General features: G+C 69.9%; 110 protein-coding genes (1 of these 110 cut by a window edge). 53 read left to right on the top strand and 57 right to left on the bottom strand.

Going from position 1 to position 110,431, the window contains the following annotated elements; all coding sequences use genetic code 11:
* Positions 1-476, bottom strand: the 5' portion of a protein-coding gene (locus ACWFRJ_RS38870; protein ID WP_453542384.1) for an aminoglycoside phosphotransferase family protein. It extends 427 nt beyond the left edge of the window; 476 of the gene's 903 nt are visible here — the first part of the coding sequence; it begins with the start codon at positions 474-476; its stop codon lies off the left edge, out of view.
* A 43-nt stretch (positions 477-519) separates the two neighbouring features.
* Here ACWFRJ_RS38870 and ACWFRJ_RS38865 point away from each other — a divergent pair, with 43 nt between their 5' ends.
* Positions 520-1,323 (top strand): alpha/beta fold hydrolase, encoded by an 804-nt coding sequence (locus ACWFRJ_RS38865; protein WP_453542381.1) that lies wholly within the window; start codon positions 520-522, stop codon positions 1,321-1,323.
* On the opposite strand, the gene ACWFRJ_RS38860 is transcribed toward ACWFRJ_RS38865, so the two are convergent.
* Together ACWFRJ_RS38860 and ACWFRJ_RS38855 are read right to left on the bottom strand one after the other, a co-directional pair.
* The gene (locus ACWFRJ_RS38860; protein WP_453542378.1) at positions 1,320-1,706 is read right to left on the bottom strand and encodes a VOC family protein; all 387 of its coding nucleotides are present in this window, start codon (positions 1,704-1,706) and stop codon (positions 1,320-1,322) included. The genes ACWFRJ_RS38865 and ACWFRJ_RS38860 overlap by 4 nt on opposite strands.
* 217 nt (positions 1,707-1,923) lie before the next feature.
* Positions 1,924-2,982 (bottom strand): NAD(P)-dependent alcohol dehydrogenase, encoded by a 1,059-nt coding sequence (locus ACWFRJ_RS38855; protein WP_453542375.1) that lies wholly within the window; start codon positions 2,980-2,982, stop codon positions 1,924-1,926.
* A 118-nt stretch (positions 2,983-3,100) separates the two neighbouring features.
* Between ACWFRJ_RS38855 and ACWFRJ_RS38850 the strand changes: the two genes are divergently transcribed.
* Positions 3,101-4,021 carry a helix-turn-helix domain-containing protein gene (locus ACWFRJ_RS38850; protein ID WP_453542373.1) on the top strand — a complete coding sequence of 307 codons (921 nt, stop codon included), beginning with the start codon at positions 3,101-3,103 and terminating at the stop codon, positions 4,019-4,021.
* Between the two features lies 1 nt (position 4,022).
* Here the strand turns inward: ACWFRJ_RS38850 and ACWFRJ_RS38845 are convergent, their stop codons facing one another.
* Both ACWFRJ_RS38845 and ACWFRJ_RS38840 read right to left on the bottom strand, forming a co-directional pair.
* Positions 4,023-4,793, bottom strand: a complete 771-nt coding sequence (locus ACWFRJ_RS38845) for a globin domain-containing protein (RefSeq protein ID WP_453542370.1) — start codon at positions 4,791-4,793, stop codon at positions 4,023-4,025.
* On the bottom strand, positions 4,790-5,107 hold the full coding sequence (locus ACWFRJ_RS38840) for a winged helix-turn-helix transcriptional regulator (protein ID WP_453542367.1): 318 nt from the start codon (positions 5,105-5,107) through the stop codon (positions 4,790-4,792). The genes ACWFRJ_RS38845 and ACWFRJ_RS38840 overlap by 4 nt, the downstream gene beginning before the upstream one ends.
* Before the next feature lie 170 nt (positions 5,108-5,277).
* On the opposite strand from ACWFRJ_RS38840, the gene ACWFRJ_RS38835 reads away from it, so the two are divergent.
* Positions 5,278-5,655, top strand: a complete 378-nt coding sequence (locus tag ACWFRJ_RS38835) for a YybH family protein (protein ID WP_453542364.1) — start codon at positions 5,278-5,280, stop codon at positions 5,653-5,655.
* Positions 5,656-5,673: 18 nt separating this feature from the next.
* Here ACWFRJ_RS38835 and ACWFRJ_RS38830 read toward each other — a convergent pair whose 3' ends face one another.
* From ACWFRJ_RS38830 to ACWFRJ_RS38810, 5 genes are all read right to left on the bottom strand, one after another.
* A complete protein-coding gene (locus ACWFRJ_RS38830; RefSeq protein ID WP_453542361.1) occupies positions 5,674-9,030 on the bottom strand; it encodes a S8 family peptidase in 3,357 nt (1,118 codons plus the stop codon).
* Between the two features lie 120 nt (positions 9,031-9,150).
* Entirely contained in the window at positions 9,151-9,837 is a 687-nt protein-coding gene (locus tag ACWFRJ_RS38825) for an ABC transporter ATP-binding protein (RefSeq protein WP_453542358.1), read from the bottom strand.
* Between the two features lie 68 nt (positions 9,838-9,905).
* Positions 9,906-11,408, bottom strand: coding sequence for an ABC transporter permease (locus ACWFRJ_RS38820; protein ID WP_453542355.1), 1,503 nt, complete (start codon positions 11,406-11,408; stop codon positions 9,906-9,908).
* Between the two features lie 165 nt (positions 11,409-11,573).
* On the bottom strand, positions 11,574-12,848 hold the full coding sequence (locus ACWFRJ_RS38815) for a L,D-transpeptidase (RefSeq protein WP_453542352.1): 1,275 nt from the start codon (positions 12,846-12,848) through the stop codon (positions 11,574-11,576).
* Positions 12,849-13,095: 247 nt separating this feature from the next.
* Positions 13,096-13,470 (bottom strand): hypothetical protein, encoded by a 375-nt coding sequence (locus ACWFRJ_RS38810; RefSeq protein ID WP_453542349.1) that lies wholly within the window; start codon positions 13,468-13,470, stop codon positions 13,096-13,098.
* Positions 13,471-13,580: 110 nt separating this feature from the next.
* Between ACWFRJ_RS38810 and ACWFRJ_RS38805 the strand changes: the two genes are divergently transcribed.
* Entirely contained in the window at positions 13,581-13,919 is a 339-nt protein-coding gene (locus tag ACWFRJ_RS38805; RefSeq protein ID WP_453542346.1) for a hypothetical protein, read from the top strand.
* A gap of 35 nt (positions 13,920-13,954) precedes the next feature.
* On the opposite strand, the gene ACWFRJ_RS38800 is transcribed toward ACWFRJ_RS38805, so the two are convergent.
* Positions 13,955-15,232 carry an MFS transporter gene (locus tag ACWFRJ_RS38800; RefSeq protein ID WP_453542343.1) on the bottom strand — a complete coding sequence of 426 codons (1,278 nt, stop codon included), beginning with the start codon at positions 15,230-15,232 and terminating at the stop codon, positions 13,955-13,957.
* 162 nt (positions 15,233-15,394) lie between these two features.
* Between ACWFRJ_RS38800 and ACWFRJ_RS38795 the strand changes: the two genes are divergently transcribed.
* The gene (locus tag ACWFRJ_RS38795) at positions 15,395-16,141 is read left to right on the top strand and encodes a TetR/AcrR family transcriptional regulator (protein WP_453542340.1); all 747 of its coding nucleotides are present in this window, start codon (positions 15,395-15,397) and stop codon (positions 16,139-16,141) included.
* Positions 16,142-16,191: 50 nt separating this feature from the next.
* Here the strand turns inward: ACWFRJ_RS38795 and ACWFRJ_RS38790 are convergent, their stop codons facing one another.
* Both ACWFRJ_RS38790 and ACWFRJ_RS38785 read right to left on the bottom strand, forming a co-directional pair.
* Complete coding sequence (locus tag ACWFRJ_RS38790) at positions 16,192-16,788, bottom strand: Uma2 family endonuclease (RefSeq protein ID WP_453542591.1); 597 nt, start codon at positions 16,786-16,788, stop codon at positions 16,192-16,194.
* Positions 16,789-16,871: 83 nt separating this feature from the next.
* Positions 16,872-17,375 carry an ATP-binding protein gene (locus ACWFRJ_RS38785; protein ID WP_453542337.1) on the bottom strand — a complete coding sequence of 168 codons (504 nt, stop codon included), beginning with the start codon at positions 17,373-17,375 and terminating at the stop codon, positions 16,872-16,874.
* A 213-nt stretch (positions 17,376-17,588) separates the two neighbouring features.
* Between ACWFRJ_RS38785 and ACWFRJ_RS38780 the strand changes: the two genes are divergently transcribed.
* The 3 genes from ACWFRJ_RS38780 to ACWFRJ_RS38770 all read left to right on the top strand — a co-directional run bounded on the left by ACWFRJ_RS38780 (position 17,589) and on the right by ACWFRJ_RS38770 (position 19,384).
* Positions 17,589-18,440: a helix-turn-helix domain-containing protein gene (locus ACWFRJ_RS38780; RefSeq protein ID WP_453542334.1), complete on the top strand. Its 852-nt coding sequence runs from the start codon at positions 17,589-17,591 to the stop codon at positions 18,438-18,440.
* A 14-nt stretch (positions 18,441-18,454) separates the two neighbouring features.
* Positions 18,455-18,643: a DUF397 domain-containing protein gene (locus ACWFRJ_RS38775; RefSeq protein ID WP_453542331.1), complete on the top strand. Its 189-nt coding sequence runs from the start codon at positions 18,455-18,457 to the stop codon at positions 18,641-18,643.
* 114 nt (positions 18,644-18,757) lie between these two features.
* On the top strand, positions 18,758-19,384 hold the full coding sequence (locus ACWFRJ_RS38770) for a PepSY domain-containing protein (RefSeq protein WP_453542328.1): 627 nt from the start codon (positions 18,758-18,760) through the stop codon (positions 19,382-19,384).
* 72 nt (positions 19,385-19,456) lie between these two features.
* On the opposite strand, the gene hutH is transcribed toward ACWFRJ_RS38770, so the two are convergent.
* The 5 genes from hutH to ACWFRJ_RS38745 form a co-directional block, all read right to left on the bottom strand.
* Positions 19,457-20,995, bottom strand: coding sequence for a histidine ammonia-lyase (gene hutH, locus ACWFRJ_RS38765; RefSeq protein ID WP_453542588.1), 1,539 nt, complete (start codon positions 20,993-20,995; stop codon positions 19,457-19,459).
* An 86-nt stretch (positions 20,996-21,081) separates the two neighbouring features.
* Positions 21,082-22,242 (bottom strand): diguanylate cyclase domain-containing protein, encoded by a 1,161-nt coding sequence (locus ACWFRJ_RS38760; RefSeq protein ID WP_453542325.1) that lies wholly within the window; start codon positions 22,240-22,242, stop codon positions 21,082-21,084.
* A 73-nt stretch (positions 22,243-22,315) separates the two neighbouring features.
* The gene (locus ACWFRJ_RS38755) at positions 22,316-23,113 is read right to left on the bottom strand and encodes an enoyl-CoA hydratase/isomerase family protein (protein ID WP_453542323.1); all 798 of its coding nucleotides are present in this window, start codon (positions 23,111-23,113) and stop codon (positions 22,316-22,318) included.
* A 103-nt stretch (positions 23,114-23,216) separates the two neighbouring features.
* Entirely contained in the window at positions 23,217-24,401 is a 1,185-nt protein-coding gene (locus tag ACWFRJ_RS38750) for an adenylate/guanylate cyclase domain-containing protein (protein WP_453542320.1), read from the bottom strand.
* Positions 24,402-24,617: 216 nt separating this feature from the next.
* Complete coding sequence (locus tag ACWFRJ_RS38745; RefSeq protein ID WP_453542317.1) at positions 24,618-25,535, bottom strand: biotin--[acetyl-CoA-carboxylase] ligase; 918 nt, start codon at positions 25,533-25,535, stop codon at positions 24,618-24,620.
* A gap of 150 nt (positions 25,536-25,685) precedes the next feature.
* On the opposite strand from ACWFRJ_RS38745, the gene ACWFRJ_RS38740 reads away from it, so the two are divergent.
* From ACWFRJ_RS38740 to ACWFRJ_RS38725, 4 genes are all read left to right on the top strand, one after another.
* Complete coding sequence (locus tag ACWFRJ_RS38740; RefSeq protein ID WP_453542314.1) at positions 25,686-27,353, top strand: acyl-CoA carboxylase subunit beta; 1,668 nt, start codon at positions 25,686-25,688, stop codon at positions 27,351-27,353.
* 42 nt (positions 27,354-27,395) lie between these two features.
* Positions 27,396-27,602 carry an acyl-CoA carboxylase subunit epsilon gene (locus ACWFRJ_RS38735; RefSeq protein ID WP_383283186.1) on the top strand — a complete coding sequence of 69 codons (207 nt, stop codon included), beginning with the start codon at positions 27,396-27,398 and terminating at the stop codon, positions 27,600-27,602.
* A gap of 88 nt (positions 27,603-27,690) precedes the next feature.
* Positions 27,691-27,819: a morphogenic membrane protein MmpB gene (gene mmpB / locus ACWFRJ_RS38730; protein WP_453542310.1), complete on the top strand. Its 129-nt coding sequence runs from the start codon at positions 27,691-27,693 to the stop codon at positions 27,817-27,819.
* Between the two features lie 61 nt (positions 27,820-27,880).
* Positions 27,881-28,489 carry a nucleoside triphosphate pyrophosphatase gene (locus ACWFRJ_RS38725; protein WP_453542307.1) on the top strand — a complete coding sequence of 203 codons (609 nt, stop codon included), beginning with the start codon at positions 27,881-27,883 and terminating at the stop codon, positions 28,487-28,489.
* A gap of 22 nt (positions 28,490-28,511) precedes the next feature.
* Here ACWFRJ_RS38725 and ACWFRJ_RS38720 read toward each other — a convergent pair whose 3' ends face one another.
* Positions 28,512-28,988: a hypothetical protein gene (locus tag ACWFRJ_RS38720; RefSeq protein ID WP_453542304.1), complete on the bottom strand. Its 477-nt coding sequence runs from the start codon at positions 28,986-28,988 to the stop codon at positions 28,512-28,514.
* Positions 28,989-29,337: 349 nt separating this feature from the next.
* On the opposite strand from ACWFRJ_RS38720, the gene ACWFRJ_RS38715 reads away from it, so the two are divergent.
* Together ACWFRJ_RS38715 and ACWFRJ_RS38710 are read left to right on the top strand one after the other, a co-directional pair.
* Positions 29,338-31,110 carry an acetyl/propionyl/methylcrotonyl-CoA carboxylase subunit alpha gene (locus ACWFRJ_RS38715; RefSeq protein WP_453542301.1) on the top strand — a complete coding sequence of 591 codons (1,773 nt, stop codon included), beginning with the start codon at positions 29,338-29,340 and terminating at the stop codon, positions 31,108-31,110.
* A 141-nt stretch (positions 31,111-31,251) separates the two neighbouring features.
* Positions 31,252-31,917 (top strand): TetR/AcrR family transcriptional regulator, encoded by a 666-nt coding sequence (locus ACWFRJ_RS38710; RefSeq protein WP_453542298.1) that lies wholly within the window; start codon positions 31,252-31,254, stop codon positions 31,915-31,917.
* Here the strand turns inward: ACWFRJ_RS38710 and ACWFRJ_RS38705 are convergent.
* Both ACWFRJ_RS38705 and ACWFRJ_RS38700 read right to left on the bottom strand, forming a co-directional pair.
* Positions 31,903-32,880, bottom strand: a complete 978-nt coding sequence (locus tag ACWFRJ_RS38705; protein ID WP_453542295.1) for a DeoR/GlpR family DNA-binding transcription regulator — start codon at positions 32,878-32,880, stop codon at positions 31,903-31,905. The genes ACWFRJ_RS38710 and ACWFRJ_RS38705 overlap by 15 nt on opposite strands.
* 208 nt (positions 32,881-33,088) lie before the next feature.
* The gene (locus ACWFRJ_RS38700) at positions 33,089-34,537 is read right to left on the bottom strand and encodes an NAD(P)H-quinone dehydrogenase (protein ID WP_453542292.1); all 1,449 of its coding nucleotides are present in this window, start codon (positions 34,535-34,537) and stop codon (positions 33,089-33,091) included.
* 152 nt (positions 34,538-34,689) lie between these two features.
* Here ACWFRJ_RS38700 and ACWFRJ_RS38695 point away from each other — a divergent pair, with 152 nt between their 5' ends.
* The 4 genes from ACWFRJ_RS38695 (at position 34,690) to ACWFRJ_RS38680 (ending at position 39,542) form a co-directional block, all read left to right on the top strand.
* Entirely contained in the window at positions 34,690-35,127 is a 438-nt protein-coding gene (locus ACWFRJ_RS38695; protein WP_249588135.1) for a gamma-glutamylcyclotransferase, read from the top strand.
* A 132-nt stretch (positions 35,128-35,259) separates the two neighbouring features.
* A complete protein-coding gene (locus ACWFRJ_RS38690) occupies positions 35,260-36,084 on the top strand; it encodes a purine-nucleoside phosphorylase (RefSeq protein WP_453542289.1) in 825 nt (274 codons plus the stop codon).
* A gap of 442 nt (positions 36,085-36,526) precedes the next feature.
* The gene (locus ACWFRJ_RS38685) at positions 36,527-38,179 is read left to right on the top strand and encodes a phospho-sugar mutase (protein ID WP_453542585.1); all 1,653 of its coding nucleotides are present in this window, start codon (positions 36,527-36,529) and stop codon (positions 38,177-38,179) included.
* Between the two features lie 121 nt (positions 38,180-38,300).
* The gene (locus ACWFRJ_RS38680) at positions 38,301-39,542 is read left to right on the top strand and encodes a glycosyltransferase family 39 protein (RefSeq protein ID WP_453542286.1); all 1,242 of its coding nucleotides are present in this window, start codon (positions 38,301-38,303) and stop codon (positions 39,540-39,542) included.
* Between the two features lie 14 nt (positions 39,543-39,556).
* On the opposite strand, the gene ACWFRJ_RS38675 is transcribed toward ACWFRJ_RS38680, so the two are convergent.
* Complete coding sequence (locus tag ACWFRJ_RS38675) at positions 39,557-40,192, bottom strand: PH domain-containing protein (RefSeq protein ID WP_453542283.1); 636 nt, start codon at positions 40,190-40,192, stop codon at positions 39,557-39,559.
* 148 nt (positions 40,193-40,340) lie between these two features.
* Here ACWFRJ_RS38675 and deoC point away from each other — a divergent pair, with 148 nt between their 5' ends.
* The 3 genes from deoC to ACWFRJ_RS38660 are packed head-to-tail and all read left to right on the top strand — an operon-like array spanning position 40,341 to position 43,650.
* On the top strand, positions 40,341-41,297 hold the full coding sequence (gene deoC, locus ACWFRJ_RS38670) for a deoxyribose-phosphate aldolase (RefSeq protein WP_453542582.1): 957 nt from the start codon (positions 40,341-40,343) through the stop codon (positions 41,295-41,297).
* A 3-nt stretch (positions 41,298-41,300) separates the two neighbouring features.
* A complete protein-coding gene (locus ACWFRJ_RS38665) occupies positions 41,301-42,770 on the top strand; it encodes an aldehyde dehydrogenase family protein (protein ID WP_453542280.1) in 1,470 nt (489 codons plus the stop codon).
* Complete coding sequence (locus ACWFRJ_RS38660; RefSeq protein WP_453542277.1) at positions 42,763-43,650, top strand: aldehyde dehydrogenase family protein; 888 nt, start codon at positions 42,763-42,765, stop codon at positions 43,648-43,650. Before ACWFRJ_RS38665 ends, ACWFRJ_RS38660 begins: the two co-directional genes overlap by 8 nt.
* 92 nt (positions 43,651-43,742) lie before the next feature.
* On the opposite strand, the gene ACWFRJ_RS38655 is transcribed toward ACWFRJ_RS38660, so the two are convergent.
* Positions 43,743-44,480 (bottom strand): TetR/AcrR family transcriptional regulator, encoded by a 738-nt coding sequence (locus ACWFRJ_RS38655; protein ID WP_453542274.1) that lies wholly within the window; start codon positions 44,478-44,480, stop codon positions 43,743-43,745.
* A gap of 157 nt (positions 44,481-44,637) precedes the next feature.
* On the opposite strand from ACWFRJ_RS38655, the gene ACWFRJ_RS38650 reads away from it, so the two are divergent.
* A complete protein-coding gene (locus ACWFRJ_RS38650) occupies positions 44,638-45,243 on the top strand; it encodes an NADPH-dependent FMN reductase (RefSeq protein WP_453542272.1) in 606 nt (201 codons plus the stop codon).
* A gap of 35 nt (positions 45,244-45,278) precedes the next feature.
* A complete protein-coding gene (locus ACWFRJ_RS38645) occupies positions 45,279-46,790 on the top strand; it encodes an MDR family MFS transporter (RefSeq protein ID WP_453542270.1) in 1,512 nt (503 codons plus the stop codon).
* A gap of 45 nt (positions 46,791-46,835) precedes the next feature.
* On the opposite strand, the gene ACWFRJ_RS38640 is transcribed toward ACWFRJ_RS38645, so the two are convergent.
* Complete coding sequence (locus ACWFRJ_RS38640; protein ID WP_453542267.1) at positions 46,836-47,243, bottom strand: hypothetical protein; 408 nt, start codon at positions 47,241-47,243, stop codon at positions 46,836-46,838.
* Between the two features lie 123 nt (positions 47,244-47,366).
* On the opposite strand from ACWFRJ_RS38640, the gene ACWFRJ_RS38635 reads away from it, so the two are divergent.
* A complete protein-coding gene (locus ACWFRJ_RS38635; protein ID WP_453542265.1) occupies positions 47,367-48,005 on the top strand; it encodes a uridine kinase family protein in 639 nt (212 codons plus the stop codon).
* Positions 48,006-48,148: 143 nt separating this feature from the next.
* On the opposite strand, the gene ACWFRJ_RS38630 is transcribed toward ACWFRJ_RS38635, so the two are convergent.
* Entirely contained in the window at positions 48,149-48,907 is a 759-nt protein-coding gene (locus ACWFRJ_RS38630) for a SigE family RNA polymerase sigma factor (RefSeq protein WP_453542262.1), read from the bottom strand.
* Between the two features lie 214 nt (positions 48,908-49,121).
* Between ACWFRJ_RS38630 and afsQ1 the strand changes: the two genes are divergently transcribed.
* The 5 genes from afsQ1 (at position 49,122) to ACWFRJ_RS38605 (ending at position 52,911) form a co-directional block, all read left to right on the top strand.
* Positions 49,122-49,799 (top strand): two-component system response regulator AfsQ1, encoded by a 678-nt coding sequence (gene afsQ1 / locus ACWFRJ_RS38625; RefSeq protein WP_266873095.1) that lies wholly within the window; start codon positions 49,122-49,124, stop codon positions 49,797-49,799.
* Positions 49,796-51,370, top strand: coding sequence for an ATP-binding protein (locus tag ACWFRJ_RS38620; RefSeq protein WP_453542258.1), 1,575 nt, complete (start codon positions 49,796-49,798; stop codon positions 51,368-51,370). The genes afsQ1 and ACWFRJ_RS38620 overlap by 4 nt, the downstream gene beginning before the upstream one ends.
* Positions 51,367-51,969, top strand: a complete 603-nt coding sequence (locus ACWFRJ_RS38615) for a hypothetical protein (RefSeq protein ID WP_453542255.1) — start codon at positions 51,367-51,369, stop codon at positions 51,967-51,969. Before ACWFRJ_RS38620 ends, ACWFRJ_RS38615 begins: the two co-directional genes overlap by 4 nt.
* Positions 51,970-52,065: 96 nt before the next feature.
* Positions 52,066-52,614 (top strand): VanZ family protein, encoded by a 549-nt coding sequence (locus tag ACWFRJ_RS38610; RefSeq protein ID WP_453542252.1) that lies wholly within the window; start codon positions 52,066-52,068, stop codon positions 52,612-52,614.
* A gap of 93 nt (positions 52,615-52,707) precedes the next feature.
* Positions 52,708-52,911, top strand: coding sequence for a PspC domain-containing protein (locus ACWFRJ_RS38605; protein ID WP_453542249.1), 204 nt, complete (start codon positions 52,708-52,710; stop codon positions 52,909-52,911).
* Between the two features lie 93 nt (positions 52,912-53,004).
* On the opposite strand, the gene ACWFRJ_RS38600 is transcribed toward ACWFRJ_RS38605, so the two are convergent.
* Both ACWFRJ_RS38600 and ACWFRJ_RS38595 read right to left on the bottom strand, forming a co-directional pair.
* Positions 53,005-53,406, bottom strand: coding sequence for an ATP-binding protein (locus tag ACWFRJ_RS38600; RefSeq protein WP_453542246.1), 402 nt, complete (start codon positions 53,404-53,406; stop codon positions 53,005-53,007).
* Positions 53,407-53,548: 142 nt separating this feature from the next.
* Positions 53,549-54,718: an adenosine deaminase gene (locus ACWFRJ_RS38595; RefSeq protein WP_453542243.1), complete on the bottom strand. Its 1,170-nt coding sequence runs from the start codon at positions 54,716-54,718 to the stop codon at positions 53,549-53,551.
* A 114-nt stretch (positions 54,719-54,832) separates the two neighbouring features.
* On the opposite strand from ACWFRJ_RS38595, the gene ACWFRJ_RS38590 reads away from it, so the two are divergent.
* Positions 54,833-55,597 carry an alpha/beta hydrolase gene (locus tag ACWFRJ_RS38590; protein WP_453542240.1) on the top strand — a complete coding sequence of 255 codons (765 nt, stop codon included), beginning with the start codon at positions 54,833-54,835 and terminating at the stop codon, positions 55,595-55,597.
* A 25-nt stretch (positions 55,598-55,622) separates the two neighbouring features.
* Here the strand turns inward: ACWFRJ_RS38590 and ACWFRJ_RS38585 are convergent, their stop codons facing one another.
* Together ACWFRJ_RS38585 and ACWFRJ_RS38580 are read right to left on the bottom strand one after the other, a co-directional pair.
* Complete coding sequence (locus tag ACWFRJ_RS38585; RefSeq protein ID WP_453542237.1) at positions 55,623-56,252, bottom strand: NADPH-dependent F420 reductase; 630 nt, start codon at positions 56,250-56,252, stop codon at positions 55,623-55,625.
* 55 nt (positions 56,253-56,307) lie between these two features.
* Positions 56,308-57,105: an inositol monophosphatase family protein gene (locus ACWFRJ_RS38580; RefSeq protein ID WP_453542234.1), complete on the bottom strand. Its 798-nt coding sequence runs from the start codon at positions 57,103-57,105 to the stop codon at positions 56,308-56,310.
* A gap of 137 nt (positions 57,106-57,242) precedes the next feature.
* Here ACWFRJ_RS38580 and ACWFRJ_RS38575 point away from each other — a divergent pair, with 137 nt between their 5' ends.
* On the top strand, positions 57,243-58,181 hold the full coding sequence (locus ACWFRJ_RS38575) for a LysR family transcriptional regulator (protein WP_453542231.1): 939 nt from the start codon (positions 57,243-57,245) through the stop codon (positions 58,179-58,181).
* Here ACWFRJ_RS38575 and ACWFRJ_RS38570 read toward each other — a convergent pair.
* Positions 58,135-59,145, bottom strand: a complete 1,011-nt coding sequence (locus ACWFRJ_RS38570) for a LysR family transcriptional regulator (protein ID WP_453542228.1) — start codon at positions 59,143-59,145, stop codon at positions 58,135-58,137. The genes ACWFRJ_RS38575 and ACWFRJ_RS38570 overlap by 47 nt on opposite strands.
* 62 nt (positions 59,146-59,207) lie before the next feature.
* Here ACWFRJ_RS38570 and ACWFRJ_RS38565 point away from each other — a divergent pair, with 62 nt between their 5' ends.
* Both ACWFRJ_RS38565 and ACWFRJ_RS38560 read left to right on the top strand, forming a co-directional pair.
* The gene (locus tag ACWFRJ_RS38565) at positions 59,208-60,527 is read left to right on the top strand and encodes an MFS transporter (RefSeq protein WP_453542225.1); all 1,320 of its coding nucleotides are present in this window, start codon (positions 59,208-59,210) and stop codon (positions 60,525-60,527) included.
* Between the two features lie 120 nt (positions 60,528-60,647).
* A complete protein-coding gene (locus ACWFRJ_RS38560; protein WP_453542222.1) occupies positions 60,648-61,640 on the top strand; it encodes a sigma-70 family RNA polymerase sigma factor in 993 nt (330 codons plus the stop codon).
* Here ACWFRJ_RS38560 and ACWFRJ_RS38555 read toward each other — a convergent pair.
* The 10 genes from ACWFRJ_RS38555 to ACWFRJ_RS38510 all read right to left on the bottom strand — a co-directional run bounded on the left by ACWFRJ_RS38555 (position 61,542) and on the right by ACWFRJ_RS38510 (position 73,552).
* Positions 61,542-61,931 carry an STAS domain-containing protein gene (locus ACWFRJ_RS38555; RefSeq protein ID WP_453542219.1) on the bottom strand — a complete coding sequence of 130 codons (390 nt, stop codon included), beginning with the start codon at positions 61,929-61,931 and terminating at the stop codon, positions 61,542-61,544. The two genes, ACWFRJ_RS38560 and ACWFRJ_RS38555, sit on opposite strands and share 99 nt — an antisense overlap.
* Before the next feature lie 55 nt (positions 61,932-61,986).
* Positions 61,987-63,441: a hypothetical protein gene (locus ACWFRJ_RS38550; protein WP_453542216.1), complete on the bottom strand. Its 1,455-nt coding sequence runs from the start codon at positions 63,439-63,441 to the stop codon at positions 61,987-61,989.
* Positions 63,442-63,563: 122 nt separating this feature from the next.
* Positions 63,564-64,841 carry a thymidine phosphorylase gene (locus tag ACWFRJ_RS38545; protein ID WP_453542213.1) on the bottom strand — a complete coding sequence of 426 codons (1,278 nt, stop codon included), beginning with the start codon at positions 64,839-64,841 and terminating at the stop codon, positions 63,564-63,566.
* A gap of 109 nt (positions 64,842-64,950) precedes the next feature.
* Positions 64,951-65,388 (bottom strand): cytidine deaminase, encoded by a 438-nt coding sequence (locus ACWFRJ_RS38540; protein ID WP_453542211.1) that lies wholly within the window; start codon positions 65,386-65,388, stop codon positions 64,951-64,953.
* Positions 65,385-66,647: an ABC transporter permease gene (locus ACWFRJ_RS38535; RefSeq protein WP_453542208.1), complete on the bottom strand. Its 1,263-nt coding sequence runs from the start codon at positions 66,645-66,647 to the stop codon at positions 65,385-65,387. Before ACWFRJ_RS38535 ends, ACWFRJ_RS38540 begins: the two co-directional genes overlap by 4 nt.
* Positions 66,644-67,780, bottom strand: a complete 1,137-nt coding sequence (locus ACWFRJ_RS38530) for an ABC transporter permease (protein ID WP_453542205.1) — start codon at positions 67,778-67,780, stop codon at positions 66,644-66,646. Before ACWFRJ_RS38530 ends, ACWFRJ_RS38535 begins: the two co-directional genes overlap by 4 nt.
* On the bottom strand, positions 67,777-69,438 hold the full coding sequence (locus ACWFRJ_RS38525) for an ABC transporter ATP-binding protein (protein WP_453542202.1): 1,662 nt from the start codon (positions 69,436-69,438) through the stop codon (positions 67,777-67,779). The genes ACWFRJ_RS38530 and ACWFRJ_RS38525 overlap by 4 nt, the downstream gene beginning before the upstream one ends.
* Before the next feature lie 243 nt (positions 69,439-69,681).
* The gene (locus ACWFRJ_RS38520; protein WP_453542199.1) at positions 69,682-70,737 is read right to left on the bottom strand and encodes a BMP family lipoprotein; all 1,056 of its coding nucleotides are present in this window, start codon (positions 70,735-70,737) and stop codon (positions 69,682-69,684) included.
* A gap of 220 nt (positions 70,738-70,957) precedes the next feature.
* On the bottom strand, positions 70,958-72,010 hold the full coding sequence (locus ACWFRJ_RS38515) for a BMP family lipoprotein (protein ID WP_453542579.1): 1,053 nt from the start codon (positions 72,008-72,010) through the stop codon (positions 70,958-70,960).
* A gap of 264 nt (positions 72,011-72,274) precedes the next feature.
* On the bottom strand, positions 72,275-73,552 hold the full coding sequence (locus ACWFRJ_RS38510) for an amidohydrolase (protein WP_453542196.1): 1,278 nt from the start codon (positions 73,550-73,552) through the stop codon (positions 72,275-72,277).
* A gap of 306 nt (positions 73,553-73,858) precedes the next feature.
* On the opposite strand from ACWFRJ_RS38510, the gene ACWFRJ_RS38505 reads away from it, so the two are divergent.
* Positions 73,859-74,872, top strand: a complete 1,014-nt coding sequence (locus tag ACWFRJ_RS38505; protein WP_453542193.1) for an NADPH:quinone reductase — start codon at positions 73,859-73,861, stop codon at positions 74,870-74,872.
* Between the two features lie 564 nt (positions 74,873-75,436).
* On the opposite strand, the gene ACWFRJ_RS38500 is transcribed toward ACWFRJ_RS38505, so the two are convergent.
* The gene (locus tag ACWFRJ_RS38500) at positions 75,437-75,865 is read right to left on the bottom strand and encodes an ATP-binding protein (RefSeq protein ID WP_453542190.1); all 429 of its coding nucleotides are present in this window, start codon (positions 75,863-75,865) and stop codon (positions 75,437-75,439) included.
* A 309-nt stretch (positions 75,866-76,174) separates the two neighbouring features.
* On the opposite strand from ACWFRJ_RS38500, the gene ACWFRJ_RS38495 reads away from it, so the two are divergent.
* Positions 76,175-77,026 (top strand): helix-turn-helix domain-containing protein, encoded by an 852-nt coding sequence (locus tag ACWFRJ_RS38495; RefSeq protein WP_453542187.1) that lies wholly within the window; start codon positions 76,175-76,177, stop codon positions 77,024-77,026.
* Positions 77,027-77,037: 11 nt separating this feature from the next.
* Positions 77,038-77,253: a DUF397 domain-containing protein gene (locus ACWFRJ_RS38490; RefSeq protein ID WP_453542184.1), complete on the top strand. Its 216-nt coding sequence runs from the start codon at positions 77,038-77,040 to the stop codon at positions 77,251-77,253.
* Here ACWFRJ_RS38490 and ACWFRJ_RS38485 read toward each other — a convergent pair.
* The 4 genes from ACWFRJ_RS38485 to ACWFRJ_RS38470 all read right to left on the bottom strand — a co-directional run bounded on the left by ACWFRJ_RS38485 (position 77,243) and on the right by ACWFRJ_RS38470 (position 82,046).
* Entirely contained in the window at positions 77,243-78,364 is a 1,122-nt protein-coding gene (locus ACWFRJ_RS38485) for a hypothetical protein (protein WP_453542181.1), read from the bottom strand. The genes ACWFRJ_RS38490 and ACWFRJ_RS38485 overlap by 11 nt on opposite strands.
* Before the next feature lie 84 nt (positions 78,365-78,448).
* Complete coding sequence (locus tag ACWFRJ_RS38480) at positions 78,449-79,378, bottom strand: N-acetylneuraminate synthase family protein (RefSeq protein ID WP_383268821.1); 930 nt, start codon at positions 79,376-79,378, stop codon at positions 78,449-78,451.
* Between the two features lie 26 nt (positions 79,379-79,404).
* Entirely contained in the window at positions 79,405-80,691 is a 1,287-nt protein-coding gene (locus ACWFRJ_RS38475; RefSeq protein WP_453542178.1) for a cytidylyltransferase domain-containing protein, read from the bottom strand.
* A 26-nt stretch (positions 80,692-80,717) separates the two neighbouring features.
* Complete coding sequence (locus tag ACWFRJ_RS38470) at positions 80,718-82,046, bottom strand: DUF6716 putative glycosyltransferase (RefSeq protein ID WP_453542175.1); 1,329 nt, start codon at positions 82,044-82,046, stop codon at positions 80,718-80,720.
* Between the two features lie 198 nt (positions 82,047-82,244).
* On the opposite strand from ACWFRJ_RS38470, the gene ACWFRJ_RS38465 reads away from it, so the two are divergent.
* The 3 genes from ACWFRJ_RS38465 to ACWFRJ_RS38455 are packed head-to-tail and all read left to right on the top strand — an operon-like array spanning position 82,245 to position 85,722.
* A complete protein-coding gene (locus ACWFRJ_RS38465; RefSeq protein ID WP_389904049.1) occupies positions 82,245-83,222 on the top strand; it encodes a glycosyltransferase family 2 protein in 978 nt (325 codons plus the stop codon).
* Positions 83,222-84,571 (top strand): alpha-2,8-polysialyltransferase family protein, encoded by a 1,350-nt coding sequence (locus tag ACWFRJ_RS38460; protein WP_453542172.1) that lies wholly within the window; start codon positions 83,222-83,224, stop codon positions 84,569-84,571. Before ACWFRJ_RS38465 ends, ACWFRJ_RS38460 begins: the two co-directional genes overlap by 1 nt.
* On the top strand, positions 84,568-85,722 hold the full coding sequence (locus tag ACWFRJ_RS38455; RefSeq protein ID WP_453542169.1) for an acyltransferase family protein: 1,155 nt from the start codon (positions 84,568-84,570) through the stop codon (positions 85,720-85,722). Before ACWFRJ_RS38460 ends, ACWFRJ_RS38455 begins: the two co-directional genes overlap by 4 nt.
* A gap of 1 nt (position 85,723) precedes the next feature.
* Here the strand turns inward: ACWFRJ_RS38455 and ACWFRJ_RS38450 are convergent, their stop codons facing one another.
* On the bottom strand, positions 85,724-86,374 hold the full coding sequence (locus ACWFRJ_RS38450; RefSeq protein WP_453542166.1) for a TetR/AcrR family transcriptional regulator C-terminal domain-containing protein: 651 nt from the start codon (positions 86,372-86,374) through the stop codon (positions 85,724-85,726).
* Positions 86,375-86,412: 38 nt separating this feature from the next.
* Between ACWFRJ_RS38450 and ACWFRJ_RS38445 the strand changes: the two genes are divergently transcribed.
* Together ACWFRJ_RS38445 and ACWFRJ_RS38440 are read left to right on the top strand one after the other, a co-directional pair.
* The gene (locus ACWFRJ_RS38445; RefSeq protein WP_453542163.1) at positions 86,413-87,906 is read left to right on the top strand and encodes an FAD-dependent oxidoreductase; all 1,494 of its coding nucleotides are present in this window, start codon (positions 86,413-86,415) and stop codon (positions 87,904-87,906) included.
* A gap of 33 nt (positions 87,907-87,939) precedes the next feature.
* On the top strand, positions 87,940-88,404 hold the full coding sequence (locus ACWFRJ_RS38440; protein WP_453542160.1) for a MarR family winged helix-turn-helix transcriptional regulator: 465 nt from the start codon (positions 87,940-87,942) through the stop codon (positions 88,402-88,404).
* 30 nt (positions 88,405-88,434) lie between these two features.
* Here the strand turns inward: ACWFRJ_RS38440 and leuE are convergent, their stop codons facing one another.
* Positions 88,435-89,088 (bottom strand): leucine efflux protein LeuE, encoded by a 654-nt coding sequence (gene leuE / locus ACWFRJ_RS38435; protein WP_453542157.1) that lies wholly within the window; start codon positions 89,086-89,088, stop codon positions 88,435-88,437.
* An 88-nt stretch (positions 89,089-89,176) separates the two neighbouring features.
* Positions 89,177-90,808 carry an acyl-CoA mutase large subunit family protein gene (locus ACWFRJ_RS38430; RefSeq protein WP_453542154.1) on the bottom strand — a complete coding sequence of 544 codons (1,632 nt, stop codon included), beginning with the start codon at positions 90,806-90,808 and terminating at the stop codon, positions 89,177-89,179.
* A gap of 155 nt (positions 90,809-90,963) precedes the next feature.
* On the opposite strand from ACWFRJ_RS38430, the gene ACWFRJ_RS38425 reads away from it, so the two are divergent.
* Positions 90,964-91,863, top strand: coding sequence for a L,D-transpeptidase family protein (locus ACWFRJ_RS38425; protein ID WP_453542151.1), 900 nt, complete (start codon positions 90,964-90,966; stop codon positions 91,861-91,863).
* Between the two features lie 207 nt (positions 91,864-92,070).
* On the opposite strand, the gene ACWFRJ_RS38420 is transcribed toward ACWFRJ_RS38425, so the two are convergent.
* The 4 genes from ACWFRJ_RS38420 to ACWFRJ_RS38405 form a co-directional block, all read right to left on the bottom strand.
* Positions 92,071-93,183, bottom strand: coding sequence for a hypothetical protein (locus tag ACWFRJ_RS38420; protein WP_453542148.1), 1,113 nt, complete (start codon positions 93,181-93,183; stop codon positions 92,071-92,073).
* On the bottom strand, positions 93,183-93,848 hold the full coding sequence (locus ACWFRJ_RS38415; protein ID WP_389904070.1) for an RNA polymerase sigma factor: 666 nt from the start codon (positions 93,846-93,848) through the stop codon (positions 93,183-93,185). Before ACWFRJ_RS38415 ends, ACWFRJ_RS38420 begins: the two co-directional genes overlap by 1 nt.
* Positions 93,849-94,232: 384 nt before the next feature.
* Complete coding sequence (locus ACWFRJ_RS38410; protein WP_453542145.1) at positions 94,233-94,499, bottom strand: hypothetical protein; 267 nt, start codon at positions 94,497-94,499, stop codon at positions 94,233-94,235.
* A 13-nt stretch (positions 94,500-94,512) separates the two neighbouring features.
* A complete protein-coding gene (locus ACWFRJ_RS38405) occupies positions 94,513-95,142 on the bottom strand; it encodes an RNA polymerase sigma factor (RefSeq protein ID WP_453542142.1) in 630 nt (209 codons plus the stop codon).
* A gap of 331 nt (positions 95,143-95,473) precedes the next feature.
* Here ACWFRJ_RS38405 and ACWFRJ_RS38400 point away from each other — a divergent pair, with 331 nt between their 5' ends.
* Entirely contained in the window at positions 95,474-98,008 is a 2,535-nt protein-coding gene (locus ACWFRJ_RS38400) for an FG-GAP-like repeat-containing protein (RefSeq protein ID WP_453542574.1), read from the top strand.
* 81 nt (positions 98,009-98,089) lie between these two features.
* Here the strand turns inward: ACWFRJ_RS38400 and ACWFRJ_RS38395 are convergent, their stop codons facing one another.
* From ACWFRJ_RS38395 to ACWFRJ_RS38380, 4 genes are all read right to left on the bottom strand, one after another.
* Positions 98,090-98,677, bottom strand: a complete 588-nt coding sequence (locus ACWFRJ_RS38395; protein ID WP_453542139.1) for a hypothetical protein — start codon at positions 98,675-98,677, stop codon at positions 98,090-98,092.
* Positions 98,678-98,757: 80 nt separating this feature from the next.
* The gene (locus ACWFRJ_RS38390) at positions 98,758-99,264 is read right to left on the bottom strand and encodes a hypothetical protein (RefSeq protein WP_453542136.1); all 507 of its coding nucleotides are present in this window, start codon (positions 99,262-99,264) and stop codon (positions 98,758-98,760) included.
* Between the two features lie 131 nt (positions 99,265-99,395).
* Positions 99,396-100,250, bottom strand: coding sequence for a DUF4328 domain-containing protein (locus ACWFRJ_RS38385; RefSeq protein ID WP_453542133.1), 855 nt, complete (start codon positions 100,248-100,250; stop codon positions 99,396-99,398).
* Between the two features lie 105 nt (positions 100,251-100,355).
* A complete protein-coding gene (locus ACWFRJ_RS38380; protein ID WP_453542130.1) occupies positions 100,356-101,966 on the bottom strand; it encodes a beta-N-acetylhexosaminidase in 1,611 nt (536 codons plus the stop codon).
* Positions 101,967-102,228: 262 nt separating this feature from the next.
* Between ACWFRJ_RS38380 and ACWFRJ_RS38375 the strand changes: the two genes are divergently transcribed.
* The 8 genes from ACWFRJ_RS38375 to ACWFRJ_RS38340 all read left to right on the top strand — a co-directional run bounded on the left by ACWFRJ_RS38375 (position 102,229) and on the right by ACWFRJ_RS38340 (position 108,520).
* Positions 102,229-102,759, top strand: a complete 531-nt coding sequence (locus ACWFRJ_RS38375) for a 2-oxo-4-hydroxy-4-carboxy-5-ureidoimidazoline decarboxylase (protein ID WP_453542127.1) — start codon at positions 102,229-102,231, stop codon at positions 102,757-102,759.
* A gap of 149 nt (positions 102,760-102,908) precedes the next feature.
* The gene (gene sdhC / locus ACWFRJ_RS38370; protein ID WP_283779093.1) at positions 102,909-103,289 is read left to right on the top strand and encodes a succinate dehydrogenase, cytochrome b556 subunit; all 381 of its coding nucleotides are present in this window, start codon (positions 102,909-102,911) and stop codon (positions 103,287-103,289) included.
* 8 nt (positions 103,290-103,297) lie between these two features.
* Positions 103,298-103,795 (top strand): succinate dehydrogenase hydrophobic membrane anchor subunit, encoded by a 498-nt coding sequence (locus ACWFRJ_RS38365; protein WP_453542124.1) that lies wholly within the window; start codon positions 103,298-103,300, stop codon positions 103,793-103,795.
* Between the two features lie 16 nt (positions 103,796-103,811).
* A complete protein-coding gene (gene sdhA, locus ACWFRJ_RS38360) occupies positions 103,812-105,566 on the top strand; it encodes a succinate dehydrogenase flavoprotein subunit (RefSeq protein WP_453542121.1) in 1,755 nt (584 codons plus the stop codon).
* On the top strand, positions 105,566-106,336 hold the full coding sequence (locus ACWFRJ_RS38355; RefSeq protein WP_453542119.1) for a succinate dehydrogenase iron-sulfur subunit: 771 nt from the start codon (positions 105,566-105,568) through the stop codon (positions 106,334-106,336). The genes sdhA and ACWFRJ_RS38355 overlap by 1 nt, the downstream gene beginning before the upstream one ends.
* A gap of 205 nt (positions 106,337-106,541) precedes the next feature.
* Entirely contained in the window at positions 106,542-107,174 is a 633-nt protein-coding gene (locus ACWFRJ_RS38350; RefSeq protein WP_453542116.1) for a Uma2 family endonuclease, read from the top strand.
* 307 nt (positions 107,175-107,481) lie between these two features.
* The gene (locus tag ACWFRJ_RS38345) at positions 107,482-108,126 is read left to right on the top strand and encodes a hypothetical protein (protein WP_453542113.1); all 645 of its coding nucleotides are present in this window, start codon (positions 107,482-107,484) and stop codon (positions 108,124-108,126) included.
* Positions 108,127-108,205: 79 nt separating this feature from the next.
* Positions 108,206-108,520: a hypothetical protein gene (locus ACWFRJ_RS38340; protein ID WP_453542110.1), complete on the top strand. Its 315-nt coding sequence runs from the start codon at positions 108,206-108,208 to the stop codon at positions 108,518-108,520.
* Between the two features lie 92 nt (positions 108,521-108,612).
* On the opposite strand, the gene ACWFRJ_RS38335 is transcribed toward ACWFRJ_RS38340, so the two are convergent.
* A complete protein-coding gene (locus ACWFRJ_RS38335) occupies positions 108,613-109,068 on the bottom strand; it encodes an ATP-binding protein (RefSeq protein ID WP_453542107.1) in 456 nt (151 codons plus the stop codon).
* Between the two features lie 214 nt (positions 109,069-109,282).
* On the opposite strand from ACWFRJ_RS38335, the gene ACWFRJ_RS38330 reads away from it, so the two are divergent.
* Complete coding sequence (locus ACWFRJ_RS38330; protein WP_453542104.1) at positions 109,283-110,134, top strand: helix-turn-helix domain-containing protein; 852 nt, start codon at positions 109,283-109,285, stop codon at positions 110,132-110,134.
* 11 nt (positions 110,135-110,145) lie between these two features.
* On the top strand, positions 110,146-110,340 hold the full coding sequence (locus ACWFRJ_RS38325; RefSeq protein WP_453542101.1) for a DUF397 domain-containing protein: 195 nt from the start codon (positions 110,146-110,148) through the stop codon (positions 110,338-110,340).
* Positions 110,341-110,431 lie beyond the last annotated feature (91 nt).

Genomic DNA, 110,431 nt, shown 5'->3' with positions numbered 1-110,431 from the left:
TCGCGCAGTTCACGTTCCCACTCGCCGCACAGCGCGCTCACCCTGGGCAGTTCGGCGGGTGCGGGTACGGCAAGGCGTCTGGCGAGCCGGCCCGCGGCCGTCAGCGCCGTCTCGGCGTCCGGCTCGTCGGCGAGCGAGCCAGGACCCGCCTGTTCGAGGAGCATCGCGAACCGTGGGTCGTCCCGCTCGTGCAGGCGGACCGCGCCCCGCCCCTCCCACACGGTGAAGGCGTCCGGCTCGTGGACGTTGCCGGGGTGCGGGAAGGAGATCTTCAGGACGGCGGGCAGACCGTCGTGCCGACGCAGGACCGGAATGATGACGCCGACCTGCCCGTGCGTGACCGGCGCCGACGGCACGCAGCCCCAGCGGTCGAGCAGTTCGTCGGCCAGCTCCGGCAGGGACGCCAGCCATGAGCGGCCGCGCTCCCCCTCCCGCTGGACGGTGCTCGCGGCGAAGTCCTCGGGTGGATCGATCATCCCGGCACCCTAACGAAAACAGCAGGTGGCTACCGTTCACCTCATGCCTCTCGCTGAAGCCGCCGACGGCACCGCCCTGCACTACGAAGTCCACGGCTCCGGCCGCCCCCTCGTCCTGCTCAGCGGGCAGTCCAACAGCCGCCGCTGGTGGGACCCGGTGCGGGACGACTTCGCCGCCGCGTACCTGACCGTCGTACTCGACTGGCGCGGTACCGGCGAGAGCGGGCGCCCCGACACCGACAGCTACAGCACGCCCGGCTTCGCCCGCGACGTCGTCGCCGTCCTCGACCACGCGGGGATCGACCGCGCCCATGTGTACGGCACGTCGATGGGCGGCCGTGTCGCCCAGTGGGTCGCCGCCGACCATCCGGAGCGGGTCGACCGGCTGGTACTCGGTTGTACGTCTCCGGGGGCGCCGCACGGCATCGAGCGCGGGCCCGAGGTGCGCGCCGCCCTCGGTCAGCCCGACGCGGCGGCAGCGCGCCGCGCCCTGCTGGAGTTGATGTACACCCCGGACTGGATCGCCGAGCGGGAGCACGAATCCGAGAAGCCCGTGTTCCATACCCTCGGCGATCCGTCCATGCCCCCGCGCGCACGCCGGCGCCATCTGCGCGCAAGCGCCCGGCACGACTCCTGGGACGCGCTGCCGCGGATCACGGCGCCGACGCTCGTCGTGCACGGCACCGACGACGCGTTCAACCCGACCGCCAACGCGCCCCTGCTCACGGAACGCATCCCCGGGGCACGGATGCGGCTCGTCCCCGGTGCGCGGCATGCGTACTTCGAGGAGTTCGCGGAGGTCGCGACGCCGCTCGTGCTCGACTTCCTGAAGGGAACAGAAGGCTAGCTTCCGCTGCCGTACGGCTTGGTGAAGATCTCCAGGTTGTGGCCGTTCGGGTCCTCGAAGTACGCGCCCCGGCCGCCGTCGTTGGTGTTGATCTCGTTGACGGTCTTGTGGTGCGGGTCGGCCCAGTGGGTGAGGCCCGCGTCCTTGATGCGGCCGAAGATGCCGTCGAACTCGTCCTCGGAGACCAGGAAGGCGTAGTGCTGAGGGGTGATCGCCCCGCCGTCGCTGTCGGCGTAGTCCAGCGTGACGCCGTTGGGGATCTCGACGGGGATGAACGGGCCGTACTGGGGGCTCACTTCGAGGCCGAGGAGGTCGGCGAGGAACTGGGCCGACGCCTTCTTGTCCTTGGCGGTGACGATGGTGTGGTTGAGCGCGATGGACATCGTGCGACCTCTTCCTGCGTCGATTCCTGCGTCTGAAGTGCCCCCGTGCTGACGTCCACCACACTAGGCAGGCACCACGCGTCCGGCATCGGTCACACGGCCCCCCACCTGGTGCGCAATGCGGACTAGGACCGCGGGCCGAGTCGAGTTCCGGCCATACGACATCGCCCTGCTGTCCCTTTCGGGGCAGCAGGGCGACGGCAGCGGAAGTGGCAGATCAGATCGTGGCCGTGTCGATCACGAAGCGGTAGCGCACGTCACTGGCGAGGACGCGCTCGTACGCCTCGTTGATCTGGTCGGCGTCGATCAGCTCGATCTCCGAGCCCAGGCCGTGCTCGGCGCAGAAGTCCAGCATCTCCTGGGTCTCCTTGATGCCGCCGATCATGGAGCCCGCGAGGGTCTTGCCGCCGCCGATCACGGAGAAGAGGTTGAGGGAGACGGGCTCCTCGGGGGCGCCGACGTTCACGAAGGCGCCTTCCGGGCGCAGCAGGCCCAGGTACTTGTCCAGGGGCAGCGGCGCGGAGACCGTCGAGAGGATCAGGTCGAAGGAGCCCGCGAGCTCCTCGAAGGTGGCCTCGTCGCTGGTCGCGTAGTAGTGGTCGGCGCCGAGGCGCAGACCGTCGTCCTTCTTGCGCAGGGACTGCGAGAGCACGGTGACCTCGGCGCCCATGGCGTGCGCGATCTTGACGCCCATGTGGCCGAGCCCGCCGAGGCCGACGACGGCGACCTTCTTGCCGGGGCCCGCCTGCCAGCGGTGGAGCGGGGAGTACGTGGTGATGCCCGCGCACAGGAGCGGCGCGGCGACGTCCAGGGAGAGGCCGTCGGGGATGCGGACGGTGAACGCCTCGTCCACGACGACGTGCGTGGAGTAGCCGCCGTAGGTGGGCTCGCCGCTCTTGTCGAGGGCGTTGTACGTCTGGATGTTGCCCTTGTCGCAGTACTGCTCGAGGCCCGCCTTGCAGTTGTCGCACTCGCGGCAGGAGTCGACCATGCAGCCGACGCCGACGCGGTCGCCGACGGAGAACTTGGTGACGGCGGAGCCGACCTCGGTGACGACACCGGCGATCTCGTGGCCCGGAACCATCGGGAAAATACCCTCACCCCAGCCGTCGCGGGCCTGGTGGATGTCCGAGTGACAGATACCGGCGTACTTGATGTCGATCAGTACGTCGGACTCGCCCACCGGGCGGCGCGGGATGGTGGTCCGCTCCAGGGGGGCCTTGGCGGACGGTACGGCGAAAGCGGTGACGGTGGTGGTGCTGGTCTGTGCGGTCATGTCCTCCACCGTGCCAGGCTCGCGGACATCTACCCAGGTCACAGCTCTGCCTACGTCCATCGGTCCTACTACTGACGGGGACAGGCTCGTATGCGTACGACCCCTGATACTGGAATGTATGGACGCCGACGCCGACCAGCTCCCGCACTCCCCCGCCTCCGAGCCCTCCCTCGACGGCCGCGCCGAGCTCAGCGAGTTCCTGCGCACTCGCAGGGCCCGGCTGCAGCCGGAGGACGTCGGGCTGCCGAACTTCGGGCGCCATCGGCGGGTACCGGGGCTGCGCCGCGAGGAGCTCGCACAGCTCGCCGGGGTGTCCGTCGCGTACTACACCCGTCTTGAGCAGGGCAACGGCCGCAACGTATCGGGCGAGGTCCTGGACGCGATCGCCCGCGCCCTGCGTCTGACGGACGCCGAGCACTCGCATCTGACGCACCTGGCCAAGCCGAAGCAGCACAAGAAGAAGCGCGCCGCCCGCCCGCAGCACGTACGCCCCGCACTGCTCCAGCTCATGGACACGATGGACGGCGTCCCCGCCTACGTGGTCGGCCGCCGCACGGACATCCTCGGCTGGAACCGCATGGCCGCCGCGCTCTTCGGCGACTGGGGCGCGCTGCCGCCCGAGGAGCGGAACTGGGCGCGGATCTGTTTCCTGCACCCCCAGTCACGCGTCCTGTTCCGGGACTGGGAGCAGAAGGCGTCGGACATCGTGAGCTTCCTGCGCATGGACGCGGGCTGCTTTCCGAACGATCCGCTGCTCTCCGCGCTCGTCGGCGAGCTCTCCGTGAAGAGCGAGGAGTTCCGGAATCTGTGGGCCACGCATGACGTGCGTGAGAAGGGCCACGGCGTCAAGCGTTTCCACCACTCCTTGGTGGGCGATCTGACGCTGTCGTTCGAGACACTGAGCCTGCCCGACGATCACGATCAGTCACTGATGATGTACCACGCTGAGCCGGATTCGGCGTCGGCCGACGGGCTGCGGCTGCTCGCAAGCTGGGGAGCGGACGCGACGCGCACCGGGGCGGCGGGCACGAGCAAGTAGCTCACGGCTGGTACGGAGGCGCCGCGCCCCAGTTCCACAGCGGCACCGGCTGCTCTGCGGGGCGGCTCGCCTCCGGGCCCGAGAAGTGGACCGCGAGCCGGGTGCCCCACTCGACGTAGGCGAGGAAGGCGGACCGGAACTCGGCGTCCGTCGGAAGACCCGCGTCGTCCGCCGCGTCCTGCATCAGGTTGACCCAGCGGCGGCGCTGCGGCTCGGTGATGCCCTTGCCGAGGTGCTTGCCGACCATGTGGGTGTGGCCGCCGTGCGCCTGCGAGTAGGTGGCCGGTCCGCCGAAGACCTCACCGAGCCACTGGGCGACGTGCAGGGCGTGCTCGGCGGGCAGGTCCGCGAAGAGCGGGGCGAGGAGATCGTCCTTGAGGACCTTCTCGTAGAAGCTCTCCGTCAGGCGCTCGAACTTCTCCTCGCCGCCCGCCCATGAGTAGAGGGTCGGGGTCGACGCGCCCGTGCCGCGCACCGTGGTGGGCGTGTAGTGGCGCATCTCCTCGATGTTCTCGACGTACGGGCGGATCTCCGCGAAGAACTCACGGAAGAGCTCCGAGCTCCTGAAGCCCTCCAGGTGGTCGGTGGTCGACGTCCAGGTGACGCGGAGGACGAAGTGCTCGAAGTCCTCCTCGCAGCGGGAGAGTTCGTAGTCGACGCACTGCGGTGCCGCGGACAGGGGGACGGCGGCGCGGGTGTACGCGGAGAGGAACTCCGCGGAGCGCTCGGACGGGATGCGGTAGCGGATGTACTCGACGGTGTGGGCGGTCATGTGTCGTCGGCTTCCTCTGCGGTGGGTGGTGCCGGCACGTGCGCTCCCCAGTCCCACAACGCCTGAAGGACCGGGCCGAGTTCTCTTCCGTGCGGGGTGAGGCCGTAGCTGACGGTGGGCGGCCAGCCGGGTGTCCTGGTGCGCAGGACGACGCCCGCGCCGACCATCTTGGCCAGCCGCTCCGTGAGCACCTTGTCCGACAACTCCGGGAGCAGGGAAGCCAGTTCGCTGTACGCGCAGGAGTCGGCCCGCAGCAGTTCGCGGACGATGAGGGTGGTCCAGCGGCCGCGCAGGGCGGCGAGTGCGATCTCCACGGGGCAGGCGGGGGTGGGTGCGCTGACACGCGCCCGGGGATCGTCCGGAAGCCCCTGCCCCTGACCCGGCCTCGGCCCCGGCCCCTGCCCCACCCCCTGGCTTACCGTTCGGTGAGTCACGAGAGCCCCTCCTACTGTGGCCCGCAACCGAGCCTCACCAGGAGGGTTACATGCTTCACCCACCCCTGCCCACCCGCGCCGAAGATGTTCCCGCGGCCTTCGCCGAGCGGTTCAACAGCGGCGATCCGGGGGCGGTGCACGAGCTGTACGAGGCGGGCGCCGCCTTCGTGCCGGAGTCGGGGACACCGGTCCACGGGATCGCGGAGATCACCGAGGCGAACCGGCCGTTCCTCGCGATCGGGCTCCCCCTCTCCGTACGCCCCCGCCACGTGCACGTCTCCGGCGACATAGCGCTGCTGGTGGTCGACTGGGAGATCGAGGGCGTCGTGAAGTCCACCGCCACGGACGTGGCGAGGCGCGGCGCCGACGGACACTGGCGATACGTGATCGACAGCCCTTTCGGCGCCGCGCCCCGCGACAACGGCTAACTCACCTGCCGTAGCGTTCTACTTGCCGTAGTACGCGTTGTAGATCGACAGCGTCGACTTGTTCCCCTTCTTGTCCGTGATCTTGGCGTGGAAGGAGATCGCCTTGCCCGCGGCCGGGTTCTTGACCTTGATCTTGCCGCCGCTGACGGTGACCTTCTTCCAGGTCTGGCCGTAGTCGTACGACACGTACGTGGCGAGGGACTTGAGGTTCGCGCCCGCAGCCGCGCCCTGCACGGTCACCGGCACGGACTGGGTCGCACCGGCCTTGGCCTTGCTGCCCAGGTCGACCGCCGCGGCGAACCGCGCCGTGGAGACCGGCAGCTTCGCGTTGTCGGCCTTCTTGGAGCGGAACGTCCAGCTCGCGTCGATACGGGTGGAGGCAGCCGCCACCTTGACGCTGCGCTTCACGGACGTCGACAGCTTGTACTCGGCGTCGGCCGCCGGGACCTTGAACGTGGCGCCGCCGAGCAGCGGGTCGTCGTTCTCGCCGATCTTGGTGGCGCCCTTGTAGAGGGTCGTCTTCACCGACGAGAAGAGCGAGGAGCCCGCGTGCGTCTTGCCGTCGGCGAACAGCGGCAGATAGCCGCCGATCTCGTTGCCGTCACGGGACACGCCGTACTCGCCGCCGATACGGGGGCCGAAGACACCGGTGTTGAACGTCTTCTCGTAGCTCTTGCCGCCCGTGAACTTCTGCGCGGCGCCCAGCGTGTAGGCCGCGTCGACGATCGGCCAGCCGTCCGGGTCGACCCCGGTCCGCTGCTCGAAGTTCAGGCCCCACTTCACGCTGTCGGCCGTGGACAGGTACATCGTCCGGGTGCCGGGCAGTGCCTGGGGGATGTTGATCGAGGAGCCGCCCGAGCTGCCGGGGAGGTAGCCCAGGGCGCTGATCGTGCCCTTCTTGTCCTTGGCCGCCGCGCCCAGGTTCGCCTTCACCGTAGCGAGGTCGGATGCCTTGTAGTGCTTGGTGTAGCCGGTCGCGACCTGCTTGACCTTGCCTCCGGCCACGGTGTTGTACTCGGCGTCGTCACCCTTGACCCAGTGACCGTCCCACTGCTGGTGCAGCGAGCCGTCGGTGACCTGCGGGCCCAGGTGCGCGGTCCGGAAGTCGGTGTACGCGTCGAGCCACCAGCCGAAGGAGTAGCTGCCGTACGCCACGTCGAGTGTGTAGTCGGGCGAGGCGAAGAACGGCTTGGCGCCCGCCGACGGGACCGTGATGTCGACCGGCTTCGTCTTACGGGCGTCCAGCGTCACCGTCGTGTCCTTGGTGATGCTCAGCTTCGGCTGGGCGAGCCAGTCGGCGCCCTTGGTGAAGTCCCTCGGGTCCTTGTACATGCTGGTGTTGAGCACGTAACCGCCCTTGGGGACACGGATCTTGACCGTGCCCGAGGCGTCGTAGGGGTTGAAGGACTTCTGGGCGGCGAGTCCGGAGAGACCCTCCAGGTCGCTGTCGTAGTACTGCGGGGCCTGTCCGTCGCGCCCGATGTGCTTCAGCGTCAGCTGGTACGACTCGACCTCGCGCTCGACCACGGCCGCCGTGCGCACGGACTGCCCGCCGCCGGTCGCCACGACGTACGCGGAGTACGCGCCGTCGACCGTTCCGCCGAGCTTGGTGTCGGTGGTCAGGTCGACCGATGCGGTGCCGCCCGCGGGGACCTTCACCGTCTTGGCGCCGAGCTTGAAGAAGCCCGTGGGAGCCGCGGCGCCCTTGGGGTTGGTGCCCGTCACCGACAGGTCGAGGGTGACGTCATCCTTGCCGAGGTTCTTGTACGTCACCTTCTTGGTGACCGGCTTGTCGTCGGTGTGCGGCCACTGCTGCTTCTCGAAGCCGACGGACACCGGCTCAGCGACGACCGACTGCTTGATGGCCTTGTCGACGGCGATACGGCCCGAACCCTGCTCGAACGGCGTGTACTTGCCGCCCTTGGTGGACGCGGTAAGGGCGCCCTTGAGCTCGGCGTACTTCCAGTCCGGGTGCTGCTGCTTGAGCAGCGCGGCGGCGCCCGCCACGTGCGGGGTCGCCATCGACGTACCGGAGATCGTCAGATAGCCCTCGGGGTTCTGGCCGACCTCCTGGTCGATGACGCTGCCGGGGGCCGCGGCGGCGGTGATGTCCACGCCGGGCGCGGTGACGTCGGGCTTGATGGCGCCGTCACCGACGCGCGGGCCCTGGCTGGAGAAGTCGGCGAGCTTGTCGTTGTCGTCGACGGCGCCGACGGTCAGGGCCGCGTCCGCGCTGCCCGGGGAGCCGACGGAACCGGGCTCCCCGTCATTGCCCGCCGCGATCGCGAAGAGGACGCCCTTGTCCGCGGAGAGCTTGTTGACCTCGGCTTCGAGCGGGTCGACACCGGGGGTGTCGCCGCCGCCGAGGCTCAGGTTCACGATGTCGGCGCCCTGGTCGGCCGCCCACTCCATGCCCGCGATGATCCCGGAGTCCTCGCCGTAGCCGGTGTCGTCGAGGACCTTGCCGTTCAGGAGCTTGGCGCCGGGCGCCACGCCCTTGAACTTGCCGCCCGACTTCGCGCCGGTGCCGGCCGTGATGGAGGCGACGTGCGTGCCGTGACCGTAGTGGTCCGTGGCGTCCGCCGCCGTCGTGAAGTTCTTCGCGCCGACGACCTGGTCCTTCAGGTCGGCGTGCGTGGCGTCGACGCCGGTGTCCAGGACGGCTACCTTGACGCCCTTGCCGTCGAACCCGGCAGCCCACGCCTTGTCGGCGCCGATCTGCCGCACGCTCTTGTCGAGGCTGGCCTTGCGGACGCCGTCGAGCCAGACGCGGCTGACGCCGGACGCGGTGGCGCCGCCCTTGTCGGCGACGAGCGCGGACCACAGGTCGGCGGCGTCCTGCTTCGGGGTGGTGATGGCGTCGGCGTTCAGGGACTTCAGGGTCCTGCGGACCTCGGTGTCACCCGCGGCGCGCACATCGGACCTGGCCCCGGCGGCCGCTCCCTTGTAGCCGACGATGAGCTTGAGGCCCTTCTTCTGGGCCCTGCGGTTGTCCTTCTTGCTCAACTCGGTGATGTCGAAAAGGCGCTGATCGAGCTTGCCGGTGGCTATCAGGCGCTGCGCGTCGGCCGGTATCACGAGCGTGTGACCGCCGACGCGCTTCGTCAGTACGGGTATCCGCTCCCGCCCCTTGGCCCGCTCGAAGGCGATGACGCGCCCCTTGGAGTCTGCGGTGACACGGTCGCCGGTGATGAGGGTGACGCGGTGCGTGCCCTGTTCGGCGCTCTTGAGGCCCGCCGCCTGTACGGCAGCCGCCTGTGCGGCTGCCGCGGTGGCGTCCGGCGACTGCTTCGCCGCCGACGCCGGGCTGGTCATGCCCGCGGCGAGGGCCACGGCCGCCGCTGCGGCGATCGTGGCCCCGTAGGCTCTCTTCACTTTTCTGCGCAAGTCTCCCCCTGGAGCTCAAAGGGGCTCCCGCCCCCTGGACGAGGAAGTATTACTCAGAGTCGAACATCTGCTCAATAGTGCGTCAGAAGTGACGAGTTGGTTGTTTGGTCACTGTGTGGCGGCCTGCTCCGTGACCTTGATCTGCCCGCGCTTGATCGTCGCGAGGCGCGGGGCCTTCCTGGCGATCGCGCTGTCGTGCGTGACCATCACGAACGTGAGGCCGTGCTCCTTCCAGAGACCTTCGAGCAGCTCCATGATCTCGTCGCGCATCGACTCGTCGAGGTTGCCGGTCGGCTCGTCGGCGAGCAGTACCTTCGGCCGCTTGACCAGGGCGCGGGCGATGGCGACGCGCTGCTGCTGGCCGCCGGAGAGTTCGGCGGGCAGGTGGCTGAGGCGTTCGCCGAGGCCCACGGAGGCGAGGGCGTCGGCGGCGCGTTCGCGGCGGTCGGCCGCGCGCAGGCCAAGGGGGACGAGCGCCGTCTCGACGTTCTCCTGGGCGCTGAGCGTGGGGATGAGGTTGAAGGACTGGAAGACGAAGCCGATCGACTCGGCGCGGACCTTGGTGAGCCGTGCCTCGGGCAGCGCGGCCAGGTCGACGCCGTCGAGTTCGACGCTGCCGGACGTCGGCCTGTCGAGCCCGCCGAGCATCTGGAGGAGCGTGGACTTGCCGCCGCCGGTCGGACCCTGGATGACGAGCCGGTCGCCGTCACCGATGGCCAGATCGACTCCGGCGAGCGCGTCGACGGTCTCCTTGCCCCTGCGGTACTGCTTCGTGACGCCTTTGAGCTGATACATGGTGTGACTCCTGCGATACGTAAGGGGGTTGGCCGCGTGCTCGATGCGCGACGGTCGCTGAAGGCCGCCTACTCGACGCGGCGCAGGGCGTCCGCGGGGCGCAGTCGCGAGGCACGCCAGCCGCCGAAGGCGCCCGCGATGAGGCCACCGGCCACGGCGAGGCCGACGGCGAGCACGATGGTGGTGGCGCTGACCGGCGCGGTCAGCGAGATGTCGAGGGCCTTCGACGCGGACTCGCGCAGGGCGCCGCCGGGGCCGCCACCGCCGGGTCCGCCGCCCATGCCGCCGCCCGACTGCCCGCCGGCCGAGCCGAGTTCCGCCGTCAGGGTGGGGCTGATCGCCGTCACCACATACGCGCCGCCGAGGCCGACGGCGATGCCGAGCACTCCGCCCACCAGGCCGTTGACGACCGCCTCGCCGATGACCTGCCGGGTCACACGGCCGCTCTTCCAGCCGAGCGCCTTCAACGTGCCGAACTCCCGTACGCGACGGCTGACCGCCGACGACGTAAGCAGGCCCGCGACCAGGAAGGCCGCGACGAGCACGGCGATGGAGAGCCACTTGCCGACGCTGGAGGCGAGGTCGGACGCCGTGGAGAGCGAGCCGGAGACGGTGTCGGCGAGGTCGGCCGACGTGGTCACGGTCGTACCGGAGACGTTCTTCTGGATGGCGCTCTTGACCGCGTCGATCTGCTGCGAGTCCGCGGCCTTGACGTACACCGTCGTGATCTTGTTCTTCGAGTCGGCGAGGGTCTGCGCCCGCTTGAGCGGCAGATAGAGATTGGCCGCCGCGTCACCGCTGTCGGGCGTCGCGACACCGACGACCTTGATCTTGGTGCCGGAGATCGTGACGGTGTCACCCACGGAGAGCTTCTTCTCCTTGGCGTACGAGGCGTCGGCGACGGCCACCTTGGCGTCGGACTCCGTCCCCGTGAACGTACGCCCCTTGCTGATCCGGGATGAGGTCAGCGGACCCAGGTCGAGCTTGCTGACGTCGGTTCCGTAGACGCTGTAGGAGTCGACGTCGAAGTCGGCGCCTCCGCCGCGCACCTGCCCTTCCTGCTGATCGCTGCCGCCGCCACTACCGCCACCGCCGGGCCGCTCGCCCTTGCCGGTGGAGCCCGGAGCCTGCTCGAACTGCCCGCGCTCGAACTGCCCGTTCACCTTCATGACCTGAAGGCTCAGCCCGCCGACGGCGTCGGCGACACCGTCCTGGCCGTCCACCTTCGCGACGGTGGTCGAGGACAGCGTCTGGAAGCCCTGCACCATGACGCGGTCGCTGCTCTGCTCCTTGCCGTCCTCGTCGTCGGCATCCTTGGCGTCGAACTTGAAGCGCGGACGCCCCTCGGTCTGACCGCTGCCCTCCTTGGCCGGAGTGGCCGCCTTGGTGACGGTCATGTCCGTGCCGAGCCCGTAGAGCGACTGGAGGACCTTGCCCTGGGCCTGCTCCATGCCGGACGACACGGAGTTGACGACGATGACGAGCGCGATACCGAGCGCGAGCCCGGAGGCCACGACGAGGGCCGCTTTTCTGCGGCGGCGCAGCTCGCGCCTCAGGTAGGTGAAGAACATGTGCGTGAAGCTAAGTACGCACCGTGATGAACGGATAAGGGCGGCATAAGAGAAGGATGAGAAGCGACGAGAGGCGATGAGAAGCCCGAACGGCAGCGGCCCGCATCCCTGTTCAGGGATGCGGGCCGCTGCCGCGCATAGGCGCGAAGGTCTGTCCAGGTCGGCTCAGACGGCCGAACCGGCCTTCCACTGTGCCCAGTCCATGACCCAGCCGTTGAAGCCGTTGTCGGGCTGGACCGTCTTGTCGCCGGTGTTCCGGACGTCCACGACGTCACCGACCATCGAGTTGTCGTAGAACCAGGCGCCCGGGGTGCTCTTGTCGCCCGCGCCCTTGGCATCCTGGAGGCCGACACAGCCGTGGCTGGTGTTGGCGCCGCCGAAGATGGACTTGGCGCCCCAGTAGTTGCCGTGGATGAACGTGCCCGACTGGGACAGGCGCATGGCGTGCGGCACGTCCTTGATGTCGTACTCGCCCTTGCCGTCGCCGTCCGTGAAGCCGACGGTCGCGCCGTCCATGCGGGTCTCCTTGAACTTCTCGGAGATCACCATCTTGCCTTCGTACGTCTTGTTCTCCGGGGAGCCCGCGGAGATCGGGATGGTCTTGATGACCTTGTCGTCCCGCATGATCTTCATCTGCTTCGTCTTGGCGTCGACGACGGAGACCTGGTTGCGGCCGATCTTGAACTGGACCGTCTTCTGCTGGACGCCGGTGACGCCGTCCGCGCCCTCGACGCCGTCGAGGGCCAGCTTCAGAGTGACCGTGGAGTTGCCCTTCCAGTAGTCCTCGGGGCGGAAGTCGATGCGGTTGTTGCCGAACCAGTGGCCGACGACTTCCTGGCCGCTGCTCGACGACACCGTGATGTGGGACTGCACGTCCTTCTTGTTCGTGATCGCCTTGTCGAAGTTGATCGACACCGGCATGCCCACGCCGACCGTGGATCCGTCCTCGGGCGTGAAGTTCCCGATGAAGCTGTTCTTCGGCGAGACCGTCGTGAACTTGGAGTTCTCGTGGGCCTTGCGGCCGTCGGAGTCCTTCGCGGTGGCGCTGATCTTGTACGTCGTGGCGCGCTCGAGCTGGCCGCCGGGCTTCCAGCTCTTCTTGTCGGCAGCTATCTGCCCCTCGACCGCGGTGCCCTTGTCGGTCGTCATGGTGACGTCCGTCAGGGAACCCTTGCTCACCTTGACCACGGCGGCGTTGTTGATGCCCGCGTTGTCGGAACCGTCCTTGGGCGCGATCTTGATGTCGGCCTCGGACGTCTTCTTGGCAGCTGCTTCGTCGACCTGGTTCTGCGATTCCTTGCCGCCGGCACTGTTCTTGTCGCCGTCGTCGCTGCTGCAGGCCGAGAGCACCAGGACGCCGCCGACCAGAGCGGACACGGCCGCGAGACCCTTGCGCCGCCCGCGCTGCCGCCTACTGTCCGTCATCACACGCTTCTCCATCGTTGCTGAATTCACCAACACGCCAAGAACGCCGAGAGTCCCCGCAGTCCCGCATAACGTCCTGCCCGGTTCGTCCCGTTCCACTTCCGCCGAAGATGTGGGGAAGACCACGTCAAGCGATGCGCCGGTGACAGCCGTGCACCTCTGAGACGACGGAACCCCGGGCGGCGGTTGCCGTCCGGGGCTACGGGTTCCGTTTTTTTCGTCCGGTATTCATCCGCCGGACGAACTGCTTTCCGTCTATGCCCTACAGCCCCCGGCCACCGGCACCGTCCGTGCCCGCGTCCGTGTCGTCATCGTCCCCACTGTCATCATCATCCTCGTCACCCTCCCAGTCAGGCGAATCGGGGTCGTAGTCGATCTGCTCGCTGCTCCAGGAAGCCTGCGAGAGCTCGACACCGGGCAGCTGGCTGACCAGGTCGAACGGATCAACCAGATAGGCGAGGGCCTCGGCGTCGTCCTCCTTGACGGCCGTCTCGGCATGCAGACGCTCCTCGGCGGGCATGTGCTCGTCATCCGCGATGCGGCGAAGGGCGGATGCGGCGAGGTCGCCGGAGTCGTCGACCTCGACCACCAATTCGACGCGGAGCCGTACAAAACGTGATGTCTCAGGTGTGCTCATGGGTCGGAGCGTACGACCCGGGGCCCCCGCGACTTTCCCACGACCCGCGCCTTTCATTACCATCGCCCCACACGGCCAATTCGCCAGCGCCACAAGGGGGATCCGATTCCGTGTCCGCACGTCGATCGTTGCTGACCGCCACCGCCGCGGGGGCCCTGCTCGGAGCCCTCTGGTTCGTTCCCTCCGCGAACGCGACGGCAACGTTCAGATCCCCGACGGCCCCTGATTCCCAGCAGGTCGTCCACACCGAACAGCGCCGAGCGACTCCGTCATCGGACACCACCACCACCGCCACGACCGCCGCCGCCCCCGCGAAGGCCCATCTCGCGGACACGGGAGCGGGCGTCGATACGACGCCGTACCTGATCGGCGGGACCGCGTTCCTGGGCCTCGGGGCGGGGTTCGTGGCGTATTCCGTACGACGGGAGCGGCAGGGGCCTGCTTACTGAGGGGTGGGCGCGGCTCACTGAGGAGTGGGCGCGGCTCACTGACGGACGGGGTCCGGCTCGCCGATCGGCGGGCCGAGCCTCGCCGCCCGCAGTGCGGGGAACGCCGCGGCGACGAGCAGCGTCGCCGTCACGCACACGAGTCCGCCCGCCATCACGGCCGCCCGCGCGCTGGTCAGCTCCGCCAGGAAGCCGACCGCCGCGTTGCCCAGGGCCGGGGAGACCGTCGCCTGGACCATCCAGAGGCTGCTGACCCTGCCGCGCAGTTCGTCGGGTGTGCCGTGCTGGAGCAGGGCCGAGCGGAGCGTCTCGGATATCAGGTCGCCGAGCCCGGCCAGGGCCAGGAGGGTCAGGGCCAGGGGCAGCCAGGACGTCATGCCGAAGCCCGTCAGTGAGAGGCCCCACACGAGCACCGCCCCGATCAGCGCGTGCCCGCCCGCGCGCGCCGTCCAGCCACTGGTGGCCGCGCCGACGAGCGCGCCGAGCGCCGGGGCGGCGTAGAGCAGGCCCACCACTCCTGGACCGCCGCCGAACTGCTCGTCCGCGAGGACCGGGTACAGCGCCTGCGGCATCGTGAAGACCATCGCGGCGGCGTCGATGAGAAGCAGGCCGACGATGAGCCGGTGCCCCCGGACGAACCGGACCCCGTCCGCCACGGCCGCGAAGGCCTGCCGGACCCCCTTGCCCGTGGCGGCCTTCGCCGGGGGCAGCGGACGTACGAAGAGCAGCGCGACGGAGAAGACCAGGAACCCGGCCGCGTCCACCGCGAAACAGGCGGCGAGGCCAGGTCCCGCGATGAGTACGCCACCGACGGCGGGGCCGACGAGGGCCGCAAGCTGGGTCGACGCGGCCGTCAACGCGCCCGCCGCCGCCAGGCGTTCGGTGCCCACGAGGGCAGGGATCGCCGCCATCATCGCCGGTCCGCCGAGGCCCGCGAGGAGGCCGGTGAGTCCGGTCGCCGTGTAGATCACCCATAGCTGGGGGTGCGGCACGAGGGCGTTGACCATGAGGGCCGCCGCCACGAGCGTCAGGGGGAGGCGGGTCACGAGCATGAGCGTCCTGCGGTCGCGGCGGTCGGCCAGTACACCGCCTATGAGTACGCCGACGACGAGCGGGAGGGCGCGGGCGAGGCTGACGAGGCCGATCTGGAGGGGCGAGCCGGTGAGGTCGTAGATCTGGACGGCCACCGCGACGCTGGTCATCAGAGTGCCGACGAGGGCGCCGAGGAAGCCCACGTAGAGGAGGCGGAAGTCGCGGTTGTCGCGGAGGGGGGTGACGTCCATGGCTAGGCCGGACAGGCCGGACAGGCGGGGCACGAGCGGCTCCAGGGAGGGGCGGTCGGAGGGCGGAGGCCAGGTGAGGGCAGCCTTACTTGGATCACTCTGACGGGACGCCCGCTTAAAGTCAACGTGTGTGAAGTTCAAGGGAGCGACCGTCACCGCCCGCGCCGTCGCAGGTGCCCGGTACCGTCAGTGGCGATGCACAGCGAGACTCCGGACACCGACCCCGCGCCCACGCCCGACCCCACCGCCGCCCCCCGGACCAGGCAGCGCCCCACCCACCGCAAGGGCCGCGCCACCCTCACCCGCGACGGCGTGGGCCAGGCGGCGCTGGAGTTCCTCGGCGACCACCAGGCCGCCGAACTGACCATGCGCTCCCTCGCGAACGAGCTTGGCGTCTCGCCCCGGGCCCTCTACAACTACGTGGCGGACCGGCGGGATCTGATCACCGTGGCCGCCGAAGTCTTCGAGGCCCGCTGGCAGCCGCCGGCGCTCGACGCGCACGAGTGGCGGAACTCCCTCCGGCGATACCTCCGGGATCTGCGCGCCCACTACCGGCGCCACCCGGGCATGACCACCCTCGCCCTGAGCGAGAACATCACCATGGCCCGCGACCCGGCCATGCTGCGGAACGTCGACGGGCTCATCGGCTTCTTCACCGAGGTCGGCCTGCCCCCGCGCGACGCCTATCTGGCGTGCATGGAGGCCATCCGGCTCGTCGTCGGCTTCGTGGAACTGCAGGACCGCGCGTACGACCGCCCGCCCCCGGACCTCGACCCCGCCGACCTGGAGCAGGTCCCGCCCCCATGGCTGCGGTCCGACTCCGGGGACGAGCTGCCCCATCTGCGCCGGGCGAGCCAGGAGCTGGCCGCCGAATCACCGGACGCCCTGTTCGAGTTCGCGATGGACGTCCTGACGGAAGGCCTCGCCGGCCGGGCACGGTGAGGACGGCGTCGGCACTACGCCGTACCTGATCGGCGGGCCGGCTTACTGATCTACTGAGGGGCCTGCTGAGCGACGAAGTCCGAGGTGTCCAGCTCGAAGGCAAAGGGCTCGGGCACGTGCAGCTGCTCGCCGAAGGGGACCGTGGTGCGGGACCGATAGCCCTTCGGTGAGGGGTCCCAAAAGGCGGTGATTTCTTCCGCCTGCATGTCGAGCACCAGGTACACGGGCACCACGCGGCCGTACGTGTCGAGCTTGTCCAGCCAGTCCACGTCCTTGGTGGAGACGGACGTCAGCTCGGCTACGAGCGAGAGGGCGGCACCGTCGGCGTGACGGCCGTCGGCTTCGAAGGCCGTCTCGTCGGCGACAAACAAGTCCGGACCGAAGCCGCGCCCGGAGGAAGGAAACGTAAAGAGGAAGGGCGACGTCTCCGCGACGTGCCCTTCCGGCACGTGATCCTCCACCTGCTTGCGCAGCCGTCGCATCGGACGGAGGTAGCGCAACTTCGACCACGGCGACACGACGATCTTCCCCCGGATGAGCTCGGCCTTGTAGCCGTCAGGCGTGTCCAGCTTCTCGACGATCCGGAGCATGTCCGCGAAGGACCCGTCCGAAGGGGCGTCTATAGCTTCTGCCGGCCGCTCGATCATGGTGGTCACCGCGGTCCTCCACTGACTACAGGGCGTATCGCTGCCTCCACGGTAGCGCCGGAGGAAGGCCGGGGCCTGTCCCGTCACCCCACGACCGCCAGTACGGGCCGCTGCCCCAGCTCGAACCAGAGCAGCTTTCCGCCCCGCCCGAAGAGGTCGTCGCCGAGGGGGTGGCCACCCCACGCGTCCGCGTAGTGGCATACGAGGAAGAGCCCGCGCCCGCACTCCCGGTCGACCGGGGCGACGCGAGATGACTCCGCCCCCGTCCCCACGCCTGCCCCTCTCCCCCGGTCGAAGGGAGGCGGAATATGCGGATCGGTGTCCCACACGGTGACGCGCAGCCCGCGCCCACGATCCAGCTGCCGCAGCCGCAGGGCTGCGGGGCCGGCACTGTGGCTGTACGCATTGGTCACCAGCTCGGAGGTCAGCAACTCGGCCGTGTCGGCCAGTTCACCCAGGCCATGCGTGACAAGAACGCTGCGCAGCGTGGTGCGGGCGATGCGCGGGGCGCGGGGGTCACGGGGCAGATGGAGGGCGTACGTCCACGGGGCGGGCGCCGGGGGCTGGGGCGGGGATACGGTGACCATGAACGCCTCCTGCGGTGAAGGGACTTGGTTCGCTCTTCACGCGACGCCCTGCGGTGGCCTGCCGCGGCTTTGCGGTGCGCTTCCGGGGGCGAGCGGTTCAGCAGCTCGGTTCTCACCGTAGCGGCGGCCGTAGAATGGTTTCTACGAAATCCACGTATGCATCCTACGTTCCATCCGTGTGGGTGACAGGGCACGGCAAGGGAGTGCAAGAGAATGCCGCCACGGCAAACGCCCACAGCACGCCAGCTCCGCCTGGGCGTCGAGCTGCGTAAACTCCGCGAGCGCGCCGGCCTGACCGCTCGCGCCGCAGGCGAGCTGATCGGCGCAAACCAGGCCCGGATCAGCAATATCGAAACCGGCCGCTTCGGCCTCAGCGAGCAGCGCATCCGCACCCTCGCCCAGCACTACGACTGCGCCGACGAGCCACTCGTCGACGCGCTCGTCGCCATGGCAGCGCACCGCAAGCGCGGCTGGTGGGAGGAGTACCGCGAAACCCTCTCCGCCTCGCAGCTCGACCTCGTCGAGTCCGAGCACCACGCGACCGCACTGCGCATCTCCAACGCCCTGCACATCCCCGGTCTGTTGCAGACCCCCGGCTACATCAGGGCACTGTTCGACGGCTCCGTGCCACGCCTGTCGCCACCCGATGTGGAACACCGGATCTCGTTCCGCATCAAACGCCAGGAGGTGCTCTACCGAGAGCACCCCACCCCGTACAGCGCCGTCATCCACGAGGCAGCCCTACGGATGCAGTTCGGCGGTACCACGACCACACGCGAGCAGCTCAAGCACCTCACGGAGATGAGCGAACGCAAGGAGGTCACCCTGCGGGTGATCCCCTTCACCCACGGTGTTTTTCCCGGCTCCGGCCAGTCCATCGGCTATTACTCGGGGCCAGTGCCCCAACTCGACACCGTGCAACTGGACCAGTCCCATGGGGCTCTGCTCCTGGACGCCGAAGCCCAGGTTCACAAGTACGCGCTGCTTCTGGACCGCATGGAGGACACAGCGCTCGACTCCACAGCATCACGCGATTTCATCCAGCGCATCGCGAACGAACTCTGACCCGGGGAGCAACCATGACCAACCTGAACTGGCAGAAGTCCTCGTACTGCCAAGAGGCAAGCGCCTGCGTCCACGTCGCCACGACCCCCGACGGAACGGTCCACCTCCGCGAGAGCGACACCCCCGAGACGATCCTCACCACGGACCCCCGCCAGCTCCGAGCCCTGATATCCCACATACGCACCCCCGGAACCCACCCCTGACACATTCCTGCAATCCCCGGTGACCGGGCATCGGACCCGGTGCCGTGTCGTCGATCGGGTGAGCCTGGGTGTCGGACCACATGGGTGGGCGGGCGGGCGGCTAGGCATGCCGGTATGAGAATCGATGCCCCGCGCAGGAACAGCGGCGCCCCGCGTGCCCGTCAGCTTCGTCTCGTCGGTGCCGTGTGCGCCCTCGTGGCCTCAGCGGCACTGGTGACGGGCTGCGGGGAGGACAGCGGCGACAAGGCTGCCGCCACCGCGGTGGACGAGGTCAAGGGCAGCAAGCTGACCGACCTCGAGCTGAAGAGCGCGGACGACGTCAAGGACGATGACGGCGACGATGACGCCGCGAGCGCGAGCCCCAGTCCCAGCGCGAGCGCCGGCGCCGCAGGGCCGCAGTGGGTCGCGGAGGTGGCCGAGAAGGACGGGACCTCGCACACCGTCCGCATCGACGCCGTCTCGGGCAAGGTGCTCAAGTCCGAGCCCGAGCGCGACCGGGACGCCGACGACAAGAAGGAGACGGCCGACTGGCTCTCCCGCGTCAAGCAGTCGCCGGAGCAGGCGGCCGAGACCGCCGTGGACAAGACGAAGGGCACGGTCACCTCCGTCGGTCTCGACGACAAGGACGACGGCTCTCTCGTCTGGTCCGTCGATGTCGTCACGAAGGACTGGAACAAGACCGACTTCGAGATCGACGCCGTCAAGGGCGACATCACCCACGAGCACGTCGACCGCGACTGACGCACCGTCACCATGCGCTGGGGGCGCCGTCAGTAACTCACGACGCCCCCGGCAACGTACGAAATGCCGCCGCTAGGCCAGCGGGCCCGTCACCGGCTCGACCGCGTCGAGCAGCGCGCCGGAACGTACGAACTCGTCCGCCGCGGCCAGATCCGGGGCGAGGAAGCGGTCCGGGCCCGGGCCCTCGACGCCCGCCTTGCGGATCGCCTCGATGACCGCCCGGGTCGCGGGGGCGGGCGTGAGGCCCTCGCGGAGTTCGACCGCGCGCGTGGCCGCGTACAGCTCGATCGCGACGATGCGGGTCAGGTTGTCGACCGCCGTACGGAGCTTGCGGGCCGCCGACCAGCCCATCGACACGTGGTCCTCCTGCATCGCGGAGGACGGGATCGAGTCCGCCGACGCCGGGACCGCGAGGCGCTTCATCTCGCTGACCAGGGCCGCCTGCGTGTACTGGGCGATCATCAGGCCCGAGTCCACGCCCGCGTCGTCCGCGAGGAACGGGGGGAGCCCGTGCGAGCGGTTCTTGTCCAGCAACCTGTCCGTGCGGCGCTCCGTGATCGAGCCGAGGTCCGCGGCGGCGATCGCGAGGAAGTCCAGGACGTACGCCACCGGCGCCCCGTGGAAGTTGCCGTTCGACTCGACGCGGCCGTCGGGCAGGACCACCGGGTTGTCGACGGCGGCGGCGAGCTCGCGCTCGGCGACCGTGCGGGCGTGGGCGAGGGTGTCGCGTCCGGCGCCCGCGACCTGCGGCGCGCACCGCACCGAGTACGCGTCCTGCACGCGCGGCGCGTCGTCCTGGTGGTGGCCGGTGAGCTCTGAACCGGCCAGGACCGCGGCCATGTTGGCGGCGGACGCGCCCTGACCCGGGTGCGGGCGGATGGCGTGCAGCTCGGGGGCGAGGACCTTGGCGGTGCCGAGGAGCGCCTCAAGGGTGAGGGCCGCGGTGATGTCGGCGGACTTGTAGAGGGCGTCGAGGTCGGCGAGGGCCATGACCAGCATGCCGAGCATGCCGTCGGTGCCGTTCAGGAGAGCGAGGCCCTCCTTCTCGCGCAGCTCGACCGGCGTGATGCCGTGCGCGGCGAGCAGCTCGCCCGCGGGCTTCAGCTCACCGTCGGGGCCCTCGGCGTCGCCCTCGCCCATGAGCGTCAGGGCGCAGTGGCTGAGCGGCGCGAGGTCGCCGGAGCAGCCGAGCGAGCCGTACTCGTGCACGACGGGCGTGATCCCCGCGTTGAGGACGTCGGCCATGGTCTGCGCGACCTCGGGGCGTACGCCGGTACGGCCGGAGCAGACCGTCTTCAGACGCAGGAACATCAGCGCGCGGACCACCTCGCGCTCCACGTGCGGGCCCATTCCCGCCGCGTGCGAGCGGACGATGTTGCGCTGCAGCTGGGCGCGGAGGTCCGGGCCGATGTGCCGGGTGGCGAGGGCGCCGAAGCCGGTCGATACGCCGTAGACGGGCTCGGGCTTGGCCGCGAGGGCGTCGACGATCTCGCGCGAGGCGGCGAGGGCGGTCACGGCTTCGGCCGAAAGCTCGATCCGGGCGTTGCCGCGCGCGACGGCGATGACGTCCGCTGCGGTCGTCCCGGACGTCCCCAGGACCACGGTATGCATATCCATATTCAGCAGAGTACGGACTGAATCGCCAGGTGTCACGGGCGGATACGGCCTGAGCCTCTTACCGCTCGCCACCCCGCGACTCAGGACCGTGACTCAGGACCGCGGCCCCGGAAGCGGCGCCTCTCGCCCGCCGGGCGCGAACCCTCCGAGTTCGCGAGCCGTACCACCGGGTCGTCCGCGCCCTCGCGCCCCGCGACCACCGGCTTCAGCGCGCGCGCCGCCTTCGCGCGGTACTGGGCCGCGTCCGCGAGCCGGAACAGACGGCGGGCGGAGCGGACCTCGCCGATCGGGTCCTCCGTGGAGGCGACCCCGCACGCGACACCGTCCCCCAGCTCCAACTCGGCCGCCCGGACGCACAGTTCGTCCGCGACCCGCACCACCTCGTCGGCCGAAGGCCCCACCGAGAGCAGGCAGAACTCGTCCCCGCCGAGCCGCGCGGACAGGGTCCCCGGCAGCATCGCCCCGCACAGGGAGAGCACCGAGCCGAAGCGTTCGAGGAGCCGGTCGCCGACCGCGTGGCCCTGGGTGTCGTTGACCCGCTTGAGGCCGTTCACGTCGCACACGACCAGGCTCACCACCGCCCCGTCCTTACGGTGGCGCTCCACCGCCTCCTCCAGGCGCAGATCGACCGCACGCCGGTTGGCCAGGCCCGTCAGGGCGTCGGTGAAGGCGAGGCGGCGGGCCTCCTCCAGGCGTTCGGTCTGCGCGATGCCCGCCGCGACCACCGAGGCGAGCACCGTCGCGAAGTCCGCGTCCGCACGGTCGAAGACCGGCGCACCCACCGGGCGCGCCACATAGAGCTCGCCCCACGCCCGCCCGTGCAGCACGATCGGCGCGACCACGCAGCAGCCGCGGCCCCGTCTGCGCAGGGCGGCGACGCGCTGGTGGCAGTAGCCCGGAGCCGTGATGTCCGCGGGACCGCCCGCCGTCTCGACCCAGGCGTGCGGCTCGCCGCCGCCCGCCCAGCGTTCGTGCAGGAACTCGGTGATCTCCGGGAACTGGTTCACCGGATACGCCTCACGCTCCGGGAACTCTTCCTCTCCCTCGGCGCGTTCGCCCACGTTCACGAGCACCCGCAGCCGCCCGAGGTCGCGCTCCCAGACGGACAGGGCCGCGAAACTCCCCGAAAGGGCACGGCACGCGCCGCGCGCAGCCGCCCGCCAGGACTCACGCGGAGTGTGCGCGGCGGCCATCCCCTGCGCCAGCACGACTACGGCCCGCAGCCGAACGTCCTCTCCCATCTCCCCAGGCTAGGAGATTTACGACATTTTGGGCGATCGGAACATTACGGAGAGTGCGGAAGGGGTGTCTCCGTCACTCTCCCGGCCAGTTCGGCTTCCGCTTCTCGTTGAACGCGGCCACGCCCTCCGCCCGGTCACCGGAGAAGGCCACCGAGCGCCAGGCGGCGTCCTCGACCTCCAGACCGGCGCGCAGGTCGAGCCCGTGACCGAGCCGCAGGGCACGCTTGGCGGCGCGCAGTCCGACGGGCGAGTTGCCCGCGATCCGCGCGGCGAGCGCGAGCGCTTCCGTACGGTCCTCACCCTCACCCACCAGCTGGTCGACGAGCCCCAACTCCCGCGCCTCGGTCGCCTCCACCCGCCGCGCGGTGAAGATCAGCTCGGCGGCGCGGGCCGCGCCCACCCGGCGCGGAAGCAGCTGCGTACCGCCGCCGCCCGGGATGACGCCGACCGACACCTCGGGGAGTCCGACCACGGCGGTCGGGTCGGCGACGATGAGATCGCAGGCGAGCGCGAGCTCGAACCCGCCGCCGAGCGCGAAGCCGTGCAGGGCCGCGACTGTCGGCACGGGCAGTTCGAGTACGCCGGTGTAGGCGGCCCGCGCCGTGGGCCGCTGGCGCACCAACTCGGCGTCGGAGAAGGAATTGCGCTCCTTCAGGTCGGCGCCGACACAGAACGCCCGCTCATGGGTGGACGTGACGACCACGACGCGGGCGTCACCGTCCTGCGCGAGGGCGTCGCAGGCGGCGCCGATGGAGCGGGCCATGTCCGTGGACACGGCGTTCATGGCCTTGGGCCGGTCAAGGACGAGCTCGGCGACGTAGGCGTGCCGCCTGACGCTGACGAATTCCCCGAACCGCTGCTCGGCACCCATTGCTTTCCTCCACGTCCGGTTAACGACCGTTATCGCGTTGCACGAGGATCATGTCACCGGTGCGGGGCGACGGGAAGGGTGGTTCAGGTTCGGGGAGGCGGGCTCAGCTCCGCCGGGCAAGCAGCCACGGCTCGACGACGCCGAGACCACGCACGGGCCGCTGCCACATGGGCTGCAGCGCGAAGCGGTAAGAGGGCGACTCCAAGCCCTCCTTCTCCGCCAGCTCGGCCGCCTCCGCAGCCTCGGTCTCAGAGGCCGGCGCCTGCCCCGTCCGCGTCAGCTCCTCCGCGAGCGCCCCGTCCACGAGGACCGCGTCCCGGGGCGCTATCGACGTGAGGCGGCTCGCGAGGTTCACCGTCGTACCGAACACGTCGCCCATGCGCGTGGTGACCGTGCCGAAGGCGATGCCGACGCGCAGCTCGGGCATCGTCTCGTCGTTGGCCATGGTCTCGATGAGCCGCAGCGCGATCTCCGCGGCCACGCCCGCGTCATCGGCGGCGTACAGGACTTCGTCGCCGAGGGTCTTGATGAGCCGCCCGCCGTTCGCGGCGACCAGGTCGGCGGCCGTGGTCTCGAAGGCCTCGACGAGTTCGCCGAGTTCTTCCTCCTCCATGCGCCGCGTGAGCCGCGTGAAGCCGACGAGGTCGGCGAAACCGACCGCGAGCCGCCGGTCGACCATCTCCTCGTCGTCCGCGGCCTGTACGACCCTGCCGGTCGCGGCGGCCAGCTGCCGCCGCCAGACATAGACGAGGAACTCCTCCAGCTCGGGCAGGAGCAGCTCCATCAGGGGGTACGTCACTTCGGTCCGGGTCATGCCCGGCTCGGGCGGCTCCGTCAGACCTTCCAGGAAGGAGTCGATCTGCCATTCGGCCAGGCGGGCGGTGGTCTGCCCGGTCGACCGGGCCACCTGCACCGCCATCGCCTCACTGAGCAGCCCCGCCTCCACGAGACCGGCGAGGCGGCGCAGCGCGAGCACGTCCGCCTCGGTCAGGGCCTTGGCCTGGCCGATGTCGGGAAAGCCCATGGCCCGCCAGAAGCGCGATGCGAGCTCCATGGAGACACCCGCGCTGCGGGCCGCCTGGAACGGGGTGTAGCGGCGGTCCGCGCCGAGGATCAGCCCTTCGAGGCGCAGGGCGAGGGGGTCCTTCTCCTGGTCCCCGGGCTTCTCGTCCCCGGAGTCCATCGAGTCGAACGCATGGGTGGCGGACCCGGCGGACCCAGCGGTACGTCCGGACTCGCCGTCGGGAGCGGAATCGCCCGCCCCGGAGCCCGTGTCGTCGACGGTCACGCCTGCTGCCCTTCCGATCTGCCGCGGTCAGGTATCGACCGGCGCCAACTTTACGGCAGGTGTGCCGCAGCTCACGCCTTTCCTGGCGGGGCGCCTTGAACTGTGGGTCCCCCGTGGGTGCGCTGACGAACACACCTTTCGCGCCCACCCGCCCGTTTGCCCCGCATCCTCACCTGAACGAACAAGCTTTCCCACCCACCCGATTACCCCGGGCTCCTACACCCCCCTCAGATGCACCACGTCCCCCGCCCCCACCGGCTCCTGCACCCCGTCCCCCGTGGCAAGCACCAAGCGGCCGTCGCCGTCCACCGCCACCGCCTCGCCCATGATCGAGCGGTCGCCCGGCAGCTCCGCGCGGACCTTGCGGCCGAGGGTCGCGCAGCCCGCCGCGTACGTCTCCTGGAGGCGGGATGCCGCCGGGTCGCCCTCCACCGCGCGCCAGTCCCCGTACCACTGCTCCAGCGAACGCAGCACCGCACGCAGCACCGTGTCCCGGTCCGTCGTGGTCGCCCCGGCCAGCGCCAGGGAGCCCGCCGTGGGCACCGGGAGCTCGTCCGCGCGCAGGGTCACGTTGATGCCGATGCCGACCACCACGCCCCCGCCGCCTCCCTTCGCCGAACCGGCCCGCTCCGCGAGGATCCCGCCCGCCTTGCGCTCTTCCCCGCCGACCGTCACGAGGAGGTCGTTCGGCCACTTGAGGGCCGTGTCCACCCCGGCCGCCCGCGAGAGACCGGTGGCGGCGGCGACCCCGGTGAGCAGCGGCAGCCACCCCCACCGCTCGACCGGCACCGCGGGCCCCGGCTTGAGGAGTACGGAGAAGAAGAGACCGGAGCGCGCGGGCGCCGACCAGCGGCGGTCGAGCCTGCCGCGCCCCGAGCTCTGCTCCTCGGCGACGAGGACCGCGCCCTCGGGGAGCTCGTCGGCTCGTGCGGCCAGATCCGTGTTGGTCGACCCTGTCGCGGGCACCACGTCCAGGGAGGTCCACAGGCTCCCGTCCCGCACCAGCGCGCGCCGCAGCGACGCGGCGTTCAGGGGCGGCCTTTCGAGGTCGGACCAGCGGCTGTCGTCAGGGACGCCCGACGGCGTACCGGAAGGAGTGTCCGAAGGATCGTCTGAAGCATCTCGCGGCGTCATGCAAGCCACCTTAGGTGTGGTAAACGCCGCACTGCCGAACCGTATACACGCAGCTACCCTACGAGTCAGTAGCAAGCGAGTCACAGCAGCCTCAAGCCACCGTCGCAAGCCGCCAGTCGCCCCTTTGAGCAGGCAGGGAGCCGCATCCCTATGTCCGAGCCGGAAGAGCCCAACGTGCCCGTGCCAAGCGCCGCAAGCGAAACCCCCGCCACCCCCGCGAGCTCCGACGCAGGTGACCCGGGTATCGACATCCATACGACTGCGGGAAAACTCGCTGATCTGCAGCGCCGCATCGAGGAGGCCAAGCACGCCGGTTCGGCTCGCGCGGTCGAGAAGCAGCACGCCAAGGGCAAGTTGACGGCGCGCGAACGCATCGATCTGCTCCTGGACGAGAACTCCTTCGTCGAGTTCGACGAGTTCGCCCAGCACCGCTCGACCGACTTCGGCCTGGAGGCCAACCGCCCTTACGGCGACGGGGTCGTGACCGGTTACGGCACCGTCGACGGCCGCCCCGTGGCCGTCTTCTCCCAGGACTTCACGGTCTTCGGCGGCGCCCTCGGCGAGGTCTACGGCCAGAAGATCGTCAAGGTCATGGACTTCGCCCTGAAGACCGGCTGTCCGGTCATCGGCATCAACGACTCCGGCGGCGCCCGCATCCAGGAGGGCGTCATGGCCCTGGGGATGTACGGGGAGATCTTCCGCAGGAACACGCACGCGTCCGGTGTCATTCCGCAGATCAGCCTGGTCGTCGGGCCGTGCGCGGGCGGGGCGGTCTACTCCCCCGCCATCACCGACTTCACCGTCATGGTCGACCAGACCTCGCACATGTTCATCACCGGGCCCGACGTCATCAAGACGGTCACCGGTGAGGACGTCGGCTTCGAGGAGCTGGGAGGTGCCCGCACCCACAACAGCACCTCCGGTGTCGCCCATCACATGGCGGGCGACGAGAAGGACGCGATCGAGTACGTCAAGTCCCTCCTCTCCTACCTGCCTTCGAACAACCTCAGCGAGCCGCCCGCCTTCCCCGAGGACGCGGACCTGGCGCTGACGGACGAGGACCGCGAGCTCGACACGCTGATCCCGGACAGCGCCAACCAGCCGTACGACATGCACAGCGTGCTCGAACACGTTCTGGACGACGCCGAGTTCTTCGAGACGCAGCCGCTGTTCGCGCCGAACATCCTCACCGGCTTCGGCCGGGTCGAGGGCCGCCCGGTGGGCATCGTCGCCAACCAGCCGACGCAGTTCGCCGGTTGCCTGAACATCGACGCGTCCGAGAAGGGCGCCCGCTTCGTCCGCACCTGCGACGCGTTCAACGTCCCTGTCATCACCTTCGTCGACGTGCCGGGCTTCCTGCCGGGCGTCGAGCAGGAGCACACGGGCATCATCCGCCGCGGCGCGAAGCTGATCTACGCCTACGCCGAGGCGACGGTCCCGCTGATCACCGTCATCACGCGCAAGGCGTTCGGCGGCGCGTACGACGTCATGGGCTCCAAGCACCTGGGCGCCGACCTCAACCTGGCCTGGCCGACCGCGCAGATCGCGGTGATGGGCGCGCAGGGCGCGGTGAACATCCTGCATCGCAAGACGATCGCGGCGGCGGAGGCCACCGGCGACGTCGAGGCGACCCGGGCCCGGCTCATCCAGGAGTACGAGGACCGGCTCCTCAACCCGTACACGGCCGCCGAGCGCGGTTACATCGACGCCGTGGTCATGCCGTCGGAGACCCGCGCCCATCTTGTCCGGGGCCTGCGTCAGCTGCGTACGAAGCGGGAATCCCTTCCCCCGAAGAAGCACGGCAACATCCCCCTCTAGGCCGTGCCTCAGCCAGACCGTGCTTCAGCGAGGAGTCCGTTCATGATCAAGGTCGTACGGGGCAACCCCACCCCGGAGGAGCTGGCCGCCGCACTGGCGGTGGTCCAGGCGCGCGCCGCGGCGGTCGCGAACCAGCCGTCCGGCGCGCCCGCGGTGCTCGACGCCTGGGCCGACCCGGCGCGGGTGGCCCGCCACCGCCTTCCCGCACCTGGACCGACGACGTGGGGCCGCACGTACTGGCCCGTGTAGGCCCCGGCTGAAGATGAGTGGGACATGCAGGGCGCCTGAGTACGCGTACTCAGGCGCCCTGCACCTCTCCGCGCGCAGTATCGGAGTCATGCTGTGGTCGGACCCCGAGAACAACCCGCCCAAGGACATGCGGGACATGCAGGCGAAGATGCGCCGTGCGGGAGTCGTCCTCGCCCTGGCGATGGTCGTGGCGATGTTCGTCCTCGGCCTGCGCTGAAGCTCACCGGCTGAGACTCACCGGCGCAGGCTCACCGGCTGATGCTCGCTACGCTGGCCGCATGAGTGATCAGCCCCGCCGTCTCGTTCTCGCCTCCAAGTCCCCCGCCCGGCTCGGCCTCCTGCGCCAGGCCGGTCTCGCCCCCGAGGTGATCGTCAGCGGGGTCGACGAGGACGCGATCTCCGCACCGACCCCCGCCGAGCTCGCCGTCGCCCTGGCCGAGGCCAAGGCGTCGGTCGTCTCCGCGCGCCCGGACGCGAAGGGCGCCCTGGTCGTCGGCTGCGACTCGGTCCTCGAACTGGACGGAGAAGCGCTGGGCAAGCCCGCCGACGCCGAGGAGGCCACCGCCCGCTGGAAGTCCATGCGCGGCCGCGCGGGCATCCTGCAGACCGGCCACTGTGTGTACGACACCGCGGCAGGACGGCACGTGTCGGCGCTCGCATCGACCGTCGTCCGCTTCGGTGAGCCCTCGGACGAGGAGGTCGCCGCGTACGTGGCGAGCGGTGAACCGCTGCACGTGGCGGGCGCGTTCACGCTCGACGGCCTCTCGGCCCCCTTCATCGACTCGATCGAGGGCGACCACGGCAACGTCATCGGCCTCTCGCTGCCGCTGCTCCGCCGCCTCCTGGGCGAACTTGGCGTCGGCATCACGGAGTTGTGGGCGAAGTAGCCCCAGGGGGCCTCGCAAGGGCTCAGGCGGGCTGTGGGGCGCCGTTCTCCGGGGCGCCGCCGCCCGCTTCCCCCTTGCCGACGCGCGGCTCGTCAGAGACCGCGTCGGGCTTCTTGTCGTACGCCACGAGGGTCAGGACGATCAGGCCGAGCACGACCATCATGAAGACGAAGGCCGCCCAGCCCACCAGGCCGATCGAGAACGCACCGAGCAGGCCGTGCACCACGGCGGCGCTGATCAGGAGCAGCCGTCCGAAGCGGCCCGGCGCGCGGTCGCGTATCGCCGAGCGCAGCATGATGACGCCGCACAGCGCGAGGTAGAGGCCGAAGAAGCCGCCCGCGATCCACGTCGACACGGACATCGCGTGCGGGTCGAGCCCGGCGAGCGACATGTCCTGCTTGTCCACGACGAGCCCCAGGAACCAGTTGAGCAACGCGATGCCCACCGCCTCCACCAAGAGCACGATCGCGCCCACCCAGGCCACCGGTCTACGCGCCACGGCGCCCACCCTCTTCCACTGTTACCGCTAGTACGTCCCAGACATCGCGAACGCTACTAACGGGTAAACCAGGGGACAAGGGCTCTGCCGAAGGCAAAGAATCATTGGGCCATTCGTAGGGACTCCACAAAGAATGGCCCCCTGCCGCAGCACGCCCTCACAGAGACCTTGGCCACACCGGCGCGCTAGTCTCCCTCGAAGGGACCCTGCGTACCGTGGTGCGACAAGGGATTTCACGGACGGGCAGGCCCCGGATCACGCTCCGTGTGGGCAAGCTCACCACTGGGGACGGGTCGAAAGGTCGTGTCGGCAGTCCCTAAACTCGGCTTGTTTCAAGGAGGGAGCCATCGTGCGCAAGGTGCTCATCGCCAACCGTGGCGAAATCGCTGTCCGCGTTGCTCGGGCATGCCGGGATGCAGGGATCGCGAGCGTAGCCGTCTACGCAGATCCTGACCGGGATGCTCTGCATGTACGCGCGGCAGATGAGGCGTTCGCCCTGGGCGGTGACACTCCGGCCACCAGCTACCTGGATATTTCCAAGGTGCTGGCCGCGGCCAAGGATGCGGGGGCGGATGCGATCCACCCCGGTTACGGCTTCCTTTCGGAGAACGCCGAATTCGCCCAGGCCGTGCTGGACGCGGATCTGATCTGGATCGGCCCGCCGCCGCAGGCCATTCGTGACCTGGGGGACAAGGTCGCAGCCCGGCACATCGCGCAGCGCGCGGGTGCCCCGCTGGTGGCCGGTACGCCGGATCCCGTCAGCGGATCCGACGAGGTCGTGGCCTTCGCGAAGGAACACGGCCTGCCGATCGCGATCAAGGCCGCCTTCGGTGGCGGCGGACGCGGTCTGAAGGTGGCCCGGAACCTCGAAGAGGTGCCCGAGCTGTACGACTCCGCGGTGCGCGAGGCCGTCGCGGCCTTCGGCCGCGGCGAGTGCTTCGTCGAGCGCTACCTCGACAAGCCGCGGCACGTGGAGACCCAGTGCCTGGCCGACCAGCACGGCAACGTGGTCGTCGTCTCCACCCGTGACTGCTCGCTGCAGCGCCGCCACCAGAAGCTGGTGGAGGAGGCGCCCGCGCCGTTCCTGAGCGAGGCCCAGACCGCCGAGCTGTACGCGGCGTCCAAGGCGATCCTCAAGGAAGCCGGCTATGTGGGCGCCGGCACCGTGGAGTTCCTGGTCGGCACCGACGGCACGATCTCCTTCCTGGAGGTCAACACCCGTCTGCAGGTGGAGCACCCGGTCACCGAAGAGGTCGCGGGCATCGACCTGGTCCGTGAGATGTTCCGTGTCGCCGACGGCGAGGAACTGGGCTACGGCGACCCCGAACTGCGCGGCCACTCCTTCGAGTTCCGCATCAACGGCGAGGACCCGGGCCGCGGCTTCCTGCCCGCGCCGGGCACCGTGACCCTCTTCGACCCGCCGTCGGGTCCCGGCGTGCGCCTGGACGCGGGCGTCGAGTCCGGCTCGGTGATCGGCCCGGCCTGGGACTCGCTCCTGGCCAAGCTGATCGTGACCGGCGCGACGCGCGAGCAGGCCCTGCAGCGGGCCGCGCGCGCGCTGGACGAGTTCACCGTGGAGGGCATGGCCACCGCCATCCCCTTCCACCGTGCGGTCGTCAAGGACCCGGCCTTCGCCCCGGAACTGACCGGCTCCGCCGACCCGTTCACGATCCACACCCGCTGGATCGAGACCGAGTTCGTCAACGAGATCCCCGCGTTCGCCGCGGCGGTCGACACCGAGGCGGACGAGGAGCCGGGCCGCGAGACGGTGGTCGTCGAGGTGGGCGGCAAGCGCCTCGAGGTCTCGCTGCCCTCCTCGCTCGGCATGACCATCGCCCGCACCGCCGCAGCGGGCGGCGCCCGCCCCAAGCGGCGCGCGGCGAAGAAGTCGGGCCCCGCGGCCTCCGGTGACACCCTCGCGTCGCCCATGCAGGGCACGATCGTCAAGATCGCGGTCGAGGAGGGCCAGGAGGTCCAGGAAGGCGATCTGGTCGTCGTCCTTGAGGCCATGAAGATGGAACAGCCTCTGAACGCGCACCGCTCGGGCACGATCAAGGGCCTCACGGCGGAGGTGGGCGCGAGCCTGACCTCCGGCGCGGTCATCTGCGAGATCAAGGACTGACGCGCTTCTCGAAAACGCCGGGCGGGCTGGGAAGGTTCCAGCCCGTCCGGCGTTTGAGGACGAACTCGGCGGAGCCGGTGGCCGACGGTACGCAAGCTTCGGGCAGACTATGGGCACGCGTACAGGTCAGGGAGGCACGCCATGGCAGTGAGCCCGCAAGAGCGCCCCCGCTTGAAAAGAGCTGACGCGCGCCGCAATTACGACCGGCTCCTCGCACAGGCGCGCACCGCCTTCGCCCAGCACGGCACGGACGCCTCGCTCGAGGACATCGCCCGCCACGCGAACGTGGGCATCGGCACCCTCTACCGCCACTTCCCCAACCGGCACGCTCTGATGAGCGCCGTCTTCGAAGAGGCGGTGAGCGATCTCCTCGACCACTCCCACGCGCTGCTCAAGGATCCGCACCCCTGCTCGGCCCTGGTGACCTGGCTCCGCGCCATCATCACTCATGCGGGTGAGTACCGCGGGCTCTCCCGCGCCCTCATGTCGGCGTCGCACGACGACAGTTCGGCACTCTCCCGGTGCAGCAGGCCGATGCGCGAGGCGGGCACGGCCCTGCTCGTGCGGGCACAACAAGCCGGCGCCGTACGCCACGGCGTCTCGATCGGCGATCTGATGCAGCTGACCAACGCGATCGCGCTGGCCGCCGAAGAGACCCCCGACGAGCCGGAGCTGGCCGACCGCCTCCTGATGCTGACCCTGCGCGGCCTGAAGCCAGAAGGCTCCGCGCCCGAAGGCTCGGCGCCCGAAGGGCCGGCACCCGAAGAGTCCGTTCAGGACCCGGCGGCCGGTTCAACGGCGGCGTAGATCCGCCACTCGCGCGGAACGCTCCCCGGGCTGCTGCTCCCCGAGCACCGCACTGCGCAACTGCGCCCCAGGACCTGCCCCGTGACCACCGTGGTTACGACGCTGGCCCGGCAGGGGCACGTCCCGGCGCGGCTGTCGCGCCGGGACGGAATCCACCCCTGATCCGGAGTTGGAGTTCGCGTTCCCGCCCGCGACCGCGATCTGTACGCCCTGGTCAGCCAGGGCCTGCAGTTCGGTGGCCGCACGGTCGTCGTGCGCGGGTGGTTCGTCCGTGACCAGGCGGGTGATGACGTCCGTCGGCACCGTCTGGAACATCGTGTCGGTGCCGAGCTTGGTGTGGTCGGCGAGGACCACGACCTCGGCCGCCGCCTGGACGAGCGCACGGTCCACGCTCGCGGAGAGCATGTTGGACGTGGAGAGGCCGCGCTCGGCGGTCAGACCACTGCCCGACAGGAAGGCGCGCGAGACCCGCAGACCTTGCAGGGACTGTTCGGCCCCGCTGCCCACGAGCGCGTAGTTGGACCCGCGCAGAGTGCCGCCGGTCATGACGACCTCGACGCGGTTGGCATGGGCCAGGGCCTGTGCCACCAGAAGGGAGTTGGTGACGACGGTCAGACCGGGTACCCGCGCGAGCCGTCGGGCCAGCTCTTGCGTGGTCGTACCCGCCCCGACGACGATGGCTTCGCCTTCTTCGACGAGTCCCGCCGCGAGATCGGCGATAGCCGTCTTCTCGGCGGTCGCGAGATGTGATTTCTGCGGAAAGCCGGACTCCCGCGTGAATCCGCCCGGCAATACCGCACCGCCATGTCTGCGGTCGAGGAGTCCTTCTGCCTCCAGCGCGCGCACGTCCCGCCGTACGGTCACTTCGGAGGTCTGGACGACGCGGGCGAGCTCCCGGAGCGATACCGCTCCGTTGGCCCGCACCATTTCGAGGATCAATTGGCGACGTTCTGCAGCGAACACGAAACTGACAGTAACCCCAACGACCGTCTGCTTTCAGCACTTTGCGCCGAATTACAGAAGTTGTTCGCACGGCTGAGCAGGAAGTGGTATAGGACCTATCCGCCCCGCCTATGCCGGGCGAATGGGACGCAACAGCCCGTGACCTGCGCAGAGTTAATACCCGCTCGAAACCCGATCAGTCGCCGTTCAACCGACGATCAGCCCGCGATCAGCCTTCGCCCGCCGACTTCCGCGTGTGGAGTTGACGCGCGACCTCCGCGATCGACCCCGAAAGGGATGGATACACGGTGAAAGCGTTCGCGATCTGCTCGACCGTCAGATTGTTGTCGACCGCGAGCGCGATGGGGTGGATCAGCTCCGAAGCGCGCGGCGCGACGACCACACCGCCCACCACGATGCCCGTACCGGGGCGACAGAAGATCTTGACGAAGCCGTCGCGGATGCCCTGCATCTTCGCGCGCGGGTTGCGCAGGAGCGGCAGCTTCACGACACGGGCGTCGATCTTGCCGCCGTCGACGTCTGACTGGCTGTAGCCGACGGTCGCGATCTCGGGGTCGGTGAAGACGTTCGACGACACGGTCTTCAGGTTCAGCGGCTGCACCGCGTCGCCCAGGAAGTGGTACATCGCGATGCGCCCCTGCATGGCGGCGACGGAGGCGAGCGCGAAGATCCCGGTCACGTCACCGGCGGCGTACACACCGGGCGCCGACGTCCGCGAGACCTTGTCGGTCCAGATGTGACCGGAGTCCTTGAGCTTGACCCCGGCCTCCTCCAGATCCATGCCACTGCTGTTCGGGATGGCGCCCACGGCCATCAGGCAGTGCGTCCCGGTGATGACACGGCCGTCGTCGAGCGTCACCTCCACGCGGTCGCCCACACGCTTGGCGGAGGCGGCGCGCGAGCGCGACATGACGTTCATGCCGCGACGCCTGAAGACGTCCTCGAGGACGGCGGCGGCGTCGGGGTCCTCGCCGGGCAGCACGCGGTCACGACTGGATACGAGCGTGACGTTGGACCCGAGCGCCTGATAGGCACCGGCGAATTCGGCACCGGTGACACCGGAGCCGACCACGATGAGCTCTTCGGGGAGCTCGTCGAGGTCGTACACCTGGGTCCAGTTCAGGATCCGCTCGCCGTCGGGCAGCGCGTCGGGGACCTCGCGCGGGTGCCCGCCGGTGGCGATGAGCACGGCGTCGGCGACGAGGGTCTCCTCGGTCCCGTCGGCCGCGCGCACGACGACCTTGCGCGAACCGTCGGTGTCCTGCTGGCCCTCCAGACGGCCACGGCCGCGCAGCACGCGCGCACCCGCGCGGGTGACGGAGGCGGTGATGTCGTGGGACTGCGCGAGCGCGAGGCGCTTCACACGCCGGTTGACCTTGCCCAGGTCGACGCCGACGACGCGCGCGGGAGTGTCGATGTGCGGAGTGTCGTCCGCGACGATGATGCCGAGCTCCTCGTACGAGGAGTCGAAGCTTGTCATCACCTCGGCCGTGGCGATCAGAGTCTTGGACGGGACGCAGTCGGTGAGCACCGATGCCCCGCCCAGACCGTCGCAGTCGACGACGGTCACCTCCGCGCCGAGCTGGGCGGCAACGAGTGCCGCCTCGTATCCGCCGGGTCCGCCGCCAATGATCACGATCCGAGTCACGTACTCCATTGTCCCGCACGCTTCAAGGTGCTTCGCCCCGGGGGCTCCATCCGGGCCGTTCTTCCTACATGTCCGGCTACACGTCCGGGCCGTTCTTCCTACGAGAAGGGCACTTCCGCCATCGGAGGGACGCACGCTTCACCTGCCGTACCCTCGACCACATGTCGCTCTACGCCGCGTACGCCGGCAATCTGGATCCGCGGCTCATGTCACGCCGCGCCCCGCACTCGCCGCTGCGCCAGACCGGCTGGCTGAACGGCTGGCGGCTGACGTTCGGCGGGGAGCACATGGGGTGGGAGGGCGCGCTGGCGACCATCGTCGAGGCGCCGCGCTCACAGGTCTTCGTGACCCTCTACGACGTCGCCCCCATGGACGAGGACTCCATGGACCGGTGGGAGGGCGTGGGCCTCGACATCTACCGCCGGATGCGCGTACGCGTGCACACGCTCGACGGCGAGGAACCGGCCTGGGTGTACGTCCTCAACGGATACGAGGGCGGGCTGCCGTCGGCGCGCTATCTGGGAGAGCTGGCGGACGCGGCGGAGACGGCGGGAGCGCCCCACGACTACGTGATGGAACTCCGCAAGCGCCCCTGCTAGCCCTGCCGGGCGCCCTCCTTCACTCTCTTTCGCCGGCTCCGGGGCTCTCGTCGGAAACGACAAGACAACGATCCGAATCCCGTGAGCATCGTCATCTACGCGCGTAGGGCGTGAGCGGCTACTCTCATCCGCGTGAACGCTTCAGTTATTCCGGACGACATCCAGGGCGACCCCTACGCCGCCGCCGACACCGCCGCCGCGCGCCTGCGTGAGCTGACGGGCGCCGAGACCCACGACGTAGCCCTTGTGATGGGCTCCGGCTGGGCTCCGGCGGTGGACGCGCTCGGCGTGCCCGACGCCGAGTTCCCCGTCACCGAGCTGCCCGGCTTCCCGCCGCCGGCGGTGGAGGGCCACGGCGGCCGCATCCGCTCCTTCAAGGTCGGTGACAAGCGCGCGCTCGTCTTCCTGGGCCGCACCCACTACTACGAGGGCCGTGGCGTCGCCGCCGTGGCGCACGGCGTGCGCACCGCGGTGGCCGCGGGCTGCAAGACGATCGTGCTGACGAACGGCTGCGGCGGCCTGCGCGAGGGCATGCGCCCCGGGCAGCCGGTCCTGATCAGCGATCACCTCAACCTGACGGCCACGTCGCCGATCGTCGGCGCGAACTTCGTGGACCTCACGGACCTGTACTCCCCGCGCCTGCGCGCCCTCTGCAAGGAGGTCGACCCCTCCCTCGAAGAGGGCGTCTACGCGCAGTTCCCCGGCCCGCACTACGAGACCCCGGCCGAGGTCCGCATGGCCCGCACGATCGGTGCGGACCTGGTGGGCATGTCGACGGTCCTCGAGGCGATCGCCGCGCGCGAGGCGGGCGCGGAGGTACTCGGCATCTCCCTGGTCACGAACCTCGCCGCGGGCATGACGGGCGAGCCCCTGAACCACGAGGAGGTACTCCAGGCGGGCCGCGACAGTGCTACCCGCATGGGGGAGCTGCTGGGCCAGGTGCTGGGCCGCATCTAGCTCTGGCGGCGGGAGCGCTTCTGCCGGGGCTGCCTTGCCTGGCGGGGCGCCGCGCGCTTTGCCTTGGCACCCCGGGTGCCCGTCGCCGTAGGGGCTTTCCCGCCCACCCGCCCGATTGCCCCGCATCATCGCGCCGAGCGCAGGAACAACCCTTCCCGATGCGGGGTAATCGGGTGGGTGGGTGGGGAACATCCGCCGCGCAGCGGCGGTACAGGAGAACCCCACCCGGGGCAATCGGGTGGGTGGGCGGGAGACATCCGTCGCGCAGCGGCGGTACAGGCGAACCCCACCCGGGGTAATCGGGTGGGTGGGTGGGAGATATCCGCCGCGCAGCGGTGGGACAGGGGAGACCCCCGACCGCGCCGGGCAGTCGCACCCCGCGCAGGGGCAGGCACCCGGGCCCAGCAATAGAACTCCGCATACGAGAGGCTGAAGAACCGTGCTGGACGACTCTGAACTCATCGCCCGCGCCCAGACCTGGCTGGCCGAGGACCCGGACCCCGAGACCCGCGAGGAACTCGCCAAGCTGATCGACACCGCGGACACCGAAGAGCTGGCCGCCCGTTTCAGCGGCACCCTCCAGTTCGGCACCGCAGGCCTCCGCGGCGAGCTCGGCGCGGGCCCCATGCGCATGAACCGCTCCGTGGTCATCCGCGCGGCGGCAGGCCTCGCCGCGTACCTCAAGTCCAAGAACCAGACCGACGGTCTCGTGGTGATCGGCTACGACGCCCGCCACAAGTCCACGGACTTCGCCCGCGACACCGCGGCCGTCATGACCGGCGCGGGCCTCAGGGCTGCGGTGCTCCCCCGCCCCCTCCCCACCCCCGTACTCGCCTTCGCCATAAGGCACCTCGGCGCGGTCGCGGGCGTAGAGGTCACGGCGAGCCACAACCCCCCGCGCGACAACGGCTACAAGGTCTACCTGGGCGACGGCTCCCAGATCGTCCCGCCCGCGGACGCGGAGATCGCCGCGCAGATCGACGCGATCGCCTCGCTCCACGACGTACCCCGCCCCGAGTCCGGCTGGGAAACCCTCACGGACGACGTCCTGGACGCCTACCTGGCCCGTACGGACGCCGTCCTGGCCCCGGACTCCCCCCGTACGGCCCGCACGGTCTACACGGCGATGCACGGCGTCGGCAAGGACACCCTCCTGGCGGCGTTCGAGCGGGCCGGATTCCCCGCGCCCGCCCTCGTCGCCGAGCAGGCCGAGCCCGACCCGGACTTCCCCACGGTCGCGTTCCCCAACCCGGAGGAGCCGGGCGCGATGGACCTCTCCTTCGCGAAGGCCCGCGAGGTGGACCCGGACCTGATCATCGCCAACGACCCGGACGCGGACCGCTGCGCGGCGGCGGTCAAGGACGGCCCCGAGGGCGCGGACGGCACAGACTGGCGCATGCTCCGTGGCGACGAGGTCGGCGCACTCCTCGCGGCCCACCTCGTACGCCGGGGCGCCCGCGGCACGTTCGCCGAGTCGATCGTGTCCTCCTCCCTCCTGGGCCGGATCGCCGAGAAGGCGGGCCTTCCGTACGAGGAGACCCTCACCGGCTTCAAGTGGATCGCCCGCGTCGAGGGCCTGCGCTACGGCTACGAAGAGGCCCTCGGCTACTGCGTGGACCCCGAAGGCGTACGCGACAAGGACGGCATCACGGCGGCGCTCCTGCTCACGGAGCTGGCGTCCGAGCTCAAGGAGCAGGGCAGCACGCTGCTCGACCTCCTCGACGACCTGGCCGTTGAGCACGGCCTGCACGCCACCGACCAGCTGTCGGCCCGCGTGGAGGACCTCTCCCTGATCGCGGACGCGATGCGCCGCCTGCGCGAGCAGCCGCCGACGGCGCTCGCGGGCCTGCCGGTGACGAAGGCCGAGGACCTGACGCAGGGCACGGACACGCTGCCGCCCACGGACGGCCTGCGCTACACGCTCGACGGGGCCCGCGTCATCGTGCGCCCGAGCGGTACGGAGCCGAAGCTGAAGTGCTACCTGGAGGTGGTGGTCCCGGTGACGGCGAAGGCCGACCTGCCCGCCGCCCGCGCCAGGGCGACGGACCTCCTCGCGGCGATCAAGCGCGACCTGTCGGCGGCCGCGGGCATCTGAAGGGCCGAGGGACACCCGTCCGGGTGGTTCCCCCGACGCAGCTGCCGCAGCGATCCGTGCGCTGCCGGTCCCCCGGGAAGGGTGACCGGCAGCGCACGATCACGTTCCGGGAGCTGCCGCAGTGCCGTACGGACCTACCCCAGACACCACGACCTCCCCCTCGACCATCCCGCCACCCGCCGCCGCCCCCGGGATCGTCCACCACCCGGCCCGCCACACTCCGAACCGCGCCGCCCGCGCCCTTCGGCACGCATCCCCGGCGCTCCTCGCCTACGCCGCCGTACGCCTCCTCGGTGTCCTGGTCTTCGCCCTCTGGGCACGCAGGGAGCACCGGGACGTCTGGCACCTCCTGGCGGAGTCATGGGACTGCGACTGGTACCTGAAGATCGCCGACACCGGATACGCGCACACCCTTGGCACTCAGATCGACGCGAACAACCTCGCGTTCTTCCCGCTGCACCCCCTGCTCATCAGGGCGGGCAGCGTGCTCGTGCCGGAGCCGCGCGGGGCCGTGGGGCTCGCGATCGCCGTCGTCTGCTCGTTCCTCGCGGCGTGGGGGATCTTCGCGGTGGGCGAGCGCCTGTACGGACGCAGGGCGGGCGTCCTGCTCGCCGCGCTCTGGGGCTCGCTCCCCGTCGCGCTCGTGCAGTGGATGGGCTACACGGAGTCGCTGTTCACGGCACTCACCGCGTGGGCGCTGTACGCCGTACTCACCGGGCGCTGGATCTGGGCGGGCACGCTGGCCGCGCTCGCGGGCCTGACCCGCCCCACGGGTGTCGCGCTCGCGGCCGCGGTCTCCCTGACGGCGCTGCTCACGCTGTGGCGCCGGCGAAGGGAGGACAGGGAGGACAAGGGCCGCCGTATCGCGGTGCGCACCCTCCTGGGCGCCCTGCTCGCCCCGCTCGGCTGGCTCTCGTACGTCGCCTGGGTGGGGTTCCGGCTCGGGCGCTGGGACGGCTACTTCGCCGTACAGGCGCTGTGGCACAACGAGTGGGACGGCGGTCTTGGAACCCTGCGGACCGTGCGGGACCTGCTGTCGGTGGAGCGTCCGCAGCTGTTCCTGATGATGGTGACGGCGACACTGCTCGCGTCCGCGGCACTGTTCGTCCTGTCGGTGGGCGACCGGCAGCCGCTGCCCCTGCTGCTCTTCACGGGGCTGCTGCTCCTGATCGTCCTCGGGAGCAAGGGCGTCTACTTCCCCCGGGCCCGCTTCCTGCTCCCCGCCTTCCCCCTGCTCCTGCCGCTCGCGGCGGCACTGGCACACGCGCGCGTGCATGTGGCCGTCACAGTGATGGTGACCGCGGCGCTGACGTCGGCGGCGTTCGGCGGCCACATGCTGCTGGGCTGGCACGGCCCGCCCTGAGCGCGAGAACGCGCTTAACCGACCGCCAGAAGCACCGCGAGCAGCACCGCCCCGACCACGGCAGGGGCGATGACCTCGTAGCCCCAGCGCACCGCGGGCTCGCCCTGCGCCGACTCCGCGCCGACACGCTGCTCGGAGAGTTCGCGCAGGTCGTCCATGATCTGGTCGCCGGCCGCGCGGAGGGAGTGCGCCTCAGCGGGCCGCCGCGCGTTCGCGACGCTCGGATCACCGGCGGCCGCCCCCTGCGACTTCCTCCGGGAGGCCTTCTTGCGGCCGCGCAGGGAGACCGGGATGGCCCAGATCTGGTACTTGGTGCCGGACTGGGTGAAGACCTCGTTCGAGTATCCGGAACGGAGACCCGAGACGGACGCCCACGGCAGCGTGATGGTCCTGAAGGGGTTCCGGATGCGGAGCCGGTCGTCGTTGGCGTACACGGCGGGGCGCACGGTGAAGGCGACGACGAGCGGCACCGCGAGGAGCAGCCCGGCGAGCGCGAGCCACGGGGTGCGGCCCTCGCCCCGGATCATCGCGTCGATGCCGAGCCAGCCGCCGAGGGCGAGCAGCAGGACGCCTCCGGCGATACCGCCGGACGACCGGAAGGTCCGGTCCTTGTACTGGGGCTCCGCCACGGGGGGCTGGGGGTCGGTCATACCCCTGATTCTGCCTGAACCCGCCGGGAGCCCTAAGGGGGCGCCCTCCAGAAGCGACCACGGCCGGCGGGCACGACCAGCGGGCAACCCACTCGTCACCCGCCCCCTGTACAGCCGCTACGCGCGTAGATATGCTCCCCTCGTGACCATGCCCACTGCACCCGCAACTCCGCACGCACTGACCGACGCCACCGCGTCGGACCGCACGCTGCGCCGCTTCCTCCACGGGCTGCCCGGCGTCGACACGGTCGGCCTCGAGGCACGCGCCTCGGCGCTCGGCACGCGTTCGATCAAGAGCACGGCGAAGGCGTACGCCATCGATCTCGCCATCTCGATGATCGACCTGACGACGCTGGAGGGCGCCGACACCCCGGGCAAGGTCCGGGCGCTCGGCGCGAAGGCCGTGAACCCGGATCCGACCGACCGCGGCACCCCGAAGACAGCCGCGGTCTGCGTCTATCCGGACATGGTGGCCACCGCCAAGGAGACCGTCGGCGACAGCGGCGTCAAGGTCGCCTCCGTCGCGACCGCCTTCCCCGCGGGCCGCGCCGCCATCGAGGTGAAGCTCGGCGACGTCCGCGAGGCCGTCGCGGCGGGTGCCGACGAGATCGACATGGTCATCGACCGCGGCGCCTTCCTCGCGGGTGACTACATGACGGTGTTCGAGCAGATCCGCGCCGTGAAGGAAGCCTCCGGCGAGGCCCGGCTCAAGGTCATCTTCGAGACCGGCGAGCTGGCGACGTACGACAACATCCGGCGCGCGTCCTGGATCGGCATGCTCGCGGGCGCGGACTTCATCAAGACCTCGACGGGCAAGGTCGGCGTCAACGCGACCCCCGCGAACACCCTCCTGATGCTGGAAGCCGTGCGCGACTTCCGCGAGCAGACCGGCGTGCAGATCGGCGTGAAGCCCGCGGGCGGCATCCGCACCTCCAAGGACGCGATCAAGTTCCTCGTCCTGGTGAACGAGACGGCGGGCGCGGACTGGCTGGACAACCACTGGTTCCGCTTCGGTGCCTCATCGCTCCTCAACGACCTGCTGATGCAGCGCCAGAAGCTGGCCACGGGCCGCTACTCCGGCCCCGACTACGTGACGGTGGACTGACCCATGACTTCCTCACCTTCGGCTTCCACAGCCTCGGCTTCCGCAGCTTTCGAGTACGCCCCCGCCCCGGAGTCCCGCTCCGTCGTCGACATCGTGCCGTCGTACGGCCTGTTCATCGACGGCGAGTTCGTGGAGGCGGCGGACGGCAAGGTCTTCAAGACCGTCTCGCCCTCCACCGAAGAGGTCCTCTCCGAAGTCGCGCAGGCCTCCTCCGAGGACGTCGACCGCGCGGTGAAGGCCGCCCGCAAGGCCTTCGAGAAGTGGTCGGCGCTTCCGGGCGCCGAGCGCGCCAAGTACCTCTTCCGTATCGCGCGGATCATCCAGGAGCGCAGCCGCGAGCTGGCCGTCCTGGAGACCCTCGACAACGGAAAGCCCATCAAGGAGACGCGCGACGCCGACCTCCCCCTGGTCGCCGCGCACTTCTTCTACTACGCGGGCTGGGCCGACAAGCTCGACCACGCGGGGTACGGCGCGGACCCGAGGCCGCTCGGTGTCGCGGGCCAGGTCATCCCCTGGAACTTCCCGCTCCTGATGCTGGCCTGGAAGATCGCCCCGGCCCTCGCCACGGGCAACACGGTCGTCCTGAAGCCCGCCGAGACCACTCCCCTGAGCGCCCTGTTCTTCGCGGACATCTGCCGCCAGGCGGGACTGCCCAAGGGCGTCGTCAACATCCTTCCCGGGTACGGCGACGCGGGCGCCGCCCTCACCGCCCACCCGGACGTGAACAAGGTCGCCTTCACCGGCTCGACCGCCGTCGGCAAGGCCATCGCCCGCCAGGTCGCGGGCACGGACAAGAAGGTCACGCTCGAACTGGGCGGCAAGGGCGCGAACATCGTCTTCGACGACGCCCCCATCGACCAGGCCGTCGAGGGCATCGTCACCGGCATCTTCTTCAACCAGGGCCAGGTCTGCTGCGCGGGCTCGCGCCTCCTCGTACAGGAGTCGGTCCAGGACGAGGTGCTCGACGCCCTCAAGCGGCGTCTGACCACCCTGCGTCTGGGCGACCCGCTCGACAAGAACACGGACATCGGCGCGATCAACTCCGCCGAGCAGCTCGCCCGTATCACCGCGCTCACCGAGACGGGCGAGGCGGAGGGCGCCGAGCGCTGGTCCGCCCCGTGCGAACTGCCCTCGTCCGGCTACTGGTTCGCGCCGACGCTCTTCACGAACGTCACGCAGGCGCACACCGTCGCCCGCGACGAGATCTTCGGCCCGGTGCTCTCGGTCCTCACCTTCCGCACGCCGGAAGAGGCCGTGGCCAAGGCCAACAACACCCAGTACGGCCTCTCCGCCGGCATCTGGACGGAGAAGGGCTCCCGCATCCTCGCGGTCGCCGATCGCCTGCGCGCGGGCGTCATCTGGGCCAACACGTTCAACAAGTTCGACCCGACCTCGCCCTTCGGCGGCTACAAGGAATCGGGTTACGGCCGCGAGGGCGGCCGCCACGGCCTGGAGGCTTACCTCGATGTCTGAGCGTTTGAGTGTCTTCAAGACCTACAAGCTGTACGTGGGCGGGAAGTTCCCGCGTTCCGAGAGCGGCCGGGTGTACGAGGTGACGGACTCGAAGGACAAGTGGCTGGCCAACGCCCCGCTGTCGTCCCGCAAGGACGCGCGTGACGCCGTCGTCGCCGCGCGCAAGGCGCAGGGCGGCTGGGCGGGCAAGACGGCCTATCTGCGCGGCCAGATCCTCTACCGCGTCGCGGAGATGCTGGAGGGCCGCAGGGACCAGTTCGTCCGTGAGGTCGCCGAGGCGGAGGGCCTGTCCAAGTCCAAGGCCGCCGCCGTCGTGGACGCGGCGATCGACCGCTGGGTCTGGTACGCGGGCTGGACCGACAAGGTCGCCCAGATCGTGGGCGGCGGAAACCCTGTCGCGGGCCCCTTCTTCAACCTCTCGTCGCCAGAGCCGACGGGCGTGGTGACGGTCGTCGCCCCGCAGAAGTCGTCGTTCCTGGGCCTGGTCTCGGTGATCGCCCCGGTGATCGCCACGGGCAACACGGCCGTGGTGATCGCCAGCGAGGACTCCCCGCTCCCGGCGCTCTCGCTCGGCGAGGTGCTCGCCACCTCCGACCTGCCGGGCGGCGTCGTGAACATCCTGTCCGGCAGGACGGCGGAGATCACCCCGTCGCTCGCCGCGCACCAGGACGTGAACGCGATCGACCTCGCGGGCGTCGAGGACGACGTACTGGCGAAGGAGCTTGAGGTCGCCGCAGCCGACAACCTCAAGCGCGTCGTCCGTCCACAGCCTGTGGACTGGTCGGCGGACCCGGGCACGCACCGCCTGACGGCCTTCCTGGAGACCAAGACGGTCTGGCACCCCACGGGTTCGCTGGGCGCGTCCGGCTCTTCGTACTGAGGCCTGCCGCCCACACCGAACCACTCGCCGCACAACGAAGCCCCGGCCCTCCTCCGTCCAGGAGAGCCGGGGCTTCGCCCTTTCAGCGCGCGTCAGATGCCGAGCCGGGCCGCGATCCCGTCCAGGACGCAGTCGAGGCCCGTCTCGAACGTCCAGGTCGCGTCGTCCTTGCGCCGCGACCGCAGACCGTAGCGCCGGTACGTGGGGTAGCGGCCGGTCTCCATGAGGTACGTCATCTGCGGCGCGAGGCCCATGCGGGTCTCGGCCCCCGACGACCAGCCCTCGGCCTGCGTCCACTCGAGGAGGGCCACCTCGGACGAGGCCGCGCCGTGCGCGTAGGCGCTGACCGTGCGGAAGGCCATCATCATCGTGTCCTCATCGAGCCCGAGGCCGTCGAGGGACGCCAACTGCCGCTCGGCGATGGCCATCCGGCCCGGGGTGAGCACGAACAGAGCCGTGGGCAGCTGACCCACCCACGGGTGGCGCAGCATCATCTCCCGGGTCAGCAGGGCGAAGGTCCGCAGCACCTCACGCCACTCGGTCAGCCCCTCGGGGATCCGGTGCTCGGCGGCCACCCGCTCGGCCATCAGCGCCCATAGGTCGTCCTTGCCCGAGACGTGCCGGTACGCCGCCATGGGCGCGACCCCCAGCTCGGTGGCGAGCCGCCGCATGGTGACGGCGGCGAAGCCCTCCGCGTCGGCGACCTGCACGGCCACGGCACCGATCCGGTCCAGGGACAGCGACGCCCGTGGCGCGGCCACCGGCTGTTCGAGGCGCTCCCAGAGCGACTTGTCCGGCGCCGCCTTGCCGTCCTTCTTCTGGCCAGCCACAGCCGGGCCCCTCTCTCGGATCGTCGAGTCGTCAAAACGCCGGAGCGTGAGCGTGAGCGTACAACGTATCCCACAGTAGACGCTGTACACATTACGCGTGTACGTTGTACGCAGCTCGATACGTCGTACACATCCAAGCGTTCCCAGGGGGATCCTCATGTCCAGCAGCAGCCGAACCAGCAGCCCTCTCCGCGTGGCCGTCGTCGTCGCCAGCACCCGCGAGGGCCGGTTCGCACCGGTCGTCACCCGGTGGCTGACCACCCACCTCGACCAGCGCGACGACATGACCACCGATGTCGTCGACCTCGCCGAGACCCCGCTGCCCACCGTCTTCCCCGCCTTCGGACAGCCGCCCGCACCCGGCACCGAGGAGGCGCTCGCCCTGGTCTCGCCGCGCCTCGCGGCGGCCGACGCGTTCCTCTTCGTCACGCCGGAGTACAACCACAGCTTCCCGGCGTCCCTGAAGAACGCCGTCGACTGGCACAACACGGAGTGGCACGGGAAGCCGATCGGCTTCGTCTCCTACGGCGGACTCTCCGGCGGCCTGCGCGCGGTGGAGCAACTGCGCCTGATCATGGCCGAGTTGAACGCCACGACCATCCGCAACACGGTCAGCTTCCACAACGCCTTCGGCCGCTTCGGCGAGGACGGCTCCGTCGACGACCCCACGGTCGACACGGCGGCCAAGGCGCTGCTCGACCAACTGGCCTGGTGGGCGCACGCCTTGCGCGACGCAAAGTCCCGCACCCCGTACGCCGCCTGACCCGACGCCACTTCACACCAGGGGGGAACCGAACCATGACCCAGACCACGGAAGCGACGAACGCACCGGGCCCTGCGGACGCCGGACCACCGCCACCCGAAGAGCGCGGACCCTCGAAGCTCGTCCTCTTCGGACTGCTCCTCGGCCTGATGCTCGGCTTGCTCGACGGCACGATCGTGGGCACCGCCCTGCCGACGATCGTCGGTGACCTCGGCGGCCTCGACCACCTCTCCTGGGTGGTGACGGCCTATCTGCTCACCGCCTCGGTCTCCACGCCCATCTGGGGAAAGCTCGGCGATCTGTACGGACGCAAGGGCAGTTTCATCTGGTCCATCGCCGTGTTCCTCGCGGGCTCGGTACTCTCCGGGCTCGCCCAGGACATGGGACAGCTCATCGCCTTCCGCGCCGTGCAGGGCCTCGGCGCGGGCGGTCTGATGGTCGGCGCCATCTCGATCATCGGCGTCATGCTGCCGCCGTCACAGACGGGCCGCTCACAGTCGATGGTCGGCGCGATGATGCCCGTGGCGCTGGTCGGCGGGCCGCTGCTCGGCGGCTTCCTCACCGACCAGCTCGACTGGCGTTGGGTCTTCTACGTCAACGTGCCCGTCGGCGGACTCGCCCTGCTCATCATCGGCCTGCGCCTGCACCTGCGCACCGAGCGCGTCACGGCCCGCATCGACTTCGCGGGCGCCGCCCTGCTCTCCACGGGCATCCTCGCCCTGACGCTGCTCGGCAGTTGGGGCGGGACGACGTACGGATGGGCGTCGCCGCAGATCCTCGGGCTCGGCGTGATCGGCGCGGGGTCCCTGATCTGGTTCGGGCGGGTCGAGCGGCGGGCCGCCGAACCGATCATCCCGCCCCGGCTCTTCGCCGACCGCAACTTCACGCTCGCCCAGGTCCTCACGTTCCTGGTGGGCGCGGCGATGCTCGCGGCGTCCGCCTACCTGCCGCAGTACATGCAGTTCGTACGCGGCGCCTCCTCGACGGCAAGCGGCATGCTGCTGCTCCCGCTGATGGCGGGCATGTTCGGGGCGCAGCTCCTGCTGGGCCGGATCACGTCCAACGGCGGCGGCTACCGCGCCTACACCATCGTCGGCGGCGCGGCGACGGCCATCGGCGGCCTCGCGCTCCTCGCGGTCGGCGCGGACACCCCCACCGCCGTGACATCCGCCCTGACGCTCGTGCTCGGCGCGGGCATGGGCTTCCTGATCCAGAGCACCCTGCTCATCACCATCAACAGCGCGGAGCCGCGCGACATGGGCGCCGCCACCGGCACCACCACCCTCCTGCGCACGATCGGCGGCTCGCTGGGCATCGCCGTCATGGGCGCGGTCTACGCGAGCCGCCTCACGTCGGGCGGCATGCCGGACGGCGGCACCTCGTGGACGCCCGAGGCGGTCCATGAGATGCCGGACGAGGCACGGGAAGCGGTGCGCACGGCCGTCACCAGCGGCATGCACGGCGTGCTCCTCGGCGCCGCGCTGCTCGGCGCGCTGGCCTTCGCGGTGGCGTGGCTGGTGCGGGAAGTCCCCCTGCGGAAGGACTGACAGGGGGTGCCTCCACGCCAGGGACCAGCCGGACGAAATACGGGACTAGCCGGGCAGCAGCGTCGTGGCCTGGCCCACGAGGGGCAGCTCACCCAGCGACGCACCCTGCGTCAGCGGGGCCGTCAGCGGCGCCGTCGAGACCGGCTTGAAGTCAGCGATCTTGGTGCCCACCGCGTTGTCCAGCGGGTCGGACCCGGTGCCCGCGAGCGGGTTGAGCTTCAAGTCCTTGATGGGCCCGAGCCCACCGGCGGTGACCTCCTGCATCGCCCTGAGCACCCCCTCACCGGCCGCAGGCAGGTTGTCGGACGCCTGGGGCGCGGGTGCGGGCGCGGGTGCGGCGCTCGCCGTCGCCGCGCCGCCGATGCCGAGTGCCGTGCCCGCGATGCTCACCGTCAGACCCGCGCGCAGCAGGGCGCGGGAGAGGTGCTTGGAGGCTGTTGCGTGCCGTGCCATGGGTACCGCCCATATCCTCTTGAGTAATCAGATGCCCACGTAGCGTAGTTGAGGTGGGATGCGGGTACCAAAGCCCTACCCGTCGGGTCGCCTGGGCGGCTCAATGCCGCACACTGGTCTCTCGTGAGTTCCCATCTCCCGATACCCACCCGAGTCGTACTGCTCGCCGGCCCCTCCGGTTCAGGCAAGTCGTCGTTCGCCACCCGCTCCGGACTGCCCGTCCTGTGCCTCGACGACTTCTACAAGGAGGGTGACGACCCGACCCTGCCGCAGGTCCCCGGCAGCACGGACATCGACTGGGACTCTCCCGCGTCCTGGGACGCGGACGTCGCCCTCGCCGCCATCGAGCGGCTGTGCCGTACGGGACGTACAAGCGTTCCTCTCTACGACATCTCCACCAGTTCGCGTACGGGCGAGTCCTCGATGGACATCGAGCGCACACCCCTCTTCATCGCGGAGGGCATCTTCGCGGCGGACATCGTGGAGCGGTGCCGGGAGATCGGGGTGCTCGCCGACGCGATCTGTCTGCGTGGCCGGCCCTCCACCACCTTCCGGCGGCGGCTTCTGCGCGATCTGCGCGAGGGGCGCAAGTCCGTGGCGTTCCTGCTGCGTCGCGGGTGGCGGCTGATGCGCGCCGAACGCGCCATCGTCGCCCGGCAGACCGCCCTTGGCGCTCATCCCTGTGGAAAGGACGAGGCCTTGGGGCGACTTGCCGCCGCCGCGGCCGGACGGTGCGTCAAGGCGCGCGGAGCCGTGCTCTAGGCACCAAAAGCAGAGGGACCGGAAAGACCCCCCGGCCTTCCGGTCCCGCCACTTGTTACCCCCGTGATCCCCGTTTTCCCCCGTGGACCCCGTTCCCCCCTGCTACCGCCACTTCCCCCCGGGAGCGGCGGCCCCCGTGATCCCTAGGCGACCAACTCGCCGAAGGACTCTTCCTGGTCACGGCCGAAGCTGAGGACCTCGTCCTCGCGCATCCGGCGCAGGGAGCGCCAGATGCTGGACTTGACCGTGCCCACACTGATGTCGAGGATTTCCGCGATCTCGGGGTCCGTGCGGCCCTCGTAGTAGCGCAGGACCAGCATCGTCCGCTGCAGTTCGGGGAGGTGGGCCAGGGCCTGCCAGAGAACCGCGCGGAGTTCGGTGCCACGCATCGCGTCCGTGTTGACCGCCGTCTCCGGCAGCTCCTCGGTCGGGTATTCGTTGAGCTTGCGGCGCCGCCAGGCGCTGATGTGCAGGTTGGTCATGGTGCGGCGGAGGTATCCGCCGACCGCGGCCTTGTCGCTGATCCTGTCCCAGGCCCGGTACGTCGAGAAGAGGGCGCTCTGGAGCAGGTCCTCGGCCTCGAAACGGTCACCGGTCAGGTGATAGGCGGTTGCGTACAGGGAGGCACGACGCTCCTGGACGTAGGCGGTGAACTCCGCCTCCGACGCTGATGTGCGTTCCCCCGTGTCCTCCCTGTACGCGGCTCCCCCGTGAGCCTCACCTTGGGTTTCCCCTCGGTACGCGTCAACCACCGTCATGTACGCGGTGTGCTGACGCCCGGTGCCGCGAGCGCACCCCCGCCCGCTCACGGCACCGGACTTCTCGTGCCTCTCGGCGGTCCGGATCACGTCGTGGAGTCGCGTGATTACTGCGCTTGAGCTGGTGCTGTGCAGCGTGTTCATCTCGCGCCCCCCGTCGGTGGTGTCCGGCTTCTTCCGTGTGACCAAAACTCTGCCCGACCGACTTCATGACGGTGTCCGCCGACTGTCACAGGCCTGCAACAGCGGTTCCATGTGTGAGGGAGAAGTGTGGGATGGGGTACCGACCAGCCCTTTGAGAGCCCGGGGAACGACCAAGAGTCGAACTGTGACCGTGCCATGGGACAGAATGACGTCCGTGCCTTCCCTGTTGCTGATTGAGGACGACGACGCCATCCGAACGGCCCTTGAGCTTTCGCTCACCCGCCAAGGGCATCGGGTGGCTACTGCTGCCACCGGCGAGGACGGCCTGAAGCTGCTCAGTGAGCAGCGGCCGGACCTGATCGTGCTGGATGTGATGCTGCCGGGCATCGACGGATTCGAGGTGTGCCGTCGCATCCGGCGCACCGACCAGTTGCCGATCATCCTGCTGACCGCGCGCAGCGATGACATCGACGTGGTCGTCGGGCTCGAGTCCGGTGCCGACGACTATGTGGTGAAACCCGTGCAGGGCCGGGTGCTCGACGCCCGTATCCGTGCGGTCCTTCGCCGCGGTGAGCGCGAGGCCAATGACGCGGCGGCGTTCGGTTCGCTCGTCATCGACCGCGCCGCGATGACCGTCACGAAGAACGGCGAGGATCTGCAGCTCACACCGACCGAGCTGCGGCTGCTCCTCGAGCTGAGCCGCAGGCCCGGACAGGCGCTCTCGCGACAGCAGTTGCTGCGTCTGGTGTGGGAGCACGACTACCTCGGTGACTCACGGCTCGTCGACGCGTGTGTGCAGCGCCTGCGCGCGAAGGTGGAGGACGTGCCGTCCTCGCCGACGCTGATCCGTACGGTGCGTGGAGTCGGCTACCGGCTGGACACGCCTCAGTGACCAAACCGCAGGACAGGCTCCGCGGTTGGGCCGCGGCGCGCAAGGCCATATTGGCGGGGCTCCGTTTCACGAGTCTGCGGCTCAGGCTCGTCGTGGTGTTCGGGCTCGTGGCGCTCACCGCCGCCGTGACGGCCTCCGGAATCGCGTACTGGCTGAACCGCGAGGCGGTCCTGACCCGCGCGCAGGACGCGGCTCTGAAGGACTTCCAGCAGGAGATGCAGACCCGCGCCGGCGCGCTGCCGCCCAATCCGACCCAGGACGAACTGCAGCAGGCAGCCGGGACGATGGCCAACAGCAGCCAGCGCTACAGCGTGCTCCTGATCGGGCAGGACGCCGACGGTGACACGATCGTCGGCTACTCCGACCTGGACGCCTTCACGCTGGCCGACGTACCCAAGTCGCTGCGCAAGACGGTGAACAAGGAACAGCCGCTCACCTCGAGCAACAAGAGTCCGTACCACCTGTACTGGCAGCGGACCGTCGACAACGGCACCCCGTACCTCGTGGGCGGTGCCAAGGTGATCGGCGGCGGGCCGACCGGTTACATGCTCAAGTCCCTGGAGCCGGAGGCCAAGGACCTGAGCTCCCTTGGCTGGTCGCTCGCGATCGCCACCGGGCTCGCGCTGATCGGTTCCGCGCTGCTCGCGCAGGCCGCGGCGACCACCGTGCTCAAGCCGGTGCACCGGCTCGGGGTCGCCGCGCGACGGCTCGGCGAGGGCAAGTTGGACACCCGCCTTCGGGTGTCGGGCACGGACGAACTCGCCGATCTGTCACGGACGTTCAACCGGACCGCGGAGAGCCTGGAGAAGAAGGTCGACGACATGAGCGCCCGTGACGAGGCGTCGCGGCGCTTCGTCGCCGACATGTCGCACGAGCTGCGTACGCCTCTGACCGCGATCACCGCGGTGACGGAGGTGCTCGAGGAGGAGCTGGACGCGGAGACCGGCAGCGTCGATCCGATGATCGAGCCCGCCGTGCGTCTGGTGGTCAGCGAGACCCGCCGCCTGAACGACCTGGTGGAGAACCTGATGGAGGTCACCCGCTTCGACGCGGGCACGGCCCGGCTCGTCCTGGACTACGTGGACATCGCCGACCAGATCACTGCCTGCATCGACGCCCGTGCCTGGCTCGACGCGGTCGAGCTCGACGCCGAGCGCGGCATCATGGTGCGGCTCGACCCGCGCCGCCTCGACGTCATCCTGGCGAACCTGATCGGCAACGCCCTCAAGCACGGCGGTTCCCCGGTGAAGGTCTCGGTGCGGCTCGCGGGCGAGAAGCTCGTCATCGCGGTACGCGACGGGGGCCCCGGCATCCCCGAGGACGTACTGCCGCACGTGTTCGACCGGTTCTACAAGGCGAGCGCGTCCAGGCCGCGTTCGGAGGGCAGCGGTCTGGGGCTCTCCATCGCCCTGGAGAACGCGCACATCCACGGCGGCGAGCTCACCGCGGCGAACTCGCCGAAGGGCGGCGCGGTGTTCACGCTGTGGCTGCCGCGCGATCCGTCGGATCTGCTCGACGAGACGGACGAGGGCACGGACGGTGACGACGCCGTCGAGGGGGAGAAACCATGAACCGCCGACGGCTGCGTGCCGCCCTCGTCGCCGCCGCGCTGACCGCGACGCTCGCAGGCTGCGGGATCCGCTCGACGGAGGTGCCCACGGACTTCGGTCCCGGGCCCTCCCGTGTGCCCTGCGTGATGTCCGGGTCGAGCATCGCGTCACAGTCCACCAGCGGAATCCCCGTACAGGTCTTCCTGGTGTGCGCGGCGCAGCTCGTGACCGTCGACCGTTCGGTGCGGATCCCCACCGAGAAGGCGGCGACCGACCGGGTCCGCATCGCGCAGGCGCTCCTCGACGAGCTCGCGCACACCCCGTCGAGCCCGGAGAAGCAGGCGGGCTTCGCGACGGACGTACGCGCGGGGACGGTCATCAGCGGACCCCGGAAGGGGGACCCCGAGGACGCGCTGCGGTTCAGTACGTCTCCCGATGACCTGTCGGCGTTCGCACTGGCTCAGATCGTGTGCACGTTCGCGGACAGCGCGGCGGCGGACGACGACCGCCAGGTGATCATGGGCGGCCCCGGCGACGACCCGCTGCGCCGCTACGAATGCACCCAGGCGGTCCGCCAGCGCCCGGGAACGGTGGCTCCGCCCACCGAGACGGTGAAGTAGCCGAACAAGACAGTCACCCTGTGCGATCAGGACAGCGCCGCGTACCGGGAGGAGATACGCGGAACCGATCCTGCCACCAGGTGCGTCTTGGGGGACGTGCGTCAAGGCTCGGGCGGCCACGGGGCTGCCATTCGCTTCCGTGCGACAGGAGGATTCCTCCTCGTCGCACATCTTCTGCTCGTCGCGTGGCTCACGCTGCGTCCACTGGACGTGCCCTGGGTCAGCGCGGCGAACCTTCAGCCGTTCGCCGGCATCAAGGCGGATCTGGCACTCGGCCCTGTCGAGGCGACCCGCCATATCGGCGGCAGTCTGCTGCTCCTCGCCCCGCTCGGGCTGCTGCTCCCGCTCGCCGGGGGGCGGGTCCATGTCTCGCCGCTCGGTTCGCTGGTGCGAACTGTCGCGGCGGGCGCGCTGATCTCGATGGGCATCGAACTGCTGCAGACCGGGGTTCCCGGGCAGGTCGTCGACATCGACTCGCTGCTCCTGAACACGGTGGGCGTGGCCCTCGCGCACGTCGCCGTGGTCCCCGCGGTCAGGGCCAGACTCCGCCGCCGTGGTGACGTGGAGGACCGGGTGCCCCTCCTTCGGGAGGACGCTCCTCAGGGTCCGACCCCGACGATTCCCAGGGTCGGCATCGCACCCTAGAGCGACGCCTCGCCCGCTTCGTGAACGTAGCTTTGAGTCATCGGGGTAAACGCCCCGAACGACTTCATACCGACGGTTCACGAAGGAGCCCTCATGACCGCCCTTGCCCGCCCCAGGAACGGCCGGATGATCGGCGGAGTCTGTGCCGCCCTCGCCCATCGCTTCGGCACATCGGCGACCACGATGCGCGTGATCTTCGTAGTCTCGTGCCTTCTTCCCGGACCGCAGTTCCTGCTCTACATCGCGCTCTGGGTCCTGCTGCCCACCGAGGGCAAGACCTCGCAGGCCGCCTGGTGAACCGGCGGCCTCCGCTGCCACATATGTACGCCGATGGGGCGCATCCTCGACATGAGGGTGCGCCCCATCGGCGTACGCCGTGACCGGCGAGGATCAGCCGAGCGGCAGACCGTCGAGCGGCAGACCCTGCAGCGGCAGACCCTGGGTGGGCAGGGCGCCAGAGACCGGCAGGCCGCCGAGCAGACCGGCGACCGGGTCGGCGGGCTTGACCGACCGGTCGGCGGCGGGCTTGGTGCTCTCGCCGAGCTTCGCGACGGTCGGCGCTGCGGCCTCCAGGGTGCTGCCGACCGCGTTCTGGCCCGCGGCTACCGCCTCGGGGCCACCGGCGGGCAGGTTGTCGGCGACCTGCTCGACGGGCAGCATCGAGGTGGCGGAGCCGAGCGCGTTCGTGGCGTCGGGCAGGCCCGGAGCGGCGGTGGCGACACCGGCGCCGGCGGCGGCGAAAGCGGCGCCGAGAGCGGCGACACCGAGGGTCTTGACGGCAGACTGCTTCATCTTCAATGCGTCCTTGATGACGGGGACTTTTGAGCGGCCCATGACCGTAAACATGTGAAGGGGCAGTCCGCAAACAGCGAAACAGCAAAAGCGCGGCCGGGAATTAATGTTCCCGGCCGCGCCCGCATCGCCTCAATTTCTGTTACACATCGACAGAAGCCCTGGTAGAGGCGGTCTGGCGGAACAGCCATTCGGACTTCAACTCGGCATATCCGGGCTTGATCACGTCATTGATCATGGCCAGGCGTTCATCGAAAGGAATGAACGCTGATTTCATCGCATTGACTGTGAACCACTGCATGTCGTCGAGCGTGTAGCCGAATGTGCCGACCAAATGCTCGAATTCACGGCTCATGCTGGTGCCGGACATCAGACGATTGTCGGTGTTCACCGTGGCCCGGAAGTGCAGCTTTCGCAGCAGACCGATGGGGTGTTCGGCGTACGAGCTCGCCGCACCCGTCTGGAGATTGGAGCTGGGGCACATCTCCAGGGGAATGCGCTTGTCCCGTACGTAGCTGGCGAGGCGGCCGAGCTTCACGGTGCCGTCGTCGGCGACCTGGATGTCGTCGATGATCCGCACGCCGTGGCCGAGCCGGTCGGCGCCGCACCACTGCAGGGCCTGCCAGATGGAGGGAAGACCGAAGGCCTCACCGGCGTGGATCGTGAAGTGGTTGTTCTCGCGCTTGAGGTACTCGAAGGCGTCGAGGTGACGGGTGGGCGGGAAGCCCGCCTCCGCGCCCGCGATGTCGAAGCCGACGACGCCCAGGTCGCGGTAGCGGTTGGCGAGTTCGGCGATCTCCAGGGCACGGGCCGCGTGCCGCATGGCGGTGAGCAGCGCGCCCACGCGGATGCGGTGTCCTGCCTCCTTCGCGCGCCGCTCGCCTTCCCGGAAGCCCTCGTTGACGGCCTCGACGACCTCTTCGAGGGTGAGGCCCTGCTCCAGGTGCTGCTCGGGGGCGTACCGGATCTCGGCGTAGACGACGCCGTCCTGCGCGAGGTCCTCGGCGCACTCGGCCGCCACGCGCTTGAGGGCGTCCTTCGTCTGCATCACCGCGCAGGTGTGGGCGAAGGTCTCCAGATAGCGCGGCAGCGAACCGGAGTCGGCCGCTTCCCTGAACCAGATCCCCAGCTTGTCGGGGTCGGTCTCGGGCAGCCCCTCGTAACCCGACTCACGGGCGAGGTCGACGATCGTGCCGGGGCGCAGGCCGCCGTCGAGGTGGTCGTGGAGGAGCACCTTCGGGGAGCGGCGGATCTGTTCGGCGCTGGGCGTTTCGCGGTCCGTCTGACCGGCTTTGGTGGTCTGGCTCGTCATCTCGGCACTCTAGCGCCTACGCGCGTAGATCACCCGGGAGATCTCACGGGTCGATACGTAACAGTGACCCCGCGGACGGGTGGCGTACACCATCGCTTCTGACACTGTTCTGTCATGGCACAGCAAGCGACGCCCGATTCCGCGCGCGCGGCCAGGCTCGGGCGCGTGATCGGCACCCGTCCTTCGGCGGTCAGCGGCGCGGTGCTGCTGCTCCCCGGCGGCCACGAGACCTCAGCCCGCAAGCCGTCCCCGTTCGCCGCCAACGCGGTGCGCGCGCTCGGCCGCAAGCTCGCCCAGGACGGCCGCGGCGAGGGGCTCGCCGCGCACGTCGTGCACTACCGCTACCGGGGGTGGAACGGCGCGCAGGCACAGCTCGCGCGGGACGCGGAGTGGGCGGCGGACGAGGTCACCCGGCTCTACGGCGATGTCTCCATCTGCCTCGTCGGCATGGACATGGGCGGCCGGGCCGCGCTGCGGGCCAGTGGGCACGACGCGGTCAACTCCGTTCTGGCACTGGCCCCTTGGCTGCCCGAGGACGATGTGGCCGCGACCCCCGAGCCGGTGAAGCAGCTCGCGGGGCGGCGGGTCCTGATCGTGCACGGCACGAACGACGAGCGGACCGATCCGGAGCTCTCCTTCCGGCTCGCGGAGCGGGCGAAGAAGGCGAACCGGGAGGTGTGCCGGTTCGAAGTCCACTCCGACGGGCACCGGTTGCATCAGCACCATGATGAAGTCCAGGCGCTGGCATCGGACTTCGTCATGGGCTCGCTGTTCGGCCACGCGTACGCGCGCCCGTTGGAGGACGCGCTCGCGGCTCCGCCGCCGCTGGGGCTGCGGATGCCGCTCGCATCCGGCTTCGGGCGGTCGCTGAGGCACTGAGCGGTATGCGGGGCGTGCGGACTGTTCAGCGTGCGAGGGAGACGGCGAAGGGCTGGAAGCCGTTGCCGCGCAGCACGTGGGGGACGAGCAGGACGAGCGCTTCGGTGGCGCGTGCGGTGGTGATGTCGCCGAGGTCCTCGATCCAGCCGGGCTGCCAGCCCAGGTCGGCGAGGAGAGCGGCGGTGACGGTCTTGGCGTCCGCGTCGTCGCCGGACAGATAGGCGGTGGGCGGGGTGGACAGGGACGCGGGGGCGGTCATGACCGGGAAGAGCATGGTGTTGAGCGTCTTGACGACGCGGGTGGCGGGCAAGGCCTGTTGGAGCTGCTCGGCGAGGCTGCTTCCGGGGTAGACGAGGTCGGCGGGGAGTCCGTCGGGGCTGTGGCTCGTGGCGTTCGAGACGTCGATGAGGATCTTGCCGGACAGTTCGGCGTCGAGGGCGCAGAGCCGTGCCAGGGCGCTGTCGCCCGGGGTCGCGTTGATGACGATGTCGGTGGTGGCGGCCGTGGTGCGCTGGTCGGCGAGGCGGACCGTACCGGCCTTGGCTTCTTCCGGTTGCTGCCGGTGGCCGAGGGTGACCTCGTGCCCTGCGGCTGCGAGCGTACGGGCGAGGCCGCTGCCGACGCGGCCCGCGCCGAGGATGCCGATGCTGGTCATGTCGGGGTGCTCCTTGCGTTTCTACGGGGTACGGGTAATGGCGGGTGCCGGGTGATCAGGCGAGCGGGGAGAGGATCCTGACGGTCTCGGCGTGGATGCCGGGGGCGGCGGCCAGGAAGTCGGGGCTGTTCAGGCTCCACGGGTTGCCGTGGGTGTCGGTGACGGCGCCTCCGGCCTCGGCGACCAGCAGGGCGCCTGCGACCAGACCCGAACGCACGTCGGAGAACTGCCAGAAGGCGTCCATACGGCCCGCGGCGACGTGGATCAGCTGCAGGGTCGCGGGTACGGAGACGCGGACGACGAGGCCGTTGATCAGCATCTGTGTGACGGACGAGCCGATCCGGCGGAACGTGTCCTCGTCCTCCCCGGGCCGCGCCTGGCCCGTGCCGGTCAGGGCAGCGCCCAGGTCGGTCTTGGCCGACACCCGCAGCGGCACGCCGTTCAGGTGGGCGCCGTGTCCGGCGACGGCGGTGTAGTCGTCGCCGGTCAGCGGAAGGTGGACGACCGTGAGGACCGGCTCGTTGTCGCGTACGAGGGTGGCGGTCACGGCCCAGTCCGGCATGCCGTGGACGTGGTTGATGTTGCCCTCTGCCGGGTCGACGACCCACCACTCCCCCGACGGGAGCGCGCCGCCCGCGAGTTCGTCCTCGGCCCAGTTCGATCCTGGCCGGGAGGCGAGCAGCGGCGCCTTCAGGACGTCGAGCACCGCGTCGTCGTTGGCGTGGATCTCCGCGACGATCTCTTCGGTGCTGGTGCCGCGGGCCTGCGGGGTGTAGCGCTCGCGCAGCAGATCACCGGCCGCGCGGACGGCGGCGGTGACGGTGGACAGGCCGGCGCTGAGGTCACTGGACATGAGTGCTCCCACGGGAATCGGATCGGGGTTGAGGGGCGGTGCGATGCGATGTGCGTCGTGCCGCGGTCCGTTTCTCGAAGGTAGGCAGCCCGTGGATTAACAGCAAGTGCATGCTTGTAAGCCCTAGAATTACCCCCATGCAACTGGATCTGAATCTGCTCACCGCGCTCGACGCGCTCCTGGAGGAGGGCAGCGTGGCGGGCGCCGCCGCCCGTCTGCACGTCACGTCCCCGGCGATGAGCCGGACCCTGGGACGGATCCGCCAGACCACCGGCGACCAGATCCTGGTCCGCACCGGCCGGACGATGGTCCCGACCCCGCACGCCCTGGAGCTGCGCGCGCAGGTCCACGACGTCGTCCACCAGGCCCACCAACTCCTCAGCAGGGACAGGGAACTGGACCTGACCACCCTGAGCAGGACCTTCACCGTCCGCTGGCACGACGCGCTGGCATCGGCATGCGGCCCCGCCCTGCTCGCCGCCGTCCACCGCGAGGCCCCGGACGTACGGCTGCGCCTGGTGGCCGAGTCGAACTCCGACACCCCGGAACTACGGCGCGGTGAGGTCGACCTCGAATCGAGTTCCGCCGAGCCCTCGGCACCCGACATCCGCCATGAACTCGTGGGCGAGGACCGCCTCGTCGTGGCGGTCCGCCCCGGTCACCCGCTGACCGACGGGCCCCTCACCCCCGAGCGCTACGCGGCGGCCGGGCACGTCACCGTCTCCCGGCGCGGACGTCTGCGCGACCCCGTCGACGACGCCCTCGCCGCCCTCGGGCTCGAACGCCGGGTCGTCGCCGCGACCCCGAGCGCGGCAACGGCGCTCCCCCTGGTCCTCGACACCGACCTCGTCGTCACCCTCCCCCGGGCCGTCACCGCATCCGCCCTGGGCGACCTCGGCCTGCGGACGCTGCACCTGCCCCTCACCATGCCGCCGATCCCCTTGCACCTGGTCTGGCACCAGCGCCACGACAACGACCGCGCCCATGCGTGGCTGCGCGCCCAGGCACGCTCGGCTCTGCAGTCCCTGGCTATTCGGGCAGCAGCTTCCCCCTCCTCCCCAGCAGGAACTTCTTGAATGCCGCCACCGGCGGAGTGTCCGGGTGGCCGTCCAGCCAGGCCACGCCGATCTCGCGCACCGCCCGCTGCCCCGTCACCGTCAGCTCCACGACTCCCGGCCGGGGGACGGCCGGTGGCGGCAGGAGGGCAACCCCGAGACCCGCCGCCACCAGGCCCCGCAGTGTCTCCGCCTCCTCCCCCTCGAACGCGACCCGCGGCTTGAAGCCGGCCTCCTGGCAGAGGTCGTCCGTGATGCGGCGCAGGCCGTAGCCGGGTTCGAGGGTCACGAAGGCCTCGTCCGCCGCCTCCGCGAGACGGACCCGCTTGCGGGAAGCGAGGCGATGGTCGTCCGGCACGACGAGGCGCAGGCGCTGCTCGTCCAGGCGGCGGGCGACCAGGTCCGGCGCGTCCGGCACGGGCGAGGTCAGACACAGGTCGAGCTCCCCCGCCCGCAGTCGCTCGATCATCGCCTCCCCGTAGTTCTGTACGAGGCTGAAGCGGATCCGCGGATGGTCCGCGCGGAAGGCGCGGATCAGGCCGGGCACGGTCTCCGACCCCATGGTGTGCAGGAACCCGAAGGCCACCTTGCCCGACGCCGGGTCCGCGTCCGCCCGTACGGACTCCGCCGCACGCTCCACCTCGCCGAGCGCCCGTTCGACGGAGCCGAGGAACGTACGGCCCGCCGGGGTCAGGGACACCGTGCGGCCGTGCCGTGCGAACAGGTCGACGCCCAGGTCCTGTTCGAGGCGTACGAGCGCACGCGAAAGGGTCGACTGCGGCACCTGCATCTCCTGCGCGGCCCGCGTCACGTGCTCCGTCCGCGCGACGCCCGCGAAGTACGCGAGGCGCGGCGAGAGCAGCGCGGACCAGGACTCCGGGGTCAGCCCGGCCGGCGACGGCACCGGTCCTGTAGCTGCCGCGCCGATGTCTCCTACGTAACTGCTCTGCGACAGACGCCGCTCTGAACTGCGCTCATGCACCATGGGAACGATTATGGCCAGTCCATGCATTGGACGGATGAGTCATGTGTGCCTACGTTCGACACATGCCTCCTGCCAGTAGCGGGGCGTCCGTCACCCACGCGGCCGCCCTCCCCCCGTCGTCCCCGGACATCGAAGCCACGGATGCCACGGATGCCTCCGAGCCCACCGACACCCGCCTGAACCCCGGCGGCCCCGGTTACCGCCGCATGAGCTTCGCCCTCTTCCTCGCGGGTGTCGCCACCTTCGCCCTCCTCTACTCCACGCAGGCGCTGCTCCCCCTCGTCTCCGCCGACTTCGGCGTCAGCGCGAGCTCAGCGAGCTGGACGGTGTCGGCCGCCACCGGCGCCCTCGCCCTCTTCGTACTGCCCCTGAGCGCGCTCAGCGAGCGGTTCGGGCGGCGGACGCTGATGACCGTCTCACTGACGGTCGCGGTGGTCGTGGGTCTCCTCGTCCCCTTCGCTCCCTCCATCGGCGTGCTGATCGCGCTGCGGGCCGTGCAGGGCGCGGCCCTCGCCGGGCTTCCGGCGTCCGCGATGGCGTTCCTCGCGGAGGAGGTCAGGCCCAAGGCCCTTGTCGCCGCGATCGGCATGTTCGTGGCGGGCAACTCCATCGGCGGCATGAGCGGGCGCATCATCACGGGCTGGGTCGCGCAGGCATGGGGCTGGCGCGCGGCCGTGGGCGTGGTGGGTGTCGTGGCCGTCCTGTGCGCCCTCGCCTTCCGCGCGCTGCTCCCCGCGCCGCGCCACTTCACGCCGGGCTCGCTCAACCCCAAGGCGCTCGGCAGGACCATCCGTTCACACCTCTCCAACCCTCTGCTGTGCAGGCTGTACGCGATCGGCGCACTGTTCATGACGGTGTTCGGCGCGGTCTACACCGTGATCGGCTACCGCCTCACCGAGGAGCCCTTCTCCCTCCCCCAGGGCATCATCGGCTCGATCTTCCTGGTCTACCTCGTCGGTACGGTCTCGTCGGCCGCCGCGGGGAAGCTGGTGGCGCGGCTCGGCAGGCGCGGGGCGCTGTACCTGGCGGTGAGCACGACGGCGGGCGGTCTGCTGCTCTCCCTGTCCGACGCGCTCGGCATGGTGCTTCTCGGGCTCGTCCTGATCACCGCGGGCTTCTTCGCGGGGCACGCGGTCGCCTCGTCGTCCGTGAGCCGTACGGCAACTGCGGGGCGTGCGCAGGCTTCGGCGCTCTACCAGTCCGCGTACTACCTGGGCTCCAGCGCGGGCGGCACGCTCGGCGCGGTCGCCTTCCACGCGGGAGGCTGGGCGGGGACGGTGGGCCTGGGTCTCCTCGCGGTGCTCGGCGTCGCGTCCATCACCGTCTGGGGGTCGCACGCGGCTCGCGCCCAGGAGCGGCGGGGGCTCGTGGCGGCGCACTAGCGGCACTGGACTGGTCCTCTCCCGCCTGCGGGTTTTCCTACTCCGGGGGCCGTTGTCAGTGGGCTGCGGTAGCTTCCGAAGTGCTGGGGACTTCCGTGGCAGCCGCAGGGGTGGGTTGGGATGACTGACATCGCAGGCACGACGTCGGAACTGGACGTCACGCTGGAGAAACACCGGGTCGAACTGACCGGGTACTGCTACCGCATGCTGGGCTCGGCGTTCGAGGCCGAGGACGCGGTGCAGGACACGATGGTGCGGGCCTGGCGGAGCTTCGAGAAGTTCGAGGGCCGCTCCAGCCTCCGGTCGTGGCTGTACAGGATCGCGACGAACGTCTGCCTGGACATGCTGAACGCGGGCAACCGCCGCGCACGCCCCATGGACCTGAGCGCGGCGGCGCCCCTCGCCCAGGCCGCGCTCACGCCCCGCCCGGACAACGTGTGGCTGGAGCCGATGCCGGACGCGCGCATGCTGCCGTCCCTCAGCGACCCCGCAGAGGCGGCCGTGGCGAAGGAGTCGGTGCGGCTCGCTTTCGTCGCCGCCCTGCAGCAACTGCCGCCCAAGCAGCGGGCGGTGCTCATCCTGCGCGAGGTCCTCGCGTGGAAGGCCAGCGAGGCGGCCGAGCTCCTCGACACCTCGGTGGCCTCCGTCAACAGCGCGTTGCAGCGGGCGCGGGCGACCCTCGCCGAAGCCCCTGCCGACGACACCGCCGTATCCGATCCGCTGAACGAAGAGCAGCAGAAGCTCCTCGAGCGGTACGTGGCGGCCTTCGAGGGCTATGACATGGCGGCGCTGACGGCGCTGCTGCACGAAGACGCCGTCATGACGATGCCCCCGTTCGACCTGTGGCTGCGCGGCACTGCCGACATCACGGGCTTCATGTCGACCATCGGCGCGTCCTGCGCCAACAGCCGCCTGTTCCCGGTCGACGTCAACGGCACGCCGGGCTTCGCCCACTACAAGCCCGACCCGGAGAAGGGTGGGTTCGCGCCGTGGGCGGTTCAGGTCATCGAGATCTCAGAGGGGCGGATCGCGGGCTTCCACTGCTTCCTGGACACGCCCCGGTGGTTCCCGCTGTTCGGCCTGCCGCTCCATCTCGACGACAAGGCCGAGTAGTTCGACGAGACCGACGAGGCCGAGCAGGGCAAGCAGCGCGGGGGACGGATTTCTGAGCCGGATCCGGCCCCCCGCCCTGCGGGCGGCGAGGTGCAGTCGGGCGATGACGTCGACCGTCGCGAGGTCGGCGGTGGTGACGGCGGCGACGTCGCAGATCACGTCGTCACCGCCGCCGGGGCGGTGCCGGGCGGCGGCCACCCGGTCGCACAGGTGCGGGATGTCGCCTGCGCGCAGGGGGCCCTCGATCCGGATGAGGTTTTCCTCGGTGAGGTTCTCTTCGGGAGCAGCCATGCAGGGTTGACCGGTGGGGCGGCCGGAACTCATCGGTACGGCCGTCAGCCTCAGGTCAGGCCTGAGGCCGCTTGCGGACGCGCAGGGTCAGGGCGTTCACGAAGTCACCCCGCCCGCTGTCGTACTGCTGCTCGTGGAACGACTGGCCCGCTCCCGACCCGTACATGCGGAAGAACCACTTGCTGTTCCACTCGTTCTTCGCCTCCGAGAGCCGCCTGAACTCCTCGGTGCCGCGCTGGGCGCTTCCGGCGATTTCTTTGAGCAGCTTGTTCACCTGGTCCATCTCGGAGCCCCCGGGCGCGGGCTTGCCCTTGGGACGGAGCAGCGGGATGGCGGTCTTGGTCTTGAACTCCTCCACCAGCTTGGGGAGCAGCTCCTGCAGCGCGTCGCCGGAGTTGGCGGTGCGGGTGTAGTTCTCCAGGGTGACGCGGTCCTCGCCGTTCGCGCTGAGCGCCGCGACGCCCGCGAAGTGGAAGCCCCAGATGTCCTGGAGCTTGGCCGCGGGGGTGGCGGACTCGCCGAAGTCGAGCTTGGCGCTCTGCCCCAGGGAGACGGTCGTATAGCCCTCGCCCACCGCGGGGGCCGCGGCCTTGTTCACCCCGAGGTCCGCGGCAGCGGCGTCCATCTCTTCGGGGTGCTCGCGCAGGGCGCCGCCGTAGCGCTCCGGGGTGGGGGCGCCCTGCGGTGCGCCCGCGCGGTCGGCGAGGCCGTCGGCCACGCTGTCGACGGTCCTGTCCTCCCAGGGCATGTTGTCCCGCCCCGTCAGGACGACGTCCGTCTGCCTGCCGCCGCCCATCAACTCCCGGGCCACGTCGATGCATTCGGACTTCAGCAGGTTCGCGAAGCCCGACTCGGCGTTCTGGGGGTTCTCCCGCGTCTGAGGCTGTACGCGCTTGAGGACGACGGACCCGTCGCCGGACGGGTTCTCCACGGAGATCTGCGGTCCGCGGGCCACCAGCGTGTAATTGCTGCCGACGCCCTCCAGAGATGCGTTGCTCGCCTCGATCACGCCCGCCGTCGCGTAGAACTCCTTCGGTTCGCGCGCGGTGTCGTGCACGGCGAGGGATCCGTCGCCCGCGACCCTGAGGGGCAGCCCGAGCGGCGGGGACGGCTCGACACCGGTCTCCTCCGCCACGTCCTGCTGGAACGGGTCGTGGGTACGGGCCCCGAGGTGGTCCACCGAGTGCTTCGAGACCTGTTCCGGATCCGGGGCCAGAGTGCCCTGCGGTGCCTGCGACTCGAAGTAGGGGCCCACGCCCTGCTCGCTGGCCAGGCTCTTGACCTGGCCGCTCGCGTAACGCTGCACGTGGATCTGTCCGCCGTGCCGGGATGCGCCGCCCGCGTAGGGGTGACCGGCCTCGCGCAGCATCTGGACGACAGCGGCGTTCCCCGCGTCGCGATGCAGGCCGATGAGCCCTCCGGGCGGTGCCGCACCCGCGGGCCGCCGGACCGGGCCGCGGACGGCCCCGGTGCCGGCGGCTTTGACGTGATCGTGATCATGGTCGTGCAAGGCTGCCCCTCCCGCGCAGGATGCGACTCGTCCCTGCATACGCGGCACGGGCAGGCGGGGACCAGGTACGGAAGGGCACAACACCCGACCACACGGGCAGACTCACACGGCCGGCCGAGCTGTCAGCCGATCCGGTCCAGCACGATCGCCTCCGGCGAGAAGTCCGTTCCGGTGGGGGCGACGTCGTACGCACCCTCCAGGGACTGGAGCGCGTAAGCGAAGCGGTCCGGCGTGTCCGTGTGCAGGGTCAGCAGCGGGGCGCCCGCCTCGACGGAGTCCCCCGGCTTGGCGTGGAGTTCGACGCCCGCACCCGCCTGGACGACGTCCTCCTTGCGCGCACGCCCCGCGCCGAGGCGCCAGGCCGCGACGCCGACGTCGTACGCGTCGAGGCGGGTCAGGACGCCGGAGGACGGCGCCGTGACGACGTGCGTCTCGCGGGCCACCGGCAGGGTCGCGTCCGGGTCGCCGCCCTGGGCGGAGATCATCCGGCGCCACACGTCCATCGCCGAGCCGTCCGCGAGGGCCTTCTCCGGGTCGGCGTCCTTCAGGCCCGCCGCGTCGAGCATCTCGCGGGCCAGGGCGAGGGTCAGCTCGACGACGTCGGAGGGACCGCCGCCCGCGAGGACCTCCACCGACTCGCGGACCTCAAGGGCGTTGCCCGCCGTCAGGCCGAGCGGCGTGGACATGTTGGTGAGCAGCGCGACCGTACGTACGCCGCTGTCGGTGCCCAGCTCGACCATGGTGGACGCCAGTTCGCGGGCGTCCTCGATGTTCTTCATGAAGGCGCCGGTGCCGACCTTCACGTCGAGGACCAGCGAGCCGGTGCCCTCGGCGATCTTCTTCGACATGATGGACGAGGCGATCAGGGGAATCGCCTCCACCGTGCCGGTCACGTCCCGCAGCGCGTACAGCTTCTTGTCCGCCGGGGCCAGTCCGTCGCCCGCCGCGCAGATGACCGAGCCGACGCCCTCCAGGACGGACAGCATCTCCTCGTTCGAGAGGAGGGCCTTCCAGCCCGGGATCGACTCCAGCTTGTCCAGGGTGCCGCCCGTGTGGCCGAGGCCCCGGCCCGACAGCTGCGGAACGGCGGCGCCGCACGCGGCGACCAGCGGGGCGAGCGGCAGCGTGATCTTGTCGCCGACGCCACCCGTGGAGTGCTTGTCGGCCGTGGGGCGGGACAGGGACGAGAAGTCCATGCGCTCGCCGCTCGCGATCATCGCGGCCGTCCAGCGGGCGATCTCGCCGCGGTTCATGCCGTTGAGCAGGATCGCCATGGCAAGGGCCGACATCTGCTCGTCGGCGACCACGCCGCGCGTGTACGCGTCGATGACCCAGTCGATCTGCTCGCCGCTCAGCTCGCCGCGGTCCCGCTTCGTACGAATCACGGAGATGACGTCCATGGCATAACCCCTCTTTGCGCCTTAAAACGGTGAGGCGACTCTACGCGCATAGAGCCGCAGGATGAAGACGGCCCCTCCCGGTCGCACAGCAACAGGAAGGGGCCGTACGTCAGTTGAGGTGCTCCGGGCCGAACGGGTCCGGGAGCATGTCCCCCAGAGTCCGGATACCGGCGGCCGTCTCCAACAGCAGCGTCGCGCCACCGAACTCGTACAGCAGCTGACGGCAGCGTCCGCACGGCATCAGGATCTCGCCCTTGGCGTCGACGCAGGTGAAGTGCGTCAGACGGCCGCCCCCGGTGAGCTGGAGCTGCGAGACAAGACCGCACTCGGCGCACAGGCCGAGGCCGTACGACGCGTTCTCCACGTTGCAGCCCGACACCGTGCGGCCGTCGTCCACGAGGGCCGCGGCGCCGACCGGGAAGCCCGAGTAGGGAGCGTAGGAACGGGACATGGCCTCGCGTGCGGCATCCCGCAGCGCGTCCCAGTCGGGCTCGGTCTCGCCCGCGGAGTCGGAGTCGGACTCGGAGTCACTCTCGGTCTCGGTCACGTTCCTTGTCCCTTTCGATAGGGCTGGCCGTCCGCCTTCGGCATGCGCAGCCGCTGGGCGGAGAGCGAGAGCACAAGGAGCGTAACGACGTACGGCGTGGCGGTGACGACCTGGTTGGGAACCTCGTCGGTCAAGCCGTACCACGCGAACATGAGCGCCGAGACGGCCGCGGTGATCGCCGCGGGGACGTAACGCTTGCGCCATACGAGGTAGACCGCGCCGATGACCAGCAGGATCGCGAGCAGCAGGAGCAGCGCGTGCACGTTCGTGCCGCCGCCCCGGAGCTTCAGGCTGTCGGTGTAACCGAACAGGCCCGCACCGAGCGCGAGTCCGCCCGGCATCCAGTTGCCGAAGATCATCGCGGCGAGGCCGATGTAGCCGCGCCCGCCGGTCTGGCCCTCCAGGTAGATGTTCGAGCCGACGAGCGAGAGGAACGCGCCGCCGAGCCCGGCGAGACCGCCGGAGATGATCACGGCGAGGTACTTGTACTTGTAGACGTTGACGCCGAGGGACTCGGCCGCGACCGGGTTCTCGCCGCAGGAGCGCAGGCGCAGACCGAACGACGTACGCCACAGGACCCACCAGCTCAGCGGCACCATCGCGACGGCGATGACGGTGAGCGGGGAGAGGTCCGTGAACAGGCCGCCGAGCAGGCCCGCGATGTCCGAGACGAGGAACCAGTGCTTCTCGTTCAGGTCCTGCAACCAGTCGGAGAGGCCGGGTACGGAGAAGCTGCCAAGCGATTCGACCGGCGGCGACTGCTTCGACGTACCGCCCTCCTTGCCCTCGAAGGCGAAGGTGGAGAGGTAGCGAGTGGCGCCGAGGGCGAGGATGTTGAGGGCCACACCGGAGACGATGTGGTTGACGTTGAAGGTGACCGTGACGATCGCGTGGAGCAGTCCGCCGAGCGCGCCGCCGAGTATGCCGAACAGGATGCCGACCCACGGGCCCCACTGGTAACCGGCGAACGCGCCGAACCAGGTGCCGAGGATGAGCATGCCTTCAAGGCCGATGTTGACCACGCCGGCGCGCTCGGCCCACAGACCGCCGAGCCCCGCGAGGCCGATCGGCACGGCCAGCCGCAGCGCGGTGGACATCTGCCCTGTGGAGGTGATGCCGTCCGCGTCGGTGATCAGCCGGACCACGGACGTCAGGACGAGGACACCCGCGACGATCAGCAGGAGGACGGGGAGCGAGATGCGGCGGCGGCCCGGCGCGGGCTGCTTGGCCGGGGGCTTGGCTACGGTTGCCGAGCTCATCGGGCAGCCACCTCCTTCACGGTGTCGTTGTTGCCGTTGCCCTTACGGGTGGCTGCGGCCAGTTCCTCGCCGACGCGGCGCTGCTGGCGGCTCAGGCCCCAACGGCGTACGGCCTCGTAGGAGACGACGACCGCGATCACGATGAGACCCTGCATGATCACCGCGATCTCCTTGTCGTACGCGACCGGGGTCGCGTAGTCGAGAGCGGGTGACGCCTTGTCCAGGAAGGCCCAGAGCAGCGAGGCGAACGCGATGCCGACCGGGCTGTTGCGGCCGAGGAGCGCGATGCCGATGCCCGTGAAGCCGAGGCCCGCGGGGAAGCTGAGGCTGTAGGTGTGGGTGTCGCCGAGCAGGATCGGCATGCCCGCGAGACCCGCGACCGCGCCGGAGATCAGCATCGCGCTGAGGACCATGCGCTTGGCGTTCACGCCGGAGGCCGCCGCTGCCGACTCGGATGCGCCGGTGGCACGCAGGTCGAAGCCGAAGCGGGTGCGGTTGAGGACCAGCCAGTACAGGACGCCCGCGAGAGCAGCGATGATCACGAAGCCGTAGATCTCGCCGGAGTCGCCCATGCTGATCCCGGGGAACCAGCCGGACTCGTGCATCTCGCCGGTGGTCTGGTTGTTGCCGACCGGGACGCCGAAGTTGTCGGTGAGGGTCATGTAGCCGATGACGCTCGTCGCGATGGCGTTGAGCATGATCGTCGCGACGACCTCGCTGACCCCACGCGTGGTCTTGAGGATGCCCGCGATGCCCGCCCAGAAGGCGCCGGTGAGCATGGCGACCAGCATCAGGAGCGGGATCTGGAGCGGGGCGGGGAGCGCCACGTGCGCGCCGACGACGGCGGTGGCCATCGCGGCGAGGCGGTACTGCCCGTCCACACCGATGTTGAACAGGTTCATGCGGAAGCCGACGGCCACCGCGAGCGCGGCCAGGTAGTACATGCCGGCCTGGTTGATGGTCAGGACCTGGATGTCGGAGTAGCTGATCTGCTCCAGCATCAGGGTGTACGGCTCGATCGGGTTCTTGCCCGACGCGAGCAGCACGACCGAGGTCAGCGCCACCGCCACGACGAGGGCGATGACCGGTCCGGCCACCGCGAGGAGCAGTCGCTCCTTGTCGAACTTCTTCATCGGGCCTCGTCCTCCGAAGTCTCGGCAGAGCCCTCTTCGGGGTCTTCGGGGTTCTCGGGGTTTTCGGGGTTCTCGGGGTCTTCTTCTACGTGTTCGAGGTGGCCGGACGCCGCACCCGTCATCGCCGAACCGAGCTCCTCGGGCGTGACGGTGGCCGGGTCGGCGTCGGCGACGAGCCGTCCGCGGTAGATCACGCGGAGGGTGTCGGAGAGGCCGATCAGCTCGTCGAGGTCCGCCGAGATGAGCAGGACGGCGAGTCCTTCGCGGCGGGCCTCGCGGATCTGGTCCCAGATCTGGGCCTGCGCGCCGACGTCCACACCGCGGGTGGGGTGGGCGGCGATCAGGAAGCGGGGCTTGTGGCTCATCTCGCGGCCGACGATCAGCTTCTGCTGGTTGCCGCCGGAGAGGGAGGCGGCCGTGACGTCGATGCCGGGCGTACGGACGTCGTACTCCTCGACGATGCGCCGGGTGTCGGCCTGCGCGCCCTTGGGGTCGAGCCAGAAGCCGCCCTTGCCGCGGGAGTTGGGCTTCTCGGTGACGTGGCCGAGGATGCGGTTCTCCCACAGCGGCGACTCCAGGAGGAGGCCGTGGCGGTGGCGGTCCTCGGGAATGTAGCCGATGCCCTGCTCGCGGCGGTGGCGCGTGGCCAGCCCGGTGATGTCCTCTTCGAGGAAGCGGATGGCACCGGAGTCGGCGTGCTTCAGGCCGATGAGCGCGTCGATGAGTTCCGTCTGGCCGTTTCCTTCGACGCCGGCGATACCCATCACCTCGCCCGCGTGAATGGTGAACGAGACATCGTCGAGCACGCGTCGTACGTCTCCGCGCTGGACCTCGTCCATGAGCAGACTCGCCGACGACTGGCCGGTCGACACCGTGCCCTTGTCGTAGACCGTGAGGCTCTGGACCTCGATCACGGTGCGGTCGGTGACCGTCGACTCCGCGGTCTCCGGCGTGGGCAGCTCGCTGCCGACCATCAGCTCGGCGAGCTGGCGCGGGGTCGTCTCCGAGGGGATCGCCGTGCCGACGGTCGTGCCGCGCCGGATGACGGTGATGTCGTCGGCGACGGAGAGGACTTCGCCCAGCTTGTGGGAGATGAAGATGACGGACAGGCCCTCGGACTTCAGCTCGCGCAGGTTGTCGAAGAGCGCGTCGACCTCCTGGGGCACGAGCACGGCCGTGGGCTCGTCCAGGATCAGCGTGGTGGCGCCGCGGTAGAGGACCTTGAGGATCTCCACGCGCTGGCGGTCGGCGACGCCGAGGTCCTCGACCATGGCGTCGGGGCGGACCCCGAGGCCGTACCGGTCGGAGATCTCCGCGATCTTGCGGCGGGCGGCGGCGCCGATGCCGTGCAGCTTCTCGCTCCCGAGAACGATGTTCTCCAGGACGGTCAGCTGGTCGGCGAGCATGAAGTGCTGGTGGACCATGCCGATGCCGCGCGCGATGGCGTCGGCGGGGCTTGCGAAGGTCACTTGGGCGCCGTCGACCGAGATGGTGCCCTCGTCCGGCTTCTGCATGCCGTAGAGGATCTTCATCAGGGTCGACTTGCCCGCGCCGTTCTCGCCGACGAGGGCGTGCACGGTGCCCTTGCGGACGGTCAGGCGGATGTCATGGTTGGCCACGACGCCCGGGAAGCGCTTGGTGATGCCGGTGAGTTCCACGGCAACGGCCCTAGCGGTGGGCGGAGGGCTGGTGGACGCGTCGATGGCGCACTCTCCTCGGAAATCCTCAGGAAAGGGGCCACCTACGCGCGTAGCGCCCCTGGTTCGACGGGAGTTGAGCAGTGGGCCGCGCGAACGGGGCGCGGGGGACCCATCGTCCCCCACACCCCGTTTCGCGGCCGTGACTTCGCTGTTGCAGCGCAGTACTGGTCGCAGCGAGTCCCGGTTACAGCATGGACCCTGTTACAGCGTGGTCTTGACCTTGATCTTGCCGCTCTTGATGTCCTGCTCGGCCTTCTCGACGGCGGCCTGGAGGTCCGTCATCTTCTTGTACTCGGGGTTCGAGTCGGCAAGCGCGACGCCGCCGGACTTCAGGTCCGCACGGACCACACCGCCCTTGGCGTTGCCATCCTGGACCGACTTCGTCAGGTTGTACACCGCTCCGGCGACGTCCTTGGTCGCCGAGGTCAGGATGTACTTCTTGTACTTGGCCAGGGCCTTCTGCTCGTACTGGTCGGAGTCGACGCCGATCGCCCACACCTTCTCGGCGGCGGCCGCTTCGATCACGCCCTGCCCCGAGAGACCCGCCGCGTGGTAGACCACATCGGCACCGCCCTCGATCTGGCCGCTGGCGCCTTCCTTGCCCTTGTCCGGGCTGGAGAAGCCACCGTCCTCGGCCTTCTCGGTGAGCATCTGGCGCTTGATCTTGATCGACTTGTCGGTGGCCTTGACGCCCTGGACGAAGCCGGCCTCGAACTTGCGGATCAGGTTGTTGTTCACGCCACCGATGAAGCCGACGGTCTTGGTCTTGGTGGCCTTGGCGGCTGCGACGCCCGCCAGGTACGAGGACTGCTCCTCGTTGAAGACCAGGTCGGAGACGTTGTCCGCCTCGATGGTGGCGTCGTCGACGATGCCGAAGCTGACCTTCGGGAACTTCTCGGCGACTTCCTTCACGGCGGGGGCGTAGGCGTAGCCGATGCCGATGACCGGGTTGTAGCCCTGCTTGGCGAGCTCGGTGAGGCGCTGGGCCTTGTCGGCGTCGGACTCGCCGTCCGTCGGCTCGACAGCCTTCTTGCCGATCTTCAGGTCCTTGGAGGCCTTGTCCATACCGGCGGTCGCGGCATCATTGAAGGACTGGTCGCCCTTGCCGCCGACGTCGTACGCGATGGCGACGCCCTTGCTCTTGCCGTCGGTCTTGGAACCGGCGGCGTCGCTGGAGGTGCCGCCGCAGGCGGTGGCGGAGACGGCGAGTGCGGCGGTCGCTACACCCGCTGCGGCAATTCGGGAAACCCGGCGCATAGAGAGGAACTCCTTATGTACAAGCAAGCAAAAGCACGTACGAGCGCCTCACCTGGCGCTGATTTCGCCGCAGCGTAACGCGCGTAGACCTGACATAAGAACCCTTCTGTCCCGTCCGTTATCGAGCTGTGGCCGCGAGGTTGCGCGAGCATGTACGCAGTGTGGGGCGCCCCTCACGCACGGGGCGCCCCACCTGTCGTGCGTCGAGCCGTCCGTGGGGCTACGGCGTGGTCTTGACCTCGACCTTGCCGTCGGCGATGTCCTTCTCGGCCTTCTGCACGGCGGCCACCACGTCCTTCATCGCCGTGTACTTCGGATTCGAGTCGGCGAACCCGACCCGGCCCGACTTCAGGTCGTAGCGCTGCTCGCCCGTGATCGGCTTGCCCTTGACGACCGATTTCGTCAGGTCGTAGACAGCCCCGCCGACATCCTTGAGGGCCGAGCCGAGGATGTAGTCCTTGTACTTGGCAAGGGCCTTCTGCTTGTACTGGTCGGAGTCGACACCGATCACCCACACCTTCTGGGAACCGGCCTCCTGGATCACGCCCTGCCCGGAGAGCCCCGCCGCGTGGTAGAGCACGTCGGCGCCCGACTCGATCTGGCCGCTCGCCGCGTTCTGCCCCTTGTCGGGGCTGGAGAAGCCGCCGTCCTCGGGCTTCTCGGTCAGGTACTGCTTCTCGATCTTGATCTTGGGGTCGACGGACTTGACGCCCTGCACGAAGCCCGCCTCGAACTTGTGGATGAGAGGGATGTCCACGCCGCCGATGAACCCGACGTGGTCGGCCTTGGTCACCTTGGCAGCGGCGACGCCCGCGAGATACGACCCCTGCTCCTCGTGGAAGACGAGGTCGGCGACGTTGTCCGCCTTCACGGTGTTGTCGTCGATGATCCCGAAGGTGGTCTTGGGGAACTTCCCGGCGACCTCCTTGATGGCGGGCGCATAGATGTAGCCGACGCCCACAACCGGGTTGTAGCCCTGCTTGGCCAGCTGCTCGATGCGCTGCACCTTGTCGGCACTGGACTCGCCGTCGCCCGGCTCCATGTCCACGCCGCCGATCTTGAAGTCCTTGCGGGCCTTCTCGTATCCGGCGTAGGCGGCGTCGTTGAACGACTGGTCGCCCTTGCCGCCGATGTCGTACGCGAGGCCGATGCCCTTGTCGTTGTACTCGGACGAACCCCCGGACTTGCCGTCCTTGCCGTCATCCCCCGAGGAGGCCTCGCTGCTGGTCTTGCCGCACGCGGAGGCCGCGAGGGCGAGGGACGCCACCGCCACGGCCACTTGGGAGAGCCGCGTTCCTCGGGCTGCACGGGTGGCACCGGTTCGACCGGTGCCACCGATTCCACGAGATCCTTGACGAAGACGCATAGGACGCACCCCTTACGTTCCCCAAAGCACCCTTGACGGGCCTGATTTCGGCGCACAGTAACGCGCGTAGAAAGGGAGGGGAACGGGGTTTCGCACTGCCGTTACCTATTCGTGCCGAGGGCCGGTTACGTCCGGGTGAACGGGACCGCCGTAACCGGCCGATAGCGGTGGTTACCGCTGGGCCCCGTCGAGCAGCGCCGCCGCGGTGAACATCTCGACGCCCACCGTGATCGCCGACTCGTCCGCGTCGAAGTCGCCCTGGTGCAGATCCCGGACGGTGCGCTCGCCGGGCGTACGGACGCCGAGGCGGGCCATGGCTCCCGGCATGTGCTCCAGGTACCAGGAGAAGTCCTCGCCGCCCAGGCTCTGTTCGGTGTCCTCGACGGAGTGCGGCCCGCGCCGCAGCTCCATGGAGTCCTTCAGCAGGTCGGTCACATCAGGATCATTGACGACGGGCGGCACGCCGCGGATGTAATTCACCACGGACTTGGCGCGGTACAGATCGGCGATCTCCTGGACGGCGCCGTGCACCAGGTCGGGCGCCTTCCGCCAGGCGGTGAGGTCCAGGCAGCGGACCGTGCCGGAGAGTTCGGCGTGCTGCGGGATGACGTTGCAGGTGTGCCCGGACTCGATACGTCCCCAGGTCACCGCGAGCCCCGAGCGGGCGTCGATACGCCGGGCGACCAGGGCGGGGACCTCGGTGACGACCTTGGCGGCGGCGGTGACGAGGTCGGTGGTGAGGTGGGGGCGCGCGGTGTGGCCGCCGGCGCCGTCGAGCGAGATCTCAAGGCGGTCGCAGGCGGAGGTGATGGGCCCGTGCCGCAGCCCGATCTTCCCGGCATCGACCCGAGGATCACAGTGCACGCCGACGATGCGCCCGACGCCCTCCAAGACCCCCGACTCGATGGCGTCGGGCGCGCCGCCGGGCAGGACCTCTTCGGCAGGTTGGAAGATCAGCCTTACGGGATGGGGCAGTTGCCCCTGCTTCGCGAGATCGGCGAGGACGAGCCCGGCCCCGAGCACCACGGTGGTGTGCACGTCGTGCCCGCAGGCGTGGGCGCGGTCGGGCACGGTGGAGTGGTACGGGACGCCGAGCTTGGTGTCCGGGATGGGCAGCGCGTCGATGTCGGCGCGCAGGGCGAGCATGGGGCGTACGCCGTCCCACCGCTCGATGCCGATGTCACAGACGAGCCCCGTACCGATGTCGAGCACGCGGGGCTCAAGACCGGCTTGCTCGAGCCTGGCCTTGAGGGCCGCGGTGGTGCGGAACTCCTGGTTGCCGAGCTCCGGGTGCATGTGCAAGTCGCGCCGGAAGGCGATGAGTTCGCCGCGCAAGTCGTCCGGGAGCACACCGGGAAGCATGGCTTCCCCGGGGGCGTCCCCCGCTGCTTCCCCGGGCAGATCAACCTCGGATCCTCGCTCGGACCCTCGCTCGGAATCTCGTGACATCAGTTGGTTCACCCTCTGAAGGGTAGGGCGAGCCATGTGCCAACTGACCCACGATCAACAAAAGTTCAGCCCGATAGGGTAAGAAAAGGTGGCCGCGTGGCGCATAAGCGCTACTTGAGATGGGTAAACTCTCCGCCTTTTCAGGGGATAAGGCACTGGTCATATGCGTACGCACACCCGATCGACGCCCTCCACAGGTACCACGGAGGGACGGGATCATGCACATACGTCCACACATCGGAATTTTCCGCTCCGGGTCGGAGTTCAGGTGGGTGTCCCCAGGGGTGAGCGAAGGATGGGTGAGAGATGAAGTCCGTCGTACGGGCTGGTGCTGGTGGGCCCGAGGTCCTTCAACTCGTTGAGCGTCCGCTTCCTGAGCCCGGGGTCGGTGAGGTGCGGGTGCGTGTGTACGTCTCCGGCGTCAATCCGACCGACTGGCGTGCCCGTCGGCGGGCGTTGCCGCCGGGTGTGCGCGAGGAGGTGCCTCACCAGGACGGTGCCGGGGTGATCGATGCCGTGGGTCCGCAGGTCGATCCGGAGCGGGTCGGGCAGCGGGTGTGGATCTGGGAGGCCGCCTGGGGGCGGCCCTGGGGAACGGCACAGCAGTACACGCTCGTCCCCGACCAGCACGCCGTCGCTCTGCCCGACCACGCCCCGTTCGAACTCGGCGCCGCCCTTGGCATCCCGGCCCTGACCGCCCACCGCGCGCTGACCGTGCACGACGGCGGGCCGGGCCGGCTCGCGCCCGGCACTCTGCAAGGCGCGACCGTTCTGGTGGCGGGCGGCGCCGGCGCGGTCGGCAACGCGGCCATCCAGCTCGCCCGCTGGGCGGGCGCCCGCGTGATCACCACGGTCAGCAGCCCCGCCAAGGCCGCACTGGCGCGAGCGGCGGGTGCCCACCTGACGGTGGACTACCGCACCCAGGACGCGGTCGCGGAGATCCAGGCCTTCGCTCCCGAGGGCGTGGACATCATCGTGGAGGTCGCACCGGGCGCCAACGCCGCTCTCGACATCGCGGTAGCCGCCCAAGGTGCCGTAGTCGCCTACTACTCGGGCGGCGAGAACGAGCAACTGTCCATCCCGGTGCTCACCTCACTCTCGGCGAACCTGCGCTGGCAGAGCGTCTTCGTCTACACAGTGCCGTCCACGGCGAAGCAGCAGGCGCTCACCGACGTCACGGCGGCAGTGGACGCGGGTGCGCTGCGCGTGGGCGAGGAGGCAGGACTGCCACTGCACCGCTTCCCACTGGAGCACACCGCCGACGCCCACGCAGCCCTCGAAAAGGGCCTGGTGGGACGGGTCTCGGTCGACATCCCCTAACCGTGCCAACCGCCACGGGTCGACGGGGGTCGGGTTGCTGAGGGGCGCATCGGTGCACTCGCGCGCCCCTCTCCCGCAGGAACGCAACTTCGCCAAAGTAGGTGCCCCGCGCGGACGCCCCCGCCCCCGCCCCGGAAAGGGGCGGCTTGCAAAAAAGTCCCGCCCCAGCCCCAGTCCTGGGCCCCTCCCATGGGACTTTCCTGCAATCCGCCGCCCGATGGCCTTCCATCCCCCCTGACGGCCGCCCCCGACGATCCGGTCGCCGGACGCTTGACGAGACCCGCACCCACCCCCGCAGCAACCGCGCACCTCACCCACGCCCCCCGCCCCCAACGAACCAGTCCGCACCCGGCATCAAACCCGAAGCCCGCTGGTAGCCGTCCCGAGAGTCCCGCCCCTGGGCCGTCCGGATGTCTTCCCTCGCGCGGTGGAGGGACGGGTGTCAAGGGTGGCCCGAAGGGCCATCGGCGCAGCCGACGCGACGTAGGAGCGCCCTTTACTCCCGGCCCGGAACCACCAATCTGGGTTCAACCGGACGGCCCCGGCGCCCTGACCAACACCGGCTCACCGGCACTCCCCGGGGCAACGGCACTCGACCCACAGCACCTTCCCCCTCTGGCCGAACAAGTCATCCCCCAAGGGGAAGCCGCCCCACGCTGTCGCCCACTCCGCCACCAGGCGGAGCCCCCTGCCGCCCTCGGCTCCCTGGGCCAGGGGCGGCAAGGGCGTCGGTGGGCTGTCGAACGGGGGTGGGATGTGCGGGTCCGTGTCCCACACGCCGACCCGTACGCCCCGCGCCTCCCGTACGCCGCGTCTGCCGGGCAGGCCTCTGAGGCGTAGGGCGGCCGGGCCGCCCGTATGCCGGTAGGCGTTCGTCACCAGTTCCGAGGTCAGGATTTCAACGGTGTCCGTCAGCTCCCCCAGGCCGTACCCGGAAAGCACCGCCCGCAGCGTCTGCCGTGCGATACGCGGGGCGCGGGGATCGTGGGGCAAGTGGAGGGCGTACGACCACACTTCGGGTGCGGGTGGATTGGGGGCGGGTGGCGATAGCGTGACGGTGACCATGGGGACGACGCCTCCGTGCGTTGGACGGCTCGATTCGCCTTTCGCAGCCATGCCGGGCGGTGGCATGCCGCGAGAGACCAGGCGGTGCGCTTCCGGCTTACCGGCAGGGCCAGTTGGGCGGCTTTGGTCACACCGTAGACTGCGGGTGCTGAAGGTTTTGCATCGTTCTGCAAAACCTTCAGCTATTGCCCTCGTGTGGGTGACGACCACATCAGGCGTACGAAACGGAGCGAGGACATGGCACCCAGGACCGCCCCATCAGCCCGCCGCGTCCGCATCGGCGTCGAGCTGCGCCGACTGCGCGAACGCGCGGGCATGACAGCCGTCGAGGCGGCCCGCACTCTGGGCACCACTCAGGCCCAGGTCAGCAATATCGAGGCGAACCGGTTCGGGGTGAGTGCAGATCGCGTACACACGCTCGCCCAGATCTACGACTGTGCCGACCAGCCGCTGGTCGACGCCCTCGCCGAGATGGCGGCCGACCGCTCTCGGGGATGGTGGGAGGAGTATCGGAACGCGCTTCCCGTCCAGCTCCTGGACCTCGCGGAGATGGAGCACCACGCCGCGGCCCTGCGCGTGGCCCAAGTCATCAACATCCCCGGGCTGCTCCAGACCCCCGAGCACGCCCGCGCGCTCTTCCGTGAAGTGGTCCCCTCCTTGCGGCCGCACGAGATCGAGTACCGCATCTCCCACCGCATCAAGCGGCAGGCGGTGCTTCACAGGGATACGCCGCCGCCGTACGCCGCCATCGTCCACGAAGCAGCGCTGCGCATGCAGTTCGGCGGCCGGGACGTGGCGCGAACTCAGCTCGACCATCTCGCCGAGATGAGCCATTTGCCCGGCCTGACGCTCCGGGTCATTCCCTTCGGGGGCACGTCGTTCCCCACGACGGGGCATGGAGTCGACTACGCCTACGGCCCCGTCACGACGCTCGACACCGTGCAGCTGGACACCGCGCATGGGAGCGAACTGATTGATGCCGTCGGACAGTTGGAGAAGTACCGGCTCGTGCTGGACCGCATGGAGAAGGTCTCTCTGCAGCCTGCCGCGTCCCGCGAGCTCATCCACCACATCGCACAGGACCTGTGAGAGGCGTACCCGTGAGCAAGCCGAACCCGAAGCTGACCTGGCAGAAGTCCACCTACAGCGAGGAAGGTTCCTCCTGCGTATACATAGCCCCCGGCCCCACCCCCACCACCATCCGCCTCCGCGAAAGCGACACCCCGGAGGAGATCCTCACCACCACCCGGCCCCAACTCGCCGCCCTCATCACAGCGATCAAGACCAAGGCGGACGCCCCCGACGTCACGCCGTAGCCGCAAGGCCCTTCGACGGATTCGTGGAGGCCACCGATGCCAGCCGGTGCACATCGCGCGCCGTTCCCGTGACGTCCGACAAGAAGCCCTCCGCCCGTGGTGATGCGTTCTCCGTCAGCCAGGCCGGGTCGATGTCGCACACCGCGACACGTACCTCCGTGCCCGCCAACGCCAACGGCAGGGTGTGGACCACCGTCGAGGGGAAGCTCAGGATCGTGCGGCCGATCGGGCCTCGGCGGGCGATCAGTTCCAGGGGGAGGTCGGGGCGGACCACCTGGAGGCCCGTTTCCACCGCCAGGCGGTGCAGTTTCTCCGCGCTCTCGCGGCGGTGTGCGAAGTAGCGTGTGGCGCCGTGCGCGAGCGACAACGTACGGACCGCCTCCACGTAGCTGTCCGGGTCCACGACCCCCGTCTCCACCAGCGACGTGCCTACCAGGTCCGCGCCCTTCGAGACCCGAGGAGGGCCGAAACGCTCCCGCGTCCAGGCGAAGGTGTTCGGCGTCACCCGCACCCCCGCCGGTGCCGAGTCGATCGGCATGGACGAGAAGACCTCCACCGTGCGCTTGCCGCCCGGCGTCAGGCGGCGTCGGGCCGAGGCCGAGATCGGGGCGAAGGCGATGTCCCGGAGACCGGGGCGGCCGCCCCTCCGGTGCCAGCGCACCAGGCGCTCGCCCGCCGCCAGTTGCGCCACGAACTCCATCGTGGCCGTGCCGTCGTCCACGACCACGAGCGAGCGGGCCCGGGTGATCGTGAGGAGCAGCTGTACGTAGCGCGAGAACGGGTCGCCGATCACGATCCGGTCCGCCGCACGCAGCGGGCCCGTCAGGCCGCCGATCGTGTGGAAGGGAGCGGCCGGGCCGCCGCGCGCCTCCTCCCAGCGGACGTTGAGGCCCTCGTCGCGGGCCAGCTGGGCCATGCGGCGCAGCTGACCCCGGGTCATGGGGTCCATCGGGGAGAGGACGACGACGGTGAGACCCCCGGCCGGGCCTGTCGCCCCTGCCGAATGCGCCCACTCAAGGACGTTGAGGAGCTGCACAGGGCTCTCTACGAACGCCAGAGTGGTGGGCGCCGCATCGGTGGGGGCCGTCGGCCCGGGGGGTCGGGGGCTCATCGTCGTATGACCGTGTCCTGTCCTTGTGGGGGGTCCCGGTGGGAAATCCCGGTAAGAGCGTCAGCGCGCTCGACCGCGACCGGCTCAGACCGCGACCGGCTCGCGCTCGGCCGCGTCGGCCTCGGCGACGACGCCCGCGACGCGGCGCAGCTTCTTCATCGGGCCGAGCTCCGACTCGTAGACCTTCTTGACGCCGTCACCGAGGGAGGCCTCGATGGTGCGGATGTCGCGGACGAGGCGGGTGAGGCCCTGGGGCTCCACCGACGCGGCCTGGTCCGAGCCCCACATGGCGCGGTCGAGGGTGATGTGACGCTCGACGAAGGTGGCGCCGAGCGCGACCGCGGCGAGGGTGGTCTGCAGGCCCGTCTCGTGGCCGGAGTAGCCGATCGGGACGTTCGGGAACTCCTGCTGGAGGGTGTTGATGACGCGGAGGTTCAGCTCCTCCGCCTGCGCCGGGTACGTCGACGTGGCGTGGCACATCAGGATGTTGTCCGAGCCGAGGACCTCGACCGCGTGGCGGATCTGCTTCGGGGTCGACATGCCGGTGGAGAGGATGACCGTGCGGCCCGTTGCGCGGAGCGCGCGCAGGAGCTCGTCGTCCGTCAGGGAGGCGGAGGCGACCTTGTGGGCCGGGAGGTCGAACTTCTCCAGGAAGGCGACGGCCTCGGTGTCCCACGGCGATGCGAACCAGTCGATGCCGCGCTTCTTGCAGTGCTCGGTGATGGCCTGGTACTCGGACTCGCCGAACTCCACGCGGTGGCGGTAGTCGATGTACGTCATCCGGCCCCAGGGGGTGTCGCGCTCGATGTCCCACTGGTCGCGCGGGGTGCAGATCTCCGGGGTGCGCTTCTGGAACTTGACCGCGTCGCAGCCGGCGTCGGCGGCCACGTCGATCAGGGCGAGGGCGTTGTCGAGCTCGCCGTTGTGGTTGATGCCGATCTCACCGGTGATGTACACGGGCTGACCGGGTCCGGCCGTCTTCGAACCGAAGGTGCGCAGACGGGAGTTGGAGATCGTAGAGCTCATGACAGGAACGTTCCTTACTTGTTGAGGGAGGGGCCGAGGATCCATGCGGCGATCTCTCGGATCGCGCCGTCACCACCGGGGAGAGCGGTGACCGCGCGTGCGGCGCCGCGTACGACGTCGTGGGCGCTCGCGACCGCCACGGGCCAGCCGACGAGGCTGAAGCACGGGAGGTCATTGACGTCGTTTCCGACGTAGAGCACGCGCTCGGGAGCGATGCCCTGCTCCTCGCACCACTGCTTGAGTGCGAGGTCCTTGCGGTCGATGCCGTGCAGGACGGGAAGCTTGAGCTTCCTGGCCCGCGCGGCGACGACCGGGTTCTTCTCCGTGGACAGGATCAGCAGCGGAAGGCCCGAGTCGCGCAGGGCCGCGATGCCGAGGCCGTCTCCGCGGTGTACGGAGACGAACTCCCGTCCGTCGGAGTCGATCAGCACCCTGTCGTCGGTCTGGGTGCCGTCGAAGTCGAGTACGACCGCGTCGATGTCGTCGCGGGTCGGAAGCGCGTCGGCCCTGCCGGAGTCGAAGAGGGGCGCGAGCGCGCGGGCGCGGGCGAGGTCGTGCGGGTCGTCGATCTCCAGGACGCGCGCCGGGTCCGTGCGGACCAGCTCGGTGCGGCCGAAGAAGCGGTGCTTGTGCTCGCGGAAGCCCGTCACGTCCATGGCGTAGACCGCGCCGGTCTCCAGGAGGTCCTGGGGGCGGTCCTGGCGGCGCGGGCGGAAGGACTTGTCGTGGTTGACGCCGTAGCCGCCGTCGGTGGCGGTGGAGTTGGCGACCTTTGTCGTGCCGCCGACCTCGCCGGTGCGGCGCGCGTCCATGGCCGCGGGCTCGTCGTCGGCGTCGCGCCAGACGAAGCCGTGGAAGGGAGCGACGGTCAGCGCCGTGTCCGCGCCGCCGTCGATGATCGAGCCGACCACTCCGTCGACGTCCTCGCGGACGATGAAGGGGCTCGTGCACTGTACGAGCAGGACGACGTCGACGGCCTTGCCGTGCAGCGCCTCGTGCTCGTCCATCGCGTGCAGGACCGCCGCTTCGCTGGTCGCGGTGTCCCCCGCGATCGCCGCGGGGCGAAGCACCACTTCGGCGCCCGCGGCCCGCGCCGCCTCGGCGATCACGTGGTCGTCCGTGGAGACGACGACGTCCGTGACGAGCCGCGCGGCCAGGCACTCCCGGATGGCCCGCGCCACCAGGGGCACGCCGCCGACCGGGGCGAGGTTCTTGGCGGGCACGCCCTTGGAGCCGCCGCGGGCCGGGATGACGGCGAGGACGCGGTGGGCGGGCACGCTCCCTGGGGCGGGGTGGGACATGGGGGCTCCTTGAGAGGGGTGGGGGATCACAGCTCGCCCATCCGCCGGATGACGGGGGCCACGCGCTGCACGCCGTGCCGGTAGGCGCCGCGCGCCGCGCTGCGGACCGCCTGGCGCACGGGGCCCGGCTCGCGGTCCGCCGCGGGCGCTCCGGCCAGTGGGGTGCCGTCCGGGCCGAGGTGGTGGCGGGCCAGGATGCCGGGGAGGTATCCGGGGGCGGTGGTGAGGCTGTAGTACGGGGCGATCGCAGGGAGCTGGGGCTGCGCGAGCAGGTTCGCGACGCGCTCACGTGCCGCGTCGAACGCCGTCTCGTACGTCCCGTCCGGCGCGACGCCCTGCCGCGCGACCCACTCCGGAGCGGCCTCGGGGCTGTACTCCGCGTCGATCTCGTCCCAGGACGCCAGGCATCCGGAGCCGATGAAGTGGTGGTTGCCGAGCGCCTCGCGCACCCCTAGGTCGGTGAGGACCGCGGTGGGGATGCGGCGGTGCAGGGATTCGAGCGCGGCGGTGGAGCTGACCGTGACGAGCAGGTCGGTGCGGTCGAGGACCTCGCCCATGTTCCCGTACACGAGACGGCAGTTGGGCGGCAGATTCTCGGCCTTGGCGAGCTTCTGGTAGGGCAGTTCCTCGATGTGCGTGGTGTGTTCGCCTGGCTTGCTGCGCAGCTTGATCAGGACCTCGCGGTCCGGGTGCAGGCGTGCGTGCTCGACCATGCGCCGCAGCAGGTACGTGCGGTGTGCGCGGCTGTCCGGAACGGAGGGCTGCGCGGCGAAGACGACCGTGTACGGGTCGTGCTTCTGGTCCTTCTCGAGGTAGGCGGCGCCGCCGAGGAACGGCAGTGCGCTCTCCACCACGCCCGAGGCGTCGGCGCCCACTCCCTCGTACACGGCGCGGAAACGCTCCGCGTCCTGGCGGGAGTTGGCGAGGACGACGTCCGCGCCGTGCCGCAGGAGCAGGCCGTCTGCGAGCTTCTCGTAGACGACGCCGACGTAGCCGGTGACGATCACGGGACGCTTGCCGGAGCCCGCGGAGTCCGCCGCTATCCGGGCGAGCCCGTGAAGGACCGCCTGGACCGCGCCGCCCACGAGAGCGAGCACGATCACGTCGGGCGCTTCGCGCTCCACCTCGCGCAGGAACTCGACGGCGGTGACTTCGCGGAGCGAGTCCGCGCGCACCCCGACCTCTTCGAGCTGTCGGACGGTGGGCGTGGCCCGGCCCCGGAGAAGGCGTCCGTCCAGGCGTGTGTCCGCTCCCTCACCCGCGAGGCGGCTCGCGGTGAGCGCACCCCATTTCCACCGGGTGTCTGAGTCGGCGAGCACGGTGATCCGTGTCGTCCCGCTGTTGCTTGCTGGCACAGCCAAGACGCTAGGAAGGCTTTTCGATTGGCGGCCCAACTCAGGTGCAACAAACGGTTAACAGCACGCCGACGAATGGCGAATCAGCCCGGGAAACCGCCGGTAAGCAGGCCGGTTAACCGTTCCGCCATGCTTCGTTCACCTGACATCTCACCTTCGGCCAAGACGAATGCCGGGCCGACACCTAACGTCACCCACGTGGTTAAGCTCTCCGTCATCGTGCCGTTCTACAACGTGCAGCAATACGCGCCCGACACATTGAAGAGTCTGCGAGCGAACGCACGCGACGACTTCGAATTCATTCTCGTCGACGACTGTTCGAAGGATGAGACTCCAGAGATCCTGGAGCGTGCCGCGCGCGAGCTGCCCGGCGCCGTCCATCTCAGACATGAGACGAACGGCGGTCTCGCGACCGCCCGCAACACAGGCCTTGACGCGGCGCGCGGCGAGTACCTCACCTTCCTCGACGGTGACGACTGGCTCGCCCCCGGTTACTACGCGCGACTCGTCGAGTCCATAGAGCAGCTGGGCTGCGACTTCGTACGCACCGATCATGTGCAGTGCACAGCCCGTGCCCGCACCGTCCACCGTGTCCCGCACGGCAGGCGCGACGTCGTCATGGCGCCGCGTGACGTCATCCTGCCCGCCGACCGCTCGACGTCCGTCGACTACGCGTACGCCTGGGCCGGCATCTACCACCGGCGCCTCGCCGACCGGGGCCTGCTGCACTTCACGGACGGCCTGCGCACCGCGGAGGACCGGCCCTGGATCTGGCGCCTGCACCGCGAGGCGGAATCCTTCGCCGCGGTGGGCCACCTCGGCGTGTTCTACCGGCGCGGAGTCGCGTCGTCGCTCACCCAGATCGGCGACGTACGACAGCTCGATTTCATCCGCGCATTCGACCAGGTGGTGCGTGAAACTGCCGAGGACCGCGACGCCGACAAACTCCTGCCGAAGGCAGTCCGTACTTACTGCGCGATCATTTCCCACCATCTGGGATCCATCGAAAGGTTCGAGCCACAAGTGGCGCGGAAATTGAAGTCACTGAGCGCGGCCGCCCTGAAGCGGATGCCGCAGGGCGTTCTCGACGACGCCCTCGACTCCATGGACATACAGCGGGCGACCCGCCTCCGCCGCCTTCGCCGGCGCCCGGTGTCGGCGGAGGTGGCCGCGTAATGGCGACGACGCAGATCTTCATGGCGTCCACGCTGTACGGCACCGCGACGCTCGCCGCCGCGATCGACGCCGACCGCTTCGGCCCCGCCGACCGGCGGCTGCTGCTCGTCAGCAACAACGCGGCGACGCCGGAGACCACGGTCGCCGTGGACGAGATGCCGGGTTTCGAGCGGCTTCGGGACCGCTTCGACGACGTACGTTCCTGGAACGAGGCCATCTCCCCCTTCCATCCGGGCGGTTGGTCTCCCCGGGCGGACGACATCCCGATGTGGGAGCGGTACATCCGGCTCCTGTGGGATCTCGGTGACGACGACATCGAGCTGGCAGTCGAGTCGATCCAGGTCAATCCGGCCCTGGCCCTGGCGCAGATCTTCACGGGCGCGCCCGTGGACGTCTACGCGGACGGCCTGATGAGCTACGGCCCGACCCGCAACAAGATCGACCCGCTGGTCGGCACGCGAGTGCGGCGGCTGCTCCACCTGGATCTCGTGCCGGGCCTGACCCCGCTGCTCCTGACCGAGTTCGACGTCGAGCCGGAGATCGTGCCGACCGAGGCGTTCGTGAAGGTGCTGAGCCGCCTCGCCGACACCGAGACCGACATCCCGGACATCGCCGAGCCCGCCCTGCTCCTCGGCCAGTACCTCTCCGCCCTCGGCATCCTGACCGCCGAGGAAGAGGAGGAGCTGCACGTACGCATGGTGCGCGGCGCCGCCGAACTCGGCCACACGCGCGTGGTGTTCAAGCCGCACCCGACGGCCCCTGCGCGCTGGTCGCGCATCCTTGAGAAGGAGGCGGAGGCGATCGGCGTGGAGCTGACCGTCCTCGACTCTCCGGTCCTCGCCGAGGTGCTCTACCAGCGGATGCGCCCCGCGCTCGTCGTCGGCTGCTTCTCGACCGCGCTGCTCACCGCGTCCGCGCTCTACGACCTGCCGGTGGCCCGCACCGGCACGGAGCCCCTCCTGGAGCGGCTCGCGCCCTACCAGAACAGCAACCGCGTACCGGTCACGATCGTGGACGCACTGATTCCCGACCTCGCCGACAAGGCCGCGGTCACCGGGGGCCGCCCCGGCATGCCGGTCGCCGACCTGGGCGAGCTGCTCGTCGCCGTCGGCTTCGCCATGCAGCCGCAGATCTATCCGCGCCGGCGCACGGCCGCCGAGCGCTACCTCACGACGCACCTCACCCCGCACACCTGGCGCTACTTCAAGCGGCGCCGCCTCACCGCACTCGCCCTGCCCGGAGCGCTGCCCTCGCAGCTCGCGTTCATCCCGCGCAACGCGGCCGTACGCCGGGTCGCGCGCCGCGCCCGTTCGGTCCAGCGCTCCATCAAGCGGACCGCACTCGGATGACCTCTCCCGGAACCACGCTCCCGATACACACCCCGGGGCCGGACAAGGCAGACGCCCTCGCGCGCACCGTTCCGGCCCCTGTGGCCGCCAAGCGCGCGCGGCCCCGCCTCAGGGCCCTTGACGGCCTGCGGCTCATCGCGGCCCTGATGGTCGCGGCCTACCACTACGGCGGCCGCGACGGCGAGATCACCGAGGCCTGGGGCAGCTCACCGCAGCTCCAGTTCCCCTCGGCGCACAGTTGGTTCGCGTACGGCTGCCTCGGTGTGCAGATCTTCTTCGTCATCAGCGGCTTCGTGATCTGCATGAGCGGCTGGGGCCGTCCGCTGCGCGCGTTCTTCGCCTCGCGCGTCTCGCGGCTCTTCCCCTCGTACTGGGCCGCGATCGTCCTGGTGACCGCGGTCTTCGCGCTCCCCGTGGTGGCGTACGACGCGGTCTCGCCCAGCGACGCCCTGGTGAACCTGACCATGTTGCAGCAACCCCTCGGCGTGGACCGGGTGTTGGGGGTCTGCTGGACGCTCTGGGCCGAGCTGCGCTTCTACGCCCTCTTCGCGCTCTGTGTCGTCATGCCGGGCGCGAACCGGGCCCGCGTGATCCTGTTCTGCGCGGTGTGGACGCTCGCCGCGGCCATCGCGGAGGGCGTGAACGAGCCGCTCCTCGACCTCGTCCTCATGCCCGAGTACGCCCCCTTCTTCATCGGCGGCATCGGCATCTACCTCGTCCACCGCGACCGCAAGGACCTCACGGCCTGGGGCATCGTGGGGGTGAGCTGGCTGATCGGCCAGCACTACGCGGTGGACCGCCTCTGGCACGCGCCGAACCCGGACTTCTTCTCCTACCGCACGTCCTTCGGCATCATCGCCGTCGTGACGGCGGGCTTCGCCGCGGTCCTGCTGATCGCGCTCGGCGCCCTGCACCGGGTCGACTGGAAGTGGCTGACGGTGGCGGGAGCCCTGACGTACCCGTTCTACCTGGTGCACGAGCACCTGGGCTGGGTGACGGTGGCCGCGCTGCACCGGGGGCTCGGGCTTCCGTCGTACGCGACGTTCGGTCTGACGATCGTGGCGATGCTGACCCTGGCGTGGCTCCTGAACCGTTTCGTCGAGGAGCGGCTCACACCGCTGATCCGGAACGGGCTCATGACCCGGAAGTAGGTCACGTCTCCAGCATCGTCGCCCCGATCCCGGCGACCACCGCGGCGAGGCCCTTCTCGAACCCGGCGTCGAAGTCACGGAACATCTCGCCGCCCGCCGCCGCCGCGAGCGGATACGCGGCGAGGCGTTCCGCGCGGGCCGCCAGGTCGTAGCCCCCGCCTTCCTCCTTCGCGGGGTCGGGGCCCATGGACTGCTCCTCTGTCACGTATCCGATCGTGTAGCTGTACGCCGTGAACCAGGCACGGGCCGCCCCGCCCGGCGTGAAGCCCCCGCCGGTGAGCGTGCGCAGATGGGCCTCCATGGGGGCGGCGTACGACAGGTCCGTGAAGTGCGTGCCGCTGTAGACCTTCGCGCCGTCGCGGTACATCAGGAGATGGCGCCGCAGACCCCGCAGTGCGGCGGTGAGGGCGCTCTGCCAGTCGGTTTCAGGGCCCGCGCCCGCCTCCAACTCCTCGTTCATGCGGCGCATCATCTCCGTCGCCATCTCGTCGAGCAGCGCCTGCTTGTCCTTGAAATGCCAGTACAGAGCGGGCGCCTTGACGTCCAGCTCCTTGGCGATGGCGCGCAGGGAGAGCCCGTCGAGGCCCGTCTCGTTCAGGAGCTTCAGGGCGGCGCGCGCCACGCGGGTGCGGTCCAGGGGTGTCGTAGCCACCTTGACAATTTAACACTGTTAAGCGCAGGCTCTGGAGCATGGAACTTAACAGCGTTAAGGACGCTTCCCTGACGGACACCCTCACGACCGACGTGCTCGTCGTCGGCTCGGGGCCCACCGGCCTGACCCTCGCCTGCGACCTCGCCCGGCGCGGGGTGCGCGCCCTGATCGTGGAGCGGGCCGACACCCTCTTCCCCGGATCGCGGGGCAAGGGCATCCAGCCCCGTACCCAGGAGGTCTTCGACGACCTCGGAATCCTCGCGGCGGTCGAGGCGGCGGGCGGCACCTACCCGGTCGGCATGGTCTGGCGGGGCGGCGAGCGGCAGGGCGAGCACCGGATGTTCGACGACGAGCAGGGGCCGACGCAGGACGCTCCCTACAACCGGCCGCTGATGCTCCCCCAGTGGCGCACGCAGGAGATCCTTTACGCCCGCCTCAAGGAACTCGGCGGCGACGACATCCTGTTCGGCGCCGGTCTGACCGACCTGGCCCAGGACGACGAGGGCGTCACCGCCCGGCTCGCGGACGGGCGCACCGTCCGCGCCGCGTACGCCGTGGCGGCCGACGGCGGACGCTCGACCGTGCGCGCGGCCCTTGGCATCGGCATGACGGGCGAGACCGTCGACCCGAACCCGGTCCTGGTCGCCGACGTCCGCATCCCCACCCTGGACCGCGACAACTGGCACATGTTCCCGCCCACCTCCGAGGGCGAGGGTGCGGGCGGGGGCTTCCTGGCGATCTGCCCGCTGGCGGGCACCGCGGACTTCCAGCTGACGGCGCAGTTCACGGACGGGACCGAGCCCGACACCTCGCTCGAAGGCGTACGCAAGGTCGTCGCCGCCCGTACGCATCTCGCCGCCGACGCGGTGACCGAGGTGCGCTGGGCCTCCGACTTCCGGCCGCGCGCGGCGATGGCGGACCGGTTCCGCGAGGGCCGCGTGTTCCTCGCAGGTGACGCGGCGCACGTGCACTCACCGGCGGGCGGGCAGGGCCTGAACACCAGCGTGCAGGACGCGTACAACCTGGGCTGGAAGCTGGGCGCCGCCCTGCGGGGCGGCGTACCGGCGGACCTCCTCGACACGTACGAGGCCGAGCGCCTGCCCAACGCCGCGCGGATGCTGGGCCTCTCCACCCGCATCCACCGGGGCGAGGAGCGGCGCGGGGGCGCGACCCGCCAGCTGGGCCTGGGCTACCGGGACAGCTCCCTGGCGGTGGAGACCCGCGCGGGCCTGACGGACCTGCCGGAGGAGGCACTGCGGGCGGGCGACCGCGCGCCGGACGGGCCGCACAGCGAAGGGGGAAGGCTGTTCGACCTGTTCAGGGGGCCGCACTTCACGCTGCTCGCGGTCGGCACGGATGCGCAAGTCCCGTCAGCGGCAGCGGAGTTGGTGCACGTACACCGCATCAGCTCCTACCCGCCCTACGGCGACGGTCTCTTCCTGATCCGCCCCGACGGGTACGTCGGCTGGGCGGGCGACGACGACGCGACGGGCCTGACGGAGTTTTTGAAGCTCGTCCACCGCAACCGTTGACCTCAATCAAGCTTGAGGTTCTACGTTCTGGACATGGACACTTTCACGTACTCACACAGCGACGAGGACCTCATCAACCAGCCCATCGGCTACTGGGCATCGGCCGCGGGCGAATCCGTCGTCCACCACATCCGCACGATGCTCGCCGAGTCCGGACTCACCCAGCCCCAGTGGTGGATCCTGAACCAGATCGTCGCGGACGGCGGCCGTGACAAGGAAGACGTGGTGGCCACCCTGCACGGCTACCTGAGCATCGGCGACGGTGCCCTGCACCACGACATCAGCGCCCTGCACGACCGCGCCCTGCTCACCGAGGACGTCACCGGTCGCCTCCGCATCACCGAGGAGGGGCGCGCGCTCCGGGACGAGACCGCCGCGCGCCAGCGGAAGATCCGCGCGGAGATCCATGAAGGCATCCCGGAGGAGGAGTACATCCGTACCCTCAAGGTGCTCCAGCGCATGATCCACAACGTGAGGGGCACGGCCTGGCACCACTGAGGCCTCCCCCGGCCCCGTTCTCAGTACCGCTCAGCCACTGGCGAGCGACAGCTTCGCCGCGAATCCGAGGAACAGCGCACCCGCCGCCGATGTGGCTCCCGCCGAGAGCCGCTTGCGGCGGCGGAAGGCGGCGGACAGCTTGGTGCCGCCGAATATCAGTGCGGTGAGGTAAAGGACGCTCGCCACCTGGGCGAAGATGCCGAGCACGAGGAAGGAGAGCGCGGGATAGGCGTACCCCGGATCGACGAACTGCACGAAGAAGGCGATGAAGAAGAGGATGGCCTTCGGATTGAGCAGGCTGATCACCAGGGCCCTGCGGAACGGCCGCTCCCCCGAGTCGTCCTGACCGCTCTTCCCCTGCTCGACGGCCTGCTCACGCCGTGCCCGCCACATTCCCCACGCGGCCCGCAGCATCCCCACCGCGAGCCAGGTCAGATATCCGGCACCGGCGTACTTCACGATCCCGAACAGCACGGCGTTGCCCTGGAGGAGCGAGGCGACACCGGCGGCCGAAAGCGTCATCAGGACGGTGTCACCGCACCAGACGCCCGCGGCGGCGGTATAACCCGTGCGTACGCCGCGGCGCGCGGCAACAGAGATCACGTACAGCGAGTTCGGCCCCGGAAGGAGAATGATCAGGGCGAGGCCCGCGAGATAGGTCGGAAGATCGGTGACACCCAGCATGGGGCGGAGTCTCGCACGCACGTACGACATAGCGGACGCGGTGTCCGCCCAGCGGACACCGCCACCGGACACCCCGAGCAAGTCCAAGTCAGAACGCGTCCGTCGGCACGTACGCCCCCCACACCTCCCGCAGCGCGTCGCATACCTCGCCCACCGTCGCCCGCGCCCGCAGCGCGTCCTTCATCGGGTGGAGGACGTTGGCGTCCCCCTTCGCCGCGTCCTTGAGCGAGGCGAGCGCCGCGTCCACCGCGGCCTGGTCGCGCTCCTGCCGCAGCTTCGCGAGGCGGGCCGCCTGCTGGGCCTCGATGGCGGGGTCGACGCGGAGGGGTTCGTAGGGCTCCTCCTCGTCCAGTTGGTAGCGGTTGACGCCGACCACGACGCGCTCGCCGGAGTCGGTCTCCTGCGCGATGCGGTAGGCGGAGCGCTCGATCTCCGCCTTCTGGAAGCCGTTCTCGATGGCGGCCACCGCGCCGCCCATGTCCTCGACGCGCTCCATGAGGCCGAGGATCGCGGCCTCGATGTCGTCCGTCATCTTCTCGACGACGTACGACCCGGCGAACGGGTCGACCGTGGCGGTCACGTCCGTCTCGTAAGCGAGGACCTGCTGCGTGCGCAGGGCCAGGCGCGCGCTCTTGTCGGTCGGCAGCGCGATCGCCTCGTCGAAGGAGTTCGTGTGCAGGGACTGGGTGCCGCCGAGCACCGCGCCGAGGCCCTGGACGGCGACCCGGACGAGGTTCACCTCGGGCTGCTGGGCGGTCAGCTGGACCCCGGCCGTCTGCGTGTGGAAGCGCAGCATGAGTGACTTGGGGTTCCGGGCGCCGAACTCGTCGCGCATCACGCGGGCCCAGATCCTGCGCGCGGCACGGAACTTGGCGACCTCCTCCAGGAGCGTCGTACGCGCCACGAAGAAGAAGGAGAGGCGGGGCGCGAAGTCGTCCACGTCCATGCCCGCCGCGACCGCCGTGCGGACGTACTCGATGCCGTCGGCGAGGGTGAAGGCGATCTCCTGCGCGGGCGTCGCACCCGCTTCCGCCATGTGATAGCCGGAGATGGAAATGGTGTTCCACCTCGGGATCTCGGCCCGGCAGTACTTGAAGATGTCCGCGATCAGGCGCAGGGACGGCTTGGGCGGGAAGATGTACGTCCCGCGCGCGATGTACTCCTTCAGGACGTCGTTCTGGATCGTGCCCGTCAGCTCGCCCGCGTCGACGCCCTGCTCCTCGGCGACCAGTTGGTACATCAGGAGCAGCAGGGCGGCGGGGGCGTTGATCGTCATCGACGTGGAGACCTTGTCCAGCGGGATGCCGCCGAACAGGACCCGCATGTCGTCGATCGAGTCGATCGCGACCCCGACCTTGCCGACCTCGCCGCTCGCGATCGGGGCGTCCGAGTCGTGGCCCATCTGCGTGGGCAGGTCGAAGGCGACCGACAGGCCCGTCGTGCCGTTCGCGATCAGCTGCTTGTAGCGGACGTTGGACTCGACGGCCGTGCCGAAGCCCGCGTACTGGCGCATCGTCCAGGGGCGGCCTGTGTACATCGAGGGGTAGACGCCCCGCGTGTAGGGGTACGCGCCGGGGGCGCCCAGTTTCGTCCCGGGATCCCAGCCGTCGAGGGCCTCGGGGCCGTACACGGGCTCGACGGGCAGTCCGGACTCCGACTCTCGCGGTTCTCGCGGCTCTCGCAGTTCTCGTGGCTCTCGCGGCTCTCGCGCACGCGCCATCGCTCTGTGCCTCCTGCCGGAGATCCTTCTCCGTAGATCCTTGGATCCTTCTCCGTTACTTCTCCGGTATAGCGGTCCTCCTCCAGCATGGGGCAACGTTCAGGGGTGGTCATTCGCGGGGAAGATTCTCAGCGGGTCTGTAGAGCAGTCGAGCGATGGCGGGGGTCGTTGTGCGCAAAGGTGCGATAGCCGTGGGGGCCGTGGTCACGGTCGCCCTGGTCGGCGTCGGTGGGTGCAAGGCCCAGCCCGTCGACTCGGACGGCAAGGCGCAACCGGTCCGGATCTCTCCCACGAAGACGGATTCGGGCGGCCCCGATACGCCGTCCGGGACGCCTGAGGGGAAGCCCGGCGAAAAGTCCGGGGGGACGCCCGAGGAGAAGCCCGAGAGAACGCCGACCCCGGTGGCGACCCCGACGCCCGCCCCGAAGACCCTGCTCGCTCCCGGGCAGCGCGGCGACAAGGTGCGGGAACTGCAGGCGCGGCTCCGGCAGGTCGCCTGGCTCTTCGAGGATCCAACGGGGACGTACGGCTCGGCCACGACCGCCGCCGTCAGGGGGTTCCAGGACAAGCGCGGCCTGCCGAGCACGGGCACGACGGACACGGTCACCTGGCAGAAGCTGGTCGGCATGACGCGCGAGCCGACGAAGTACCAGCTCTACTCCGGCGGTGGCATCCCGGCGTCCAAGCCCGACAAGCGCTGCATGACCGGACGCGTCCTGTGCATCAGCAAGGAGAGCCGCACGCTGACCTGGATGATCGACGGCAAGACCGTGTCGACGATGGACGTGCGCTTCGGCTCGCAGTACACGCCGACCCGCGACGGCACGTTCTCCGTCTACTGGAAGTCCCGGCACCACGTCTCGACGCTGTACGACACCGCCATGCCGTACGCCATGTTCTTCAGCGGCGGCCAGGCCGTGCACTTCTCGTCGGACTTCGCGGCGAGGGGCTACAACGGCGCCTCGCACGGCTGCGTGAACGTACGGGACAAGAAGAAGATCGCGAATCTGTTCGCGGCGGTCGAGAAGGGCGACAAGGTCGTCGTCTACAAGTGATCCGCGGCTACGAGTGATCCGGGGAGATTAAACAGCGTGGGCGGGATCGGGGGAACGTCTCCCGCCCACGCTGGTGGCACGGAGCCAAAGGTACGGGGGGAACCCCTGGCTCGTGCGCGGGCCGATGACCAGTCGGCTCACTTCTTACTGCGTCGCTGCTCCAAAAAACGTCACACCCGGCCGGGACCTACTGGGACCGGCCGCGGCCTACAGGGTCTCGTCGCCCGGGAGCACGGGCTGCGCGCTGTACGAGCCGGTGGGAGTGGGAGCGGGAGTGGGAGCGGGCGCCGGGTGCGGCACCGAAGGAGCGTCCACCGGCGGGAGGAGGGTGCCTCCGCCGTTGCCCCAGTGGTCGTTGCCGCCGTCGTTCGATCCGCCGTCGTTCGATCCGTCGCCGTCGCCGTCGTGGTCGCCGTCGTGGTCGCCGCCGTCGCCCTTGCCGTCACCGCCGGCGTTGCCGCCGTAATTGCCCGAGCCGTTGTTCTCGCGGTCGCTGCCGGAGCCGTACAGGACGCGGCCGCAGAACTCGGTCACACGCTGGGAGCCCTTGGCGGCTTCCTCCAGGCGGCGCCTCTTCTCGCCCTGGAGCTTTCCGCTGCGGTAGTCGCGGCAGGCGACGACCACCTTGCGGTACCAGCCCTTGGCCTCGTCCTTGCGCTGCGGATCGCCGGAGCCGGGCTTCGTGGTGTCCGCGCCGCCCTTGGAGGCGCCCTCGGACTTTCCGGCGTCCGGCGGCGGCGCGCTGGTGCCGGGTTCGCTCGACGGGCCTTCCGGGGTGGTGGTCACGTCGTCGGGTTCCACGTCCGGGGAGCTGCTCGAATCACCGCGCGGGGACGCGAGCGGCTCGGGCGAGGCGACGGACGAGGCGGAGGCCGCGGGGCCCGGCGTGTCATGGTGACCGAACGGCGAGGGGAGCACGCCCGTGCCTGCCGCCACCGCGACGCCGCCGATCATGCAGCCCGCGAGGACGGCGGCGAGGCCGTAGCGCACGGGGCGAGCCCAGGGTGCGGCACGCGGAGGCTCGACCTGGCGCCCGATATGCACCGTCTCGCCCGCTCCCACGCGCGTAGAAGCCGCTCGTGTCTCAGGGCCGCGAGCCTCCCGGAACGCGGCGAGGGCAGCCGCTTCACCAGGGAGTTCGGCAGAAATGTCGGCGGGTACGACGGAGCCCGCGCGGTCGTCAGCCGCCAGTGCGGCCAGGGCCTCGGCCAGTCGTGCGGCCTGCTCCCGCCTGTCAGGGTCGGTGCCGTCGATGGGCTCACCGCTCAGCAAACGCTCCGCCGCGTCGCGGTCCAGCCACCTGTAATCCTCGTCGGCCATCACATGTCCTTCTGCGCCCGGACACGCGAATGCGTCACACCGGCAGGTGACACCGCGTGCCCTCGCCGCTCTCTCTGGGGCGGTACGGCGTCGAGCGCGCCCTCGTTCAACGGGCCTTCCGCGCCGAGCAGTTCCGCGAGCCGCTTCAGGCCGCGGTGCGCGGCGGTGCGGACCGCGCCGGGGCGCTTGCCGAGGGTCTGTGCCGCGCTCTTGGCGTCGAGGCCGACGACCACCCGGAGTACTACGGCTTCCGCCTGGTCCTGCGGGAGCTGGGCTATCAGGGCGAGGGCGTCGCCGGTGGAGAGGGACTCCATCGCCTCGTCGGCGGTGTCCGCGTCGCCCGGCTTTCCGGTGAGCTCGGTCTCGTCGCCGCCTATCGCCGGGCGGCGGCCCCGCATGCGTATGTGGTCGAGCGCCCGGTTGCGCGCTATGCGCGCGGCCCAGCCGCGGAACCGGTCGGCGTCGCCGCTGAACCGGTCGAGGTCGCGGGCTATCTGCAGCCAGGCCTCGGACGCGACGTCCTCCGCGTCCGGGTCGCCGACCAGCGTCCGTACGTAGCCGAGCAGCCGCGGGTGCACGGCGCGGTACACAGTCCGGAACGCGGTCTCGTCCCCGTCCTGTGCCGCAAGCACCGCGGCGGTCAGTTCCGCGTCGTCCCCCAGCACAACTTCTCCCTATGCGCCTACACCGGTTGCGGTCATGCCCCCGCAGAGCCTGGCGCGAAGCAGCACGCTACGGGCTGAAGTGGGCTCACGTCCATGTTTGGTACAACGCGCAACTAGCGGGTGACAGAACGCGGTGTGACAGAAAACGCACGCGCGGCGCTGAAGGGAATACGGGCCGCGTGCGGTCCGTCCGCGTGACGGCCGGGGTCTCTCCTGTGGGGGGTGGCGACCCCGGCCGCTCACCTTGGCGGGGGCCTGGCGGGTCGGCCTTGCGTGCCGCCGCTCTTCGTTTTCTTCTGCGGGTGCGCTGTGGCTGGTCGCGCCGTTCCCCGCGCCCCTATGGGGCGCTGATCTCCGGCTCATACTCTGCGGGTGCGCTGTGGCTCAGCGCGCCGTTCCTCGCGCCCCTTTGGGGCCCTCGTGCTCGGCCCTGCCCAGTAGTGCGCTCGCCAGGATCGTGTTCGCCGCTGCTCTTAGTGAGGCCAGTGCGCGGGGGCGCCAGTCGTCGCGGGGGCGGGTGCGGGCCCGGTGGGTGCCCTCGTCGCGCGCGGAGCGGAACGCGGCGACCGCCCGTCGCTCCGCCTCGGCGTCGACGGCGACGGAACGCACCGCCTCACCCAGCAGAGCGTCCACACGTTCGTTCGCGTTCATCCTGACTCCCCGGTCATCTCGACTCCCCAAGCGGACCGGCGCCGTCATCCGTCACACCCCGGGTATCGCCTAACCGTTCGGCGAGCCGCTTGAGACCCCGGTACGCGGACGTACGTACCGCCCCGGGGCGTTTGCCGAGCACCCGTGCCGCCGCCGGGGCGTCCAGGCCGACGACGACCCGCAGCAGCACCGCCTCCGCCTGGTCGCGCGGCAGTTTCGCGATCAGCGCCAGGGCCTTCTCCGTGGAGATGGATTCGAGCGCCTGCTCCGACGTGCTGTGCGGTCCGGGGAGTTCGAGGATGTCCTGTTCCAGGACGGACGGGCGCGGCCTGACCTTCTGGCGTCGCAGATGGTCCAGGGCCCGGTGGCGCGCGATGGTCGTCGTCCAGCCGCGGAAGCCCTCGCCGCCGCCGCGGAACCGCCCCAGGTCGCGGGCGATCTCCAGCCAGGCCTCGGCGGCGATGTCCTCCGCGACCTCGCCGTCATGGCCGACCAGACCCCGCAGATAGCCGACGAGCCCCGGCTGCACCAGGCGGTACGCGACCGCGAAAGCAGCCTCGTCGCCCTCCTGCGCCCGCGCGACCGCGGCGCCCAGCTCCTCGTCCCCCGTCCGCGCTCGACGGGGCTCCCCTCCTCGACCCACGCTTTCCCATCCGATGCGGCACAGCTCACCGTGTCCATGCCCCCACGGAGAGCTGCGCCACGGCCCGCAGAAATGTCACAGGCCCGGATAAACACCCAGAGCCCCCGGACCCTCCCGTACAACCCTTTGACCCCTCAGACAGTCGTACGCTCTCGCTTTGGCCAACCGGGTCAACCGGCAATTCCGCTAAGGGGTGGGGCATTTGAGCCCGCGCAAACCGCGCGAATCAGCGCGAAACTCGCACGCGTACAGACCGCTGAGTATCAAGCGCAGGGCGTGGCTGACGATCGGGGCCGTCGTACTGGGGGGCGCGGGGGCCGTCACGTACGCGATGGCGGATCCCGTGACCGGCGATCAGCCGGGCGGCGTCTCACGCGACAAGCGCCCGGTGAGCGTGCACGACATCGCGCTCAAGGCCGACGGCGCCAAGGAGCGGGAGCTGCCGCGCACGTCGACGGAGCAGTTCTCCCTGCTCGGCGTCTCGTGGACCGGCGTCACCAAGGAGCTTGAGGGCACGGCTCAGGTCCGTACGCGCTCCGTCGAGAGCGACAAGTGGACCGGCTGGCAGAACCTGGACCTGGAGCTGCACCTGCCCGAGAAGGCCGAGGCGGGCACGCGTGCCGCGTCCGAGCCGCTGTGGGTCGGCCCGTCGGACGGCGTCGAGGTCCGCGTGGTCGCGGCGGACGGCACCTCAAGTGCCGTCCTTCCCAAGGCACTTGAGGTCAATCTCGTGGACCCGGGCGTGACGTCCAAGGAGGCGAAGAACCCGGCGCTCGACGGTTCGGCGATGACGCCGGTGGCGTTCGCGGCCGATGAGGAGACGGGGTCGCCGGAGCCGAGCGCCCCGGAGTCCACAGAGCCCCCGGAGCCCGAGGTTCCGCCCGTTCCGACGGCTCCGCCGTCCACCGTCACCAAGCCGCCCATGATCGGCAGGGCGGCCTGGGGCGCGGACGAGTCGCAGGTCAAGGACCCGCCGGAGTACATAGACAAGGTCAAGGCGGTCTTCGTCCACCACACGGTCGGTACGAACGACTACAGCTGCGCCCAGTCGGCGGCCCTGGTCCGCGGCATCATGACGTACCACGTGGAGACCGAGGGCTGGAACGACCTCGGCTACAACTTCCTCGTGGACAAGTGCGGCCAGATCTTCGAGGGCCGCGGCGGCGGCACCGATCTGCCGGTGCGCGGCGCGCACACGTACGGCTTCAACGGCGAGTCCGCGGGCATCGCGGTCCTCGGCGACTTCGAGGGCAACGAGTCGCCGGCCACGGGCGAGACGTACACGAAGGCGGGCAAGCCGACCCGCGCCGCCCTGGAGTCGGTCTCCCGCGTGGCGGCCTGGAAGCTCGGCCAGTACGAGGGCAGCCCTTCGGGCAAGGTCACGCTGACGGCGGCCGACGACACCGGCGTGTGGAAGAAGGGCGACACCCCTTCCCTCAACACGATCTCGGGCCACCGGGACGGCTTCGCGACGGCGTGCCCCGGCAAGAACCTGTACTCCAAGCTCCCCGAGATCCGCCGTTACGCGTCGAGCGCGGGCCGCAACTCGGCGCTCCCGACCTCCGACTTCAACCGCGACGGCATCACGGACCTGGTGGCGGGCACGCCCAAGGCATCGGGCGGCGTGGGCAGCCTGACGATCGTCCCGGGTGGCCTGAACGGCCCGGTCAGCGGCTCCAAGAAGACGCTCACCCAATCCAGCCCCGGCGTCCCCGGCGCCTCCGAGGCGGGCGACAACTGGGCGGCGGCCACGGCCTGGGGCGACATCAACGGCGACGGTCACGCGGACCTGGCGATCGGCGCCCCCGGCGAGGACGACACCACCAACAAGGACCGCGGCGCGGTCACGATGCTCTACGGCCCGGACTTCACCTCCGGCACGGACATGCAGCTGGCGGACGACTTCCACTACCCCGGCGCCAAGTTCGGCTCGGCAGTGGCGGTCGGCGACTTCAACGCGGACGGCAAGGCGGACGTCTTCGCCGCGTCCACCGGCACCGGCGGCACGTGGGCGGCGCGCTTCAAGGCGGGCAACGAGGTGGGCGGCACACTGACGTCGGGCGACACGGCCATCGCGTACGCCGATGCCGCGTCCGGCGACTTCAACCGTGACGGCTACGCGGACGTGGCCCTGAACTACCGCGACCAGTCGGGAATCGGCCGCGTCCAGTGGTTCAAGGGCACCAGGTCGGGCCTGAGCAGGGTCGGTTCGCTCTCGGTCAAGGGCGGCCGCTCACTGGCGGTGGGCGACGTGAACGGCAACGGCTACGACGACCTGGTCATAGGCCAGCCGTACACGGCCGAGTCGGGCGCCTTCGCGGGCGGCCAGGTGACAGTGGTCCCGGGCAGCCCGACCGGCTTCACGACCACCGGCATGAAGACGGTCCACCAGGACACGTCCGGAGTCCCGGGCGCCGCCGAGTCGGGCGACGCGATGGGCTGGTCGGTCTCGGCGGGCGACTTCAACCTGGACGGTTACGCGGACGTCCTGACGGGCGCCCCGAACGAGGACATCACGCGCTCCGGTTCGGCGAAGAAGGACGCGGGCACGTCACTTCTACTGAAGGGCACGTCGTCGGGCCTGACGGGAACGGGCGCGCAGGCGTTCAGCCAGGACACGGAGGGCATCGCGGGCTCCACGGAGTCGGCGGACCGCCTCGGCTCATCGGTCATGCTCGCGGATCTGTCGGGCTACGGCCGCGCCGACCTCGCCATCGGCGTGGACGGCGAGGACGAGGGCAACGGCACGCTCCTCCAGCTGGACAGCACCGCGTCCGGCGTCTCGACGACGACCGGCGTCTACTACGGCCGTACGCAGCTGGGCACTCCGGCGGCGGCCCACCTGGGCCAGACGCTGACGCCGTAACCCTCCGCCGCTGTTGGGGAATTGCGGGAAAGTCCCGGGGACACGCCGATTTCGGGCGGGGTTTCCGGGACTTTCCTGCAGTCACACCCTCATCCCTCGCTCCCGGCGCGAGACCACCGCCCGTAGGATCCGGCGGGCCTCCGTGGACGTGTCGCGGGCCTGCCGCAGGGGGACGGTGCCCGTGCCCGGGGTGGCGAGCAGCTCCAGGACGCGTACCTGGCGCCGCAACTCGGCGGCGACCAGCGGCGACATCCCCTCCGTACGTCCCTCGCGCCTCGCGCTCACGGGCAGCGGCCTGGCGCCACCGTCCGGCACGGTGTCGAGCAGCCGATGGATCTGCAGCGCGGCGACGGAGCAGGCGTCGGCCCACTCCCGCAGCTCGGCGGCGGACCGCGTGGAGGGCGCGGCGCCGAGCATGCGGTAGGCGAGGGTGACGGCCTCGTCGGCGGAGGAGTCCTCAAGGACGTCCGCGCCGCCCAGCGTCATCCGCGCATCGGCGAGCGCCACGTCCCAGGCCCTGCCTTCCGCGAGGCTCGCCCACAGCGGGCGCAGTACGTCGTCACCGCCGCCGAGAAGCGGTACGCAGCGGTCGAGGCAGGCGAGCCCGCTCGCCGCAAGACCCCTCTCGTCCGCTTCGGCCATCAGCTCGACCAGACTCGGGCCACCCATGGTGTACGCCTCCTGTTCACGGACAACGACAATGCACGTCCCCTACTGCGTTCGGTACTGCGTTCGGGCCCCCAGGAACGTCACTGCGGCACCACGCCGAGCCGGTCCAGGAAGCGGAAGAAGAGCTCCTCCGCCGAGGGCTCGGCCGCGGCGTTCAGCACGTCCAGGAGCGGCCCCGCCTTCACCGTCCTGCCGGACTCCGCCGCCCACGTCACCGCCCGGTCCGCCGCGTCGCGCGGCTCCAGGAAGTAGTCGTCGAGGCTCAGGCCGTCGTCGCCGAGGTAGGCCGTCATCGCCTCGCGGGCCAGGCACGTGGTCCACGCGCCGCTCTCCGGGGCTGCCGCCTCGACGACCACGCAGTCGCTGTCCATGACGTAGCCGAAGAGGGCGGGCGAACCCGTCTCCAGGGCCAGGGTGTTCATGTTGCCGACGTCGCGCGCGCCGTCGCCGCCCGGCACTTCCCACACCTGCCAGCCGTCGTCCCGCCGCACGAGGAGACTGAGCTCGTCCCGCACCGCCGCCACCGCCGTGAGCTCCACGAGCGGCCGCTCGCTCCTGCCCACGACGTAGTAACCCCAGTAGCCCATGCTCGCGTCTCCCCGTGTACGGCTTCGATCGGCTTTGGGCGAATACACCACAGACGTATGCAAGTTCGCCACCAAAAAGCCGAAAGCGGATCTCGCGGACCTGTCAGACGGAATCTCTCGGGCCGGACCGCTCAGGCGGAGTGGACCCCGCCGGCCACTGGCCCCGACCTCGCCTTCGTGTCCTGCATCCGCGTCAGGCGGAGTACGACGAGGACCGCGAGGACCGCGGCCGCGATGTTCACGACGTCCGCGAACATCATCCTGGAGACCGCCGCGTCGATCTCGTCGGCCTCCTCCGCGTTCCAGTACCCCGCCGACGCCCACCGCCCGACGAGGATGCTCGCCACCCACAGCGTCCACCAGCCGTTGACGAGCGGGTGCGTGGCGCGGGCCGATGCGTCGCCGAGGGTCATCGTGCGGTCGAGGGCCACGGAGCGGTCGCCGCTCGCGTCCCAGATGTCCAGCGTGATCCGCCGCGGGACCCACAGGTTCACGAAGGGCACGAACCAGCCGCCGACCGCCCAGCCGCGGGTCTTGGTGTGGATGTGCGGCTCGAACACCTCGGCGTTCACGCGGACGCGGTAGAACCAGCAGAGGAAGACGGCACAGGTGGCCACGAGCACGGCGGTCTGGAGCCAGCCGGAGACGGCGTAGAGGGTGTCGGCGCGCTCGGCCTCCCGCACCAGATCCGTTCCCTGGCCCACCACCCCGTAGCCCACCCCGCGGTCCAGGCTCATCAGGTCGTCCATCACGCCCTGGATGACCGTGCCCGCCCACAGCGAGTACAGGTCGGCGGCGATGACGCCGACGAGCAGCGCGACGGTCGCCCGTGCGAGTGCGACCGGCGAGCGGAGATGGGCGGGGTTCCTGCTGGACGCGTACCCGGGGCGAGGCGCCGGCTGCGCGTGTGCGGCCGCCGTGACGCAGATGCCGCAGAGGCCGTCCGATGTCGTCGCCGTATTGAACTGACATTGCGTGCACAGCATGGCTGAGCGACCCCCCACGGGTTCATCAAGGACAGGAGCAGGACAGGAGTCAGGACAAGAGAGGCCGCCCACGTCCCTCCCCAGGGCGTCGGCGGCCTCCGGAACTTATCCCACCTGGTCGGCAAGCTTCACGAATTCTCCCCAGGGCGGACTCGGTTTGCGTGCATCCCACAGCTTTTGGGACGTCGCCCGCAGTGGCATCCGCACTCCCTGGGCCACCTGCGCCTGCGTCTGCGAATTGGCGAGGTCGCACCAGACCGCGAAGGTGCCGCCGAGGATCTGGTCGTCGTACTCCGCGCTCACCGGCTTCGTCCCGCGGATCACCCGGGGGGTCCACTGCTCGTAGATCCGCTGCCCTGTGGGATAGCGGAAGGTGTTGGGCTGGCCGAGGACGTAGTAGAGGTACTCGTCGTTGTAATTGACGACCTTCCGGCCCGCCTTCAGGTACTCGGTCGGCTCCCTCGCGCCGATCTCCTTGCCCGTCCAGTACGCGACTTCGAGGTCGCCGTCGGCCTTCTCGACGCCGCCGCGGAAGAACCCGTCGTTCCAGGCCTTGAGTCCCCGCTCGTAGGGGCGCATGGTCTCGGCGCGGTCGTTGAGCCAGCCGGTCGCGAGATCCTGGACTCGGGCGCCGGACCCGTACTTCTTGCGGGCGGCGGAAGCCAGTTGCGGGTAGCTGGCCTCCGGGTTGTCGACCGTGAGGGCTTGGTACTCGTCGGCGCCCAGGTGCCAGTAGCGGCCCGGGAAGAGGTCCGCGTACTCCTCAAGGAGGTCATCCACGATCTCCGCCGCCTGCGGCTTGGAGATGTCGACGGCGCCGCGCGCGGCGACGCCACGGGTGTCGCGGAGCTGGAGCGAGGGGTGCGCGGCGATGACCGCGCCGAGGTGGCCCGGCGAGTCGATCTCGGGCACGACGGTGATGTGGCGGCTGGCGGCGAGCTTGAGGATGCGGCGGACCTGCGCCTTGCTGAGGTGGTCGCGCGAGACGATCTCGGGGTGCGAGTCCGACTCGATGCGGAAGGCCTGGTCGTCGGAGAAGTGCAGGCCCAGCTGGTTGTACTTGAGGTCGCCGATCTCCCGGATGCGGTCCTCGATCCACGCCGCGTCGAAGTGCTTGCGCGCGATGTCGATCATGAATCCGCGCTGCGGCTTGGCGGGACGGTCGCGCACGACGCCTTCGGGCGCGGTCCGGTCGCCGCGCACCTCCTGCTTCAGCGTGCGGGTCCCGTAGAAGACGCCCGTGTCGGCGGGGGCGCTGATCTTCACCCGCTGGTTCTTCACGGAGAGGGTGTACGACTCGTCCCTGCCCTCGGACGCGTCGGCCTTCTCCGGGGTGAGCGCGAGCTCCACGTCGCCCTTGCGGGGGTCGGCGTCACCGGCGTACTTGAGTTTCAGCTCACCGGCGAGCAGCTTGCCCTCGTCCGCGAGGTCGCCGTCACCGACGACGACATGCCCGCCGTCCTTCGGCTTCCAGCCGGGCCCGCGCGCCGCGGTGTGCTCGCGTACGGCCGGGATGGTGGCGGGGGTCTTGGAGAGGGCGTACGACTTCGAGGGGGTAGGGGACGCGGCGGACTTGTTGTCGGAGGGCGGCGACGCGCTGGAGGAGGGCGCTGAGTCCCCGCCGTCCCCGCCGTCCGGCCAGACGGCCACGGTCAGGGCCACGGCCCCGGCGGCCACGACTCCGGCGGTGGCGAGGACGATGCGGCGGGGGGTCACTGGTTGCCGCCTCGTACGGTTACGGGGCAATACGCTGCGGTGCAACACGCTGGGGGGCCAACGGGTGGGCGGGCGCCAAGGACATCAGCAGTCAGAGCCAACATCCGCCCACGGTAAAGCGGGCCCCGCGGCCACCCCGTCCACAACGCGAAGCGAAACTCTCCCATCCGGGTGAAATTCACGCATCCGTCCGACAGCCGCCACCACACGTCGCTAGCGTGACGACAAAATCCCCCACTCCCCCTCACTCCTTGCCTCTCCGATGCCCCCTGCCCAGGAGCCCCCGCTGTCCCCGCACCGTTCGCCAAGCACCCCCGAGCAGCTGAACAACGCCGAGCCCGACGCGGCCGAAGCCGCGCTGCTCACCTGCTGCGGCAGCCATCTGTGGGCCCGCCGCCTTGTCGCCCACCGGCCGTACCCCGACCTGGACGCCCTGCTCGCCGCGTCCGACGAAGCGGCGTACGACCTGCCGCTCGCGGACCTCGCCGAGGCCCTGGCCTGCGAACCTCTGCGTCCGACCGTCCCCAGCCAGGGCACGTACAGCGCCGCCCACACCGCCCTGCGGGCCGCGCACGCCGCGTACGAGAGCCGCTTCGGTCACGTCTTCGTGATCTGCCTGGACGAAGTACGGCCGAGCCAGGCGCTGAACCATTTGCTCGCCGGAATCCGGGCCCGCCTCGCCAACGACCCGGAGGAGGAGCGGGTGCTCGCGGCCGAGGAACTGAGGAAGCTGGCACGCGGCCGACTCACCCGGCTGGTGCACGACCTGAATAGCCCGTACGTGCCTGTTTGATTGCCTGTTTGATCACACCTGGCTACCCGGCGCGAACGAACCGACAACTCGTCGATACGATGACGAGCGGCCGGTGGACCGTACCCGGCCGGGCCCGTCCGACCACCCAAGCCGGCTGGCCCCAATCCCCGCTCCCGGAGGGTTCTGCCGTGCCGGCTGGAACGCTGTACCGCGGCCGGGAAGGAATGTGGTCCTGGGTGGCTCACCGAGTCACCGGCGTCCTCATCTTCTTCTTCCTGTTCGTGCATGTGCTGGACACCGCTCTCGTCCGCGTCTCTCCTGAGGCGTACGACGATGTCGTCAGCACCTACAAGACGCCCCTCGTCGCACTCCTTGAGTACGGCCTGGTCGCCGCCATCCTCTTCCACGCCCTGAACGGCCTGCGTGTCATCGCCGTCGACTTCTGGTCGAAGGGCCCGCGTTTCCAGAAGCAGATGCTCTGGACCGTCGTGGGCATCTGGGTCGTCCTGATGGTCGGGGCGCTCTACCCGGTCCTCGGCCACGCCGTCCGCGAAGTCTTCGGGAGCTGACGCCAGACATGTCCGACACAGACACCACGCTCGAGAAGTCCGGAGCGTCCGGAGTGGGTCCCGTCGAGGGCGCCTCACTCTACGACGTCGACAACCCGGCTCCCCTCATCGAGGCCCCGCGCAAGCGCACCTCCAAGACCCCGCGCTCGACCCGCGGCAACTTCGAGATGGCCGCGTGGCTCTTCATGCGCCTGTCCGGCGTCGTCCTGGTCGTCCTGGTCCTGGGTCACCTGCTGATCCAGCTGGTGCTCGACGGCGGAGTGAGCAAGATCGGCTTCGCGTTCGTCGCCGGTCGCTGGGCCTCGCCGTTCTGGCAGGTCTGGGACCTGCTGATGCTGTGGCTCGCGATGCTGCACGGGGCCAACGGCCTGCGCACGGTCATCAACGACTACGCGGAGCGCGCCAACACGCGCCTGTGGCTCAAGGGCCTGCTGTACACCGCCACGGTGTTCACCATCCTTCTGGGCACGCTGGTGATCTTCACCTTCGACCCGAACATCCGCTAAAGCCGAGGCGAACCCAGTGAAGATTCACAAGTACGACACTGTCATCGTCGGCGCCGGCGGCGCGGGCATGCGCGCGGCCATCGAGTCGACGAAGCGCAGCCGCACCGCGGTCCTGACGAAGCTCTACCCCACTCGCTCCCACACGGGCGCGGCGCAGGGCGGCATGGCCGCCGCGCTCGCCAACGTGGAGGAGGACAACTGGGAGTGGCACACCTTCGACACGATCAAGGGCGGCGACTACCTGGTCGACCAGGACGCCGCCGAGATCCTGGCGAAGGAGGCCATCGACGCGGTCCTCGACCTGGAGAAGATGGGCCTGCCGTTCGGCCGTACGCCCAAGGGTGAGATCGACCAGCGCCGTTTCGGCGGTCACTCCCGCAACCACGGCGAGGCTCCTGTCCGCCGTGCCTGCTACTCGGGCGACCGCACCGGCCACATGATCCTCCAGACGCTCTACCAGAACTGCATCAAGGAGGGCGTGGAGTTCTTCAACGAGTTCTACGTCCTCGACCAGCTCCTCGTAGAGGTCGACGGCGTCAAGAAGAGCGCGGGCGTCGTCGCCTACGAACTGGCGACCGGCGAGATCCACCTCTTCCAGGCGAAGTCCGTGGTCTACGCGTCGGGCGGCACCGGCAAGTTCTTCAAGGTGACGTCGAACGCGCACACGCTGACGGGCGACGGCCAGGCGGCCTGCTACCGCCGTGGCCTGCCGCTCGAGGACATGGAGTTCTTCCAGTTCCACCCGACCGGCATCTGGCGCATGGGCATCCTTCTTACGGAAGGCGCCCGTGGTGAGGGCGGCATCCTCCGTAACAAGGACGGCGAGCGCTTCATGGAGAAGTACGCGCCGGTGATGAAGGACCTCGCGTCGCGTGACGTCGTGTCCCGCTCCATCTACACGGAGATCCGCGAGGGCCGCGGCTGCGGCCCCGAGGGCGACCACGTCTACCTCGACCTCACGCACCTCCCGCCGGAGCAGCTGGACGCCAAGCTCCCGGACATCACGGAGTTCGCGCGCACGTACCTCGGCATCGAGCCCTACACGGACCCGATCCCGATCCAGCCGACCGCGCACTACGCCATGGGCGGCATCCCGACGAACGTCCAGGGTGAGGTCCTCGCGGACAACACCACGGTCGTCCCGGGTCTGTACGCGGCGGGCGAGGTGGCCTGCGTCTCGGTCCACGGCGCCAACCGCCTGGGCACGAACTCGCTCCTGGACATCAACGTCTTCGGACGTCGTGCGGGCATCGCGGCGGCGGAGTACTCGGCGAAGAACGACTTCATCGAGCTCCCCGAGAACGCGGAAGAGCTCGTAGTAGCCCAGGTGGAGCGTCTGCGTGACGCCTCGGGCAACGAGCGGGTCGCCGAGCTCCGCAAGGAGCTGCAGGAGACCATGGACGCCAACGTCATGGTGTTCCGCACGGAGCAGACGATCAAGACTGCGGTGGAGAAGGTCGCGGAGCTCCGCGAGCGCTACCTCAACGTCTCGATCCAGGACAAGGGCCGTCGCTTCAACACCGACCTCCTCGAGGCCATCGAGCTGGGCAACCTGCTCGACCTGGCCGAGGTCATGGCGCAGTCGGCCCTGGCCCGCAAGGAGTCGCGCGGCGGTCACTACCGCGAGGACTACCCGAACCGCGACGACGTCAACTTCATGCGCCACACCATGGCGTACCGCGAGGTAGGCGACGACGGCGCCGAGTCGATCCGGCTCGACTACAAGCCGGTCGTGCAGACCCGCTACCAGCCGATGGAGCGTAAGTACTGATGGCAACCCCGACCCTCGACAAGGAAGACGCCAAGCCCGAGGCCGGCTTCGCCGACTCCCCGTACATCACGGTCACCTTCCGCATCCGCCGCTTCAACCCGGAGATCTCGGCGGACGCGACCTGGGAAGACTTCCAGGTGGAGATCGACCCCAAGGAGCGTGTCCTCGACGCCCTCCACAAGATCAAGTGGGAGCTCGACGGGTCGCTGACCTTCCGCCGCTCCTGCGCCCACGGCATCTGCGGCTCGGATGCCATGCGCATCAACGGCCGCAACCGCCTGGCCTGCAAGACCCTGATCAAGGACTTGAACCCCTCCAAGCCGATCTCGGTCGAGCCGATCAAGGGTCTGACGGTCCTGAAGGACATGGTCGTCGACATGGACCCGTTCTTCCAGGCGTACCGCGACGTGATGCCGTTCCTGGTCACGTCGGGCAACGAGCCGACGCGCGAGCGCCTCCAGTCCCCGGAGGACCGCGAGCGCTTCGACGACACCACGAAGTGCATCCTGTGCGCGGCGTGCACGTCGTCGTGCCCGGTCTTCTGGAACGACGGCCAGTACTTCGGCCCGGCGGCGATCGTCAACGCGCACCGCTTCATCTTCGACTCGCGTGACGAGGCGGGCGAGCAGCGCCTGGAGATCCTGAACGACAAGGACGGCGTGTGGCGCTGCCGCACGACGTTCAACTGCACGGACGCGTGCCCGCGTGGCATCGAGGTCACGAAGGCGATCCAGGAAGTAAAGAGGGCGCTGATCACGCGCCGCTTCTGATTTTCCTTTCGTCCGTACGTTGTTGTTGCCATGGGCCCCGCTCCTTTCGAGGAGCGGGGCCCATGTGCGTCGGGGGCGGGTGTCCTCACCCGGGTGTCCTCACCCGGGTGTCCTCACCCGTACCGGTGAACGGGTCGGAACGGGACTCGCGCCCCACGCCCGCCCTACGATGATGCTCTCGACACCAGCCCTCAGGAGGCACGCGATGTCCGCAGCAGCTGCCGAGCGGCCCCATGACGACATGTCCGGCGAGCTGTCTCTGCTCGCCGAGGCGAACCTGCTCATGGATCGCAACCCGGGCCACCGCGTCGAGATCATCGGAGGCCAGATCACCGTGACCCCGCCCCCTGACGTGGCTCATGCCCGCGCCCTCTCCCGGCTGAGGCGCCCGTTCGCCACGGCCGGGCTCGACGGCGGCGAAACCGAGGTCCTCGAAGGGGTCGGCCTCTGGCTCCCCACTGGCACCGACGACTACGCGATCCCCGACCTCGTCGTCGTCGACGCCGACATCGAAGAACACCTCATCGAGAACAACTGCTACGACCCCATCGCTTTCCGTCTGGTTCTCGAGGTCACCTCCACCAACTACCAGAACGACCTCCGCGCGAAGGTCGCGGCATACGCCGCCGCCGGGCTCCCGGTCTACGTCATCGTCGACCGCAAACACCAGCGCCTCCACGCCCTCACGAACCCGTCGGGCGACGAGTACACAACGCACCAGGTCCACGCCCCCGGCCAACTCCTCACCCTCCCCGACTCGATCGGCGCCAAGGTGACGCTCGACGTGACGGAGGTCTTGACGGCAGGGCGGGCCGCGCAAACTCAGCCCGGCGGTTGAGCAGGTCAGAGCGCGTGCGAGCGGACTGTCGCTGACCACGCGTCGCTTCTGAGTTCTTGGTCGGTCGTACGTTGCGGTGGGCCGCTCCTTCCGAGGAGTTGGCCCACACGCGTCGACGGCCAGCGCTTCGCGAGCTACGTACACGGGGCCCGCCACTCCCGCCCAGATCTCCTTGCCAGCCAGCGGGACGGGCTCAACACAGCACACCCAGGCCAGCGAAGCCTGCAACGGCAAATGGCGCCGGCGGTCAGCCCCAGAGGTAGCGTTGGTTCGCTTGCGTTACCCCCACCTCAAACGGGAGTCCAGAGTGAACCGCCCCACCCGTCTCATGACGGCCGCCCTCGTCGCGTCCGCGGCCCTGCTGTTGACCGCGTGTGGTTCCGGGGGCGGCGACAAGGACTCCTCGGACAAGATCGAGGGTGCGGGTGACGGCGGCTCGAAGGCTTCCGCCAGCCCGTCGGCGAAGCCGGGCGGGACGAAGCGCCCGGAGATCAAGCTCCCGGCGGAGTTCGAGGTGAACTTCGCGGGCTGGACGAACAGCGACCCGAAGCACCAGGGGGTCCTGGACGACGGCAAGGAGGAGCTTCGGGCGAAGTACGCGGCGATCATCGAGGGAAACCCGGATTCGGACGCGGTGGCGTTCTACGACTCGGGCGCCTCTCTCACCACGGCCCGCAAGTGGATCAAGGGCTTCACCGAGACCGACGACAGCCTGATCGGTGAGGTCAAGGCCTACGACCCGAAGGTCAACGTCAGTGGCAAGGACGCGGCTGTGTTCTTCTACTGCGTCGACGAGCGCGAGGCGTCCACGAAGAACCGAAAGACCAAGAAGGTCACGGCCACCCCGGACACTCCCGACTCGGTGCTGCAGTACCGGGCCAGGCTCACCAAGTCCGAGCAGGGCGTGTGGCAGACCGTCTCCCTGGAGACCCGCCCGGGCGGGTGCAAGTAGTGCGGACCGCTACGAGGACCGGCGCCTTTCTGCTCCACGGCCCTCGACGCGCATAACATCTAAAAGCTCATGAGCAAGGATGAATTCACAGGTGGAGCTGGATAACCTACGCGCCCTGCGCGGCCGGCTGACCGCCGAGCTGGACACCTCGCTGTACGAGATCGTCTGGCAGGACCCGATCTCTGGTCGCGCCAAGCAGAGCGCATCATTGGGCATCGATGGGCCGGAACGCCTCGCCGAACTGACGGTGTGGGAATCCGGTGAGGCGGAGCTGCAGCTGGGAGAAATCTCCAGCGGGGAGATCACCAATGAACATCTGAGCCTGGCCGACGCCGGACAGCTCACGGCAATCACCGACCGGATGCGGGCGTGGGTTACGGGTGACGGCGGCTGAGTTCTTCTTGGTCGGTCGTACGTTGTTGCTGTGGGCCCCGTTCCTTTCGAGGAGCGGGGCCCATGTGTATCGGGGGCCATGCGCTTCGCGAGCTATGTGTACGGGGCGCGCCATTCCGCCCAGATCTCCTTGCCGCCGCAGGAGCGGCGCCCGTTGACGAGGACGTAGTGCCCCCAGTCGTCAGCACAGCTACGGAGAAGCCAGAGACCGCGCCCGCGCTCGGAGTCGACGTCACTGATGCCGAGGGGCGGCGACGGCGGCAGCTGCGGACTGCTGTCCCAAACGCTGAGACGGATCCCGGCCTGGGTACGGGCCAGGCGCACAGCTACGGAATCACGCGCACAGGCAAGGGAGTTGGTCACCAGCTCCGAGACGACGAGCTGGGCGTTGTCGAGGACGGCGGGGTGTACGCGGTAGCGGGCGAGGACGGCGCGCACGTGGGCCCGGACGATGCCGGGGCCGAGGGGGGTGTGGGGGATGCGGAGGGCGTACTCCCAGTCTTCGTCGGCGGGAGTGGCGGGTTGCTTCATCAGGGCGAGTTCGGGCATGGCCGTAACTCCTCTTTGAGGTACGGGGGTTGGGTGGGGGTGAGCTGCGCGGTGCCGGGCGGTGGCTGTGCCGCCGTTGCGGTGCGTCGCGGGGCAGGGCGGTGCACTTCCGGAAGTCCCGGGCCACGCTGGGTGATTGATGCAATACTCACCGTAGGGCAGCCAACTACAATACTGCTACTGAACAAGGAAACTTCCTTAACGAGGTGAGGGTGTGCCACCCAGGTCGACCACGACCGTCAGGCAGCAGCGCCTAGGCGCTGAGCTGCGAAAATTACGCGAGCGCGCTGGCCTCAACTCCCGGGAGGCGGGCCAGAAATTGGGCGTCAACCCAGCACACATCAGCAATATCGAAGCCGGCAGATTTGGCGTCAGCGCCGACCGCGTTCGAGCCTTCGCACTGGGCTACGACTGCGCTGACGAGCCGTACATCGAGGCCTTGGCCGCGATGACCACAGGCCGCTCCCGCAACTGGTGGGACGACTACCGCGACATCCTCCCGCCGGTACTGGTCGACCTGTCGGAGATGGAAGAGCACGCGACCGCACTGCGAACGGTCCAGTTCACCCACCTGCCCGGTCTGCTGCAGACCCCGGACTACGCCAGGGTGATCTTCCAGCAGAACGTCCCGGCACTCTCACCACCGTCCGTCGAGCACCGCCTCTCCCACCGGATCAAGCGCCAGGGAGTCCTCTACGCCGACGCCCCGACGCCATACGCAGCGATCATCCACGAAGCTGCCCTGCGTATGCAGTTCGGTGGGGCCGAGATCATGCGCAAGCAGCTGGCACACATCGCGGAGATGGGCGAACGTGAGAGCGTGACCGTCCGCGTCCTGCCCTTCGCTGCGGGGGTCTTCCCCGGCGCCGGGCAGACAGTGGTCATCGCCCATGGGCCGCACCTCCAACTGGACACGGTGCAACTTGACACGGAGCACGGCTCGGAATTCCTGCACGCAGAGGCACAGTTGATGAAGTACCGCACGATCATGGGCCGCCTGGAGAACCTGTCTCTGGACGCTTCCGTATCCCGCGACTTCATCCGCTCCCTCATCGCCGCCCCCTGAAAGGCCCCACGATGCCCGACTTGCACTGGCAGAAGTCGTCCTACAGCAGCGAGGCCAGCAACTGCGTCGAACTCGCCACCGCCCCGGACAGCACGCTGCACCTCCGGGAGTCCGATGCCCCAGACGCCATCATCACTCTGCGAGCCGCCGCGCTCAGCTCTCTCTTGGGAGCCATACGCCGAGAGACTTTCGGCATAGGCGACTAGTGTGATGCGCCAGAAATGGCGGCTTTAAATTGCTGTCAGGTATCGGTGGTTGGTGGGTTGATTTTGGTGAGGTAGTCGGCGAGTGAGTTGA

The sequence above is a fragment of the Streptomyces sp. NPDC055239 genome, from assembly GCF_053606205.1.
This window is presented reverse-complemented; position numbering and strand designations above follow the sequence as displayed.

What these genes read in the sequence shown, in the direction of transcription:
- ACWFRJ_RS38865 (WP_453542381.1), top strand. Translation starts at nt 520, where the DNA reads ATGCCTCTCGCTGAAGCCGCCGACGGCACCGCCCTGCACTACGAAGTC.
- ACWFRJ_RS38860 (WP_453542378.1), bottom strand. Translation starts at nt 1,706, where the DNA reads ATGTCCATCGCGCTCAACCACACCATCGTCACCGCCAAGGACAAGAAG.
- ACWFRJ_RS38855 (WP_453542375.1), bottom strand. Translation starts at nt 2,982, where the DNA reads ATGACCGCACAGACCAGCACCACCACCGTCACCGCTTTCGCCGTACCG.
- ACWFRJ_RS38850 (WP_453542373.1), top strand. Translation starts at nt 3,101, where the DNA reads ATGGACGCCGACGCCGACCAGCTCCCGCACTCCCCCGCCTCCGAGCCC.
- ACWFRJ_RS38845 (WP_453542370.1), bottom strand. Translation starts at nt 4,793, where the DNA reads ATGACCGCCCACACCGTCGAGTACATCCGCTACCGCATCCCGTCCGAG.
- ACWFRJ_RS38835 (WP_453542364.1), top strand. Translation starts at nt 5,278, where the DNA reads ATGCTTCACCCACCCCTGCCCACCCGCGCCGAAGATGTTCCCGCGGCC.
- ACWFRJ_RS38825 (WP_453542358.1), bottom strand. Translation starts at nt 9,837, where the DNA reads ATGTATCAGCTCAAAGGCGTCACGAAGCAGTACCGCAGGGGCAAGGAG.
- ACWFRJ_RS38820 (WP_453542355.1), bottom strand. Translation starts at nt 11,408, where the DNA reads ATGTTCTTCACCTACCTGAGGCGCGAGCTGCGCCGCCGCAGAAAAGCG.
- ACWFRJ_RS38815 (WP_453542352.1), bottom strand. Translation starts at nt 12,848, where the DNA reads ATGGAGAAGCGTGTGATGACGGACAGTAGGCGGCAGCGCGGGCGGCGC.
- ACWFRJ_RS38810 (WP_453542349.1), bottom strand. Translation starts at nt 13,470, where the DNA reads ATGAGCACACCTGAGACATCACGTTTTGTACGGCTCCGCGTCGAATTG.
- ACWFRJ_RS38795 (WP_453542340.1), top strand. Translation starts at nt 15,395, where the DNA reads ATGCACAGCGAGACTCCGGACACCGACCCCGCGCCCACGCCCGACCCC.
- ACWFRJ_RS38790 (WP_453542591.1), bottom strand. Translation starts at nt 16,788, where the DNA reads ATGATCGAGCGGCCGGCAGAAGCTATAGACGCCCCTTCGGACGGGTCC.
- ACWFRJ_RS38785 (WP_453542337.1), bottom strand. Translation starts at nt 17,375, where the DNA reads ATGGTCACCGTATCCCCGCCCCAGCCCCCGGCGCCCGCCCCGTGGACG.
- ACWFRJ_RS38780 (WP_453542334.1), top strand. Translation starts at nt 17,589, where the DNA reads ATGCCGCCACGGCAAACGCCCACAGCACGCCAGCTCCGCCTGGGCGTC.
- ACWFRJ_RS38775 (WP_453542331.1), top strand. Translation starts at nt 18,455, where the DNA reads ATGACCAACCTGAACTGGCAGAAGTCCTCGTACTGCCAAGAGGCAAGC.
- ACWFRJ_RS38770 (WP_453542328.1), top strand. Translation starts at nt 18,758, where the DNA reads ATGAGAATCGATGCCCCGCGCAGGAACAGCGGCGCCCCGCGTGCCCGT.
- hutH (WP_453542588.1), bottom strand. Translation starts at nt 20,995, where the DNA reads ATGCATACCGTGGTCCTGGGGACGTCCGGGACGACCGCAGCGGACGTC.
- ACWFRJ_RS38760 (WP_453542325.1), bottom strand. Translation starts at nt 22,242, where the DNA reads ATGGGAGAGGACGTTCGGCTGCGGGCCGTAGTCGTGCTGGCGCAGGGG.
- ACWFRJ_RS38755 (WP_453542323.1), bottom strand. Translation starts at nt 23,113, where the DNA reads ATGGGTGCCGAGCAGCGGTTCGGGGAATTCGTCAGCGTCAGGCGGCAC.
- ACWFRJ_RS38745 (WP_453542317.1), bottom strand. Translation starts at nt 25,535, where the DNA reads ATGACGCCGCGAGATGCTTCAGACGATCCTTCGGACACTCCTTCCGGT.
- ACWFRJ_RS38740 (WP_453542314.1), top strand. Translation starts at nt 25,686, where the DNA reads ATGTCCGAGCCGGAAGAGCCCAACGTGCCCGTGCCAAGCGCCGCAAGC.
- ACWFRJ_RS38735 (WP_383283186.1), top strand. Translation starts at nt 27,396, where the DNA reads ATGATCAAGGTCGTACGGGGCAACCCCACCCCGGAGGAGCTGGCCGCC.
- mmpB (WP_453542310.1), top strand. Translation starts at nt 27,691, where the DNA reads ATGCTGTGGTCGGACCCCGAGAACAACCCGCCCAAGGACATGCGGGAC.
- ACWFRJ_RS38725 (WP_453542307.1), top strand. Translation starts at nt 27,881, where the DNA reads ATGAGTGATCAGCCCCGCCGTCTCGTTCTCGCCTCCAAGTCCCCCGCC.
- ACWFRJ_RS38710 (WP_453542298.1), top strand. Translation starts at nt 31,252, where the DNA reads ATGGCAGTGAGCCCGCAAGAGCGCCCCCGCTTGAAAAGAGCTGACGCG.
- ACWFRJ_RS38700 (WP_453542292.1), bottom strand. Translation starts at nt 34,537, where the DNA reads ATGGAGTACGTGACTCGGATCGTGATCATTGGCGGCGGACCCGGCGGA.
- ACWFRJ_RS38695 (WP_249588135.1), top strand. Translation starts at nt 34,690, where the DNA reads ATGTCGCTCTACGCCGCGTACGCCGGCAATCTGGATCCGCGGCTCATG.
- ACWFRJ_RS38675 (WP_453542283.1), bottom strand. Translation starts at nt 40,192, where the DNA reads ATGACCGACCCCCAGCCCCCCGTGGCGGAGCCCCAGTACAAGGACCGG.
- deoC (WP_453542582.1), top strand. Translation starts at nt 40,341, where the DNA reads ATGCCCACTGCACCCGCAACTCCGCACGCACTGACCGACGCCACCGCG.
- ACWFRJ_RS38665 (WP_453542280.1), top strand. Translation starts at nt 41,301, where the DNA reads ATGACTTCCTCACCTTCGGCTTCCACAGCCTCGGCTTCCGCAGCTTTC.
- ACWFRJ_RS38660 (WP_453542277.1), top strand. Translation starts at nt 42,763, where the DNA reads ATGTCTGAGCGTTTGAGTGTCTTCAAGACCTACAAGCTGTACGTGGGC.
- ACWFRJ_RS38650 (WP_453542272.1), top strand. Translation starts at nt 44,638, where the DNA reads ATGTCCAGCAGCAGCCGAACCAGCAGCCCTCTCCGCGTGGCCGTCGTC.
- ACWFRJ_RS38645 (WP_453542270.1), top strand. Translation starts at nt 45,279, where the DNA reads ATGACCCAGACCACGGAAGCGACGAACGCACCGGGCCCTGCGGACGCC.
- ACWFRJ_RS38640 (WP_453542267.1), bottom strand. Translation starts at nt 47,243, where the DNA reads ATGGCACGGCACGCAACAGCCTCCAAGCACCTCTCCCGCGCCCTGCTG.
- ACWFRJ_RS38630 (WP_453542262.1), bottom strand. Translation starts at nt 48,907, where the DNA reads ATGAACACGCTGCACAGCACCAGCTCAAGCGCAGTAATCACGCGACTC.
- ACWFRJ_RS38615 (WP_453542255.1), top strand. Translation starts at nt 51,367, where the DNA reads ATGAACCGCCGACGGCTGCGTGCCGCCCTCGTCGCCGCCGCGCTGACC.
- ACWFRJ_RS38605 (WP_453542249.1), top strand. Translation starts at nt 52,708, where the DNA reads ATGACCGCCCTTGCCCGCCCCAGGAACGGCCGGATGATCGGCGGAGTC.
- ACWFRJ_RS38600 (WP_453542246.1), bottom strand. Translation starts at nt 53,406, where the DNA reads ATGAAGCAGTCTGCCGTCAAGACCCTCGGTGTCGCCGCTCTCGGCGCC.
- ACWFRJ_RS38595 (WP_453542243.1), bottom strand. Translation starts at nt 54,718, where the DNA reads ATGACGAGCCAGACCACCAAAGCCGGTCAGACGGACCGCGAAACGCCC.
- ACWFRJ_RS38590 (WP_453542240.1), top strand. Translation starts at nt 54,833, where the DNA reads ATGGCACAGCAAGCGACGCCCGATTCCGCGCGCGCGGCCAGGCTCGGG.
- ACWFRJ_RS38585 (WP_453542237.1), bottom strand. Translation starts at nt 56,252, where the DNA reads ATGACCAGCATCGGCATCCTCGGCGCGGGCCGCGTCGGCAGCGGCCTC.
- ACWFRJ_RS38580 (WP_453542234.1), bottom strand. Translation starts at nt 57,105, where the DNA reads ATGTCCAGTGACCTCAGCGCCGGCCTGTCCACCGTCACCGCCGCCGTC.
- ACWFRJ_RS38575 (WP_453542231.1), top strand. Translation starts at nt 57,243, where the DNA reads ATGCAACTGGATCTGAATCTGCTCACCGCGCTCGACGCGCTCCTGGAG.
- ACWFRJ_RS38570 (WP_453542228.1), bottom strand. Translation starts at nt 59,145, where the DNA reads ATGGTGCATGAGCGCAGTTCAGAGCGGCGTCTGTCGCAGAGCAGTTAC.
- ACWFRJ_RS38565 (WP_453542225.1), top strand. Translation starts at nt 59,208, where the DNA reads ATGCCTCCTGCCAGTAGCGGGGCGTCCGTCACCCACGCGGCCGCCCTC.
- ACWFRJ_RS38560 (WP_453542222.1), top strand. Translation starts at nt 60,648, where the DNA reads ATGACTGACATCGCAGGCACGACGTCGGAACTGGACGTCACGCTGGAG.
- ACWFRJ_RS38555 (WP_453542219.1), bottom strand. Translation starts at nt 61,931, where the DNA reads ATGGCTGCTCCCGAAGAGAACCTCACCGAGGAAAACCTCATCCGGATC.
- ACWFRJ_RS38545 (WP_453542213.1), bottom strand. Translation starts at nt 64,841, where the DNA reads ATGGACGTCATCTCCGTGATTCGTACGAAGCGGGACCGCGGCGAGCTG.
- ACWFRJ_RS38535 (WP_453542208.1), bottom strand. Translation starts at nt 66,647, where the DNA reads ATGAGCTCGGCAACCGTAGCCAAGCCCCCGGCCAAGCAGCCCGCGCCG.
- ACWFRJ_RS38530 (WP_453542205.1), bottom strand. Translation starts at nt 67,780, where the DNA reads ATGAAGAAGTTCGACAAGGAGCGACTGCTCCTCGCGGTGGCCGGACCG.
- ACWFRJ_RS38520 (WP_453542199.1), bottom strand. Translation starts at nt 70,737, where the DNA reads ATGCGCCGGGTTTCCCGAATTGCCGCAGCGGGTGTAGCGACCGCCGCA.
- ACWFRJ_RS38510 (WP_453542196.1), bottom strand. Translation starts at nt 73,552, where the DNA reads ATGTCACGAGATTCCGAGCGAGGGTCCGAGCGAGGATCCGAGGTTGAT.
- ACWFRJ_RS38505 (WP_453542193.1), top strand. Translation starts at nt 73,859, where the DNA reads ATGAAGTCCGTCGTACGGGCTGGTGCTGGTGGGCCCGAGGTCCTTCAA.
- ACWFRJ_RS38495 (WP_453542187.1), top strand. Translation starts at nt 76,175, where the DNA reads ATGGCACCCAGGACCGCCCCATCAGCCCGCCGCGTCCGCATCGGCGTC.
- ACWFRJ_RS38485 (WP_453542181.1), bottom strand. Translation starts at nt 78,364, where the DNA reads ATGAGCCCCCGACCCCCCGGGCCGACGGCCCCCACCGATGCGGCGCCC.
- ACWFRJ_RS38475 (WP_453542178.1), bottom strand. Translation starts at nt 80,691, where the DNA reads ATGTCCCACCCCGCCCCAGGGAGCGTGCCCGCCCACCGCGTCCTCGCC.
- ACWFRJ_RS38460 (WP_453542172.1), top strand. Translation starts at nt 83,222, where the DNA reads ATGGCGACGACGCAGATCTTCATGGCGTCCACGCTGTACGGCACCGCG.
- ACWFRJ_RS38455 (WP_453542169.1), top strand. Translation starts at nt 84,568, where the DNA reads ATGACCTCTCCCGGAACCACGCTCCCGATACACACCCCGGGGCCGGAC.
- ACWFRJ_RS38445 (WP_453542163.1), top strand. Translation starts at nt 86,413, where the DNA reads ATGGAACTTAACAGCGTTAAGGACGCTTCCCTGACGGACACCCTCACG.
- ACWFRJ_RS38440 (WP_453542160.1), top strand. Translation starts at nt 87,940, where the DNA reads ATGGACACTTTCACGTACTCACACAGCGACGAGGACCTCATCAACCAG.
- leuE (WP_453542157.1), bottom strand. Translation starts at nt 89,088, where the DNA reads ATGCTGGGTGTCACCGATCTTCCGACCTATCTCGCGGGCCTCGCCCTG.
- ACWFRJ_RS38430 (WP_453542154.1), bottom strand. Translation starts at nt 90,808, where the DNA reads ATGGCGCGTGCGCGAGAGCCGCGAGAGCCACGAGAACTGCGAGAGCCG.
- ACWFRJ_RS38425 (WP_453542151.1), top strand. Translation starts at nt 90,964, where the DNA reads ATGGCGGGGGTCGTTGTGCGCAAAGGTGCGATAGCCGTGGGGGCCGTG.
- ACWFRJ_RS38420 (WP_453542148.1), bottom strand. Translation starts at nt 93,183, where the DNA reads ATGGCCGACGAGGATTACAGGTGGCTGGACCGCGACGCGGCGGAGCGT.
- ACWFRJ_RS38410 (WP_453542145.1), bottom strand. Translation starts at nt 94,499, where the DNA reads ATGAACGCGAACGAACGTGTGGACGCTCTGCTGGGTGAGGCGGTGCGT.
- ACWFRJ_RS38400 (WP_453542574.1), top strand. Translation starts at nt 95,474, where the DNA reads ATGGCGGATCCCGTGACCGGCGATCAGCCGGGCGGCGTCTCACGCGAC.
- ACWFRJ_RS38395 (WP_453542139.1), bottom strand. Translation starts at nt 98,677, where the DNA reads ATGGGTGGCCCGAGTCTGGTCGAGCTGATGGCCGAAGCGGACGAGAGG.
- ACWFRJ_RS38390 (WP_453542136.1), bottom strand. Translation starts at nt 99,264, where the DNA reads ATGGGCTACTGGGGTTACTACGTCGTGGGCAGGAGCGAGCGGCCGCTC.
- ACWFRJ_RS38385 (WP_453542133.1), bottom strand. Translation starts at nt 100,250, where the DNA reads ATGCTGTGCACGCAATGTCAGTTCAATACGGCGACGACATCGGACGGC.
- ACWFRJ_RS38375 (WP_453542127.1), top strand. Translation starts at nt 102,229, where the DNA reads ATGCCCCCTGCCCAGGAGCCCCCGCTGTCCCCGCACCGTTCGCCAAGC.
- ACWFRJ_RS38365 (WP_453542124.1), top strand. Translation starts at nt 103,298, where the DNA reads ATGTCCGACACAGACACCACGCTCGAGAAGTCCGGAGCGTCCGGAGTG.
- ACWFRJ_RS38355 (WP_453542119.1), top strand. Translation starts at nt 105,566, where the DNA reads ATGGCAACCCCGACCCTCGACAAGGAAGACGCCAAGCCCGAGGCCGGC.
- ACWFRJ_RS38350 (WP_453542116.1), top strand. Translation starts at nt 106,542, where the DNA reads ATGTCCGCAGCAGCTGCCGAGCGGCCCCATGACGACATGTCCGGCGAG.
- ACWFRJ_RS38340 (WP_453542110.1), top strand. Translation starts at nt 108,206, where the DNA reads ATGAATTCACAGGTGGAGCTGGATAACCTACGCGCCCTGCGCGGCCGG.
- ACWFRJ_RS38335 (WP_453542107.1), bottom strand. Translation starts at nt 109,068, where the DNA reads ATGCCCGAACTCGCCCTGATGAAGCAACCCGCCACTCCCGCCGACGAA.
- ACWFRJ_RS38325 (WP_453542101.1), top strand. Translation starts at nt 110,146, where the DNA reads ATGCCCGACTTGCACTGGCAGAAGTCGTCCTACAGCAGCGAGGCCAGC.